The following is a 110,217-nucleotide window of genomic DNA, read 5'->3' on the forward strand; positions in this document are numbered from 1 at the left end:
GTCAGGGCGAAGAAGACGTCGTCGAGGTCGGGGGTGTGCACGGTCAGCTCGTCGGCCTCGATGCCGGCCGCGTCGAGCCGGTCGAGGATCGCGCGCAGCTCGGACTGGCTGCCGCCGCTGGGGAGTTGCAGGGCGAGGGATTCGTCGTCCCGGGTGGCCTCGCGCAGTGCGGAGGCGGCGCTCCGGTAGGCGTCCGGGTCGGTGAAGCGGAGCCGGACGTGACCGCCGGGAATCAGGCGCTTGAGCTGCTCGGCGCTGCCCTCGGCGGCGATCCTGCCGTCGTGGAGGACGGCGATGCGGTCGGCGAGTTCGTCGGCCTCCTCCAGGTACTGCGTGGTGAGGAAGACGGTGACGCCGTCGGAGACCAGCTCCCTGATGATCTGCCACATGGTGTGCCGGGAGCGGGGGTCGAGGCCGGTGGTCGGTTCGTCGAGGAAGATGATCCGCGGGTCGCCGACCAGGGTCATGGCGATGTCGAGACGGCGTTTCATGCCGCCGGAGTAGGTGGAGGCGGGCTTCTTCGCGGCCTCGGTGAGGTCGAAGCGCTCCAGCAGTTCGGCGGCGACCCGCCGCCCCTCGGCCTTGGGCAGGTGGTGCAGGTCCGCCATCAGGAGCATGTTCTCCTCACCGGTGATCAGCCCGTCCACGGCGGAGAACTGCCCGGTGACCCCGATCGCGGCACGCACACCCTGCGGGTCGGCGGCCAGGTCGTGGCCGCCGATGTGGATGCCCCCGGTGCCCGGGTCGGCGGATATGAGTGTGGAGAGGATCTTGACGGCGGTGGTCTTGCCGGCGCCGTTCGGGCCGAGGAGGGAGAAGATCGTGCCGGCGGGCACCTGGATGTCGATGCCGTCGAGGACGGTCTTGTCCCCGTAGGACTTGCGCAGGCCGTTCGCCGCGATGGCCAGGTCGGTCATGGTGGGTGCTCCTTGTGAGGGCTGCGGGTCAGAGGCTGCGGGCGGTGATGTCGCCGTGCGCGGTGGTGGCGCGGATGGCCAGGCCGGCATGGGCTCCTTCGGTGTTCTTGAGGGTGTTGTGGACGCGGCCGTAGGAGGTGCCGGCGTCCAGGGAGGCGGAGGCGGAGGTGCCGACGGTGATGTCGCCCGTCTGCGTGCTCAGCACGACCGAGCCGGTGAGGGCCTCGGCGATGGTGATGTCGCCCTTCTGGGTGCTGATCTCGGCGGGTCCGGTGAGGCGGCCGACGGTGATGTCGCTGTCGGCGGCGGTGAGGCGGATGCTCGCGGCCTCGTCGATCTTGACCGGGCCGTGGGCGCCCTGGAAGACGACGCCGCCGAGGCGTCCGACGGCGCGGAACTCGGCGGCGCCGGACTTGGCCTCGACGTGGGAGCCGGCCGGGAGCTGGACGGTGATCTCGACGGAGCCGGAGGGCCCGAAGTACTGATTCTTCGGGGCCGGGGCGGCGATCCGCAGAACACCGTCGTCGCCGTGGGTGACCTCGATCTGCTCGGCGGCCCGGGTGTCGCGGCTCTTGGCGGGGGCGGCGGGCCGGATCTCGACGGTGGTGTCGGTGCGGTCGGCGGCGATGATCTGGACGCGGCCGGCGGGGAGGTCGATGACGGTGGTGACGGGGGCGGTGGTGTCGAACTTCTGCATCAGGTGCTCCTGTGTTCGTCGCTGTTTCCGATGAACGAAAAGCTACGTTGCATTCACGGATCCGGCAACAGACTCGTTGCGAACTACTGCCATCTCCGCAGGTAGTTGGAGTAATTTCATTGCAACGGTTCTAAAGGCAACGCAACGTCAGACACTCGATCGTTGCAATAGAGTGAAAGTGAACGCTATGCTGCGGACACCAGGGACCACGAAGGAGACCGCGATGCCGGGAGGCAGGCTCACCCAGCAGGAACGTCAGCAGATCGCGCTGGGAGTGGCCGACGGCCTCGCCTACGCGGAGATCGCCCGCCGCCTCGAGCGCCCCACCTCGACCATCACCCGCGAGGTCATGCGCAACGGCGGCCCCGCCGCCTACCGGGCCGACCTGGCCCACCGCGCCACCGAACGCCGCGCCCACCGCCGCCGCCAGACCACGCCCCGAGGGGCGCAGACCCCTGCACCGGCCCATGGCCGCGATCCCGAGGCGGTGCGCGAGTACGAGGAGACGTTCACCACCGTCCTCATGCAGACGGGCGCGCCCAAGATGATGTCGAGGGTGCTGACCTGCCTCTACACCAGCGACACCGGCAGCCTCACCGCCGCCGAACTCGTCCAGCGCCTTCAGGTCAGCCCGGCGTCCATCTCCAAGGCCATCAGCTACCTCGATAACCAGGGCCTGGTCCGCCGGGAACGCGACGACCGCCGCCGTGAGCGCTATGTCGCCGACAACGACGTCTGGTACCAGTCGATGATCGCCAGCGCCCGCGGCACCATCCAGCTCGCCGAGACGGCCCGTCAGGGCGTGGGCGTCCTCGGCCCGGGCACCCCGGCCGCCATCCGCCTGGAGAACATCGCCCGTTTCCTCGACTTCGTCTCCGAAAGCATCACCCGCGCCGCGGACCAGGCCCGCGAGGTCCTGCACACGAAACCGGAGACATCCTCGGACAGCGCTACGTGAGTGCCTGACGCCCGATGGCGTCGACGAGGAAGCCGGCGCAGGGCCGGACACCGGCACACAGCTCGGAGTCCCACCGCTCCTCCTCTTCCCCGAGGTAGACCGCCCGGGCGTGGGCAAGGACGGCCCGGTGTTCGGACGGCAGCCGCTCGATCGCCCAGTCGGCCGCGGCGTCCTTGGAGCGGATGGTGTCCGTGGCGAGGGTGGTCCAGACACGGGCGAGGGTGAGCAGGACGTTGCGGGTGTCGTGGTCCAGGTCGCCCAGGAGCTGCGGCACTCCGGCGACGATCGCGCGCCTGAGGTCCACGAGGGGTACGGGGTCGAGGAGTCGGTCGGGCGGAGGACCGTACAGGGCCGTGTCCCCGGCCAGGGTCACGGTGAGCAGGGGCGCGAGATCGGGACTGGACTCGGGCTCGGGAAGCACGCCCCGCTCGTACTCCGCGCGCAGCCACTCTCCGTAAAGGAAGTCGCAGACGGGCGGGTACCGCCACGGCCGTACATCGTCCTGTACGACGACGATGAGCTCCACGGGCCGAGCGCCTGGAACGCCGGACACCCGCATCAACTCGCTTACCAGGGCCCGGCGTTCGTCACGGGTCAGCGACCTCTGTACGACGACCAGCACGTCGATGTCGCTGTGCGGGCGAAGGCCGGCGAGGACGGCGGAGCCGTGGAGGTAGATGCCGAGGGGGATGTCGGAGAGGGTGCGGTGGACGATGCGCGCGACTGCCCGGGCGCCGTCGTCGACTGGCATGTGCGTCGTCCCTCCGTGTCCTGGTCACCGTGCGTATCGTTGTACTGCGCGGCTGTGCTTGTCCATGGAGCAGCCGGGGAGGAGCGCCACGATGACCGTCCTTGAAGACAGGATCGCGATGGCCGAGAGCGACGACACGAGCTGGCTCGACGAAATGTTCGAGCTGCTTGAGAAACTGCCCGTCCCCGAGGGATTCAAGGTGGAGATCGTCGAGGGGGCCATCCACATGTCGCCGCAGCGGGACGTTCACTGGGACACCATTCGCAAAATCATCTGGGCGCTGGAGGATCGCTTCGGACGGCGCGCGATGCTGTTCTCGGATGTCCGCATCGATTTCCCCGGCCAACGGAACGGCTTCGCCCCGGACGTGGCAAAGCTACGCGACGATGCCCAGAAGGACTCCACTGGCCACTGGCGTTACCAGGACGTGGAATTCATCGCGGAGGTCATCTCCAAAGACACCGCTCAGAACGATTACGGCCCCAAGAAGACCGCGTACGCACTCGCCGAAGTCCCCGTCTACGTGATCGCGGACCCTTACGTGGGCAAGTGCCGCCTGTTCACCCATCCCAAGGACGGCGACTACATGAGCGACACGTCCATCATCTACGGCGGGGACGTCGACATGACCGCGACCCCCCTGGACCTCACCCTCAAAACCGATGAGTTCCCCCGCGACTGACTGACAGAATCCGCCGCATGGCGATCATCCACCACACCACCCTCAAGCCCACCAAGCTGGACCTGCTCACCACCTGGCTGCCCACCCGCCCGTGGTACACCGGCACCGGCACACCGGAGTTGACCAAGGCCGGCGGCTTCCGGCTGGACGACCCGGAGGGCGAGGTCGGGATCGAGTTCATGGTGGCCGTCGACTCCTCCGGCCCCGAGCCCGTCGCCTATCTGGCCCCCCTCACCTACCGCGCCGCCCCGCTCCCCGGCGCGGACCACGCCCTCGTCGGCACCATGGAACACGGCGTACTGGGCCCCCGCTGGGCCTACGACGGCATCCACGACCCGGTCCTGCGCACCGAGCTCCTCGCCCTGTTCGAGGGCCGCGCCCAGGCCCAGGCCCAGAGCCTCACCGACACCCCCGACCACGAGGTCACCCACTCCTACACGGGCCCCGCCCTGGCCAGCGGCCCCGCCGAGGTCACCGAGGACCAGGACGGCACCGAGCTCGCCCTCCCCGACGGCACGGTTCTCCGCGTGCACCGACGCCCGCGGCCCACGGCCCCCGAGGGCGCGAACGGCCACGTCTCCGGGGCCTGGGACGCACCGGACGGCACCCGCGCGCGAGCCGCTTTCGCGACCCTGCACACCTCCTGAGACCGGGGATGTCACAGCGGAGGCAGCTGTCTCGTCCCGAGAGGTGCAGGCAAGCCTCGATCAAGGAGTGGACGATGAACCTCGCGCTGTGGATCGCCGCCGGACTGCTGGCCGCGGTGGCCCTGACCGGTGGTGTCACCAAGACCTTCGTGCCCAGGGAGAAGCTGGCCGCGGCCCACGGCGGAGGATGGACCGGGGAGGTCGGCACGGCCTTCGTGAAGACCCTCGGCATCCTCGAACTCCTGGCCGCGGCCGGCCTGGTCCTGACCGCCGCACTCGACATCGCACCGGTGCTGGTGCCCGTGACCGCCGTCTGCTGGATCCTCCTGATGGTCGGCGCGATGATCACCCACGGCCGCCGGGGCGAGTCCGCGTTCGTGGTGCTGAACCTGGCCTACCTGGCACTCGCGGCGTTCATCGCGTGGGGCCGTTTCGGCCCCGAGTCCTTCACCGGCTGAGAGGAGCCGAGGCACGGCATGAGCAAGACCGAGGAGTTCCAGGAGCTGCGGCCACTGCTGTTCTCGATCGCCTACCGGATCCTCGGCAGCGTCGGCGAGGCCGAGGACGCGGTCCAGGAGACCTGGCTGCGCTACGAGGCCACCGCGACCGAGCCCAGGTCGGTGAAGGCCTACCTCTCGACCACAGTGACCCGCATCGCGATCGACGTACTGCGCTCGGCCCGTGTCCGCCGGGAGGAGTACGTGGGCGAATGGCTCCCCGAGCCACTTCTCGACGACCCCTACGAGGACCCGGAACGGGCGGCCGAACTGGCCGAGTCGGTGTCGATGGCGGCCCTGTTGCTGCTGGAGCGTCTCAGCCCGCTGGAACGCGCGGCCTTCGTACTGCGGGAGGTCTTCGACTTCGGCTTCCCCGAGGTCGCGGCGGCGGTGGGCCGCTCGGAGGCGGCATGCCGGCAACTCGTGTCCCGGGCCCGGCGCCACATGGCGGCGGGCCGCCCCCGCTTCGAGGCGGACCGGGAAGAGCGCGAGGAACTGGCGTCACGCTTCTTCGACGCCCTCCGCGAAGGCGACGTGGATGGCCTGCGGGGACTGCTCGCCGCCGACGTGTCGATGGTCGGCGACGGCGGCGGCAGGGCCCCGCAGCTGGCGAGGGCCGTCGCGGGCGCGCAGAACGTGGCCCGGCTGCTGGGCTCGGTCTTCCCCCGGATGGCCCGGATCGAGGTGACCTTCGAGCCGCACGAGCTCAACGGCCAGCCGGGCGCGATCTTCTACGACCGCGACGGCAAGGTCCTCCACACCCTGGCCCTGGACATCCTCGACGGCCGCATCCAGACGATCCGCGCGGTGATCAACCCCGACAAACTCGGCCACGTGGGCCCGGTGGCGGACGCGTGGGCGATCCACCGCGAGGTCCAGGCGGGCCGCCGTTCCTGACCTCCCCCTCCCCACCGGCTCGCTCCACGCCGCCCCCATGAACGTCAGCCCGACCGGCAACCCGAACGCGAACCGAAGGACCTGGTCGAGACCGCGGACCGCGTCGAACTCCCCAGACCGCCGGGTGGCGCGGCTCCCTCCATAGGTGTCATGCACTGCACGTTAGAGACGAAACCGCCCCAACTCCCTCCGGCTGTCCCCCGATTCCACAGGGGAGCAATCCCCCCGAAGCATGTGCTTGCCTTGAGCGCACTCGAAGGCGTTGGCTGAGGTGTCATGAAGTACACGCAGCTCGGACGCACCGGACTCAAGGTCAGCCGACTCGTCCTCGGCACCATGAACTTCGGCCCGCAGACCGACGAGACCGACTCCCACGCGATCATGGACTCGGCTCTCGACGCGGGAATCAACTACTTCGACACCGCCAATGTGTACGGCTGGGGCGAGAACAAGGGCCGTACCGAAGAGATCATCGGCAACTGGTTCGCGAAGAGCGCCGCCAACCGCGACAAGGTCGTCCTCGCCACCAAGGTCTACGGCAACATGGCCGCGGACGGGGAGCCCTGGCCGAACCACGACAAGCTGTCGGCGCTGAACATCCGCCGTGCCGTCGACGCCTCGCTCAAGCGGCTCCAGACGGACTACATCGACATCTACCAGTTCCACCACGTCGACCGCTCCACTCCCTTCGAGGAGATCTGGCAGGCGATCGACACCCTCGTCCAGCAGGGCAAGATCCTGTACGTCGGGTCCTCCAACTTCCCCGGCTACAAGATCGCCCAGGCCAACGAGATCGCGGCCCGGCGGGGCGGCACCATCGGTCTGGTCAGCGAGCAGTGCCTGTACAACCTCTATGAGCGTCGCGCCGAGATGGAGGTCATCCCGGCCGCGCAGGAGTACGGCCTCGGTGTCATCCCCTGGTCGCCGCTGCACGGCGGCCTGCTCGGCGGTGTCATCAAGAAGGAGGCCGAGGGCGGCCGCCGCGCCTCCGGCCGCGCCGCCGACACCCTCGCCGACCCGGCCGCCCGCGCGCGCCTCCAGTCGTACGAGGACCTGCTGGAGAAGCACGGCCTGGAGCCCGGCGAGGCGGCCCTGGCGTGGCTGCTGACCCGCCCCGGCGTGACGGGTCCGATCGTCGGCCCGCGCACGGCACAGCAGCTGGAGTCGGCGATCAGGGCGGTCGAGCTGGAGCTGAGCGAGGAAGTCCTGGCAGGCCTGGACGAGATCTTCCCGGGCCCGGGCCCGTCTCCGGAGGCCTTCGCCTGGTAGCGCCCCTCAGGGGCGCGGGGCGGAGTCGACATGGGGCTCCGCCCCGCGGGCGCGACCGGCCGCAGTTCCTACCTGCCGAGCGCAGCGGCCAATGCCACAACGACGAACATCATCACAAGTACACCGGCCATGATCCGGTTCCGGGTCTTCGGGTCCACACCTCGAGCCTAACCGGCCCCACCCAGCGCCCAACGGCCGACCACCTCGTAGCGGGGCTGCTCCCCCGGCACCCCGGACTTCGGAAGGTTGCTCCGCACCAGCGCCAGCTCGTCGACGGTCCAGGTGCGGCTCGTGAATCCGTCCAGAACCGAGAGATACGGCCCTACATCCACCGCGTCCCGACTGCGAGCCACGGTCAGGTGAGCCTTGTACCGGCGGTGCTCCCCCGTCTCGACCCCCGCCTTCCGCGCCGCCGCCTCCGCCCGCTCCGCCAGCAGCCGCAGCACCGGCAGATCGCCGGAGGCCCCCGCCCACAACGCCCGCCCGTGCCCGAACTGCCCGCCGCCGCGCAGGGCCAGCGGGAAACACGGGGTCCGCCGAGCCGCCCGCTCCAGCCGCACGGACAGTTCGGGTACGACGGCCTCGTCGACCTCGCCGTAGAAGGCAAGGGTGAAGTGCCACCCGGGGGCGCCGGTCCAGCGCAGCTCGGACGCTCCGGGAAGTCGCCTCAACTCGGCGACTTTCAGCGCGAGTTCGTCGGACACGTCCTGCGGAGGCAGCACCGCGGCGAAGAGTCTCATGGGAATCAGCCTGTCACCATGAGGGCATGGAGATCAGCATCAGGGACGGCGGACCCGACGACATACCCGTGATCCTCGGCATGCTCGACAGCTGCGTGGAGTGGCTGGTCGCGCAGGGACGCCCCGGCCAGTGGGGGACCGAGCCGCTGTCCGGGAGCCCCAGGACCGTGGAGTCGGTCGCCCGGTACATCGACGAGGGCAGCGTGTTCATCGCCGAGGCCGACGGCGTCCCGGCCGCGACCCTCACGATCACCGACTCGCCCGGCGCGTATCTGGCCCATCTCCCGCCGCCCGGCGAGCCCGAGCGGTACATCCACTGGCTCGCCTCGGACCGCCGCTTCAAGGGCCATGGCGTGGGCAGCGCCCTCCTTGCGCACGCCGCCGAGGAGACCCGGCGCGCGGGCGTCGCCCTGTTGCGGGTGGACTGCTACGCGGGCGACGACCGCAAGCTGGTCGCCTACTACGAGGCCAACGGCTTCGCCCCGACGGAGACTTACACCGCCGGGGCGAACAACGACTGGCCGGGCCAGGTACTGGCCTTGCGCGTACGGCCGTAGCGCTCAGGCCGCCGCGGCCAGTTGCTCCTGCGCCTCGCGCGGCACGAACCGGACGTGCGGGTGACCGTGGTTCCAGCCCACCGACAGGCGCAGGTTGCCGACCCTGGCCAGGACCAGGCCGATCGTGACGGCCGCCGCCGCGGCGATCGCGCCGCCCGACGCGAGGCCGGCGCGGACGCCGTACGCGTCGGTGACCCAGCCGGCGATCGGCGCGCCCACCGGAGCTCCGCCCATGAACACCATCATGTACAGGGCCATCACGCGGCCCCGCATGGCCGGGTCGGTGCTCATCTGGATGCTGCTGTTGGCGGTGACGTTGACCGTCATGCCGAACATCCCGATCGGGACCATGAGCAGGGCGAACAGCCACAGCGAGGGGGCGATCGCGGCCACGATCTCCAGCGTGCCGAAGGCCACCGCGCCCGCCAGCAGGACCCGCATCCGGGCGGTGCCGCGCCGGGCCGCGAGCAGGGCGCCGGCCAGGGAGCCGACGGCCATCAGCGTGTTGAAGAGGCTGTAGGCGCCGGCGCCCGCGTGGAAGACGTCGTCGGCGAAGGCGGACAGGAAGACGGGGAAGTTGAAGCCGAAGGTGGAGACGAACCCGGCCAGGACGATGGTCCAGATCAGCTCGGGGCGTCCGGCCACGTAGTGCAGGCCCTCCCGCAGCTGCCCCTTGGCGCGCGGGGCGCGCTCGACGACGTACAGCTCACGCGCCCGCATCATCATCAGGCCGATGAGCGGGGCGACGAAGGACAGGCCGTTGGCGAGGAACGCCCAGCCGGTGCCCACGCCGGTGATCATGACACCCGCGACCGCGGGGCCGACCAGACGGGCCGACTGGAAGTTCGCGGAGTTCAGGCTGACCGCGTTCTGCAGCTGGTCCGGGCCGACCATCTCGGAGACGAAGGACTGGCGGGCCGGGTTGTCGACGACGGTCGCGAGACCCACGACGACGGCGGCGAGGTAGACGTGCCAGACCTGGACGTGGCCGGTCAGGGTGAGGGCGGCGAGCGCGACACCGGTGGCGCCCATCGCGGACTGCGTGAACAGCAGCGCGCGGCGCTTGGGCAGCCGGTCGACGAGGACACCGCCGTAGAGGCCGAAGAGCAGCATCGGCAGGAACTGCAGGGCCGTCGTCACGCCGACGGCGGTGGCGGAGCCGGTGAGGCTGAGCACCAGCCAGTCCTGGGCGATGCGCTGCATCCAGGTGCCGATGTTGGAGACGACCTGGCCGACGAAGAACAGGCGGTAGTTCCTGACCTTCAGCGAGCTGAACATCGAGGACTTGCAGGGGTCGTGGGTGGTCGGTGCGGGGGCGGAGTGTGCTCCGGGTCCCGTACTCAAAGTGCGTTCGCCTCCTCTTTGTGGCTTACAGGTGTGCGAGTTTCTCCAGCACGGGGGCGGCGGCGCGCAGTTTCGCCCACTCGTCCTCGTCGAGGCCGTCGACCAGGGTGGCCAGGAAGGCGTTCCGCTTGGCGCGGCTCTCCGCGAGCATGGCCTCGGCCTGCTCGGTCTTCGTGACGACCTTCTGGCGCCGGTCCTCGGGGTGCGGCTCCAGCCGGACGAGTCCCTTGGCCTCCAGCAGCGCCACGATGCGGGTCATCGACGGCGGCTGGACGTGCTCCTTGCGGGCGAGCTCGCCCGGGGTGGCCTTGCCGCAGAGGGAGAGAGTGCCCAGCACCGACATCTCGGTGGGGCTGAGCGACTCGTCGACCCGCTGGTGCTTGAGCCGACGGGACAGTCGCATCACGGCTGATCGCAGGGAGTTCACGGCGGCAACATCGTCGCCATGGGTAAGGTCCGGCATCTCTTTAGCGTAACTCATTACTCTCGCTAAACAAGCTCGCGCGCACGGGGATTCCCGTGACCCCGGCCACTGAAACCCGATCTTCACCCATACGAGTGAGTCGACGGCGGAATGTGAACGCCGCTCGGCGTGGGCGGCGACCCTCGTCCTCATGGGGACCAGCGTGCTCAGCCTGCGGATAGACGGGGAGCTGCTCGAGCGGCTCCGCGACCATGCGGCCAAAAGGGGGATGAGCGTCCAGGACTATGTGGTCCGAACGCTCATCCGGGACGACTTCGACGAGCGGTTCCAGACCGCCGTCGACGAGACCGAGAAGTTCTACGGGGTCACGTGAGAGCGGGTCACGTCAGGCCCAGTGCCGGCATCAGGTAGTAGAAGCCGAACACCGCCGCGACGACGTACATCGGCACCGGAACCTCCCGGCCCCGTCCGGCCGCCAGCCGCAGCACCACGAAGGTGATGAAGCCCATGCCGATGCCGTTGGTGATCGAGTAGGTGAACGGCATCATCACCATGGTGATGAAGGCCGGGATCGCGATGGTGTGGTCGGCCCAGTCGATGTCCTTGACGTTCCCCGCCAGAATCAGGAAGCCGACCGCGAGCAGGGCCGGGGTCGCCGCCTGGGACGGGACCATCGTCGCGACCGGCGTGAGGAACAGCGCAAGGGTGAAGAGACCGCCGGTGACGATGTTGGCGAAACCGGTGCGCGCACCCTCGCCGACTCCCGCCGTCGACTCCACAAAGGCCGTCGTCGCCGACGACGAGCTCGCGCCGCCCGCGGCCACCGCGAGACCGTCCACGAAGAGCACCTTGTTGATGCCGGGCATCTGCCCCTGGGCGTCGGTGAGCTTGGCCTCGTCGGAGACGCCCATGATCGTGCCCATCGCGTCGAAGAAGCACGACAGCAGGACCGTGAAGACGAAGAGGATGCCGGTCAGCACGCCGACCTTGTCGAAGCCGCCGAAGAGGCTGACCTTGCCGATCAGACCGAAGTCGGGGGTGGCGACCGGGTTGCCGGGCCACTTCGGGGCCGTGAGCCCCCAGGACGGGACCTTGGCGACCGCCTCGATGATCATCGCCACGACGGTCATCGTGACGATCGAGATCAGGATCGCGCCGGAGACCTTGCGGACGATGAGCGCGAGGGTCAGCAGGGCGCCCAGGATGAACACCAGGACCGGCCAGCCGTTGAGATGGCCGTCGGCGCCGAGCTGCAGCGGGACGGTGGTCTGGGCGACGTCCGGGATGCGGGAGACGAAGCCGGAGTCCACGAGCCCGATCAGCATGATGAACAGGCCGATACCGATGGAGATCGATTTGCGCAGCCCGAAGGGCACCGCGTTCATCACGCGCTCGCGCAGACCGGTGGCGACCAGCAGCATCACGATGAAGCCCGCCAGGACCACCATGCCCATCGCGTCCGGCCAGGACATCCGGGGCGCGAGCTGGAGCGCGACGACCGAGTTCACACCGAGGCCCGCGGCCAGCGCGATCGGGACGTTGCCGACCACGCCCATGAGGAGCGTGGTGAAGGCCGCGGTCAGGGCGGTCGCGGTGACCAGTTGGCCGTTGTCCAGCTGGTGGCCGTACATGTCCTTGGCGCTGCCGAGGATGATCGGGTTCAGCACGATGATGTAGGCCATCGCGAAGAACGTGGCGAAGCCGCCCCGGATCTCGCGGGGCAGACTGCTGCCCCTCTCGGAGATCTTGAAGTAGCGGTCGAGGGCGGTCGGCATTGGATGTTCCTACGAGCAGAAGTGGACAGACGTAAACTGTTTCAGTATGAACGTATAGCCTCGACCATGACCATCTCCGCGCGTAGATGTGATCGCCTCGTAAGCTGTCCCCATGGCCGGTTTTTTTTCGGGACCCATCAAGCACGAGGCGCCTGAGCCCCTCGAAGGGCCCGTCGTCGCCACCGTCACCGGTGGCACGATCCTCTGGTTCGTGCTCTTCCTCGTGCAGCTTCCCTTCTACGGCTGGTTCGCGGACCACGACCACACCTGGTGGCTGTGGACCTGCCTGGCCGGGGGCGTTCTCGGGCTGTACGGCACCTGGTACGTGCGGAAGCGGGACGCGGCGATCAAGAGGGCGGCCGGCACCGACCCCGCCGCCCCCCCTGCTGCCGAGTGACGAGCGTCCCCTAGTCCCACGGCATCACTCGCCCGTTCCCGTCTCCTCCCCAGGTCGGAACTTCCGGTCACTCGGCGGGTGAAGCCGCAAAACCGCACGTACCGTCGAATGCATGACGCACACCGACGCGGGCGCCGAACTCGACCCTGTGCACCCCACGAGGCTCCGGGCACCAGCGGCGGGTGGACTCACCGCGGCCGAGGTCGCCGAGCGGGTCACGCGGGGGCAGGTCAACGACGTGCCGGTGCGCAGCAGCCGGAGCATGGGGGAGATCGTCCGGGCGAACGTCTTCACCCGGTTCAACGCGATCATCGGTGTGCTCTGGCTGGTCATGCTGTTCGTCGCACCCTTCCAGGACAGCCTGTTCGGGTACGTCATCCTCGCCAACACCGGGATCGGCATCATCCAGGAGTGGCGGGCGAAGAAGACCCTCGACTCGCTCGCGGTGATCGGCGAGGCCCGGCCGACCGTACGGCGGGACGGGACCGCGTCCCAGGTCAGCACCTCGGAGATCGTCCTCGACGACCTCATCGAGATCGGGCCCGGCGACAAGGCCGTGGTCGACGGGGTGGTCGTCGAGGCCGACGGCCTGGAGATCGACGAGTCACTGCTGACCGGCGAGGCCGACCCGGTGGTGAAGCGGCCCGGCGACCAGGTGATGTCCGGGAGTTTCGTGGTCGCCGGCGGCGGCGCCTTCGAGGCGACCAAGGTCGGCCGCGAGGCCTACGCCGCCCAGCTCGCCGAGGAGGCCTCCCGGTTCACCCTGGTCCACTCCGAACTGCGCTCGGGCATCTCCACGATCCTCAAGTACGTGACGTGGATGATGGTCCCGACCGCGATCGGCCTGGTCATCAGCCAGCTGTTCGTCAAGGACAACGACCTCAAGGACTCCATCGCCCGGACGGTCGGCGGGATCGTGCCGATGGTCCCGGAGGGGCTGGTCCTGCTGACCTCCGTCGCCTTCGCCATCGGCGTCATCCGGCTTGGCCGGAAACAGGCGCTCGTCCAGGAACTTCCGGCCATCGAGGGCCTCGCCCGCGTCGACACGGTCTGCCTCGACAAGACCGGCACCCTCACCGAGGGCGGCATGGACATCACCGAGCTCAGGCCGCTGCAGGGCGCCGACGAGTCGTACGTACGAAAGGTCCTGGGCGCCCTCGGTGAGTCGGACCCGCGGCCGAACGCCTCCCTCCAGGCGATCATCGACGCCTACCCGGATGCCGAGGAGTGGCGCTGCACCGAGTCGCTCCCCTTCTCCTCCGCCCGCAAGTACAGCGGGGCCTCCTTCAGCGAGGGCGACGGCGAGTCCAGTACGTGGCTGCTGGGAGCGCCGGACGTGCTCCTGGCGCCCGGCGACCCCGCCCTCGCCGACACCGGGCGGCTCAACGAGCAGGGACTGCGCGTGCTGCTGCTGGCCCGGGCCTCCCGGGACCTCGACGATCCCGAGGTCGCCCGGGGAGCGCGGCCGACCGCTCTCGTCGTACTGGAACAGCGGCTGCGGCCCGACGCGGCCGACACCTTGCGGTACTTCGCCGACCAGGACGTCCGGGCCAAGGTCATCTCCGGCGACAACGCGGTGTCGGTCGGGGCGGTGGCGGCCAAGCTCGGGCTGAGCGGCAGCGTGGTCGACGCACGTCGGCTGCCCGCCGACCAGGACGGGATGGCGAAGGAGCTCGACGAGGGCACGGTGTTCGGTCGGGTCACCCCGCAGCAGAAGCGGGACATGGTGGGGGCGCTGCAGTCGCGCGGACACACGGTCGCGATGACCGGTGACGGGGTCAACGACGTGCTCGCCCTCAAGGACGCGGACATCGGGGTGGCGATGGGCTCCGGGTCGGAGGCCACACGGGCGGTCGCGCAGATCGTGCTGCTCGACAACAGTTTCGCGACGCTGCCGTCCGTCGTCGCCGAGGGGCGACGGGTCATCGGCAACATCACCCGGGTCGCGACGCTGTTTCTGGTGAAGACCGTGTACTCGGTGCTGCTGGCGATCTTCGTGGTGTGCTGGCAGGTCGAATACCCCTTCCTGCCAAGGCACCTGACCCTGCTGTCGACGCTGACGATCGGCATCCCGGCCTTCTTCCTGGCCCTCGCGCCCAACAAGGAACGCGCGCGACCGCACTTCGTGCGGCGGGTGATGCGGTACTCGGTCCCGGGCGGGGTGGTGGCGGCGATCGCGACCTTCGTGACGTATCTGATCGCCAGGCACCATTACACGGGCACCGGCGCGTTGGACGCGGAGACGAGCGCGGCGACCCTGACCCTGTTCCTGATCTCGATGTGGGTGCTGGCGATCATCGCCCGCCCGTACACCTGGTGGCGTCTCGCGCTGGTCGCGGCGATGGGCCTCGGGTTCGTCCTGGTCCTGATGGTGCCGTGGCTCCAGGACTTCTTCGCGCTGAAGCTGGTGGGGGTGACGATGCCGTGGATCGCGGTCGGCATCTCGGTGGTGGCGGCGGCCACCCTGGAGGTGCTGTGGAGGTGGGTGGACCGCCGCGTAGCCGCTTAGCGCTGCGGCGACAGTGACTGGACCTACTGGACCTACTGGACGTCGACGTAGTCGCCCGCCGCGCTCACGCCCGGCGTCGTCGTCGTGCCCGCGAAGCTGTAGCGGTAGTAGCCGTCAGCCGTCGCCGTGGTCGTCGTCTTCAGGGCACCCGTGGACGTCGTCTTGATGGTCTTGAGCGTCGTGTAGGTGCTGCTGCCCTTCTTGCGGAACTGGAGCTTCACCGGCTGGGTCGAGTAGCCCGCATAGGTGTTGGTGTCCCAGTTGGCGCGGGCGAGCTTGCCCGTGACGGTGATCGTCTTGCCCTTCTTCACCGGCTCGGGGGAGGCGTTGACGGTGAGGGTGGACCGGCGCTGGAGGTGGGTGGTGCCGAGGTCGCCCTGCCAGGTCAGGCCTTCGTCGGCGTTGACCGCGAGGGCGCCCAGCTTCCAGGTGCCCGCCTCAGTGCTGAAGAGGTCGCCGTCCTCGTCGGAGCCCTTGGGGCGGAACTGGATCTTCGCCGTGCACTTCAGCACCGTCGAGGAGGATGCCGTGCAGGTGCCGGGGTCGTCACCGAGGAGCATGTCGTCGGAGTTCTCGCCGAGCGTGGCGCCGCGGTAGAGGGCGGGGCCGGTCTGGATGGAACTCGCGTCCAGGTTCGCGGGCTTGGTCACGGTGTAGGTCGCCGAGACCGTGACCGTGGCCGTCGAGCCGACCACGATGTTCTTGCCGCTGTTGACCTTCAGGCTGGAGAAGGTGACGGCGGGCCCGGCCGTGGCGGCCTGCGCGGCCGGCACGGCGAGGGCGGAGAGTGCCACGGCGCCGGAGGCGACGAGGACGAGGGCGCGTATGCGCATGTGCGTTCCCCATGAGGAGAGAAGGATCTCGGAGTCTGATGACTCAGTCCTTAGATCCGTCACTCACGCGACCGGTTGTACGCGTGGGGCGTGATTTTGTCCGCACATGCGCAACGCTTTACTTCAAGCTGACCTACTTGACGTCAACGAAGTCACCCGCGGCGTTGACCGCGGGGGTGGTGGAGGTGCCCGCGAAGCTCCAGCGGAAGAAGCCGTCGACCGTGGCCTTGACCGTGGTCTTCAGGTCACCCCGGTTGTTGGTTTTGATGGTCTTCACGGTGGTGTAGGTGTTGCTGTCCTTCTTGCGGAACTGCAGCTTCACCGGCTGGGACGTGTAACCGGCGTACTTACGGGTCTCCCAGTTGGCCCGCGTCAGCTTGCCGGTGACGGTGATGGTCTTGCCCTTCTTCACCGGCTCCGGCGCCGCGTTGACGGTGAGCTTCGACAGGCGCTGGACCCGGTGGGTGCTGTAGAAGTCGTTCCAGTAGACGCTGCCGGCCTCGTCGTTGGCCAGAACACCGGCCGTGACGTGCCAGGTACCGGCCAGCGCGTTCATGTAAAGGTCGCTGCCCGGGATGGCCGTGATGGTGAGCTTGCAGTTCGAGGTGGTGGCGTTGACCGCGGTGCAGCTGGCGGCACTCTCGTTCGGCGGGAGGTAGCCGTCGACGTGGTCCAGGTCCTTGCCGTGCCACAGGTCGATGTAGGCGTCCTGGATGCCGGCGGAGTGGCTGGCCGTCAGGGAGACGTTGAACTTCTTGGCGGCCGTCGTACCGACGACGACGCCCTTGGCACCGTTGATCGTCACCTTGGAGACGACCGGCAGCTCTTCCGCGGCTGCAGCCGTGCTCATCGCCGACCGGGAGACACCGAAGCGCTCGGCGGCGGTGGTCTTGTCGATGCCTCCGTCGGCGGCCTGCGAGGCTGGAACGGCGAGGGCGGAAAGGGCCAGGGCGCCGGAGACGGCGGCCACGGTGGCACGTATACGCATGTGTTCCCCACGTGAGACGAGTGGGTCTGTGTGACCCACTGGTCAGATAAACCAGTGGGGCGAAAGGTTGCACGACTGGTAAGAGTTTTGTGTGAGCATCATCTACAGCATCGTCCGTTATCCGAAGGATGACGACTATCCGGACTCAACCACCGACGTCACCGCGGTCGGTGGGCAAGCCTGGGCGGAACTCCTGACAACCCCGCTGGAGCAACTGGCCAACGTGTATCCCCTGACGCAGGAACACGCCGAGCGTGTCCGGCAGTTGACCGGAATCACGCTCGACCTGGAGAGGTACGAATACTTCTTGGAGCCGGAGGAGGACCCTTCCCTGTGATCGACAGACTCGCCATCTCCCGTTACCCGAAGGACGACGAGTTCCTCGACTCGTCCGTCGATGTCACCGCGGTCGGCCTGGACGTCCTCGCGGACCTCGTGGGCATTCCGCCGGCCGAGCTCGTCGGCGATGTGCCCCTGACGCAGGAGCACGCCGAGCGTGTCCGGCAGTTGACCGGAATCACGCTCGATCTGGAGACGTACGACTACTTCCTGGACCCCAGCTCCGGCTGAGCCGCTCAGTCGAACCAGCGGTCCCTCGCCAGTTCCTCCGTGCGGGTCGGGTCCTCCAGGAGTGCTGCCACCTCGAAGCGCCGTGGCCACTGGCCTGCCGCCCAGGCCAGGCCCGCGGCCACGCCCTCCAGGGTGGAGGCGTGCAGGACGCCGTCGTTCGTCAGACGCCAGTCGATCTCCACACCGTCGACGACGAGTTCGTCGTGCTCGACGTAGGTGGACGGGGTACGGGCGCCCAGCAGCAGCCGCACCGGCTCCGGCACGTCGTGCTCGGTGCCCTCGGAGTCGATGGAACCGGTGACGGACTCGCTGAGGCGGCGGACCTGGAAGAGTTCGGCCAGCTCGGCGGACCGGGACGGGCGGACCGGCAGCAGGGGGACGCCCTGCGTGAAGGGGAGCAGGTCCGGTGAGTCGACGACCACCGCGTCGGCCGCGTCCACGACCTCGACCCGGCCGTCGGTCACCGCCCGCAGCTCGTCGGGCAGGGTGACCTGTTCGGGGTCCAGGTCGGCCAACGCACTGTAGAGGGCGTGCAGTTGGGAGCCGGTCACCGATCGGTCGGGGTCGGCGAGACGGTCCAGCAGCTCCGCCGCTCCGCCCGGCTCCTCCAGCAGCGCGGCCACCGACGTCCGCACGCCCAGCGCCCGCAGCACCTGCTCGTCGTCGAACCCGGTCGCGTCCGCCTCGTCGTACAGGCCGCGGAGGAGGGGGTCTCCCCCGGCCGCCAGCAGACCGGCCGGGCGGCGGCCGTCGAGCACCGGGTTCCCGCGCAACCACCAGGCCGTGTACGGCCGTACGACTTCATGTGTACCGTCCGGCAGGAGGATGCGGACCTGCTGGGTGATCGCGTCCCGGAGGGGCGGCCGGGCCAGCAGGGCCAGCGCCTCGGGCCACTTGTCCTGGTCGACCAGGTCGAGGTCGCGTACGGCGACCAGTTCGGTGGCGACCGGCGGTACCGGCGTGTCCGGGAAGCGGTCGAGGATGTCCTCGCACCACACGTCCACGGCGTCGAGGAGACCGGCGTCGTCCGGTTCCGCGAAGTCGCCCTCGCGGGGCTCCAGTTCGTCCGGGTCCAGCACCACGTCCGTGGCCCGGACCAGGGCGAAGTTGGCGAGCACTCCGCAGGCCGCGAGGGGCTGTTCGCCCCACTTCCCGGCCAGTTCGGGGTCCACGTGGGCGAGTTCGTCCTCACGCATGATCTGGGCGAACGGGCTGCCGGGCAGCACGAGTTCACCGGCGGGGACCAGTTCACCCTCCTCGTCCGGCAGGGCGAGCGCGCCCAGCCACGGCTCGTCGCCGGGCTCGAGTCCCGCGTCCCGGACGAGCGCGAGGACGGTGTCGGCCAGCTCCTCGGCGTCCGGGGTGTCCTCCTCCCAGCTCATCCCGCCGTCGTCGTCCAGGGAGGCGGCCACGGCGGCCCGTACCTGGGGCGTGGTGAGCACCGCGCGCGATGTCGCGGGCAGCGCGCCGAGCTTCTCGAGGAGCGGGTGGGCGGCGGCCGGGTGGGCGACCTTGAGGCCGAGCCGGGCGAGGATCTCGGGGTCGATCAGGGACCCGTCCGAGGTGGGCAGCAGCACCTGCCGGGGCCCGATGGTCGTCCGTCCGTCGGCGAGCGGCACGGGAAGGCCGGAGAGCCGGTCGGGGTCGACGCCCGCGAGGCTGTCGTAGAGCCGCTGCCACCACTCCGGCTCCTTCTCGAGCCCGACGAGCCGGTCGACGGCGTCGGTCAGCGGGATGCGGGCGACGCCCAGCGTCCGCAGTTCCACCCGCCGTTCGAGACCGGCGGGCAGCAGGGTGGGCAGGACTTCGGCGAGCACCCGCACGGTGTCGGCGCCGGCGCCCTCGACGACCTCGGCCTCACGGGGGCGCAGGACCTCCGGCAGCTCCGAGTCGTCACCGGGCTCAAGTGCGGGCGGGGGAAACGCCGGGAGGGCGGGCGGGAGAAACGCAGTGCGCGGGAGGCGGTCGAGAATCGCCTGCCGCAGCGCCCCGTCCAGCTCACCCTTCCCCAGCGGGCCGGGCACCAGCCCGATGATCCCTTCGCTCACCGGCCGCCAGCCGGCGAGGAGTTCGGCGTACACGTCCGCCGCGCGCTGCACGAGGAAGTCGGTGAGCGGTCCGGGGGCCGCGTGCCGGCGGGCGGTGTCCAGCGGGAAGGACGCGATGAGCAGGGCGGGGACGCCGAGCGGCTCGTCGCTGGGCGTCGGGGCGTGCACGACGGGGCTGGTGCGGGGGTGGGCCGGGGTGCCGTCGGTGTCGGCGGGCACGGCCCAGGTGAGCGACCAGTGCGGCCGCAGCCGCTCCTCGACGGGCCGGCCGGCGAGGAGTTCGGGGGTGAGCGGCCCGTGCGCGGACGCCGTACGCCACCGGGTCGTACCGTCTCGCGAGTCCTCCACGACGATGAGGTCGCCCTCGGTGCGGCGGCTGATCGTGCGGGTCTTGTCCGTCTCGATCACGACCTCCTCGAGCCCGGGGAGGGCGAGGAGGAGAGCGTCGTCGACGGCGTTCAGGAGGCGCTCGGCGAGGTCGGCGGCGGCGGTGTCGCGCAGCGGGAGGATGACGACGGTGTCGTAGGGGTCGGGCGCGGTGCCCTCGGCGGCGAACGGGAGTCGCAGCAGTGGGACATGGCCGTCGCGGCGGCGGATCTCGTCGCCGAGCCCGGGACTGTGCCGTGCGGTGTCGGCGGCGTGCTCGCGGGCCTCGGCGAGGGACCAGCGGACCCCGCCGTGCCGGCCGACGACGGCGGGCTCGTCGGTGACGGCGAGCACGGCGGCGAAGCCGACGCCGAAGCGGCCGATCGAGCCGTCCTGGTTGTCGCGCTTGGCGGAGGCACGCAGGGTGGAGAGGGACTCGACCCCGGCCGCGTCCAGCGAAGCGCCGGTGTTGGCGGCGAACAGGACGCCCTCGCGGAGGGTGAGCCGGAGCCGTCCCGGTACGCCCGCCCTGGCCGCCGCGTCGGCCGCGTTCTGCGCGAGTTCGACGACGAGTCGGTCCCGGTACCCGCCGAGGACGAGGTCTTCCTCGGCGTTGGCGTCCTCCCGGAACCGGGCGGGGCTGGTGGCCCAGGCGTCCAGCACCCCTCGCCTGAGCCGGGCGGTCCCGAACGGGTCGGCACCCTCGGCGGCGGGCCGCACGAACTTGCTCACGTTCACACTCTCCTCGTCGGCGTGACGATGAAGGTACCGCGATGGGCGGGGGCCGTGACTCGGGGACCGCTCGCGGACGCCGACGGGCGGCGGGGTGTGTGCCCCGCCGCCCGTCGGTGTGGATGTAGCCCCATGGGCGTCCGGGGGACGGGCGCTGCTCTTCGACGCGCGGGTCACCCGTGGGGCAGCACGTGACCGCACACGGGGTGGGTGGACCGGCGCCCGTCCTACGAGTGCCCCAGCTCCGCCGCGTCCTCGTCCGCCAGCACCGGCACCGACCCCGAGTCCGGTGCCGGGCGCAGCGGGAACGGGTCCACTCGGGTCTCGTCGATCACCGGCGCGGCCGGCTGCGGGGGCTTCGGCATGACCGCTGCTTCCGAGTGGCCTCCGCAGCCGTAGGACAGGGAGACCACTCGGCCGTCCGCCGGGGCGAACTCGTTGGCGCACAGTCCGAAAGCCTGGCCCAGGGAACCGCCCAGCGGGACCAGGAAGCCGCAGCTGGCGCAGGGCGCCGGGGCCGCCTGGGCCATCGGCGTCTTGGAGCCGAAGGACTCCTCCCAGCGGTCGGCGGCGACATGGAGGCCGTAGCGGGACAGGACCCGGGCGCGGCGCATGCCGAGTTCCTCGGCGACCGCGGCGATCGAGCCGCGGGTCGGGGCCATCGGGAGGTTCGAGGGGGTGCCCGCCGTGAGCTCCGCGTCCTCCGCCTCGACCAGCTCGGCCATCTCCTCGGAGACCGGCGCGCTCGGCAGCGGCTCGTCCTCGCCGGTGTAGCCGGGCTCCAGGCGGAGATCCTCGGCGTCGGTGGGGAGCAGATCGCCGGGGCCCATGTCGCCGGGGCGCAGGCGTTCGCTCCACGGCACCCACTCCGGCGCGAGCAGCGCGTCGGGGCCGGGCAGCAGCACGACCTCGTCGAGCGTCACGAGCTTCGCGCGGGAGGCGCGCGCCACCGTGACGGCCCAGCGCCAGCCCCGGTAGCCGAGCTCCTTGCACTCGAAGAAGTGCGTGACGACACGATCACCCTCGGAGACCAGGCCCGAGTGCTCGCCCACCACACCGGGCGCGGCGGCCTCCTCGGCGGCGGCGCGGGCGAGGTCGACGGCCTCGGCGCACAAGCGGTCGGGGGTGCGGCTTCGCGTTGTCGCTGCGCTCACAGGTATCGCTTCTCTCCTACGCCGTCACTCGGGTGCGCCGGCCTGAAGGCGGCGGATGCGGACGGAGCGGACCGGAGGACCGCGTCGACGTCCGCGCCCGATCGCGCTCGGGCGCACCTGCTCATATCCATTCTGCGGGATGTCAGAGAGGCGCGCGGCCGAGAACGTTCGCCACGGCGCGCTACGCACGCTACCTGTTCGCCGCCGCTCGGCCTACACCGACGTGATGATCCGTTGCCTCCGGTGGCGCTTCATATGCGTTCATACGCGCGGTAACCGCACTACTCACAGCTTTCTCGGGGCACTATGACGGGGTGGCAGCCGCGAGGACACCCCAGGGAGCCACCGGAGTCGGTGGCGGTTCGGGCCGGATTACCCAGATGACAGGGCCCGTCCGTGCCGTCGGGCGTGCCCTGCACTTCCCGTTCACCGGTACGGCCCGGGGTATCCGCAAGGCGACCCACGCGCACGGGGCGGGCGAGTCCGGCCTCGGCAAACTGATCGAACTGCACGCCGTCAACGGCGCGGGTGACGTGATGATCACCGTCGCGCTCGCCTCGACCGTGTTCTTCTCCGTGCCGACCGACGAGGCCCGTGGGCGCGTCGCGCTCTACCTCGCGATCACCATGGCGCCCTTCACGGTCCTCGCGCCCGTGATCGGCCCGCTCCTGGACCGCCTCCCGCACGGCCGTCGCGCCGCCATGGCGGGCGCGATGCTCGCCCGGGCGATGCTCGCGCTCATCATCGCCGGGGCGGTCGCCACGGGCAGCCTGGAGCTGTATCCGGCGGCTCTGGGCGTACTGGTGGCCTCCAAGGGGTACGGCGTCGTCAGAAGCGCGGTCGTGCCCCGGCTGCTCCCGCCCGGCTTCTCCCTGGTCAAGGCCAACTCCCGGGTCACCCTCGGCGGCCTCCTCGCCACCGGTATCGCGGCCCCGATCGGCGCGGGGCTCCAGGCCGTCGGACCGCGCTGGCCGCTGTACGGCGCCTTCGTGATCTTCATCGCCGGTACGTTCCTGTCCTTCTCCCTGCCGCCGAAGGTCGACTCGGCCAAGGGCGAGGACGTGGCGCTGCTCGCCGCCGACGAGGAACATCTGCACGGCCCGCACCTCAAGGCCGTGAAGCGGCCGGGTCTGCGCACGGTCGGCACCGCCGTCACCCACGCCCTCGGCGCGAACGCCGCCCTGCGCTGGCTCTCCGGCTTCCTCACCTTCTTCCTCGCCTTCCTGCTGCGCGAGCATCCGCTGACCGGTGAGAGCGCGGCGGTCTCCCTGGGCCTGGTGGCCGTGTCGGCGGGCGCCGGCAATGCGCTCGGTACGGCAGTCGGGGCCTGGCTGCGCTCGAGAGCGCCGGAGATCATCATCGTGACGGTGGTGGCGTTCGTGCTGGGCGCGGCGATCACGGCGGCGATCTTCTTCGGGGCGTTCCTGGTGGCGTGTCTGACGGCGGTCGCCGGATTCTCACAGGCCCTGTCCAAGCTGTCCCTGGACGCGCTGATCCAGCGGGACGTGCCGGAACTGGTCCGCACCTCGGCGTTCGCCCGCTCCGAGACGCTGCTCCAGGTGTCCTGGGTGTTCGGCGGCGCGGTCGGCATCGTGATGCCGCTCAACGGCTACCTGGGCCTGTCCGTGGCCGCCGCGGTCGTCGCCGCGGGCTGGCTGGCCACCGCGAAGGGGCTGCTCAGCTCGGCACGGCAGGGCAGCGCGCCCAAGGCGCGAGTGGCCTAACCCGCCCCCGACGCACGGCACGCCGTACCCCGCATAAGGGGACCGTAGGACGCGCCAGATAGCCTTCCGCCATGACCACGCTGCAATCCGATGTGCGACGCCGCCGTGCAGTCGCCGCCGCCGGCCTCGTTTCCGCCGGACTGCTCGTCCTGTCGGCCTGCGACAAGCCGACGCCGCGCGTCACCGTCACGGTCGGTTCGACCTCGGTGAGCTCCGAGGCCGCCTGCTACGACGACGGCAACGACCTCGGCCAGGCCAAGGTCGCCAAGTGCGCCCTGGAGAAGGACGACGTCAAGACGATCAAGGTCAAGCAGAGCGAGACCCTGCGCGTCGGCGTCGACCAGAAGATCGCTGACACCGGCTGGGCCCTGTGGATCAACGGCCAGCAGATGACCTACGTGTACAAGAAGTCGTACTACGCCTTCGACGGCGTCGACCTCTTCGCCCAGCAGCAGGGCCAGGCCCCGCAGAAGACGCTGTACATCAGCATCGTCGAGCAGGACAAGACGACCTCGGGCCAGAGCAAGGAACACAAGGGCGTGTGGAACTTCAAGCTGGAGAACTCCGACTACTGATCCGTCGGAGCCGTAGCTGATGCGCATCCTCGTGGCCACCGCCGTCCCGGTCGAACGGGACGCGGTGGCCCGCGCGTTCGAGGGCACGGCGGCGGCCGTCGACGTCGTCGCCGTGGGGGTCGGGCCCGCTCTCGCCGCCGCCTGCACCGCCACCGCGCTCACCATGGCCGCCGTGGAGGGTGCTCCCTACGGCCTCGTCGTCTCCGCCGGGATCGCCGGCGGGTTTCTGCCGCACGCGCCACTGGGGTCGCTCGTCGTCGCCGACGAGATCACCGCGGCCGACCTCGGGGCCGAGACCGCCGAGGGGTTCGTGCCGGTGACCGACCTGGGCTTCGGGGTCGTCACCCACCGTCCGCCCGAAACACTCGTACGGGCCGCCGTGGCCGCGACCGGGGGCCGGGCCGGAGCCGTGCTCACCGTCTCCACGGTGACCGGTACGGCCGCCCGCGCGACCGCCCTCAGAGAACGCCATCCCACCGCCCTCGCCGAGGCCATGGAGGGCTTCGGGGTCGCCGAGGCGGCCGGGGCGCACGGGGTGCCCGTGCTGGAGGTCCGGGCCGTCTCCAACCCGGTCGGTCCGCGCGACCGGGCCGCCTGGCGGATCGGTGACGCGCTCGCGGCCCTGACCGAGGGGTTCGGGAAGCTGGCACCCGTACTGGAGGGTTGGAAACACCATGACGACTGAGCCGCTGCAGATCGCGTACTCCCCCTGCCCCAACGACACGTTCGTCTTCGACGCGCTGGCCCACGGCCGGGTGCCGGGGGCGCCTTCGCTGGACGTGACCTTCGCCGACATCGACATCACCAACGGGATGGCGGAGCGCGGTGAGTTCGATGTGCTGAAGGTGTCGTACGCCGTGCTGCCGTACGTCCTCGACGAGTACGCGCTGCTGCCCTGCGGGGGTGCGCTGGGGCGCGGGTGCGGGCCGCTGGTGCTGACGCGGGAGGCCGACGTGGATCTCACTGGTCGCACCGTCGCCGTGCCGTCCGAGAGGTCGACGGCGTATCTGCTGTTCCGGCTGTGGGCGGCTGACGTCCTCGAGGGCGGGGTCGGGGAGATCGTCGTGCTGCCCTTCCACGAGATCATGCCGGCCGTGCGGGACGGTCGCGTGGACGCGGGGCTCGTCATTCACGAGGCGCGGTTCACGTATCAGAACTACGGGCTGTACAAGCTCGCGGACATGGGCGAGCACTGGGAGTCGACGACGGGGTTGCCGATTCCGTTGGGGGCGATCATCGCCAAGCGCGCTCTCGGTACCGAGCGGCTGAAGTCGCTCGCCGAGTCCATCCGTACGTCCGTCCGAGCCGCTTGGGACGAGCCCGCGATTTCCCGGCCTTACGTCATGGAACATGCGCAGGAGATGGATCCCGCTGTCGCCGATCAGCACATTGGTTTGTACGTCAACGAGTTCACCGCGGACCTCGGGGAAGACGGATATGCGGCGATTCGAGGACTGCTGACGCGGGCGGCCGCGGAAGGCCTTGTGCCCGCTTTGGGGCCCGACGCGTTGTCGTTCACCTGACGCGTTCCCGCGGGGCGTTCGGCCATTGGGCCAGTTTCAGCATTCCCAGGACTCGGTGGATCAGGAAGCCGGCGAGCGGCAGTTCCACGCACACCGCCAGTGCCGCCGACCACCAGACGTCCGGGGTGCCCAGGGCCAGCGACACGTCGAACCACGCGTCGCAGACCAGCAGAGCACCCGTCGACACGGCCGCCACCACGACCCCCCGGTGGCGGCGCCAGCCGAGCAGGGCCGTGGCGGCCATCGCCACCAGGAGCAGGACGTCGAAGCCGACCCAGGTGGTGCGCCACTGGCGGACCGTGTAGCCGCTGGGCAGCGTGAACGCCAGCAGGATCGTCCACGGGACGAGGCCCACGGCGCACACCGTGAGCAGTTCCAGGGTGTGGCGCCGCTGCCGCCGGATGCGCTCCAGCAGCAGCGGGGACGGCGCCTCGGTCTCTGTCTCGCTCACTACACGTCGAGTTGGTCGGCGACCGCTCGCAGGAGACCGGCGATCTTCCCGCCCGCCGCCTTGTCGGGGTAGCGGCCGCGCTCCAGCATCGGCGTGATGTTCTCCAGAAGGGTCGTCAGATCCTGGACGATGGAGGCCAGTTCGTCCGGCTTCTTGCGCGTCGCCGCCGCGACCGAGGGGGTCGGGTCGAGGACGGCCACCGAAAGGGCCTGGTCACCGCGCTGCCCGGCGACCACCCCGAACTCCACCCGCTGTCCGGGCTTCAGCGTCTCGACTCCGGCAGGGAGGACGGAGGAATGGACGAAGACGTCACCGCCGTCGTCGCGGGAGAGAAAGCCGAAGCCCTTCTCACTGTTGAACCACTTGACCTTGCCGGTAGGCACGTCTGTCCTCGTCCTCGTACTCGTCGGAAAACTGCTTCTGAAACGGCTCTTGATAGCACTGGGGCGGGTCGTCGGGACCCGCCGGTTCCCAGGCTAATGGTCTTCAGGCCGGTGACAAGACGTCGCCCGGTTGTTCCTTCGCGCAGGGAACTACCCTGGTCCGGTGCGTGACAAAACCCAACCGAATTCCGCCGCTCCCGGTGACCGACTGATCCGTGCCGGAGCCATCGTCTTCTTCATCGGTGCGGTGGCCACTCTGGTCACCGTGGCCCCGTTCCTGCTCGGAACGACACCTTTTCCGACGTACATGTTCGGATTGAGCATGCTCATGGCCGTCGGGTTCGTGGTGGCCGGTGCGGGGGTGCTGCAATCGGTCGCGGCGGGAAGGCGTCAGGCGCGGGCCGGAAGGCAGCCCGCACGGTAGTCCGAAAACCACCCCGGGAACTCGGTGAGATCTCCGAGGACGACATCGGCTCCGGCCTCGCTCAGTTCCTCGGCGGTGCATGGTCCGGTGGACACCGCGACCGAGAGCGCCTCGGCTATCCGCGCCCCGCGCACATCGCCGGTGTGGTCGCCGACGTACACGCTCGCGCCGTGCTCGCGCAGCGCCGCGCCCTTCTGCTCGGCCCACAGGTTGCCGATCACCGCGTCCGGCTCCATGCCCAGGTGCTCCATGTGCAGCTTGGCGTTGGGCTCCCACTTGGCCGTCACGACGACCGCCCGCCCGCCGGCCGCCTGTACGGCGCCTATGGCCTCGCGGGCGCCGGGCATCGCCAGGGTGCCGGTGATGGCGTACGACGGGTAGAGCTCGCGGTAGAGGCCCGACATGGCGGGGATGCGGTCCGCCGGGAACCAGTACGCCATCTCCTCCTCCAGCGGCGGCCCGAGCCGCGTGACCACCAGGTCGGCGTCGACGTACGTCCCCGTCCGCTCCGACAGCTCCACCCAGCAGGCGTGGATGCCGGGGCGGGAGTCGATGAGCGTCATGTCGAGGTCGAAGCCGACGGTCGGGGCGGTGATGCTCGCAGAGGCCATATGGGCCATTGTGCCCGGACGGCGGGGCGCCCAGACACCGGATTTCCGCGGCCTACCGCTGCCGCTGCGAGCGCCACACCAGGAACAGCGCCGACGCCACGGCCGCGCCCCGCACCACCCATGGCCAGGTCTCGGAGATCGCGTCGTTCATGTGGCCCTGGGCGATGGGCTCGCCCCAGCGGCCCTCGTTCCGCCCCCACAGCCAGACGAGCCCCGCGGTGAGCGAGAGGCCGGGCAGGATCACGACGGCCCATTTGGTCTCGGCGTCGGTCAGCCGGCGCGAGGCCCAGGCGATGAGCCAGCCGACGACCAGGACGAGCAGGTTGCCGAGGACGGCACCGGCGACGAGCAGAGCGGCGGCGAGCAGGAGGAGGGGGTTGCTCCAGCCTCCGCCTCCGGAGCCCGCGGCCCGGAAGAAGGGGCGCCTGCGGGCCGGGACGGCCTCGACGACCGGTTCCGCGGCCTTCGTGACCGTCTTCGGCCTCCACCAGGCCGTACGGGTCCTCACCACCGGCGCGGGCGCCACCTGCTCCACGGCCGGCGGGGGCTCGGGTTTCTTCTCCTCCTTGGGCGGCGGGGGCTTCAGCAGCTCCGGGATCTCCACTCCGCCCACGAAGCCCGGCACGCTGTCGCCGACGCCGAAGGGACTGCTGTCCACCCGCCACCAGTCGGGCTGCGCGGCACTGTCGCCGAGCTCGTCCAGGCCTGCCAGATGCGGCCCGTGGGACATGTCGCGGTCGGCGGCCGGGGCGGGCTGCGGCGGGGTCTCGGGCCGCTGCCGGGGCACGACCTTGCGCAGCCCCTTGGGCCGCTCGGTCTCCTCCGGCTCCCGGTCCCGCTGTACGGGCATGGAGACGACCGGCGCCTGCGGGGCGCTGCCTGCCGTGCCTCCGGCGGCGGTGACCACCTCGTCTGGGCTGCCCAGGCGGGCGATGATCCGGCGGACGGCGGCGGGCGAGTCCACGGTGACCTTGGCGCGCCGCCGGTCGATCTCGTTGCGCAACTCGGAGACGAGTCTCATTCGGGTGGACGACGGCAACTGCCGCTGCTGCGCGACGTCTCCGACGCGGCTCAGATACTCGTAGACGACCTGGTCGCTCTCGATACCCACGAAGTCCCCTCCGGGGTTGGTGCGTTGGCTGCCCCGTGGGACGAAACTAGCGCACCGCCCCCGGTGACGCGCACCCCCGCCGACCGCGCCTGCCCGGTCCTGCGGCCGGAGGCAACCCGCTACCGTTGGTCGGATGAGCAACCCGGCCGTACCGCCGCGCTCCCTCGCGGAAGCGCTCCGGGCCAGGGACGACGCCTCCCTGGCCGCGCTTCTGCGTGCCCGCCCCGACCTCATCACCCCCGTGCCCACGGACCTGACCCAGCTCGCGACCCGGGCCGGAACGCGGGCGTCGGTGGTGCGGGCTTTGGAGCGGCTGGACCGTTTCGCGTTGCAGACGGCGGAGGCGCTGGCCGTGGCCGCGGACCCGGCGCCGTACGAGGAACTGCGGGCGCTGCTGACCGGTGACGGCGGCGACCCGGCCGTCTCTTCGGCGCTCCCCCGCGCCCTCGCCACCCTGCGGGAGCAGGCCCTGGTGTGGGGCGACGACGACCGGCTGCGGCTGGTGCGCACCGCCCGTGAGCTGCTCGCGCCCTCGCCGCAGCATCCGTCGCCGACCGGGCTCGGGCCGACCGTGCAGGAGGCCACGGCGGGGATGTCGCCGGGCCGCATCCAGGACATCGTGACGGCGACGGGGCTCGGCTCGACCCACGACGCGGTGTCGGCGGTGGCGTCGCTGACGGCCCTGTTCACGGACCGCAAGCGGATGTCCGCGCTGCTCGCCGGGCTCCCGGAGGAGTCACGGGAGGTGCTCACCCGGCTGGTGTGGGGTCCGCCGTACGGCCAGGTCACCGCCGAACCGGCGGCCCATCTGCGGCGCCTGCTGGACCTGGGGCTGCTGGTGCCGACGGCTCCCGGGACGGTCGTACTCCCGCGGGAAGTGGCCCTGCATCTGCGCGGCGGCCGTGCGCACCGCGCGGTGGAGCCGCTGCCGCCGGCCGTGGAGCCGACGGCGACGCACCGTCCACAGGTTGTGGACGCGACGGCGGCCGGGCAGGCGTACACCGCGCTCGCGACCGTCGAGGAGCTACTGAAGGACTGGGACGAGGGCGGGCCCGCGGTGCTGCGGGCGGGCGGCCTCAGCGTCCGCGACCTCAAGCGCACGGCCGTCGCCCTGGACGTGGCGGAACCGGTCGCCGCGTTCTGGGTCGAGCTGGCGTACGCGGCGGGCCTGCTGGCCTCCGACGGCGAGGCGGACGAACGGTACGCGGCGACCCCGGCCCACGACGAGTGGCTGGAGCAGCCCGCGGCACAGCGCTGGGCCCGTCTGGTGGAGGCGTGGCTGACGGCGACGCGGGTGTCCGGCGTGGTGGGCGGCCGGGACGCGAAGGAACGCACGCTGTCGACGCTGGGCCCGGGACTCGACCGCAGTGCGGCGCCAGAGGTGCGACACCGGGTGCTGACGCTGCTGGCGGGGCTGCCGGAAGGGGCGTCGCCGTCGAAGGAGTCGGTGCTGGCCCGGCTGCGCTGGGAGCGTCCGCTGCGGGGGCCGCAACGCGAGGACGACCTGCGGTCACGGCTCGCCGAGTGGACGCTGGCGGAGGCGGAGCTGCTGGGCGTGACGGGACGGGGGGCCCTGTCGGGGCACGGGCGGGCGTTGCTGGGCGCGACCGCGCCGAAGACGCCGGACCAGGCACCGGAGGGTCCCGGGGACAAGCTGCCCGTGCACCATCGGCCCACCGTGGCGGAACCCCTCTCCCCCGCCGAGCAGGCCACCGCGTCCGCCGCGGCCGCCCGGCTGCTCGCGCCCTTGCTGCCCGAGCCGCTGGACCACGTCCTGCTGCAGGCCGACCTGACCGCGGTGGCCCCCGGTCCGCTGCAGCGGTCGTTGGCCGAGGTGCTGGACGTGCTGGCCGACGTGGAGTCGAAGGGCGGGGCCACGGTCTACCGCTTCACCCCCGGCTCGGTACGCCGTGCTCTGGATGCCGGCCAGTCCGCCTCCGACCTGCACGCCTTCCTCGCCGCGCATGCGCGGACGCCGGTGCCGCAGCCGCTGACGTATCTGATCGACGACGTGGCGCGCCGGCACGGCCACCTGAGGGTCGGCGCGGCCTCCGCCTACGTCCGCTGCGACGACGACGCCATCCTCAACGAGATCCTCGCCGACAAGCGCGCGGCGGGCCTGCGCCTGCGCCGCCTGGCCCCGACCGTGCTGGCCGCGCAGGCCGACCCGGCGTCACTGCTGGACGGCCTGCGGGCGATGGGCTTCGCCCCGGCCGCCGAGTCCGCGGAGGGCGACGTCCTGATCACTCGCGCCCACGCCCACCGCACCCCGCCCCGCACGGCCCCCGAACCCGTCCCGGACGGCCCGCCGATCCCCGACGCGACGCTCCTGTCGGCCGCGATCCGGGCGATCCGGGCAGGTGACCTGGCCTCGACGACCCCGCGCAGACAGACCGACGAGCCCCCGCCCGCCACCGGCGAGCTGCCCCGCACCAACTCCGCCGAGACCCTCGCCACCATGCAGGCCGCCGTCCTCACCGGCGAGGCCCTGTGGATCGGTTACGTCAACGCCGAGGGCGCCGCCAGCCAACGCCTCATCGCCCCCGTCCGCGTCGAGGGCGGCTTCGTGACGGCCTACGACCACACCGCGGACGAGGTCCGCACGTATCCGCTGCACCGGGTGACCGGGGTGGCGGAGCTGGCGGACGAGGCGTAGGGCTCGAAACCGGCGCTTCCGGGACGGGCTGGGGGGAAACGTCTCCTGGACAGGACCGTGTGTTCGGGACACATTCGGTGTCTTCGGCGAAGGGGATTTCATGGCAACGACGATCCGCAGGGCGGTCATCCCCGCGGCGGGGCTGGGATCCCGTCTCCTGCCCCTGACGAAGGCGACCCCGAAGGAGATGCTGCCGGTCGGCGACAAGCCGGTCATCGAACACACCGTCCGGGAACTGGTGGCGTCCGGCATCACCGACATCACCATCGTCGTCTCCGGCGGCAAGGGCCTGATCCAGGACCACTTCCGCCCCAATCCGGCCCTCGTCGCGCAGCTGCGGGCGGACGGCAAGACGGCCTACGCGGACGCCGTGGAGGAGGTCGGCGAGCTCTCCCGGCTCGGGCACATCACCTACCTCGACCAGCACGGCCCGTACGGCAACGGCACTCCCGTCCTCAACGCGGCGCGCAACATCGGCGACGAGCCGGTCCTGGTCCTGTGGCCGGACGACGTCTTCGTGGCCGAGGTCCCGCGCGCCCAGCAGCTGATCCGCGCCTACGAGGCGACCAGCTGCCCGGTCCTCGCCCTGCTGCCCATGGACCCGGCCGACTCGCAGCGCTACGGCGTACCCCGGGTCAAGGAGGACCTCGGTGACGGGCTGCTGCGCATCACCGGCCTGGTCGAGAAGCCGAAGCCGCAGGACGCGCCCTCCGCCTACGCGGCCATCGGCGGCTATGTCATCACCCCCGGCATCATCGAGGAGCTGCGCAGCCAGACCGAGCGCTGGTACGAGCACCGGACCGGCGAGATCTACCTGACGGACGCCATCAACACCTACGCGAGCAGCAAGGCCGTCTACGGCCAGGTCATCCAGGGCCGCTGGTACGACACCGGCAATCCGCTGGCCTACCTCACGGCCCAGTTCGCCGCCGCGCTCGCCGACCCGGAGTACGGCCCCCATCTGCGCCGGCTGGCCGAGCTCGCCGAGGACCGGCCCTGACGGTCAGCAGTCCACGACGGCGGCGCCCGCAGGCAGCCCGAAGTGGGTGCGGGCCTCGGCCTCCAGGGCGCCGGAGGACATCGAGTCCTGCGCGAGCGAGGCACCGACGACCCCGAAGTGAGTCCTCGTCCACCGGGCGTTCCCGGCACCGTCGGGGGCCTCCTCCCGGGACACGACCCGGTAGCCGCCCGCGGCCGCGTCGTCCCGCTCCAGCCGCACCACCTGCGGGACCTGCCCGGCGCTGCACTCCACCAGGGAGTCGTCGTGCACGCCGTACTCCACGCACAGCGTGGTGACGTCCGCCCGCACATCGCCCCCGTGCTGCTGGAGACCCAGCGCCTCCGCCCGGCAGAACCAGCGTGCCTTCAGAGCGGGCACCGTCTCGCCGTATCCGCTGCCCCGCGCGTCGGACGCGAGCCGGGCCTCGATCACCGGCCGGACCTGGTCCCACAGCCGCGTGTCGACATCGGCCGCCGGCCACATCACGTAGGCACCCGTCGCCACCAGCACCGCGACCGCTCCCCCGCCGACCGCCCATCTGCCCGCAGACATCCCCATACGTCCTCCCCGCCCGTCTCCCGTCAGTGAAGACACACGAGCAGGGGCCGAGGTTGCACGCCGCCGAGCTCCCTTGATCGTCCCTGGTTGAGGCACACTGGACGTTTGGCCCGTGCGGAAGGATGCATGTACGTGAACGGTCCTCTCATCGTCCAGTCCGACAAGACCCTGCTGCTCGAGGTCGATCACGAGCAGGCCGACGAGTGCCGTCGGGCCATCGCGCCGTTCGCGGAGCTGGAGCGGGCGCCCGAGCACATCCACACCTACCGGGTGACGCCGCTGGGGCTGTGGAACGCGCGGGCCGCCGGGCACGACGCCGAGCAGGTGGTCGACGCGCTGGTGCAGTACAGCCGGTATCCGGTGCCGCACGCCCTGCTCGTCGACGTCGCCGAGACGATGGACCGGTACGGGCGGCTCACGCTCAGCAAGCACCCCGCGCACGGGCTCGTGCTCACCACCACCGACCGGCCGGTGCTGGAGGAGATCCTGCGCTCGAAGCGGATCATCCCGCTGGTGGGGGCGCGACTCGACCCGGACACCGTGGCCGTGCACCCCTCCGAGCGCGGGCAGATCAAGCAGACGCTGCTGAAGCTGGGCTGGCCCGCCGAGGACCTCGCGGGGTACGTGGACGGCGAGGCGCACCCGATCGAGCTGGCCGAGGACGGGTGGGCGCTCAGGCCCTACCAGAAGCAGGCCGTGGAGAACTTCTGGCACGGCGGGAGCGGGGTCGTGGTGCTTCCCTGCGGGGCGGGCAAGACCCTCGTCGGCGCCGGGTCCATGGCGCAGGCCAAGTCGACCACGCTGATCCTCGTCACCAACACCGTCTCGGCCCGGCAGTGGAAGCACGAGCTCGTGAAGCGGACCTCCCTGACCGAGGAGGAGATCGGCGAGTACAGCGGGACGCGGAAGGAGATCCGGCCCGTCACCATCGCCACCTACCAGGTGCTGACGACCCGGCGGAAGGGCGTCTACCCGCACCTGGAGCTCTTCGACTCCCGGGACTGGGGGCTCATCGTCTACGACGAGGTGCACCTGCTGCCGGCTCCCGTGTTCAAGTTCACCGCCGACCTCCAGGCCCGGCGCAGACTCGGGCTGACCGCGACCCTCGTGCGGGAGGACGGGCGGGAGTCGGACGTGTTCTCGCTCATCGGGCCCAAGCGGTTCGACGCGCCGTGGAAGGAGATCGAGGCGCAGGGGTACATCGCGCCGGCCGACTGTGTCGAGGTGCGGGTGAACCTGACCGACTCCGAGCGGCTCGCCTACGCCACCGCCGAGCAGGAGGAGAAGTACCGCTTCTGTGCCACGACCGCGACGAAGCGGAAGGTCACGGAGGCTCTGGTACGCCGGTTCGCGGGCCAGCAGATCCTGGTGATCGGCCAGTACATCGACCAGCTCGACGAACTCGGCGAGCATCTGAACGCTCCCGTCATCAAGGGCGAGACCTCCAACGCCCAGCGCGAGAAGCTCTTCGACTCCTTCCGGCAGGGCGAGATCAGCGTGCTGGTGGTGTCGAAGGTCGCGAACTTCTCGATCGACCTGCCGGAGGCGACGGTCGCCATCCAGGTCTCGGGGACGTTCGGATCGCGGCAGGAGGAGGCACAGCGGCTGGGGCGGGTACTGCGCCCGAAGGCGGACGGCCACCAGGCGCACTTCTACTCCGTCGTCGCCCGCGACACGCTCGACCAGGACTTCGCCGCCCACCGCCAGCGGTTCCTCGCCGAGCAGGGGTACGCCTACCGGATCGTGGACGCGGACGAGATCCTGGCGGACGACGGCGCCTGAACCGGAGCCCCGGTCACGGCATCGGAAGGGTGAAGACCAGCACCAGTACGGTCAGCGGCGGCAGCACCGCCACGGCCGCCAGCCATGCGCGCAGGGCCGACCAGCGGCGGTGCCGGGGCAGGGCCCAGGAGGCGACGTACGCGGGCAGGGTGACCAGGATCCCGAACTCCAGGATCCCGTAGATCACGGTCAGAGAGGTCATCAGCGCCGGCGGGCAGTCGTCGGGGCCGCAGGAGTCGGTGGCCATCGCGGAGAGGCCGCCGAGGAACAGGGCGGCCGGTCCGAGGAGGACCAGCAGGATCGTCGCGACGAGAGGGGCCACCCAGGCGCGACGGTCCTGGTCGGTGGCGTAAACCGGTGCGGTCGCTGTCGTCATGCGTCCGAGTGAACCGCCCGGGGGGACGGACAGGCATCGGCTCGGGTACTCATCCCGGACCGTGCCCCGTACTCACCGGCGACGCCGGACGACGCCCGCCTCCTCGCCGTACTCGCCGAGTATGACCACGTCGAAGGCGGCGCCGGCGATGACGCGGACGGCTCGGACGACCTGGCCGACGCGGTGGCGGGGGGTGAGGCCGGAGACGGGGGTCGCCCCGGACGGGCGACCGGGGGCTGGGGTGAAGGTCGCTGCACTCATGTCTCCATGGTGGCTCTCGAGGCATAAGCGGGGCATCGGTCCCAGGTAGCCACTTCCTGTGCTACCTGAGTACACCTCCTGGGTGGAGCCACCCCTACGGGACGGCGGACCCGACCCTGAGACGCGGGAATATTCGTTGGCCGCCTCACACCCCGTCGGTCTAGAATCTCCGCTCTTGCCCGCCTCCCTCCCGGAGCGCCGCCGACCGGACGGAAACCGGCCGGCACCTCGCTGCCGTCCACCCGGCAGCCTCCACCCCGCAGCGCCTTCGGAGGCACCCCCTTGTCCAGGCCGCCCACGCCCGTGCCCGTAGCCGACGACCCCCTCGCCCGCGAACGCTCCCACCTCGCCGGCTCGCGCGCCGCACTGCGCGCCATGCGTGAGGACGCCGAGTCGCTGGACATCAAGGACGTCACCGCGAACTGGGTCAACGCAGAGGTCCTGGCCCGCCAGATCGGCGAGCGCATCAAGTCGCTGGCCGACCTCAGCGACACCCCCCTCTTCTTCGGCCGCCTCGACTACCTGCACTCCCCCGGCGCCGACCGGGCGGAAGGCGCGGACGGCGAGCGCTTCTACATCGGGCGCCGGCACGTCCACGACCACGACGGCGACCCGATGGTGATCGACTGGCGTGCGCCGGTCTCGCAGCCGTTCTACCGGGCGTCCAAGAAGGACCCGATGGACATCGGGCTGCGCCGCCGATTCGGCTACACGCGCGGCGAGATCACGGCCTACGAGGACGAGCACCTCTCCGACCCCGCCGAGACGGCGACCACGAGCAAGCTGCTCCAGCAGGAGATCGAGCGCCCGCGCGTCGGCCCGATGCGCGACATCGTCGCGACCATCCAGCCCGAGCAGGACGAGATCGTACGGTCCGGACTCGGCGGCACGGTCTGCGTACAGGGAGGTCCCGGCACCGGGAAGACCGCCGTCGGCCTGCACCGGGTCGCGTATCTGCTCTACGCCCATCGCGACCGGCTCGCCCGCACCGGCACCCTCGTCATCGGGCCGAACCGGTCCTTCCTGCACTACATCGAGCAAGTGCTGCCCGCGCTGGGTGAGTTGACGGTGAAGCAGGCGACCGTCGACGACCTGGTCGCGGCGGGGCTGGAGGTGCGCGGCGCCGACGACGCGGCCGCCGCCGTCCTCAAGGGCGACGCGAGGATGGCGGAGGTCCTCAAGCGGGCCGTGTACGCGCACGTGACCATGCCCGCCGAGCCGGTGATGGTCGTCCGCGGGTCGCGCAGGTGGCGGGTCCCGGCGTACGAGATCGAGGAGATCGTCCGGGAGTTGCTCGACCGGGGCATCCGTTACGGCGCCGCCCGTGAGGCGCTCCCGCAGCGCATCGCGCACGTCGTGCTGGTGCAGATGGAGCGGTCCGGGGAGGCGCCGGACGACCGGGTGCAGGACGCGGTGGCCCGCAACGCGGCGGTGAAGGCGGCGGTCAAGGCGATCTGGCCGCCGGTGGATCCGGCGAAGCTGGTGCTCCGGCTGCTGACGGACGCGGACTTCCTCGCCGTACACGCGGAGGGGATCCTCGAGGAGGACGAGCAGAAGACGATCCTGTGGGCAAAGCCCGTCCGGAGCGTGAAGTCGGCCAAGTGGTCCGCCGCGGACGCGGTGCTGATCGACGAGGCAACGGACATCGTGGAGCGCACACACTCCCTCGGGCATGTGGTCCTCGACGAGGCTCAGGACCTGTCCCCCATGCAGTACCGCGCGGTCGGCCGCCGCTGCTCCACCGGTTCGGCGACCGTCCTCGGCGACCTCGCGCAGGGCACCACACCCTGGGCGACGCGGAGTTGGGACGAGGCGCTGGCCCACCTGGGCAAGTCCGACGGTGTGATCGAGGAGTTGACGGCGGGTTTCCGCGTGCCGACGGACGTCATCACCTACGCCTCCCGTCTCCTCCCGCACATCGCGCCGGGCCTGACGCCGGTCGCGTCGGTCCGCGAGAACCCGGGCTTCTTCGATGTCCGCCCTGTGGAGACCACGGACCAAGTGGTCGCCGCCTGCGAGGAGTTGCTGCGCAACGAGGGCTCGACCGGCCTGATCGCCGCCGACGCCCGCGTCCCGGAGCTGGCGGAGGCGCTGACCGCGGCCGGCATCGGCCACCTGGCACCCGGTGAGGAGACGACGGCCGAAACCCGTCTGACCCTGGTCCCGGCGTCCCTCGCCAAGGGCCTCGAGTACGACTACGTCGTCCTGGACGAGCCGCAGGCGGTGGTGGACGGCGAACCGGACGAACGCACGGGCCTGCGGCGGCTGTACGTGGCGCTGACCCGAGCGGTGTCGGGGCTGATCGTGACGCACTCGGCGCCGCTGCCGGCGGCGCTCGCCGGGTAGGGTGCTGCTCCGTTCCACCATGTCCCGCCCGGAAGGCCCCTGTTGAGCACGCCACCGCCCTCGCATCCCGTGAACCCGCCGACTCCGGGGCCTTATCCGCAGACGCCGGTTCCGGGGACGTATGAGCAGGGGCCCGCTCCGGGACCACATCAGCAGCCGCCGGCTCCCGGGGCGTACCAGCAGGGACCGGCTCCGGGGCGGCATCAGCAGTCGGCTCCCGGGGGGTATCAGCAGGCACCCACCCCCGGGACGAAGCAGCAGGGGCCGGCGCCCCGGCCGCACCAGCAGGCACCCGCTCCGGGACCACATCAGCAGCCGCCCGCTCCCGGGGCGTACCAGCAGGCGCCGGCCCCCGGGCCGTACCAGCAGGGGCCGGCGCCCGGGCCGTACCAGCAGGCGCCCGCTCCGGGGCCACATCAGCAACCCCCGGCTCCCGGGGCGTACCAGCAGGCACCCACCCCCGGGCCACATCAGCAGCCGCCCGCCCCCGAGGCGTACCAGCAGCCGCCGGCCCCCGGCCCGTACCAGCAGATGCCCGCCCCCGGCCCGTACCAGCAGATGCCCGCCCCAGTCTGGCCGCAGCAGTACGGCGCTGGGATCCCCGCGGGTGGGCCGGGGCCGGCGGCCTGTCAGATCTGCGGGGCGGCACCCGCCGCGCCGGTCACGGTCCGCGGTCACCAGGGGATGCTGGTGATCATGCGGTTCCTGAAGCGCGAGGGGATGTTCTGCCGCACCTGCGCGCTGGCGAGCTTCCGGGACATGCAGGCGGAGACCATGGTGCTGGGCTGGTGGGGTCCCCTGTCGCTGCTGATCACGCCCTTCACCCTGCTGGCCAACCTCAGCGCGCTGTCCGGCATCCGGCGCATTCCTGAGCCGGTCACGGCGGGGTTCCGGCCGCCCCTGGGCCCCGGCAAGCCGGTGTTCAAACGGCCCGCGGGCATCCTGGCCCTGATCCCGATGGGCCTGCTGGGCCTGGCGGTGTTCGCGTTCACGCTGCTCGTGATCGTCGGTGCGGTGGTCGGGCCGAGCAGGGAGAGCAGCGAAAGCAGTGAGAGCGGTGGTCTTTCCCACTACCCGAACCAGGAGTACCCGATCCTGACCGTCGGCTCGTGTGCCCGCAACGACGCGACCTGGCCCTACGAGGACCTCAAGGCCGAGCCCTGTGACTCCTCGGCCGCGCAGTACCGCGTTCACCGTTGGACGAACGACACGTGCGCGTCCGGGGACCACTCCATCGGCCCGATGTACAGCAAGGGCCACGACAGCCCCCTGTGCCTGCGCCCTCTGAAGGGCTAACCGAGCACCTCGTCCACCACCCGCCGCCACTCCCGGACCGCGTCCGCCGACACCGGTGCCTCCCACCCGCCCGGCCTCGCCGCCCCGCCGATGTGGAACGCGTCGATTCCCGCCGCCCGCAGCCTCGGCACATGGTCCAGCCGCAGCCCCCCACCGACGAGAAGCTGCTGTTCGTACCCCGGCTCCCCCGCCCTCGACGCCTCCGCGAGGAGCACCGGCAGCCCCTCGTCGACGCCCGTCGCCGAGCCCGCGGTGAGGTAGGTGTCCAGCCCCGGCAGATCGGCCAGCTGCTTCCGCAGCGCGTCCCGGTCGGCGGCATGGTCGATCGCCCGGTGGAACGTCCAGGGGCACCCGTCCAGCACCTCGACGACCCGCTCCACGGCGGTCAGATCGACCTCGCCGTCCACGTCCAGGAATCCCAGCACGAACTCCTGCGCCCCGGCGTCCCGCACTTCCCGGGCCGCCAGGGCCACCCACGAGACGTCCCCCGCCCCGAACCCGTCCGACAGCCGCAGCATCACCCGCACCGGGATGTCCACTGCGGCCCGGATCGCGGCGACCGTCGAGACCGTCGGCGTCAGACCGTCCGCCGCCATGTCGGTCACGAGTTCCAGCCGGTCCGCGCCTCCGGCCTGGGCGGCGATCGCGTCCTCGGCGTCCAGGGCGATCACCTCCAGGACTGCACGCTTGCTCATGGGACCCCATTCGTCGACGGTCTCGGGCGGCTACAGGTCTAGTCCAATTCAAGAATACGCCGCTCCGGGGTCCCGCTCACCGGCGCGTCTCAGCCGAAGATGTTCAGCTCCTTCGCCTCCGCCCCCGCGAGCTCGTACGCCCGCCCCTCCACCGGACGCCCCGAGTACAGCCGTACGAGGGTCGCCGCGTCCCCGATGTACCGCGCCGGAGTGCGGTCACCGGCCGCATCGCCCAGGCGGACCGGTTCGTCCAGGTCGTCGACGTCGGCGTGGAGGGGGAGGTGGCCGCGCTCCCGGGTCGTGCGGGCCAGCAGGGCCAGCGCGTCGGGGAGACCGGGACCCGCGTACGCCCCCGGCTCCCCGAGAACGTCCCGTACGTCCCCGGCGTGCACCCACTCCCCCAGCCCGATGATGTCCAGCACCCCGCCCGCTCCGGCGATCACCGGCCCGGCCTCCGTCATCCCGCGCTCCAGCTCGTCCACGACCTGCTGGTTCGTCCAGTCCGCGCGCTCGGCGATGTCCCGGTCGTTCGACTCGGGCGAGAAGACCCCCTTCTCGAACCGGCCCTCCACCACCCGGATCAGCGCGGACGAACAGTGCGCCAGCACGTCCCGCACGCTCCACCCCGGACACGCCCGCGTCGGCAGCGCGAAATCGGCGTCGGGGCGGGAGCGCAGGAGGGGGATCAGGGCGTCGCGTTCGCCGGCCAGGAGGCGGCCGGGGAGGTCGGGGTCGCGTACGGCGTCCGCAGTCATGTCTGTGGTCATGGGGTCAACCTGCCAGGGGGCGCCGCGCGGGACAATGAGGCCATGGCCGATCTCGACGACCTCCGCGACCGTTTCGCCCATGCCCTGGAGAGGGCCCGTTCCGGGGCCGACGGCCCCGACCCGGCGCCGTACGCCGACAACCTGCTCACCCGCTGGCAGGAGCCGCAGCGCCGGTACCACACCGTCCACCACCTGACGGCGGTCCTCGACCACATCGACGTGCTGGAGGAGTACGCGGACGACCCGCACCTGGTGCGTCTCGCGGCCTGGTTCCACGACGCCGTCTACCTCCCGGACCGCTCGGAGAACGAGGAACGCTCCGCCCGACTGGCCGAACGCGCCCTCCCGGAGGCCGGACTCACCCAGGAAGGCACGGCCGAGGTCGCCCGCCTCGTCCGCCTCACCACCACCCACGCCCCCGCCGACGACGACCGCAACGGCCAGGTCCTCTGCGACGCCGACCTCGCGATCCTGGCCGCCCCGCCCTCCGCCTACGCCGCCTACACGGCCGCCGTACGCGAGGAGTACGGCTTCGTCCCGACCGACGCCTTCCGGGAGGGCCGGTCCGCAATCCTGCGCCAACTGCTGGATCTGCCAAGCCTGTTCAGGACGCCGTACGGGGAACGGGAATGGGAGGCCACAGCCCGTTACAACCTCACCTCGGAGCTGGAAATGCTGTCGCTCTGAGACGCCCGGCGCCTTAGCCTGCCCGCATGGCAGACATGGGCGGGGAACGGGTGACGGAGGCCGTCGCGGACGCGGTGGCGGTGCTGCGGGCGGCGGTGGACCGGGACTGGAAGGCGGTACGGGCCGGCCGGACGGAGTGGAGCTGTCTGAAGACGGCCGAGCACATCGCGAGCGATCTGATCGCGTACGCGGGGCAGTTGGCGGGGCGCCCGCAGGACAGGTACGTCCCCTTCGAGATCCACCTCGAGGACGACACGGACGCCGAGGGCGCCCTCCAGGTGATCGAGACGGCCGGCACCCTCTTCGCCGCGACGATGCGCGCCACCCCGCGCGAGGTCCGCGCCTTCCACCCGTACCCCTTCCGCAGCGCGAACCGCGCGGGCTTCGCCGCGATGGGCATCGCCGAGGTGCTGCTGCACACGTACGACATCGCGGACGGCCTGGGCCTGCCGTACGAGCCCCCCGCCCACCTCCCCGAACACGTCCTGACGCGGATCTTCCCCGAGGTCCAGCCGGGCCCCGACCCCTGGCGCACCCTCCTGTGGGCCACCGGTCGCGGCGACCTGCCCGGCCGCGCCCCGCGCACGGAGTGGCGCTGGAGCAACAACCTCGTCCTGCCCACCGAACGCCTCACCCTCCAGGGCATCACCCCCGCCTCCGCCGCCGAGCTGGCCGCGGGCGGCGACGGCGACTTCGAGTGGGTCGAGGACGGCCCCTTCGAGGGCACCCGCGAGGCCGCCGCCATGACCCTCAAGGCCTACGAAGCCGGCGTCCACCGCCCGGAGTTCGGCCTCTTCGCCCTCGTACGACGGGAGGACGGCCGCGCGATCGGCGGCATGGGCTTCCACGGCGCCCCCGACGAGGACGGCCGCGCGGAGGTCGGTTACGACCTCGCCGAGAGCGCCCGAGGCCAGGGCTACGCCACGGAGGCCCTGCGCGCCCTCAGCGACTGGGCCCTGGCCCGCGACGACGTGCACAGCCTCTGCGCCACCATCGAACCCGACAACGCCGCCTCGCAGCGGGTGATCGCCCGTGCCGGGTACATCCGGGCGACGGTGGAGGAGGAGCAGGCGTACGGGGAGGCGGAACCGGGGCTACGGCTGTACGTGCTGCCCGGCCGGGCCGGTTAACGGCCTTTGGGCCGCCGCAGTCCCGCCCCCGTGAGCAGACGCACCACCTCGCGGCTGCTGACCTCCACCGCGCCGGCCGCCACGACGTCCGCGTACCGGTGCGACGGAATGTCGTAGTGGTCGCGTTCGAAGGCGCGCCTCGGGACGCCCAGCTCATCGGCGAAGGCGTGCAGTTCGTCGAAGGAGGCGTCGCTGATCAGGTGGGACCACATGCGGCCGTGCCCCGGCCAGGTGGGTGGGTCGATGTAGACGGTCACGAGGACGAGGTCCCGCCCGCCGCGGTCCCGAGCGAGCCGACCGCCGCGACCTTCACACCCGCCTTGTGGCACACCCAGTGCGGGTCGGGGCCGAGCTCCGGCTCGACGTCCAGGGCGTGCGGGTCGCCGGAGCCGCACACCGGACACAGGGGCCAGCGGCCGTAGGTTTCCAGCAGCGCGTCCTGGACGTCCTGGGCGACCAGTCCCGCCACGAATTCCGCGCCCTCGGGCCACTGCTCCACCCACCAGCGCCGCTGTACGACGGAGTCCTCGACCATCGACACCACGTCCGCGGCGGCGACCTCACCGGCGGCGAGGTCGGCGAGCACGCGGGCGCGTGCCGTGTGCAGGGTCTGTTCAAGTGGACCGATGGACTCCATGGTGCCATTGTGCGCGCTCTTGACCACGGGCCGGAGCCGAAAATATCTTTCATACGTGCCCCAGGAAGTGAAGGAAATTTTCGGCAGCGCTCTCGCCTCGAAGGTGCGCACGCTGGGTCCGTCCATGACGCGCTCCATGCAGCGGGTCGCCGAGGCCGTCGCGAAGGACCCCGCGGGGTGCGCGGCGCTCACCGTCACGGGCCTCGCGGAACTGACCGGGACGAGCGAGGCGACCGTCGTACGGACGGCCCGGCTGCTGGGGTATCCCGGCTACCGCGACCTGCGGCTCGCCCTCGCCGGGCTCGCCGCGCAGCAGCAGTCCGGGCGGTCGCCCGCGATCACCACGGACATCGCGGTGGACGACCCGCTCGCCGACGTGGTCGCCAAACTCGCCTACGACGAGCAGCAGACCCTCGCGGACACGGCGGCCGGGCTGGACACCGTGCAGTTGGGGGCGGCGGTCGCCGCGACGGCCTCGGCGCGGCGGATCGACGTGTACGGGGTGGGGGCCTCCGGTCTCGTCGCCCAGGACCTCACGCAGAAGCTGTTGCGGATAGGGCTGATAGCCCAGGCGCACAGCGATCCCCATCTCGCCGTGACGAACGCCGTGCAGTTGCGGTCGGGCGATGTGGCGATCGCGATCACGCACTCCGGGGCGACCGGCGATGTCATCGAGCCGCTGCGCGTCGCCTTCGAGCACGGGGCCACGACCGTCGCCATCACCGGGCGGCCGGGCGGGGCGGTGGCGCAGTACGCCGACCATGTGCTGACGACGTCCACGGCCCGGGAGAGTGAGCTGCGGCCGGCGGCGATGTCCTCGCGGACGAGCCAGCTGCTGGTGGTGGACTGTCTGTTCGTGGGGGTCGCGCAACGGACGTACGAGACGGCGGCGCCCGCGCTGGCCGCGTCCTACGAGGCGCTGGCGCACCGGCACCGTCGATAGTTGATCGGAACGCAACTCTGAAAGAGTCACCGCCATGACGTCCACGTCCCCTTCCCGTGAGCTGCGTGCCGCGTTGGAGTCGCTCACCACCGAGGCCTTCCGGCCCGAGCTGGCCGACATCGATCAGTTGCCGACCCTCGACATCGCCCGGCTGATGAACGGCGAGGACGCCACCGTCCCCGCGGCCGTCGCGCGACGACTTCCCGAGATCGCCGCCGCCATCGACGCGATCGCCGACCGGATGGCCCGTGGCGGACGGCTGATCTACGCCGGTGCGGGCACCGCCGGACGCCTCGGCGTGCTGGACGCCTCCGAGTGTCCGCCGACCTTCAACACCGACCCCGCCCAGGTCGTGGGCCTGATCGCTGGCGGCCCCGAGGCCATGGTCACGTCCGTCGAAGGGGCGGAGGACTCGGCGGAGCTGGCGCGGGCCGACCTGGACGGGCTCGCGGTGACCGCCGTGGACTCGGTGGTCGGGGTGTCCGCGTCCGGTCGTACCCCTTACGCCGTGGGCGCGGTGGAACACGCCCGTGCGCAGGGGGCCTTGACGGTCGGCCTGTCCTGCAACGCGGACAGCGCGCTCGCCGCGGCCGCCGATCACGGCATCGAGGTGGTCGTCGGCCCCGAGCTGCTCACCGGCTCGACCCGCCTCAAAGCGGGCACGGCCCAGAAGCTCGTCCTCAACATGCTGTCGACGATCACGATGATCCGCCTCGGCAAGACGTACGGGAACCTGATGGTCGACGTCCGCGCCTCCAACGAGAAGCTGCGGGCCCGCTCGCGCCGTATCGTCGCCCTCGCCACCGGCGCCGACGACGAGGAGGTCGAGCGCGCCCTGGCCGCCACCGACGGCGAGGTGAAGAACGCCATCCTGACCATCCTGGCCGACGTCGACGGCCCCACGGCGGCCCGGCTCCTGGAGGAGACGGGGGGCCATCTGCGGGCGGCACTGGCGGCGACGGCCCGCTAGCCGGCTCAGCTGCGAACGAGCAGCGCGTGGGTGACGTTCGGTGAGCTGACCAGCTCGGACACCCGGTAGCCGTCGATCCCGTCGCCCAGGTCGTCGAGGAGCCGTTCCCCGCGTCCGATGAGGAGCGGCGCGATCACCAGGTGGAGTTCGTCGATCAGCCCGGCGCGCAGATACTGCCGGATGACCGCCGCCCCGCCGCCGATCCGGACGTCCTTGCCGTCCGCCGCGTCGAAGGCGCGCCGCAGGACCGCCTCCGGCGGCTCGTCGGTGAAGTGGAAGGTGGTTCCGCCGGCCATCTCCAGTTCCGGGCGCAGATGGTGGGTGTGGACGAAGACATCGTGGTGGTACGGCGGGTTCTCGCCCCACCAGCCCTGCCAGGACTCGTCCTCCCATGGCCCGCGCTGCGGACCGAACATGTTCCGCCCCATGATCGTGGCGCCGATGTTCTGATCACCGCGGACGAAGTAGTCGACGTCGATCCCGGACTTCCCCGCGGCCGCGTCCTGCGACGCGGAGATGAACCAGCTGTGCAAGTCGTCGCCCCAGCCGACGCCGTCGCCGAAGGGGGCGTCCAGCCGCTGGTTCGGACCGGCCATGAAGCCGTCGAGGGAGATCGTCACGTTGTGCACCCGGACCTTGGGCATGGCCTTCACCTCTCGTGTGGTGTCGTGCTCTCACCTCTGCGTCGTTCAGAGCCTGCCTGGATCGACATCCCCGCGCACCTTTTTCCAGACGATGGTGCAGCGCCAGAAGAGCCGACGCCTCAGCCGGGCGCCGGGGAGGATACGGCGGACCTCGCGGGCGAACTCGGTGTAGGGGACGTCCGCCGGGCGGGTCGGGGCGGTCATCGCGACGGGGCGCGGTGCCGTACGTCCCCTGTTCTTGACCCAACCGGTGACCAGGTTGAGCGGGACGGACGCGAGGCCGAGGAGTGTCTGGACACGGGTGTCTTCTCGCGTCAGCCCGACGACCACCAGCGTTCCGCCGGGGGCCAGCTGTTGCCGGAAGCGGGTGAGGGTCTCGGTCAGGGGGAGGTGGTGGAGTACGGCGACGCAGGTGATGACGTCGTAGGGGGCACCTTCGTCGTACGACAGCGCGTCCGCGACGGAGAAGGTGACGGGGAGGTCGGGACCGGTCGACTCCCGTGCCCTGTCGATGATTCGCTCGTCGACGTCGATGCCGTGGACCTGTCTCGCGCGCGTGGCCAGCAGCCGGGCCAGGTCGCCGGAACCGCAGCCGACATCCACGGCGCGGTCGAAGCGGCGGGGCAACTGACGCATGAGCCATGGGTGGAAGTGGGCGTTGTGGGACCAGGGGTGGGCGTCGTTGAAGCGAGCGAGGGCGTCCAGGAGAGGCATGGGTTCATTTCAACAGGGCATGCGGCCCTCGTTGTTGACCTTGCGCACCCTGGCCCGCAGCACGTCACTTTGCGGGGCAGGCCTCGTGGACCCGGGCTCGCACTCCCACTCCCGGCCCCCGCCGAGAGGCCTGAGCTGCACCCTTCCTCCGAGGTGCGCGATCACCTCCCCCACGCGTCCGTCCCGCTCGTCGACGACGTACGACGCCACCGGCGGCCTCTCCCCGCGCAGTACGGACGCCAGGCGCTCGGCCGTGCGTACGTTGCAGCGGCCGAGGTCGACCAGGGGGAAGGGTTCGTCGCCGGCGCCGGTGAGGGGGTCGACGGCGAGGGACGGCAGGACGACGCCTACGCCGACGAGGGCGGCTCGCAGGGACTCCAGGACTTCTTGGGTTGACCGCACGCTTTCCTCCACGGGCACGGTGAGTTGGCTATTCGCAACACAGCGTGTCCGGCACGCCCCTAACCTGGCCATACGAACCAGTCCAACAACCTCACCTGGTGGATGAGGAGTCGCACATGCCGGGACCGAAGGACCTCGACCCGTCGTCGTCACCGAGGGCGCTGCTGGGCGCGGAGCTGCGGCACGCGAGAGAGAAGGCCGGGCTGAGCCAAGAGGAGTTGGGGCAACGGCTGTTCGTGAGCGGGTCGTTCGTGGGCCAGTTGGAGGCGGGCACGCGGAGGATGCAGCGGGATGTCGCGCGACAGCTGGACGAGGTGCTCGGGACGGAAGACTTCTTCCTGCGGAACTGCGGGGCGTCGGCGAAGTCGAAGTATCCCGAGCACTTCGCGGAGGCTGCGGAGGCGGAGGCCGGGGCGACGGAGATCAGAGAGTATGTGCAGCTCCTGATCCCCGGACTGCTCCAGACGCCCGCGTACGCACGGGCCGTGTGCCGCGCGTATCAGCCGACAGCCAAGGAAGAGGAGATTGAAGAGTTGGTGGCAGCCCGGGTGGAGCGTGCCCGGGTACTCGGCGATCCAACAGCGCCTCTGTTGTGGGCGGTGATTGACGAGGCGGCGCTGCGTCGGGCGGTGGGCGGGCGCGAGGTGATGGCGGAGGCGCTGCGCCACCTCGCCGAGCTGGCTCGGCGCGGTCGGGCCATCGTGCAGGTGCTCCCTTTCGAGGCGGGAGCGCACGCCGCGATGGAAGGTTCCCTGAAGTTGATGGACTTCGAGGACGCACCTCCACTGGTCTACTTCGAGGGCGTCGGCACTGGGCGGCTGGAGGACGATCCGGCCATCGTCAGACACCAGCGCTTCACCTACCAGCTCCTCACGGCCTGCGCCCTCTCCCCTCAGAACTCCCTGGCTCTCATCGAGTCGTTGGCGCAGGATTACGCCTATGAGGAACAACCCTGAGACCTGGCGCAAGTCGACGTACAGCGGCGGCAGCGGCGGCAACTGCCTCGAAGTGGCCGTAGGTCACCCCACCGCCGTCCCCGTCCGCGACTCCAAGCACCCCCACGGCCCGAAGCTCATGCTCCGGCCCCAGGCATGGTCCGCCTTCGTCGAGGCGGTCATAGAGGTCAGGATCTGACCTAGACGGCTCCTAGCGTGGTCCCATGACCGACACCACACACACCATCACCACCGACGAGCGCACCGACCTGCTGGAGGCGCTGGCCCACAGCCGGCGCTTCCTGCGGTTCACGACCCGTGACCTCACCGACGAGCAGGCCGGGCAGCGGACCACGGCCAGCGAGCTGTGTCTGGGCGGCCTGATCAAACACGTCACGTCGGTGGAGCGGCACTGGGCTGACTTCATCCTGAACGGCCCCGCCGCCATGCCCGACTTCACCGCCATGACCGAGGCCGACTTCGCCCGACGGGCCGACGAGTTCCGGATGCAGCCCGGCGAGACGCTGGACGGTGTGCTGGCCGATTACGACGAGACGGCCCGCCGGACCGACGAACTCGTCATGGCCCTGCCCGACCTGAACGCCGGCCACCCGCTGCCCGAGGCGCCATGGAACGAGCCCGGAGCTCGATGGTCGGCCCGCAGGGTGCTGCTGCACATCGCCGCCGAGACGGCCCAGCACGCGGGCCACGCCGACATCATCCGCGAGTCCCTGGACGGCGCGAAGAGCATGGGCTGACCGCTCCCGAAGCTCAAGCGTCCAGCTCCGAGCCCCCTTTGCAGGGAATGGGTGGAGGGCCCCAACCCGCCCTCCCACCCCGCGTGTTGACTTGACGCGTTCGGCTTGCCACGCAGAGTCACGATCGTCTAGCGTGCCCGGATAACAGACAGAACAGCCCCCGCCAGGTGCTAGCAACACCTGCGGGGGCTTGACCTACGAGATCGAAGGACAAGTTCGATCCCCATGGCTGACGCCAAGCTTAGTGCCGCCTCCCTGCCCGCGCACGCCCCTTCCCACCCGTTGGCCAATCCGGGCTACGGCAAACGGTCCGCTCCCGACCAACGCCCTCGCACCGCACACGACTTCGCCCACCTCCCACCTCGCGAAGCCGCCATCGCCGCGTACCTCGACCGCCTCCCCGACGGCGCCGACATCTCCGTAAAGACGCTGGCCAAGACGCTGCCGTACGGCCAATGTGCGCTCCGCACGGCCCTCAACCGCCTCCATCAGGCAGGCCACTTGCGCCGGGGGCGCGAACGCCTGGACTCCGCTTCCGGAGGGCACCGTTGGATCACCCGATCGTGGTTCTCCCGTACCGCACGCGACGACGACTGGTGGGCGGCATTCACGAGGGGCGACGTCCCGCAGGACCCACCGAGTCGCCCGCCCAGTCGCTCCCGCGCCCACATCCTCCTCGCCGCGCTGGGCCGCGAGACCCCTTCGCTGTCCCTCTCCGCCGCCGACTGCGCGGCCCTCGCCCCGCTGGTGACGGAGTGGTTCGCCCGAGGAGCCGCCGAGGAGGCCGTACGCCACGCCCTGACCAGCGGTTTGCCGACTCCGGTCCACCACCCGGCTGCCCTCCTCCGCCGCCGCCTGACCGACAAACTGCCCCCGGAGCTGCCGCCTCCCCCAGCGCCCCACCGGATCCTGGAGTGCGCGGAGTGCAGAGTGCCCGGGCCTCCGGAGGCCCTGCCGGGGGGCCTATGCAATAGCTGCCGAGACGGATACGCCCCCGCGCGCCCGGCCTCGCTCCTGCCCGCCCCCGAGATCCACGCCCGCGCGGACGAGATCCGGGCCGCGATGTCCCTGAAACGAGAAGAGCGCATGTACGCATGACGAATGACTCAAGCCCGGCTTTGTCGCGGCAGGCAGTACACACACCCGCGGGTATGTACAGTCTTTACATGGACACGTATCCGCTCGTCGAAGCCCGCAACCAGCTCGGCCAACTGGTCGGCCGGGTCCGGCACGGACAGGAGCAGATCCTGATCACCGAGTACGGCAAGCCTGCCGCCGCGCTCATCCCGATAAGCGAACTGGAAGAGCTGCAGCGGCTGCGCGACGAGGCGGACATCGCCGAGGCGCGTGCTCGTGAGGCCGCTCCGGCCGGCCCGTCGATGTCCCACGACGCGTTCATGGCACAGCTGGAGGCGGAAGATCGCCGAGAGGCCGCTTCGTGACGTACACGGTGGTGTGGGAGAACCACGCCATGAACGAGTTCCGACGGCTCCGCGTCCTCGATCCGGTAGGTGCCAAGGCGACTGCTGTGGCATTACGTGCCCTCGCCGACGATCCCCGTCCCGATGCGGCCCGGGCCCTGGGTACTTCTGGCTACTACCGTCTGCACGTCGGAAGTTGGCGCGTGCTGTACCGGCCGGACGGACCCACCGTCACCGTGCATGTGCTGAAGGTCGGCCGCAGCAACTGAACCCGGCCCCTGCGACAACCGGAGCCATCCCATGAACCACGCCCAGCTCACCGCCCTGGGCCGTGCCCTCCGTCTCCTCGGCGAGCACGGTGAGTCGCTCACCGGTGACACCCCCGACGCCAAGCTGCACGAAGTGAAGGCGGACATCAAGCGGGCCCTGGAGCTGCTGGAGACCACCGTCACCACCGCCGTCCCCACCACCCGCTGCGCCGAGCACCCCAATGGCCCGGTCGACGAGAACGCCCCCGACCTGTGCCTGCTGTGCGAGACGCGGCGCCGGGCGGCCCGTCGTGCCGAGATCAACGGTCCCGGCGCGCGACCGAGGACCGCCGGCCCCACCCCCTCCAGGTACGGGGTGCGGGAGGACCGGCCCCAGCCCCAGCAGCGCTGGCTGCCGGAGCAGTGGACCGGCCAGGAGTGGCAGCTGTGCGGCACCCCGAGGCGGGACCGGCACGAGGCCGAGCTCTACATCAACGCCCAGCGCCGCGGCCCGCGCGCCGCGATGGCGTACCGGCTCGTGCACGAGTTCACCGACTACGAGGTGCTGCGGGTGTGGGGCACCCCGGTCAAGGTGGACATCGAGCCGCTCGGCAATCTCTAGCGCCCGGGAGACCTACTTCAGCAGGGGGAGCGTCCGGAAGTCGTACGTCTCCCACAGCCGCCGGGAGACCTCCTCCGGATACGGCCGCACCTCCGGCTCCGCGTCCAGGACCTGGGTCAGTCGGCCGCCCGCGGCGTCATACGCCGGCCACCCCGGATCCCCGGTCCGCGCGAACCGCGTCCAGGCCGCCTGGAAGCGCGCGGTCAGTGCCCTCGCCTCGTCCGGCACCCCGCTCCCCGCGAACAGCAGGTTCCCGAGGTCGGCCTCGTACGTGCCGAAGAGCAGCGGGATGTCCAGCCCGTGGCACGCTCCGAGCACGCCCCCGAAACCCGGTGCGGGCCAGGCCAGTTCGTAGAGGTGGGCGCGGCCGCCGCCGGCGACCTGCGCCTCGGCCAGCCGCAGGGAGGGCATGTTGAAGAGCCAGTCCGTCTGCACGCGTTCGTAGAGTTCGGTCGGTGTGGCGTCCGGGAAGGCCTCGCGGTAGGAGCGCTCGCCGTCCGGGCCCGGCGCGAACATCCGCAGGGCCGCGGCCGCCTGCTCCTCGGTTATCCGGCCGAGCCGGTCGGCGAGGGCGAGGAAGAGCCGGTACTCGTCGCGGTTGTGCCCGACGAGCAGCTCCACGTCCCGGGCCGCGCCGGCCGCCAGCGCCTCCCAGGGGGTGGTCGGCAGCACCTCGCCGTCGACCACCGGCGAGAACGGGGTGGCGGTCGGCGCCGCCTGCCCCCACCGGTCGTCGTACTCACGCATCCGAAGGCTCAACCGCTCTCCCGCCGAGGGGAGTTCGAGTGGGTCCACGGCGGACAGCGCGGCGGCCGTCGGAGCGAGGCCCGCCTCCTTGCCGATCTCCACCGCGATGTCCCGGGCGAGTTCGGCGGAGAAGTACGTGCCGGGCACGCTCTGCGCGACGGCCCGCCCGAACAGTCCCCGCGCGCTCGGCATCGCCAGCAGCGAGGCCACCGACCCCGCCCCCGCCGACTCCCCGAACACCGTGACCTGCCCGGGGTCCCCGCCGAACGCCGTGATGTTGTCCCGCACCCACTCCAGCGCGGCGACCTGGTCCAGCAGGCCCCGGTTCGCGGGCGCCCCCTCCAGCAGGGCGAACCCCTCGATGCCGACGCGGTAGTTGAGGGTCACGACGACCACGTCACCGGCGCGCGCGAGGTGCTGGGCGTCGTAGCCGGGGCTGCCGGCGTGACCCAGCTTGTAGGCACCGCCGTAGATCCACACCATGACCGGGCGGCGGGCCGACGGGTCCGTGCCGGGCGTCCAGACGTTGACCGTCAGCCAGTCGTCGCCGGTGGGTACCGGCAGTTCGGCGGCACGGCCCTGGAAGCCCGACTCCTGCGGGGGCGGGGGTCCGAAGTCGTACGCCTCCCGGGTCCCCGCCCAGCCCTTCACGGGCCGCGGTGCCTGGAACCGGGCCTCCCCGACCGGTGGTTCGGCGAACGGGATCCCCCGGAAGACCACCAGTCCGCCCTCGCCCCGCCCGCGCACGGCACCGGCCGCGGTGCGCACTTCGAGATTCTCGGCTGACGTCATCGTCGAACTCCTCACGAGTAGGGGCTGCTGGATCCACTGCAGCCCATTTCCCTTGCTTGAGTCAACCAAGTCGCCGTCAGCCGAGCGCCGTCGGCCCGTACTTCTCCAGCACCGCCCGGGTCCGCTCCTCGTCCAGCTGGTACACCGTCTCGTGGGCCCGCGGGTCCCGCGCGTGGAACGTGTGGAACATCGGGCTCGCCGGTCCGCCCAGCTCCACCAGCGAGGCCGAGGCCCCGCGCACCGCCCGCTCGGTGCCGTACGGCGTCGTCAGGTCGATCCGGTTGACCACCCCCGGTGTCACCCACACCGGCACCGCCTCCAGCATCCCGAAGAGCTGGAGATGGAAGTGCCCGGTCAGCATGACCCGCACGTCACTCCCCCGGATCGCGGACGCCAGCTCCCCGGGGTTCAGCAGCCCGAAGACCGTCTGGGTGACGGACAGGCCGAGACCGAGGGGCGGGTGGTGGAAGGCGAGGACGGTGCCGTGCTCGGCCGGGGTGCTCAACACCTCGCGCAACCAGTCCAGTTGGGCCGCGCCGATACGGCCGTACACCTCTCCCGGCACCAGCGAGTCCAGTGTGACGAACCGGTACCCGCCGACCGTGCTCACCGCGGCCCGCTCGGACGCGTCTGTCTCCAACAGCCCCTCGGGATCCGGGTGTCCGCTCCCCAGCACCTTGCCGAAGGCCTCGCGCTCGTCGTGGTTGCCTGTGGTGTAGAAGACAGGGGCGTCCAGCGGCTGGGCGAACGCCCCCACGAGCTCCCGTACCGCCGAATACGCCTCCACGTCCCCCTCGTTGGCGATGTCCCCGGTGACGACGACCGCGTCGACGTCCCGTAGGTGCCGCAGCTCAGCGAGCATCAGCCGTAGTGAGTCGGTGGCGTTGACGCCGTTCCTGTTCGGTGCGTCGGTGCGCTCCACGTGCGTGTCCGAGAGATGCAGAATCCGCATGTTCCGGCACGGTAGCGGGAGTTGACGACCGCAACCAGCACTACGTCAGCGCGCGGGCCGACCCCACCGACCCGAAACCCGTCAGCTCAACGACTTCAGCGCGGACGCGTCGTACGGCGCAAGCTCGTCGAAACGGCCCGCCAGCACCTTCGCGGCCCACTGCGGGTCCTGAAGCAGCGCCCGCCCGATGGCGACCATGTCGTACTCCTCGCGCTCCAGGGCGTCGAGCAGGTCGTCGATGCCCTTGACCGGGGAGCCCTCGCCCATGAAGCCGCGGATGAAGTCGCCGTCGAGACCGACCGAGCCCACCGTGATGGTGGTCCTGCCGGTGAGCTTCTTGGTCCAGCCGGCGAGGTTGAGGTCGGAGCCGTCGAACTCGGGGAGCCAGTAGCGGCGCGTGGAGGCGTGGAAGGCGTCGGCACCGGCCGCGGCGAGCGGCGCGAGGATCGCCTCCAGCTCCTCCGGCGTCTCGGCGAGGCGCGCCTTGTAGGCCTCCTGCTTCCACTGCGAGTAGCGGAAGATGATCGGGAACTCCGGCGACACCGTCTCGCGTACGGCCGCCACGATCTCCGCCGCGAACTTCGTGCGGGCGACGGGGTCGCCGCCGTAGGCGTCGGTGCGGCGGTTGGTGCCCGCCCACAGGAACTGGTCGACGAGGTAGCCGTGGGCGCCGTGGATCTCCACACCGTCGAAGCCGATGCGCTCTGCGGCGGCCGCGGCCTCGGCGAACGCACCGATGACGTCGTCCAGGTCGCGCTGGGTCATCGCCTTACCGGTGGGCTCGTCGGAGCCGAGGCGCAGGCCGGAGGGGCCGACGGCGGGGGCGTCGGCGTAGGGCTGCTGGCCCTGCTCGCGGACCATGCCGATGTGCCACAGCTGCGGGACGATGGTGCCGCCCGCCGCGTGCACCTGCTCGGCGACCTTCGCCCAGCCCGCCAGCTGCTCCTCGCCGTGGAAGCGCGGGACGCTGTCGCTGTTCCCGGCCGACTCGTGGCCGACGTAGGTGCCCTCGGTGACGATCAGGCCGACTCCGGCGGCCGCGCGGCGGGAGTAGTACGACGCCACGTCCGCGCCGGGGATGCCGCCCGGGGAGAAGTGCCGGGTCATCGGCGCCATCACGATGCGGTTCGGGACGGTCAGGCCGTTGATGTGGGCCGGGCGGGAGAGGATCTCGGCGGCGCGGGAGGTGGCGGGGGCGGTCACGTGGCAGTACTCCTCGGTATGTGCATGCGCATGGACACTACCCAGGTGCCAACCGCCTCATCCCGCTCAGGATTTCCCGGGGCGCTGTGACTCCGGCCACGCATGGAGGCCGCGCATGAAAGAAGCCCGCCCCACCATCGTGGGACGGGCTTCGTGTCGAGCGCCGGGCAGGCCTTGCACCTGCATCTCCCCGCAGGAAGCGGGGCGTCTTTCCTTGGACCACCAACGCGTAGTCGACCGACGGGAGTTCACGTCGAGCGGCTCGTGATCAAGCATAGCGCAGGAAAAGACCGGGGGCGGCCATCCCTGTTTCCAGGAAGTGCCGCCCCCGGGAAGGACGTTGATCAACCGTCAGGCCTGGCGGCCGGGGGTCGATCAGAAGTCCATGTCACCGCCCGGCATGCCGCCGCCGGCCGGGGCAGCGCCCGCCTTCTCCGGCTTGTCGGCGATGACGGCCTCGGTGGTGAGGAACAGCGCGGCGATGGAGGCGGCGTTCTGCAGGGCAGAGCGCGTGACCTTCGCCGGGTCGATGATGCCTTCGGCGATCATGTCGACGTACTCACCGGTCGCGGCGTTCAGGCCGTGGCCGACGGGCAGGTTGCGCACCTTCTCGACGATGACGCCACCCTCGAGACCACCGTTGACGGCGATCTGCTTGAGCGGGGCCTCCAGGGCCAGCTTCACGGCGTTGGCGCCGGTCAGCTCGTCACCCTCCAGGTCCAGCTTCTCGAAGACCGAGGAGGCCTGGATGAGGGCCACGCCACCACCGGCGACGATGCCCTCCTCGACGGCCGCCTTCGCGTTGCGAACGGCGTCCTCGATGCGGTGCTTGCGCTCCTTGAGCTCGACCTCGGTCGCGGCACCGGCCTTGATGACGGCGACGCCACCGGCGAGCTTCGCCAGGCGCTCCTGGAGCTTCTCGCGGTCGTAGTCCGAGTCGCTGTTCTCGATCTCGGCGCGGATCTGGTTGACCCGGCCCTGAACCTGCTCGGAGGAGCCGGCACCGTCGACGATGGTGGTCTCGTCCTTGGTGATGACGACCTTGCGGGCACGGCCCAGAAGGTCGATGGAGGTGTTCTCCAGCTTGAGGCCGACCTCCTCGGAGATGACCTCGCCGCCGGTGAGGATGGCGATGTCGTTCAGCATCGCCTTGCGGCGGTCACCGAAGCCCGGGGCCTTGACGGCGACGGACTTGAAGGTGCCACGGATCTTGTTGACGACCAGGGTCGACAGGGCCTCGCCCTCGACGTCCTCGGCGATGATCAGCAGCGGCTTGCCCGACTGCATGACCTTCTCCAGGAGCGGGAGCAGGTCCTTGACGGAGCCGATCTTGGAGTTGGCGATGAGGATGTACGGGTCGTCGAGCGACGCCTCCATCCGCTCCATGTCGGTGGCGAAGTACGCCGAGATGTAGCCCTTGTCGAAGCGCATACCCTCGGTGAGCTCCAGCTCCAGACCGAAGGTCTGGGACTCCTCGACGGTGATGACGCCTTCCTTGCCGACCTTGTCCATCGCCTCGGCGATGAGCTCGCCGATCTGGGTGTCGGCGGCGGAGATGGAGGCCGTGGAGGCGATCTGCTCCTTGGTCTCGACATCCTTGGCCTGCTCGAGCAGGGCGGCGGAGACGGCCTCGACGGCCTTCTCGATACCGCGCTTGAGGGCCATGGGGTTGGCGCCGGCGGCTACGTTGCGCAGGCCTTCCTTGACCAGGGCCTGGGCGAGCACGGTCGCGGTGGTCGTACCGTCACCGGCGACGTCGTCCGTCTTCTTGGCGACTTCCTTGACCAGCTCGGCGCCGATCTTCTCGTACGGGTCCTCGAGCTCGATCTCCTTGGCGATGGAGACACCATCGTTGGTGATCGTGGGGGCGCCCCACTTCTTCTCGAGGACGACGTTGCGGCCCTTGGGGCCGAGCGTCACCTTGACGGCGTCCGCGAGCTGGTTCATGCCGCGCTCGAGGCCGCGCCGCGCCTCCTCGTCGAACGCGATGATCTTGGCCATGTGAAGTGGTCCCTCCAGGACTGGGGGTGATTCCTTCGGACCGCGCCCGCGCCCGCGACGGACGGCTCGCCGGCCTGTGGATCCTTGCCCCACAAGGCCTGCGGGCCTCACCGACCCGGTCCATCTTTGTCACTCTCACCTTCAGAGTGCTAACGCCAATGATTAGCACTCGGCATGGTCGAGTGCAAGCGCCTCTCGTGTATCGGGCAGGACACCGAGCACCGGAGACAGCTCGCTACCGGCCCGTACGGGCCGGCCCCGGGCATGCCGAAGGGCCCGTACCCCATGACTCCCTATGGGGGACGAGCCCTTCGAAGAAGAACAGAAGAACGACGCTGTTGTTACCCGGCGCGTGCTTCAGCCGGTCGCCAGGCGAACCATGTCCGCCTGCGGCCCCTTCTGACCTTGCGAGATCTCGAACTCGACCCGCTGGCCCTCTTCAAGGGTGCGGTAGCCGTCCATCTGAATCGCGCTGTAGTGGACGAATACATCCGCACCACCGTCGACCGCGATGAAGCCGTACCCCTTCTCCGCGTTGAACCACTTGACGGTGCCCTGAGCCATGCCTAACTCCCCTATTACTGGCCCTTGCACGGATCCACACTTCGTGGATCCGGGTCAGACCTCACCCCCCACATGGTTGGGGGCGTGCGCCGGAACGCGTCGACCGCGGCTGAATGTATCTGTCCAACTGCCGTCTGCAACAGGTCAATCGGACGAGAATTCTGGACGGAAGGGGTCCGGAATGTAGTGAGAATTCGCCTGAATTCGGGGCAAGTCGGGCCCCATAAAAGACACATAAGGCACTTAAGACGCGCACACTTTGGCTACTTCTCATCGCATGTGGAGCGAGAACTCATATGCACGCGGCAAGAAGAAAGCCGCTGCTTCCCCAACTGTACCGCGCTCAACCATAGAGAATTGCCCCCTCCGCTTCTCAAGCGGAGGGGGCAATCCGATGAACACTCGGTAATTACCGTTACCGAAGGTAATGACCAGTCATACGGTCACCCGCCGGCGACGGCCGGAATGATCGAGACGCCGGCCCCGTCGGGCGTCGCCGTCTCCAGCCCCTGCTCGAAGCGCACATCGTCGTCGTTGACGTACACATTGACGAACCGCCGCAGCTTGCCCTGGTCGTCGAGAACGCGCGCGGCGATACCGGTGTGGTTCTTCTCCAGATCGGCGATGACGTCGGCGAGGGTCGCGCCCTCGGCCTGCACCTCGGCCTGCCCGCCGGTGTAGGTGCGCAGGATGGTGGGGATACGGACGGAAACGCTCATGTTTCAGGACCTCCGGTCGGGGTGAGGGCTTTCAGCGGCCGCGGCGACTACGCGAGGCCGGCCTCGCGGAACGAATCCAGGTTGGGGCGGATCGTGGCGGTGAGACCCGTACCCGCCACCGCGTCCAGCGTCTTCAGACCATCACCGGTGTTCAGCACGACGGTCGTCAGCGAGGGATCCAGCAGACCGTTCTCGATCAGCTTCTTCGCCACGCCGACGGTCACGCCACCCGCGGTCTCCGCGAAGATCCCCTCGGTCCGCGCGAGCAGCTTGATCGCGTCGACGACCTGCTCGTCGTTCACGTCCTCCACCGCACCACCGGTGCGACGCGCGATGTCCAGCACGTACGGACCGTCCGCCGGGTTCCCGATCGCGAGGGACTTGGCGATGGTGTTCGGCTTCTGGGGCCGGACCACGTCGTGGCCCGCCTTGTACGCGACCGACACCGGCGAGCACCCCTCGGCCTGCGCGCCGAAGATCTTGTACGGCTTGTCCTCGACGAGCCCGAGCTTGATCAGCTCCTGCAGACCCTTGTCGATCTTCGTGAGCTGCGAGCCGGAGGCGATCGGCACGACCAGCTGGTCGGGGAGCTGCCAGCCCAGCTGCTCGCAGATCTCGTACGCCAGGGTCTTGGACCCCTCCGCGTAGTACGGCCGCAGGTTGACGTTGACGAAACCCCAGCCCTCGCCGGCCGGGTCGCCGATCAGCTCGGAGCAGAAGCGGTTCACGTCGTCGTAGTTGCCCTCGATGCCGACGAGCTCGCCGCCGTAGATCGCGGCCATCACGACCTTGCCCTGCTCCAGGTCGTGCGGGATGAACACGCAGGATCGGAACCCGGCCCGGGCCGCGGCGGCACCCACGGCGCCGGCGAGGTTGCCGGTGGAGGAGCAGGAGAGGGTGGTGAAGTCGAAGGCGCGAGCGGCCTCGATGGCCTGGGCGACGACCCGGTCCTTGAAGGAGTGCGTCGGGTTGCCGGAGTCGTCCTTCACGAAGAGCTTGCCGGCGTCGACACCCAGCTCGCGGGCGAGGTTGTCGGCCTTGACGAGCTTGGTCCAGCCGGGGTTGATGTTCGGCTTGTCCGCCACGTCCGCGGGGACGGGCAGCAGCGGGGCGTAGCGCCAGATGTTCGCGGGGCCCGCCTCGATCTGCTTGCGGAGCTCCTCGGTGTCGTAGGCCGAGAAGTCGTACGCGATCTCGAGCGGGCCGAAACACTCCTCGCAGGCGAAGACCGGACCGAGCGGGACGCGGTGGCCGCATTCGCGGCAGCTCAGCGCCGCGGCGGGACCCAGATCGACGGAGTTCGTGGTGCTTGCAACAGTCTGCACAGCCATGGAGGCGAGGCCCTTTCTCCTCATCTTCCTCACGACGCATCTCGCCGTGAGACGGATTTGGCACCTTCCCGAGTCGGGAGCCTCGCGGAAACGATCGTCAGCGATCGCTACGAGAACCGACTGGAGGGTTGCCGGGGCTTCATCGGGCCGTATCCCTCTGCCCCTCTGGATGAGCGGTATGAAGTTGTGAACAGCGGGCCACCCAGGACATGCGATGGTCATCCGCGTTGTTCAAGACTGTAACCGACGGCCAGGACAGTTGAGAGAGACGTCCGAACCGCGAGATGGATCAAAGGCAGAGGAGCCGCGCACTGTGCTGAACGAAGTCGAGCGCTGGCTGGCCACGCGTTCCTGGTCCGTGACCGATCGCCCGCTGCACAGGATCATGGCGGCGAAGCGGGGCACGGGCCGGACGGTCAGTGTTGTCCTGCCCGCGCTCAACGAGGAGGAGACGGTCGGTGACATCGTCTCCGTGATCCGTCATGACCTCATGCAGCAGGTCCCGCTCGTCGACGAGATCGTCGTCGTCGACTCGGGATCCACCGACCGCACGTCCGAGGTCGCCGCCGCGGCCGGTGCGCGGGTCGTCCACCGCGACGACATCCTCCCGCGCATACCCGCCGTGCCCGGCAAGGGCGAGGTCCTGTGGCGTTCCCTGCTCGCCACCTCGGGGGACATCGTCTGTTTCATCGACGCCGACCTGAAGGAGTTCTCCTCGGACTTCGTCTCCGGCATCGTCGGCCCGCTGCTCACCGACCCCGAGGTCGACCTGGTCAAGGGCATGTACGACCGTCCCCTGGGCGGCGCCGCCGGGCAGGGCGGCCGGGTCACCGAGCTCATGGCACGTCCGCTGCTGAACATGCACTGGCCGCAGCTGGCCGGTTTCGTGCAGCCGCTGGGCGGCGAGTACGCGGCCCGGCGCTCGTTGCTGGAGCAGCTCCCGTTCCCCGTCGGCTACGGCGTCGAGCTGGGCATGCTGGTCGACGCTCTGCACCTGGTGGGCCTGGACGCGCTCGCACAGGTCGACGTCGGTGTGCGCAAGCACCGTCACCAGGACGGGCAGGCCCTGGGCCGGATGTCCGCCGCGATCTACCGCACCGCCCAGCTGAGGCTGGCCCGCGGCCATATGATCCGGCCCTCCCTCACCCAGTTCGAGCGGGGCCGGGACGGCTTCGAGCCGCGTACGTACTCCGTGGACACCGAGGAGCGGCCGCCGATGGTGGAGATCGCGGAGTACGCGAAGCGTAAGGTCGCGTGAGCGACCGGGTGACAGAACGGGGCGTTCCGTATACGTCCGCGCACTGAGCGCAACCGTACGTTTGAGCGTTTCCGGGCCGGGCTAGGTTGTGGCGTATGGCTTCCACGTCTTCCGTGCAGGGTGCTGCCCAGGTGCTGGTCGCGTCCAACCGCGGCCCGGTCTCGTACGCGGTCCAGGAGGACGGTTCGCTGAGCCCCAAACGGGGCGGCGGCGGACTGGTCTCGGGGCTGTCGGCCATCGGTCCGGAGGCGGGCGCGCTGTGGGTGTGCTCGGCGCTGTCCGACGGCGACCGCGAGGCGGTGCGGCAGGGGGTCGGCGAGGACGGCGTCCGCATGCTCGCCATCCCGGCCGACGTGCACGCGGACGCGTACAACGGCATCGCGAACTCGGTCCTCTGGTTCGTCCACCATCTCCTCTACCAGACCCCGCTGGAGCCGGCCTTCGACGCGGAGTTCCGGCGGCAGTGGGGGTCGTACGAGACGTACAACCGCGCCTTCGCGGAAGCTCTCGCCGAGGAGGCGGGCGAGGGGGCGGCGGTCCTGGTCCAGGACTACCACCTGTGTCTGGTGCCGGGGATGCTCCGTGAGCTCCGTCCCGACCTGCGCATCTCCCACTTCTCGCACACGCCGTGGGCGCCGGTGGACTACTTCCGGATGCTGCCGGACGACATCGCGGGCCAGGTCCTTCGGGGCATGTTGGGCGCCGACCGGCTCGGCTTCCTCACCCGCCGCTGGGCGGACGCCTTCACGGCGTGCGCCACGGAGTTCGCGGACGGGCTCGGAGAGACCCGGATCGGGGTGCACGGGCTGGGCGCGGACGCCGACTTCCTGCGCGCCCGCTCCCACGAGGCCGACGTCGAGGAGCGCATCGTCGCCCTGCGCGAGGAGATCGGCGCGGGCCGAAAGACGATCGTCCGGGTCGACCGCACCGAACTGTCGAAGAACATCGTGCGCGGCCTGCTCGCCTACCGGCGGCTGCTGGAGTCGCGGCCCGAATGGCGGGAGCGGGTCGTGCACGTGGCGTTCGCGTATCCGTCGCGGCAGGACCTGGCGGTGTACCGGGACTACACGGCTTCGGTGCAGCGGCTGGCGGACGAGATCAACTCCCAGTACGCGACGCCGGGTTGGACTCCGGTCGTGCTGCACGTCAAGGACGACTTCGCCCGCTCGCTGGCCGCGTACCGGCTGGCCGACGTGGCGCTGGTCAACCCCATCCGGGACGGCATGAACCTGGTCGCGAAGGAGGTGCCGCTGGTGTCCGACGAGGGGTGCGCGCTGGTCCTGTCGCGGGAGGCCGGGGCGTACGAGGAGCTGGGCGACGACGCGATCGTGGTGAACCCGTACGACGTGGAACAGACGGCGGCGGCCCTGCACGAGGCCCTGACGATGCCGGCCCACGAACGGGCCGAACGAGCGAAGAGGCTCACCGCGGCGGCGACGGCACTGCCGCCGGCGCAGTGGTTCCTGGACCAGTTGAACGCGCTGAAGGCGGTGAGCAGGTGAACGCGGTGGGCGGGCGACCCCGGTGACCGGCTGGCGCCGTGAGCGGGCGACCCCGGTGACCGGCTGAGCGACTGCGCCGGTCAGGCGACTGGCCGACCGTGCCAACCAGACCACCCGGCCACCCGGCCCTCCAGCCACCAGCCGACTGCGCCACTGACCGATGCCCCGACCACCCGACTGCCCCCACTTCACCCCGCGGAGAGGTACCCCATGAGCAGCCACACCGACCCCGGCGCCCTGCCGAGCCCGGCGACGCCCGCCGGGCGGGACGGGCTGCGGGCGATTCTCGCGGAGCCGCAGCGGGCGGTCATCGGGCTCGACTTCGACGGGACGCTGGCGCCGATCGTGGCGGACCCGGAGCAGGCGCGGGCGCACCCCGAGGCGGTGGCCGTCCTCGCCGCCCTGGCACCGAAGGTGGCCTCCGTCGCGGTGATCACCGGCCGCCCGGCCGAGATCGCGGTCCGCTACGGCGGCTTCGCGGGCGTCCCCGGCCTGGAGCACCTGACGGTCCTCGGCCACTACGGCGCGGAACGCTGGGACGCGGTGACGGGCGAGGTCACGGCGCCCGAACCGCACCCGGGCGTGGCCGCGGTCCGTGCCGAGCTGCCGGAGTTCCTCGACGGAACGGGCGCCTGGATCGAGGAGAAGGGCGGCCGGGCGGTGGCGGTCCACACCCGCCGGGCCCCGGACCCCCAGGCCGCCTTCGACGCCCTGCGCGCCCCCCTCACCGACCTGGCCGGCCGGCACGGCCTGATCGTCGAGCCGGGCCGCCTGGTCCTGGAACTGCGCCCCCCGGGTATGGACAAGGGCGTGGCCCTCCTGACCCACGTCCGCGAACTGTCCGCCACGTCCGTCCTCTACGGCGGTGACGACCTGGGTGACCTCCCGGCCTTCTCCGCGGTCGACGACCTTCGCAGCACCGGCACCCCCGGCCTCCTGGTGTGCAGCGGCAGCGACGAGGTGACGGAACTGCGCAAACGGGCGGACCTGGTGGTGGACGGCCCGGGCGGCGTGGTGGGCCTGCTGCGCGCCCTGGCGGAACGACTCACCTGACCCTCACCCGGCCCTCAGCGTTCCTGCCGCCGCGCCTCCCGGACCCGGCGCAGGCGGTTCACCGTCACCGGGTCGAAGGCCAGGGCGCGCTCGTCGTCCAGCAGGGCGTTCAGCAGCTGGTAGTAGCGGACCGGCGCCAGCCCCAGCTCCTCCCGTATGGCCCGCTCCTTGGCGCCGGGGCCCGGGAAGCCGCGGCGCTCCAGGGCGAGGATGTCCCGCTCCCTGCGGTCCAGCTCCGGATGCTCCATGCCCGGAACCGTAACCCCCGCCACTGACAGCGACTACTCCGCCTTCTGCGCGGTCAGCTGCAGCGCGCGCAGCACCTCCGAAGGGCTCCCGCCCGAACTCACCGCCGACCCGATCTGCTTCTTCACGGCCGCGCTGACCGAGGCCCAGGACGTCTTGCCCACCGGAGGCAGCTCGGAGTCGGGCAGCGCGTCGAGGAAGGGCTTGAGGTCGGAGTCCCGCGAGGCCCGGCTCATGACCGAGGACGCGGAGTTGGTCACCGGCAGCAGGTCGTACTCGCGGGAGAACGCGAGCACGTTCTTCTCGCTGTACACGAAGTCGAGGAAGTCGCCGACCTGCTCGGCGTGCCCGTTCTGCTTGAAGGCCATCATCCAGTCGGCGACCCCCATGGAGTTCTTGGTCTCCCCGTGGGCCCCGGGCATGGGCACCATCCCGAACTTCAGCCCCTTGGCGGCGGCGGTCTTCATCAGCGAGGGATGCCCGTTGAGCATGCCGACGTCCCCGGCGGCGAACGCCGAGAACGCGGCGGCCCGGTTGAGGTTCTCGGGCGCGACCGGCCCGGTCAGCCCCTTGCCGACGAGGTCGTCCCTGAGCCAGGTCAGCGTCGTGACGTTCTCGCCGGAGTCGATGCCGTAGGTCCCGACGGAGTCGACGTACCCGCCGCCCCCGCTCAGCAGCCACTGCATGGTCTCGGCCTGCGCCTCCTCAGGACCGAGCGGCAGCGCGTACGGGTACTTCACCCCGTCCGCCTTGAGCGCCTCGGCATCCGCGGCGAGCTGCTTCCAGGTCGTCGGCGGGGTGAGCCCCGCGTCGGCGAAGAGGGTCTTGTTGTAGAAGAGCAGCCGAGTGGACGCGGCGAACGGCATGCCGTACTGCATCCCGTTGATCCGCCCCGCCGAGGCCAGCTGCGCGACGAAGTCCGCCTGCTCCCGGATCCCGATCAGGTCGTCGGCCTTGTACAGCAGCCCCTTGTCGGCGTAGTCGGCGTACGCGCCGATCTGCGCCATGTCGGGTGCCTTCCCGGCGTCGACCAGCTCCTTGACCTTGCGGTCCACGTCGGTCCAGGAGTACACGCTGACGTCGATCTTCACGCCGGAGTGCTCGGCCTCGTACTCCTTGACGAGCTTGTCCCAGTACTTCTGGGAGCTGTTGGCCGAGCTGTCGCCGTAGTCGGCAGCGACCAGCCTCAGCGTCACCTCGTCCGACCCGGCCCCCAGCCCGCAGCCGCCGAGGACCGCCGTCATGCCCAGCGCGGACACCGCCGCGATCGTTCCCGTCCTGCGCCGCCGCACCGACAACCGCCCCACACTCACGTTCAAAAACTTTCGAAAAGTCATACATATCTCCGACGTAAGGTCTACACCACGTGAGTGGACTAGACCTCTTGCGGGTCGAAGGGCCACACTGTCTCCGTGAGACATGTCATCGCCCTCGACGTGGGCGGCACCGGGATGAAGGCGGCCTTGGTCGGCGCGGGCGGCGAACTCCTGCACCAGGCCCGCCGGGCGACCGGCCGCGACCGCGGCCCCGACGCGGTCGTCGACGGCATCCTCGACTTCGCCGCCGAGCTGCGCGCGTACGGCATCGAGCACCTCGGCGCCCCCGCGCTCGCGGCCGGCGTCGCCGTGCCCGGCATCGTCGACGAGGAGCGGGGCATCGCGGCCTACTCCGCCAACCTGGGCTGGCGGGACCTCCCGCTGCGCGGGCTGCTCACCGACCGCCTCGGGGGCGTCCCGGTCGCCCTCGGCCACGACGTCCGCACCGGCGGCCTCGCGGAGGGCCGCATCGGCGCGGGCAAGGGCGCCGACCGCTTCCTCTTCGTCCCCCTGGGCACCGGCATCGCGGGCGCGATCGGCATCGCGGGGCGGGTGGAGTCGGGCGCCCACGGCTTCGCGGGCGAGATCGGCCACATCGTCGTACGCCCGGGCGGCACGCCCTGCCCATGCGGCCAACGGGGCTGCCTGGAGCGGTACGCCTCCGCGGCGGCGGTCAGCGAGGCCTGGGCCTCGGTCACCGGGAACCCGGAGGCGGACGCGGCGGACTGCGCGAAGGCGGTGGACGGCGGGGACCCGAAGGCCCGGGAGGTCTGGCAGCACGCCGTGGACGCCCTGGCCGACGGCCTGCTCACCGCCCTCACCCTCCTGGACCCCCGCACCCTGATCATCGGTGGCGGCCTGGCGGAAGCGGGGGACACCTTGTTCACACCCCTGCGGGAGGCGGTCCGCCAACGGGTCACCTTCCAGAAGCTCCCGACCATCGTCCCGGCGGCCCTGGGCGACACGGCGGGCTGCCTCGGTGCAGGCCTTCTGGCCTGGGATCTCCTCAACAAGACGAACAGTTCGGAGGCAACTCGCTGATGGCAACCCAGCCAGGGGCGCGGGGAACTGCGCGACCAGCCACGACGAACCGGCACCCCGCAACCGGCAAGGCCCCCCTCATCCTGTCCGGCGCAACAGTCGTCCTCCCCACAGGAACCGTCAAGAACGGCCGAGTGATCGTCGACGGCCCCCGAATCGTCGGCGCCGCCCCGGAGAACGCCCAGGCCATAGACGTAACCGGACATTGGCTCGTCCCCGGCTTCGTCGACATCCACAACCACGGCGGCGGCGGAGCCTCGTTCACCTCAGGCACCGCAGACGACGTAGTCACCGGCATCCGCACCCACCGGAACCACGGCACCACCACCCTCGTCGCCTCCACCGTCACCGGCGACATGGACTTCCTCGCCCAGCGAGCCGGCCTGCTGAGCGAACTCGCCGAGCAGGGCGACATCGCCGGCATCCACTTCGAGGGCCCGTTCATCTCCCCCTGCCGCAAGGGCGCGCACTCGGAGAACCTCCTGCGCGACCCCGACCCTGCGGAGGTCCGCAAGCTGGTCGACGCGGCTCGCGGACAGGCGAAGATGGTCACGCTCGCCACCGAACTCCCCGGCGGCATCGACTCCGTACGGCTCCTCGCCGAACACGGCGTCATCGCGGCGATCGGGCACACGGACGCGACGTACGAGCAGACCGTCGAGGCCATCGACGCGGGCGCCACCGTGGCCACGCACCTCTTCAACGCGATGCCGCAGATCGGGCACCGCGCGCCGGGCCCGATCACCGCCCTCCTGGAGGACGAGCGGATCACGGTCGAGCTGATCAACGACGGCACGCATCTGCACCCGGCCTCGCTGCAACTCGCGTTCCACCACGCGGCGGCACACCGCGTCGCGTTCATCACGGACGCCATGGACGCGGCCGGCTTCGGCGACGGCCGTTACATGCTCGGCCCCCTGGAGGTCGAGGTCAGCGAGGGAGTCGCCCGGCTCGTGGAGGGCGGTTCGATCGCGGGCTCGACGCTCACCCTGGACCGCGCCTTCAAGCGGGCGGTGACCGTCGACCGGCTCCCCCTCGAGGACGTGGTCGCGGCGATCTCCGCCAACCCGGCCCGTCTGCTGGGCATGTCCGACCGCATCGGCTCACTGGAGCCCGGCAAGGACGCCGACCTGGTCCTCCTCGACCATCAATTCGACCTCAAAGGCGTCATGCGCCGAGGGGAATGGGTGGTCGATCCCCAACTGGGCTGACATGTCCCGCTGTTGGGGCCGGTGCCGTCCTGGGAGACTGGACGGGCACATTCTGTCTCTCGGGGGAGGTCGGCCCAGGTGATCCTCACGGTCACGCTGAACACCGCTCTCGACATCACCTATCGCGTACGGTCGCTGCGGCCGCACACCAGCCACCGGGTCACCGAGGTCACCGAACGCCCCGGCGGCAAGGGCCTGAACGTGGCCCGGGTGCTGGCCGCGCTCGGCCACGAGGTGACGGTCACCGGCTTCACGGGCGGCGCCACGGGCCGCATGGTCCAGGACCGGCTCACCGCCGTTCCGGGCCTGGTGGACGCGCTCGTCCCGGTCACCGACCCGACCCGGCGCACGATCGCCGTGGTGGACGAACAGTCCGGCGACACCACCCAGCTCAACGAACCGGGTCCGACGGTGACGCCGGCGGAGTGGTCGGCCTTCCAGGAGGCGTACGAGGATCTCGTCCCGTCCGTCTCGGCGGTGGCCCTGTGCGGGAGCCTGCCGCCGGGGGTGCCGGTGGGGGCGTACGCGGGCCTGATCCGCACGGCGAAGGCGGCCGGGGTGCCGGTCCTGCTGGACACCAGCGGAGAGGCACTGCGCCGCGGGGTCGCCGCCCGCCCGGACATCCTCAAGCCGAACGCCGACGAACTCTCCGAACTGACCGGCTCCCACGAACCGCTGCGCGCGGCCCAGGACGCGCGCCGCCGGGGCGCACTCGCCGTGGTCGCTTCCCTGGGCACGCGGGGCCTGCTGGCGGCAACCCCGGAAGGCCGCTGGCGCGCCACGCCCCCGGCCCGTGTCCACGGCAACCCGACGGGCGCCGGCGACTCGCTGGTGGCAGGCCTGCTGTCGGGCCTGGTGGAACAACTCCCCTGGCCGGCCCGCCTGACCCGCGCGGTCGCCCTGTCAGCGGCGACCGTACTGGCCCCGGTGGCGGGCGAGTTCGACCGTGCGGCCTACGAGGAGCTGCTGGAGCAGGTGACGGTGACCGGTGAGGTCAGCGCGGCCTAGCTCTTGACCTGGCCCTTCTTGAGCCACACCTGGTCCAGGAGGACGTTGCACTTGTCCCCGTCCCCGCAGGAGATGCTGATGGTGTTGGTGCCCTTGGTGAGGGTGGGCCAGGAGTAGGTGGTCGTCCAGCCCTTGGCGAAGTCGCCGTCCTTCGCGTGCGCGTAGTTCTCCACGCCCAGCTTGGTGCCGAAGACCTTGCCGTTGACCGTGAGCGTCATCGACTGGTCTTCACCGGCGGTGCTGTAGTGCGCGAACAGCGTGTAAGTGCCGTCCGAGGGAATGCCGTTGACGGTCCACGTCACGGACGCGCCCACGTTGTTCAGGTTGCCGACGTAGATGCCGCCGTCGGACTGGGCGCCCTCGACGTCCGAGGCGAGAGCGGCGCCGCCGCCAAGGCGCAGCGCCTTGGCGTCGATCGTCTTCTTGTACTCCTCGCTCGCCGCGCTACCGCTGCTGCTCGACGCGCTCGGCTCGGAGCTCTGCGAAGTGGACGGCGTCGTGGACGCCCCGCTGTCGCCCGCCTTGTCGTTGTCGTCGCCGCCCGCCATCGCGATGCCGATACCTATGACGACCGCGGCGACCACCGCGATCGCGCCGATCAGCAGGCCCTTGGTGTTGGGGCCACCGCCCCGGCCGCCGCCACCGCTGTAGCCGGGCATGGCCTGCTGGCTGGTGGGAGCGCCGCCCGGGAAGGTCTCGGGGGCGGCGTAGTGGGCGCTGGGCTGGGTGTAGCCGTTCTGGCCCTGCTGCTGCGGGACCTGGCCGTACGGGCCGTTCGGCGCGGCCGGCGCCTGCTGCTGGCCGTACTGCCGCTGGCCGACCGAGCGCGTCCGGTTGACGGAGTTCGGGTAGCCGTAGCCATAGCCGCCACCGGACGGCGGCTGGGCGCCGTTGGCCTGGCCGTCGGCGTAGAGGTAGCCGAACGGGTCGTCGTCCTCGGGCGCGCTCGCCCCGTTGTTGCCGGACGTCATCCCAGGTACTCCTCAAACAGGTCGGCATCGGATGCGATACGGATGGTCAGAATGGCGAGCCTACCCGCTCCTGATGGCCCAAACGGGTGACTCGGATCGCATCAGCTCGCTGACCTGGGGATCATCCCGCGCGTCTGTGCTGTTTGGGACGAGATCGTTTCTCGACGTACATCCGTTCGTCGGCGGACTTCAGCACTTCGTCCGCCGTCATCCCGCAGTGCGCCCAGCCGATGCCGAAGCTGGCACCGACCCGGACGGCCCGTCCCTCGGCACGGATCGGCTGGATGATCTCGCTGCGCAGACGTACGGCGAGGTCGGCGGCGTCGGCCTTGCCGAGCCCGTCGGCGAGGATCACGAACTCGTCGCCGCCGAGCCGGGCCACGGTGTCGCCGTCGCGCACGCACTGGGACAGCCGCCTCGCGACCTCGATGAGCACCGCGTCACCCGCGTTGTGCCCGAACCGGTCGTTGATCGACTTGAAGCCGTCGAGGTCGCAGAAGAGCACCGCGAGCCCCTTGGTGCCGTCGTCGCGCTCCCCCTCGGGGGCGACGGTGTGCACATGGTGGTCGAAGGTGTCGAACGCCTCCGCGCCGACCGGCCGGAAGTCGAAACCGTGGCCGTTCGCGTCGAAGGCCGGGTGGCCGAAGGCCGAGTCGATCGACTCCAGCGCGGCCGTGTGGGTGGAGCGCTGCTGGCAGAGCCGGGAGGACAGCCGCGAGCGCAGCTCGGCGGAGTTCGGCAAGCCGGTCAGGGAGTCGTGGGAGGCGCGGTGGGCGAGCTGGAGCTCGCGGCGCTTGCGCTCCTCGATGTCCTCGACGTGGGTGAGCAGGAAGCGCGGCCCGTCGGCGGCGTCGGCGACCACCGAGTTGCGCAGCGACACCCAGACGTACGTGCCGTCCCGGCGCCCGAGGCGGAGCTCCGCGCGCCCGCCTTCTGCGGAGGTCCGCAGCAGGGTGCCTATGTCCTCGGGGTGGACCAGGTCGGAGAAGGAGTAGCGGCGCATCGCGGACGCGGGGCGGCCGAGGAGGCGGCACAGGGCGTCGTTGGTGCGCAGGATCCGGCCGTGCTGGTCGCCGCCCATCTCGGCGATGGCCATGCCGGAGGGGGCGTACTCGAACGCCTGCCGAAAGCTCTCTTCACTGGCCCTGAGGGCTTGCTGCTCCCTTTCGAGCCTGACCAGTGCGCGCTGCATGTTCGACCGCAGACGCGCGTTGCTGATCGCGATGGCGGCCTGGAACGCGTACATCTGGAGCGCTTCGCGTCCCCATGCCCCCGGCCTGCGGCCGTTGCGCGGCCGGTCCACGGAGAGCACGCCGATCAGCTCGCCGCACTGGCCGCCCTGCACGCCCGGCGTGTACATGGGCGCGAACAACCGGTCCGAGGGGTGCCACTCGTCCTCGAAGCGGGGCGCGGGGCCGTCGGTGTACCACTGCGGGACGTCGTCGTCGTCGAGGACCCAGCCCTCGGTGTGCGGGATGAAGACCAGGTCGCCCCAGGTCTCCCCCATGCTCAGCCGACGCTCCCAGGACTCACGGGAGCCCACCCGGCCGGTGATCAGCGACTCGGCGGCCTGGTTCCCGGAGAACGCGGCGACCACGAGGTCGCCGTCGGGGCGCACGAGATTGACGCACGCCAGTTCGTAACCGAGCGCGGTGACCACGCCGTTCGCGACGGTCTGCAGTGTGTCGGCCAGGCTGCGGGCCGTGTTCATGTCGGCCATGACCTGGTGCAGCTGTCGCAGGGACGCAAGACGGACGTACGGCTCCGACTCGCTCTCCATTGCTCGCCCTCCCCCCGAGACCTCGCAGCGAATCAAGGGTTCTCTTCGGCGTATCTTCAGTGCGGCTTCGTTGGTGCGGCTTCGTCGGTACTTCCCCGCCACTGAATCACAGCGCGCTGCCCACTCGGTACACAGGGTCAACAAATACCGTCCCTTGTGACTCAAGTCACAGCGAAAGATGAACAATTGAGTGGGGTTTCTGCGCTTTCCCTGTGCGTTTACTGAACGCAAACTTTGGGCGTTTGTGGACGCCGTGCCCATCTCCGCCGGTAGACCTAGGTCCGGCCTCGGACGAAGGCCCGATGCGGAGCGCACGGACCGGACATTAGCGTTTCCGGCGTGCCGAACACTCCCCCCGCCACCGCCCCGATGATCCCTCCACCCGCTTCCGGGCATGCTGTGGGGGTGAGCAACGACGAGTTCCGCGCCGCCATGGCCCGGCTGGCCGCAGGCGTGGTCCTGGTGACCGCGTTCGAGCCCCCGCTCGACGCCGACGGACCCGGGGGTGAGGACGTCGGCATGACGGCCACGGCGTTCCTGTCGGTCTCCCTGGATCCGCCTCTCGTGCTGGTCAGCCTGCGTACGGGCTCCCGCATGGACGACCTGCTCGACGAGCAACCCCACTGGGCGGTCTCCGTCCTGTCCGAGAGCCAGCGCCACATCGCCGGCCGCTTCGCGATGAAGGGCCGCATCAGCGACCGCCTCCTGTTCGAGGACATCCCCTACGTCCGCGGCGCGGTCACCGGCGCCGCACTGGTGGGCGGCGCCCTCGCCACCCTGGAGTGCCGCACCGAACAGCGCGTGGAGGCCGGCGACCACACCCTGGTGATCGGCCGCGTCCTGACGGCCGACGTGCCGAGCGCGGACGGTGGGCCGCTGACGTATTTCCGGGGCAGGTACCGCCAGCTGGGATGAATTCCGTGGCCGCGCGCCGATCCTCCGGCATAAGGTCCCCGGATGACATTCGCACCCCGCCTCGAAGAGGTCACACCCGGGAATTTCGAAACGGCGACCGGCATACGGGTCCGCCCCGAGCAGGAATTCGCGATCTCGCCGGTCATGCAGTCCCTCGCCGAGGCCTACGTGCATCCCGCGGGCGTCGCCTGGCCCCGTCTGATCGTCGACGGTGACCGCACGGTCGGCTTCCTGATGGCCTTCCTCGACATCGACTGGCGCGCCGACGGCGGCAGCGTCGTCCGCTCCGGCCTGTGGCGGCTGAACATCGCGGCCGACGCCCAGGGCAGGGGCTACGGCCGCTTCGCCGTCGAGTCCGTCGCCGCGGAGTTGCGCCGCCGGGGCACGAAGGAGTTGTACGTCACCTGGCACGAGGGCGACGACGGCCCGGCGGAGTTCTACCTGAGGCTCGGATTCCGCCGGACCGGGGAGCTGAGCGGGGGCGAGACGGTCGGGGTGCTGAGCCTCGACTAGACGAAGGTGATCTCCAGCCGGGCCGCCCGGACCGGGTCCGTGGTGATGTCGATCACAGCGATCCGGTCGTGTACGAACGTGAACGCGAGCGTTCGCTCCACGAGGCCGTCCCGCAGGAGCGCGATGCCGGTGCGGCCCTCGACGAGAACGGGCACCGCGACGCCGACGATGTGCCGCGAGTAGCTCGTCGCCCCCTTGGCCACGGCCAGGGCCCCCGTCGTCACCCCGACCTCCGTGCGCACCACGACATCCGGGTCCAGGACCTCCAGCAGCCCGTCGAAGTCACCCTCGCGCGCGGCGGCGAGGAAGGCGTCGACGAGTTCACGCCGGCGCGCCTGATCGGTGTCGGTGGCCTGGGCGCCCCGCACCCGGCGCCGGGCCCGGCTGGCGAGCTGGCGGGTGGCCGCCGGGGACTTGCCGATGACTCCGGCGATCTCGTCGTAGGGGACGGCGAAGAGGTCGTGGAGGACGAAGGCGAGCCGTTCGGCGGGGCTGAGGGTGTCGAGGACGACGAGGAGGGCGCCGCCGACCGAGTCGGCGAGGAGGACGTCCTGTTCGGGATCGGGGACAGTGGCCGGCACCGGCACCGGCACCTCTGGCTCCAGGGGCTGTTCGGCACGGGACCTGCGGGAGCGGAGCATGTCGAGACAGACCCGGCCCACGACGGTCGTCAGCCAGCCACCGAGGTTGTCGACGTGCGTGGTGTCCGACCGGCTCATCCGCACCCACGTCTCCTGCACCGCGTCCTCGGCCTCGGCTGCCGACCCGAGCATCCGCCGCGCCACCGCCCGCAGCTGCCCCCGGTGCGCCTCGAACCGTTCGGCCAGGAAGTCGTCGTCGCCCATGGGTCACCGCTCTCGTCGTCGTACGCCGTCGGTGAATTGACGGACGGGACGGAGCAGATGTGACACATGCAGGTCGGTTGATGATGTGTGGGAAGGCCGGGGTTACCCCCAGTCCCGCCCCTGCCGCCCCCGCTTGGTGTCCGAGCGCTGCTTCTTCTCCCTCAACCGCCGCTCATTGATCCCGCGCGGGATGCGCGTCGCCCGCCGTGGCTTGGGCGGCGGCGCGGTGGCCTCGGCGAGGAGCGCCGCGAGCCTTACAGCGGCGGTCTCGCGGTTGCGCCACTGTGAACGGTGCTCGGAGGAGCGGACGGTGACGACCCCGTCGACGAGCCGCCCGGCCAGCTTGTCCAGCGCGCGCTGCTTCCACACGTCGGGCAGGGACTCGGTGCGGGCCAGGTCGAAACGCAGCTCCACCTGGGAGTCACTGGTGTTGACGTGCTGGCCACCGGGGCCGGAGGAGCGCGAGAAACGCCACATGAGCTCGGCCTCGGGGAGCGAGACGGAGCCGCGGATGACGTGGGGACCGGACATGTGCTCCATGTTCCCGGCTCTGTCCGGTCCACGTCACCCGAATATCCCCGGGCGGCAGCCCTCAGTTTGGTAAAGAAAGTAAAGACACGGGGAACCTTCGACGCCCCTCGCGGCGTTCATACGGGTAGCTGTAACTTCAAGCCCGTACTTGCCGTACATAAACGAGGGAAGGACTCCCAAACCATGGCTGTAAGCCTGTCCAAGGGTGGCAACGTCTCGCTCACCAAGGAGGCTCCGGGCCTGACCGCCGTCACCGTGGGCCTCGGCTGGGACGTCCGCACCACCACCGGCACGGACTTCGACCTCGACGCCTCCGCGATCGCGGTCAACACGGAGGGCAAGGTCTACTCGGACGGCCACTTCGTCTTCTTCAACAACAAGCAGACCCCGGACCAGACCATCGTCCACACCGGTGACAACCGCACCGGCGAGGGCGCGGGCGACGACGAGGCGATCAACGTCAACCTCGCCGGCCTCCCGGCCGACATCGACAAGATCGTCTTCCCGGTCTCGATCTACGACGCGGAGAACCGCTCGCAGAACTTCGGCCAGGTCCGCAACGCCTACATCCGCATCATCAACCAGGCCGGCGGCGCCGAGATCGCCCGCTACGACCTCTCCGAGGACGCGGCCACGGAGACGGCGATGGTCTTCGGCGAGCTGTACCGCAACGGCGCGGAGTGGAAGTTCCGCGCGGTGGGCCAGGGCTACGCGTCCGGCCTGGTGGGCATCGCGCAGGACTTCGGCGTGAACGTCTGACACGCGCTGCGCTGAGCTGAACGGGAGCCCCTGGTCGTACCGGCCGGGGGCTCCGGCGTCAGCTCTGTGACACGAATGCGGTCCAGGTGGCCGGGGTGAAGGCCAGGCGGGGGCCAGCTGTGGTCTTGGAGTCGCGGACGTGGACCCTGCCGGGGGTGGCCGCTATCTCGACGCAGGACTCACCGTCGTTGCCGCCGCTGTAGCTGCTCTTGAACCACACCAGGCCGGAGAGGTCTTCGGCCGCGGGCTTGCGGGTCATGTTTCTCCCAGCAGTTGCTCGATGAGGGACAGCGACTCTCCTGGTGAGAGAGCCTGCGCCCGGATGGTGCCATATCGCAGCTCAAGGATGCGCAGCTGTTTCGGGTCCGTTGTCGGGCGCCCGCTGAACGCGCCGTCGGAGCGCCCAACTGCCGTACCGTCCGGAAACTTCAGCACCTCGATCCTTCCGTCCAGGCCGGAGTGCACCTCGGAGTTCAACGGCATCACCTGAAGCATGACGTTGTGCAGCCGTCCCACCTCCAGAAGGCGTTCGAGCTGCCGCCGCCACACCATTGTGCCCCCGATAGGACGGCGCAGGGCCGCCTCTTCGAGCACGAAGTGGATGGACGGGGCCGGGTCGCGTTCGAAGACCGACTGCCGGGCCAAACGGGCCGTGACCATACGTTCCACGTCGTCCGGCGAGTAGGGCGGCTGAGCCGCCGAGATCACGACCCGTGCGTGCTCCGGCGTCTGCAACAGCCCAGCGATGATGTTGCACTCGTACACGCCGATCTCGACGGCCTGCCCCTCCAACTTGGCCAGCTCGCGCACCTTCTTGGGATACCGGACCTTCTTGACGTCCTCCCAAGTTGCGGCGATCAGCCCACCCGCCCTCAACACCTCGTCGGCCCTGTCCAGATACTCCTGTCGAGGAATCCTCTTCCCGCCCTCGATCTTGTAGACCAGGTCCTCGCCGTACCCGACCGACTCCCCGAACTCGGCGGCCCGCATCCCCACCGCCTCCCTCCGCAGCTTCAACTGCCGCCCCACCGTGGCGATCACCGCGACGCCCCACTCGTCGTCCGGGTCGACCTCCCAGCCCGGTTCCACCGACTCGCCGTCCACGCTCATCCGCGCCCCTCCGCCGTACGTCCATACCCGCGACGCCCCTACCCGTACGACCGCCCCCGACAGCCCGGACACGACCGGACAGCTCCGGACAGTCACCGTACGTACCGGTGTCGTCACTGTTCACGGTAAGCACCCACGGCCACGCTGAGTGACGTGAATCAAGAAGCCGCCGTGATCCGGAACTTCAGCGTCCTGCTGTCCCCCACACCCCGCGGAGCCCGCTTGGCCCGACTGCTGGCGGTCGAACAACTCCGTGAGTGGGTACTCCCGTTGCACCCGGCGGAGCACATCGTGGCCGAGCTGGCGGCGAACGCGTCGACACATGGCCGGGTCCCGGGGCGCAACTTCCGCCTCACGCTCTACTTCGTCGGCGCCACCCTGCGCATCGAGGTCACGGACACCCGGAGTGACCGTCTGCCACGCACCGAACTCCCCGCACCGGAAGCCGAGTCGGGCCGGGGTCTCGTACTCGTGGACGCGCTCGCCGACCGTTGGGGCGTGGCTCCGGGGCCCCGCCCCCGCAAGACGGTGTGGGCGGAAATCGACCTCTCACCGGAGCCCGGAAACCCGTACTTCGGTGGTCCGGGCGGTCTTTTTCCAAGAACTCCTGGGTGAAAGAACCCGACCAAGCCCCACCTTTCCTCCCGCCTCGAAGCGCAGCTCACCCGCCCGAGTCACCTTCTCGGCCGTGAACGGCCGAGCTTATGCACTCGGTCCATTCACGCCTCGTCGCGCTCCCGACTGCCCCCTACGACAGGACGGTCACGGGTCGCATCCACCCAACCCCTGGTAGCTGTCAGGGGGAGGATGCGGGTGCGGTGACAAGCACCCACGCCGAGCGTGCACGTTCGCGCACGTTGACCCCGGCGACGACATCGGCCGGACCAGCGAGCCCGCACCGACGACAACAAAAGTGGTCCCGGTCGGACCGGTTGGCCCGCTCGGTATGCCCGCAGCGCGGACAGCGCTGCGAGGTATAACGCGCATCCACCTCCAAAAACGGCACCCCAGCCCGCTTAGCCTTGTAGGCAAGGTGCTGCCCGAGCTGGTGGAAGGGCCAGGAGGAAAGCGTGCCCCGCTGGTCGCGGCGAAGCCGTACCCGCTCACGGATCCCGCCGAGATCCTCGACGGCGATCCCGCGACCGGTGCGTTGCGCGACGGACACGATCTCTTTACTGATCTTGTGGTTCACGTGGGTGGCATGGCGCTGCTCCTTGCGTGCGCGGCGGGCGAGGCGGCGAGTGGCCGAGCGCGTGTTCTTCTTCTGGAGTTCGGTGCGTTTGCCCGCCTGCCAGCGCCGGTAGCGGGAAAGCTGGCGGCCCTGGTGGTTGGTGCCGTCGGACGTGGTCGCCAGATTCACGATGCCCCGGTCGACCCCGATCCAGTCGACCGGCTCATACACCTCCGGTTCGGGAACGTCACAGGTGGCGACCAGGAACCACTTCCCGCCGCGCCGGACAAGGTCGCTCTCGCCCTTGCGGTGCGTCACGAGCGTCTTGAACTGGTCGGGCGAGCAGACGAAGCGGATGCCCTTCATGCGCCCGTCCACCGTCCAGATCGACACCGTGCGCGCGTCGTACTGCCAGGACAGGCAGCGGTCGTCGAAGGGCTGCGCCGCCTCCGGCCGGAAGACGATCGGTGTGCCGACCGCCTTGCGGTACCGCTTGGAGGTAGGAGGGCCCAGATTCCCGGACTGCAAACCGGCCTTGAGAGCGGCGTAAGCGTCGACGACCTTCTTCACCGCCCGCACCACCGGCTGCGCCGACAACCCGAAAGCCGCCTTCAGATCCGCATAGACCTCCTTCTGCAGGCCATTGCGGTCCTTGAGGCTTTTGGCGAAGGCAACCTGCGAGGCGTAGGTCGCGGCCCGGTTGCAGGCACGCAAGGTCGCCTCCAGCGCCGACGCCTGCTCAGGCGTCGGCAGCAACTTCACCTGCACGACCAGCTTCACGACATCGGACCGTAGTACGACCCCAGCACACACGACCGACATTCATCTCACGATCATCCCCACCAGCGACCCCACAAGACGATTGTTCGCATTCCACTACTCTGCTGGCACCCCGCAGACGGTCAGCGCCCAGCAGCGAGCGACGCGGCGACGCTCCGCGTCGCGACCACGGGAGGCGATCCCTCCTCGGCATGAATGCCGGGACATCTCGCCAGAATCAGGTTGAACATCGCCAACTCAGCACCGGAACCGTCCTCACCGACATCCACCCCACTCCCGACGGCCCCCGTTACGCCACCCGCAAGGACTTCGTCTACGGCGAGGACGTCACCATCGGCGACTGGACGATCTCCACGGACGACCTGCCGCGCTACAAGGACCAGCCCTCACAGCCGCAGCCGTAAGCCTCAACTACTCTGCCCCGCATGCTCCTCACCCCCCTCCACCTCACCCCCGACCACGACATCCCCGGCCCCCTCCTGACCGAACTCACCGCCCTGTACGCCGCCAACCGTGACTTCATGGCGCTCAGTGGTGACTTCCCGGACCCGGACGACATCCGGCCGGAGCAGGTGGCGGCGGCGCTGGCCGAGGAGCTGGCGCATCCGGATGCGGAGGTGCTGCTGGCGCGCAGTGAGGGCCGGCTGGTCGGGGTGGCCATCACGCTCGCCCGGCACCCGGACCGGGCCGACCCGGACCCGTGGATCGGGCTGCTGATGGTGGACGCGGAGGTACAACGGCAGGGCTACGGCCGTCGGCTCGCCGCCCTCGTCGAGGACCGTTTCCGCACCGAGGGCCGTACCGCCGTACGCCTCGCCGTCCTCGACGGCAACGACCGCGCCCTCGCCTTCTGGACGGCCCTCGGGTACGGGGTCATCGACCGCCGCCCGGACCTGCAACTCGGGCGCCCCTGCTCGGTGCTGCGCAAGCCGCTGTCGGAAAGCCAACAGGCCTGACCGGACCGGGCCCCGCCGGCTACGCGCGCTCCGGCTTCCCGTCCCCGTACAGCCACTCCTCCCAGATCGGGCCGAAGTCCTTGTCGGGGGCGAGCCGTTCGACGTACGTCGTGAAGTCGTCGGTGTCCGCGGTGCCGTGGCGGTGGGTGGTGTGCCAGTGCCTGAGGAGGGCGCGGAAAGCGGTGTCGCCGAGCCGCTGTCGGACCTTGTGGAGGACCATCGCGCCGCGCTGGTAGACGGGGCTGTCGGAGAGGTGCGCGGCGCTCGACGGCTTGCCGGGCGGGAAGTCCCAGAGGTCGTCGTAGACGTCCTCGCCGTGCGTGTACAGGTCGTCGAAGGTCTTCTGGGCGCTGTCGCCGCCGTGGTCCTCGGCCCACAGCCACTCGGCGTAGGTCGCGAAGCCCTCGTTGAGCCACATGTCCCGCCAGGTCTTCGGCGTGACCGAGTCTCCGTACCACTGGTGGGCGAGTTCGTGGACGAGGGTCTCGGTGTCGGGGGCGCCGGGGAAGAAGGGGCGGTTCTGGGTCTCCAGGGCGTAGCCGGCGTCGCCCTCGCGGTCCACGATCGCGCCGGTGGAGGAGAAGGGGTACGGGCCGAAGGTGTCCTCGGACCAGGCCATGACGGCCGGGATCTGCGCCAGCACCTTCCGGCTCGCTTCGGCCTGCGCCGGGTCGACGGCGGTGTGGACGGGCAACCCGTCGGGAGTGGTGGTGCGGTGGATGTCGTAGTCGCCGATCGCGAGGGTGGCGAGGTAGCTCGCCATGGGTTCGGCGGTGTGCCAGGTGGTGGTCGTACGGCCGCCGCTGGTCCTGCTCGCCGTCAAGTCGCCGTTGGAGACGGCCTGGAGGCCCTCGGGCACGGTGATCGTGAGGTCGTAGGACGCCTTGTCGGAGGGGTGGTGGTTGCCGGGGAACCAGGCCATCGAGCCGGTCGGTTCGCCGAGGGCCAGCGCGCCGTTCTCGGTGGGCAGCCAGCCCTCCTCGGAGCCGTCGGGGTCGGTGATCGTCTTCGGGGTGCCGGAGTAGGCGACGGTCACACGGAAGGCGCTGCCCTCGTCGAGGTCCTCGTGCGGGCGCACGGTCAGCTCCTGGCCGGTGCGGTTCCAGCGGGCCCTGTCGCCGCCGACGGTGACCTTCTCGATGTCCAGGCCGTCGAGGTCGAGGTTGAAGGCGGAGAGGTCCTGGGTGGCGCGGGCGGTGAGGGTCGCGGTGCCGGAGAGCCTCTCGGTGTCCGGGTCGTAGGCGAGGGCGAGGGCGTAGTGGGTGACGTCGTAGCCGCCGTTGCCGGCCTTCGGGAAGTACGGGTCGCGCAGGCCGGAGCCGCCGGGGGTGCCGTGCACTCCTCCGTCGCACGCGGTGAGGGCGCTCGCGAGGAGCAGGGCGGCGGGGAGCAGGGCGGCGGGGACGAGCGGCGCGGATCGGGACACGTGGTGATCCTATGAGAGGCCGCGTGACACCATCTCGTACGTGCTCGACATCGGCTACGCCCTCTCCAACCGCTTCCCGGACCCGCCGCAGACCGACTACCGCCGCGCGGACGTCCACGCGCTGCGGCACGACCTGTTCTGCGGAGATGTCTATCTCGCGGACACCAAGGAGGACCGGGAACTGTCCACAGCCTGGGGATGGGTGCCGGTGCTCGACTTCGCGTGGGCGCTGTGCGACATCGCGGAACGCCTCGATCGTGACCCGGCGGGCTCCCGCGCCTCCCGCCCCCAGCACGCGGAGCTCGACTTCACCGAGTCCACCGACCGCATGCTCTTCGAGCGCCGCTTCGGCTGGGTGGACATCGAGGCCGACTGGATGCCGGTGGAGGAGCCCCCGCTCACCTTCTCCCACGCGGACCTGCGCCGCGAGGCCCGCGACTTCCTGCACGACCTCATCGCCGACCTGATCGACCTCCACGACGACCTGGGCGAGAACCCGGCGATCTGGACGCTCCAGGCACGGTTCCCGAGGTTGAAGTGATCATGGAGAGCCGGCATCCCGGTCGACGAGGATCTGCTGCGGTCGGGCCGGTGCCCTGGTCGAAGGTGTAGCAAGCAGTGCGCCGACGCACGGCTAATGCGACCGCGCACCGGGGACCGACCTGACGCCCACGACTGCGCCCGGAACCCAAGGCCCGGCTCCGGCAGCTCGGAAGAGAGCGTGCGAGCCCGCCCGCGCCCGCCTCACCCCTCCACCCGGATCCCCACCTCCGCCGCCAACGCCGGTGCCAGGTCCAGCAGTTGTGACGGGCTGATCACCGCCCCGGCCAGCCGGTCGATCCCCCGGGCGATCTCCAGGACCGCGGCGCCGCGCAGGTCCACGTCCTTGAGGGTCGCCGCCGTGAGGTCCGCGGCCTTGAGCGTGCAGTCCACGAACTCCACGCGCTCCAGCCGCGCGCCGCCGAAGTCCGGTTCCACCAGGACGCAGCTCTCGAAGACGACGTCCTTCAGGACGGCCGTGCGCAGGTTCAGATAGTCGATCTTGCCGCCTCGGATCACGACCCGCTCCAGGGCCGCTCCGTGCAACTGCACTCCGCCCAGCCGGGCGTCGATCAGCTCGACGTCGCGCAGGGTCGACTCCGCCAGGTCGGTGCCCACGCCCCGTATGCCGGTGAGGACCGAGTCGAGGAAGCGGGCGTGGTGGAGCCGGGTCTCGTCCAGCGCGCAGCTTCTCAGCGCGCAGTCCATGAAACGGGCCCCCGCCCCGTCCTGCCCCGCGAAGTCCGCCTCCAGGAACTCCAGCCCGTCGTAGTCCCCGTCCGGCTCCAGCTCCCCTCCCCCATGCGGCTCCAGCGGTGGCAGCCGCACCTCCGGCCGCCGCGCCCCCTTCACCCGCGAGCCACCCGCACCGCCCGCACCACCGGACCCGCTGACCCCAGCCGTCGCTCTCCTCGCCATGCCCCCATCCTGCACCCCACCACTGACAATCCCCCTGACCTGCACAGACAGCGCCCATGTCACATTCCGGTCCCCTCAATCAGTCATACCGACGACGGACCCACCCGAGCAGAGGGAGACCCCAGCCATGCACCGCATCACCGTCATCGGCGGCGGCCTCGCCGGGCTGACCGCGGCGATCTCCGCCGCCGAGGCGGGCGCCAAGGTCACCGTGTACGAGTCCCATCACACGCTCGGCGGCCGGGCCCGGACCGCCGAGGGGCCGTACCGCACGAACGACGGCCCGCACGCGCTCTACAAGGCCGGCCCGCATTGGTCCTGGCTCCAGCAGCGCGACCTCATCGGACCGCTCGCACCGCTCCCCCCTCTGGAGGCGGCCCGGCTGCGGCTGAGGCACAAGGGCGCACTGCGCCGCACCCCGCCCTTCGCGATGCTCAAGCTGTTGCGCCGCAGTGCCCAACAGGCTCCGGTCGACGTCGACTTCCTGTCCTGGGCCACCGGGCAGGCCGGCGAGGAGGGCGCCCGCGCCGCCGCCCACTACTCCGCCGTCGCCCTGTTCCATCACGACCCGGGCGCCCTGTCCGCCGCGTTCGTGCAGGAGCGGCTGCGGCGTGCCACCAAGCTGCCGCCCGAGGCGCACTACCCGCGCGGCGGCTGGGCCGGCGTCGTCGACCGGATGGCCGCCCGCGCCTGGAACCTGGGCGTCCGGATGGAGACCCTGTCCCGTGTCGACACGCTGCCCACCGACACCCCGGTCGTCGTCGCCACCTCCCTCGACGCGGCCCGGCGGCTCCTCGGCGACGACTCGCTGACCTGGCCGAGCGGCCGTACGACACTCCTCGACCTCGCCCTGCGTACCCGGCGGGGTGACGCCTTCGCCGTCGCCGACCTCGACTCCCCCGGCTGGATCGAACGGTTCACCGCCCAGGACCGCACCCTTGCACCCGCGGGCGAACAGCTCCTCCAGGGGCAGATCCCGATCGCCCCGCACGAGACCAGGGCGGACGGGGTCGCGCGCGCGGAGCAGCTGCTCGATCTCGCCTTCGACGGCTGGCGCGAACGCGTCACCTGGCGACGCGAGTCCATCGCGAACGGCCGTACGGGAGCCGTCGACCTGCCCGGCACGAACTGGCGCGACCGGCCGGCCGTCGACCGGGGCGACGGCGTCTATCTCGCGGGCGACCAGGTCGCCGCGCCCGGGGTGCTCTCGGAGGTCTCCTTCAACAGCGCGCTCACCGCCGTATCGCTGGCACTCGGCCGGAACGCCCTTGACCTCAAGCATGCTTGAGGTCGGAGGGTGGGTGTCCTGCCGACAGAGCCCTGACCGCAGAGTCCCGACCTGCGGCGCTCCTGCCCACAGAGGGAGACCCTCCATGCATGCCGTCCGCCTGCACACCTTCGGCCCCGCCGAGAACCTCACCTACGAGCAGACCGACGACCCGGCACCCGCCCCCGGACAGGTCCGTATCGCCGTACGGGCGGCCGGTGTCCACCTCCTGGACACCGCCCTGCGCGAGGGGCAGCAGGGACCGCTGCCCCGGCCGACCACGCTGCCCACCATCCCCGGCCGGGAGGTCGCCGGAGTCGTCGAGTCCCTCGGTGACGGCGTCGCCGAGCTGTGGCTCGGCAAGCGCGTGGCCGCACACCTCGGGTTCGCCCCCGGCGGCTACGCCGAACTCGCCGTCACCGATGTCGACCGCGTCCACGAGATACCCGGGAACCTCGACTTCGCCCAGGCCGTCGCCATGATCGGCACGGGCCGTACGGCGATGGGGATCCTGCAGTTCGACGAGCTCGGCCCGGACTCGGTGGCCGTGATCCCGGCGGCCGCCGGAGGCATCGGCACACTGCTCGTGCAGTACGCGAAGAACGCCGGAGCGACCGTCATCGGTCTCGCGGGCGGACCGTCGAAAACGGCACGGGTGCACGCCAACGGCGCCGATCTCGCCGTCGACTACCAGGACTCCGCGTGGCCCGGGAAGGTCCGCGCCTTCCTCGGCGGCCGGCCCGCCACCGTGGTCTTCGACGGCGTGGGCGGAGACGTCGCCCGCGAGTGCGTCGCCCTTCTCGGCCACCAGGGCCGGCACATCGTCTTCGGCTGGTCCGGCGAAGGGATCCACGACGGACAGCCGTACCTCGTCGAAGGCGTCTCCGAGCAGGTCCTCGGGCCCGTCATGGCACAGAAGGCCGGAGGACCCAACCCGATCCGCACCCTCGAACTGCGCGCCCTCGCCGAAGCCGCCGCGGGCCGTCTCACCCCCGCCGTACAGCGTTTCCCGCTCGCCGACGCGGCCGCCGCGCACCGGGCGCTGGAGACCCGCGGCACGACCGGAAAGGTGGTCCTGGAGCCATGACACGTCCAGATGCGACTCGTAACGATTCATGGTCTTCCGACCAGATGGGCGTCACCCAGTCGGCCGAATCGGCGGACCCCCGTCGCTGGTGGGGCCTGGTGGTCATCGCCCTCGCGCAGCTGATGGTCGTCCTCGACGCGACCATCGTGAACATCGCGCTCCCTTCCGCACAGCAGGACCTGGGCATGTCCGATGCCAATAGGCAGTGGGTGATCACCGCCTACACGCTCGCCTTCGGCGGCCTCCTCCTGCTCGGCGGCCGCATCGCCGACCTGGTGGGCCGCAAGCGCACCTTCGTGATCGGGCTGGTCGGCTTCGCCGCGGCCTCGGCACTCGGCGGCGCCGCCACCGGCTCCGGCATGCTCTTCGCGGCCCGAGCCCTCCAAGGCGTGTTCGCGGCCCTGCTCGCCCCCTCCGCGCTGTCCCTGCTGACCACGACGTTCACCGATCCGAAGGAGCGCGGAAAGGCCTTCGGGATCTACGGCGCTCTCGCGGGCTCCGGTTCCGCCATCGGGTTCATCGTCGGCGGGCTGCTCACCGAGTACCTCGACTGGCGCTGGTGCCTGTACGTCAACGTGCCCATCGCCGTCGCCGCCGTCTTCGGCGCCCTCGCCCTGCTGCACGACCGCCCCGGCCACGCGGGCGCCCGCCTCGACGTGCCCGGTGTGCTGCTGGGCTGCGGCGGCCTGGTCGCGATCGTCTACGGCTTCAGCGAGGCCCAGCCCCGGGGCTGGAGCGACGCCCTGGTACTGACCCTGATCGCGGGGGGCGTCGTACTCCTCGCGGCCTTCGTGTGGTGGCAGTCCCGGGCCCCCATGCCCCTGCTCCCCCTGCACATCGTCAAGGACCGCAACCGCGCGGGCTGCTTCCTGACCATGGGACTCGCCGTCATCGGGATGTTCGGGCTGTTCCTGTTCATGACCTACTACCTGCAGGTCGTGCTGGCCTACTCCCCCGTGCGGACCGGCCTCGCCTTCCTGCCGATGACCGCCGCGATCATCGTCGGCTCCACCCAGATCTCGGCCCGGCTGATGAACCGCGTTCCACCACGCATGCTCATGGCCCCCGGCATGATCCTCGCCGCGAGCGGCATGCTGATCCTCACGCAGATGACCGTGAACAGCTCCTACGCGACCGAGATCCTGCCCGCCCTGCTCCTCATGGGCCTCGGGATGGGCCTCACCTTCATGCCGGTGTTCTCCACCGCCACCGCGGGCGTCGCCCCGCACGACTCCGGCGTGACCTCGGCGACCATCAACACCTCGCAGCAGGTGGGCGGTTCGATCGGCACGGCCCTGCTCAACACCATCGCCACCACCAGCAGCACCGCCTACGTCACCGCCCACCTCACCGACCCGTCGAAGAAGGCCCTGATCGTCAGGGAGGGCGTCGTCCACGGCTACACGGTGGCCATCTGGTGGGCCGTCGGCATCATGCTCCTGGCCGGCCTGGTCGCGGGCCTGATGGTGACGGCGAAACCGCCGAAGCAGGGCGCTCCCGCTCCGGCACCGGCGCCTGAATCGGTGGTGTGAGGGCGAAGGGGCGGCCCGGAGGCCGCCCCTTCGACACCTCACCTCACTTGGCGACGGCCTTCGTCGCCTTGCTCACCGCCGACCCGTCCTTGTGACCGGTGCGGCGCGCGACCACCTTCACGGTGATCTTCTTGCCCTTCTGGGCGGCCTTCAGCACCAGCGACGACTTGGTGGCCCCGCTGATCACCTTGCCGTTCGCGTACCACTGGTACGCGTACGAGGTCGCCGCCGGACTCCACGTCCCGTTGGACGTCTTCAGCGTCTTCCCCACCTTCGCGGTGCCGCTGATCACCGGCAGTTTGGTCGCCTTGGGCGCGTCGCCCTTGGCAGCGGTCACCGCGCCCGAGGTCGCCGTCCCGCTCTTCCAGCCGCTCTTGACCGCGGTGACGGTCACGGTGAGCTTCTTGCCGACGACCGCGGCGGCGACGGTGTACGTCTTCGCCGTGGCCCCGCTGATGGCCTTGCCGTCCGCCTTCCACTGGTACGTGTACGACGTCGGCGCCGCCGACCAACTGCCCGGCTCCGCCGTCACCTTGGCGCCGGTCTTGGCCGTCCCGGTGATCTTCGGCGCAGTCGTGCTGGTGAGCTGGGGCTCGGTGACGGTGAACGTGCCCTGCAGGAACTCGCAGCAGCCCGCGAACACGCTGACGTTCCAGGTGCCGGCCGCCACGCCCGTCAGATCGAGGGTCGCGGTCAGGGTCCGGTGGTCGGCGGAGACCGAGTCGGTCGTCGCGGTCAGGGTCTTGCCGCTCTGACCGAGCTGTACGGTCGCGCTCTGGGGCAGCGCGGTACCGGTCACCGTGAGCTTCACCTTGGTGCCGGCGACCCCGGTGGCGGGACCGACCGCCGTGACGCTCACCTTGTCCGGCCCGCAAAGTGCGAACGTGCAGGTCAGCTTGGCGCTGTAGGAGGTGGTGGAAGCCTTCTCCGGCAGGCCGAGCACGAGGACGCTGGGGCCGGTCCCCCAGGAGGAGCCGCCCGCCGCGCACTGCCAGCCGGACGGTGTGGACAGCGAACAGCCGTTGCTCCAGGACTTGTTGTAAAGCGCGGGCACCGCCGTGGTGGTCGCCCCGGTGGTGTCCGTGATCTCCATGTCGAAGCGGTCGAACCCGGCCGTCGGCAGCACCGCGCACACCGCGCTGTGCCGCTCGTCCAGCGTGCCGGTGACGGGCCCGTAGCCGTACGCCACCGAGGGCACCCGGGTGCACTCGGGCGCCGGTCCGTCCGCTGCCGCGACGCGCAGGGCGTCCAGGTGGTACTCGGGCGCCGCCTTCAGGGTGACCGGCGTCTGCACGACGACCTGGTGGGTGGTGGACCCGGTGACCGCGCAGGAGCGGTTGCGGAAGGAGCACTCGGAGCCGCCGTCACCGCCGAACACCGCGAGGTTGGCGGTGCCCAGGGCGTCCCGCACGTCGAGGTGCAGGGCGTCGGCGGCCGCGTCGGTGGTGACCTGGTGGCAGGTCAAGGTGCCCGGCTCGCCGGCCGCGCCGGTCACGGACGGGCCGCCGACCTTCGTCGCCGCGGTCTTCACGCAGCCCGCCGAGGCGGCGCTCGCGGTGACGTCCCGCCGGGCCAGCGTGTAGGCGGCGGCCAGGTCACGGCCGGTGACCAGCACGGTGTGGGCCTGGCCCGAGGTGAGCGGGCAGACCGTCCAGCCGTCGGTGGTGGAGGCCCGGTCGCAGACCTTCTTGCCGGTGGCGTCCAGGACGGAGAACCTCGCCGGTACCCCGCCGGAGGTGCCGACCAGCTGGAAGAGCTCCGCTCCCGTGTGCGCGTCGGCCGGAATACCCAGGCACTGCGAGAAGACGCCGCCACCGGTGGTCAGCGAGGCCTTCGCACCGTCGGCGGCGAAGCTGCCGGCCGGCAGGACCGGGCAGTCGTTCGCGGCGTCGGTGCGGTGGAAGGCGATCACGTACGGTCCGGTCGCGCCCTCGCCCTCGTCGTCGGTGTGCACCAGCGCCCGGTAGGGAGCCGTGCCGTCGAGCACGCAGTCACCGTCGGCGAGCTGGGTGGCGTCGCACCGGGCGACGCCGTCCCGGTCGTAGACCGCGATCTCCGCGTCCACGCCGGACGAGGACAGGGGGGTGAGCGCGGCGACGTGCGCGCCCTGCGGCATGTCCAGCGTCAGGCAGTCGTACTGTCCGACCGTGCTCAACTCGCCCTTGAAGACGCCCGTTTCGGCCGTCACGCATCCGGCGTCCGAGGCGCGGTCGAGCAGCAGCAGGTCGTCCGGGTCGGCCTCGTCGTAGGAAAAGGGGTACGCGCCTTCGAGGACCGCCGTATAGGTGCCCGCGGCCGGCAGCCGACACGGGTCGCTTTCCCGGCAGGCGATCTTCCCCTCGGCGTTGTACACCTCGACCGGCAGCGCGGAGTAGACGTCCACGGAGTGCACGAGATAGGTGCCCGCCTTGTCGACGGTGAAGCTGAAGCAGGGGTTGGTGCCGTAGTCCAGCCCTGTCGGCTTTCCGAAGGGTCGCAGGGACGCGGTACGGCAGCCCCGCGGGTCGGACAGCGAGCGCACCTTGACCGCGTACTCGGCGGGATAGCCGCTCCCGGCGTACCCCACCGTCGACAGCACCCGGTACGGGCCGTCGCCGGGCAGTACACAGCTGCGGGTGTCCTCGTCGTCCTCGGTGACCCGGGGGCAGATCCAGGCGCCGGTGGAGTCGGTGATCCACGCGAGGGTGTCGCCGTAGACCTTCGTCCCGTGCGTGAGGCGGACGCGCTCGCCCGGCTTGCCCGCGAACTCCTGGCAGTCGATCTCCAGTTGGCCGGTGGAGGTCCGGCTGACGGTGTCCAGGTCCCAGCCCGTGCCGACGGAGTCGAAGCAGCCCGGCGTGTCCGCGCCGAGCGGGACGACGGTGAACGAGGTCTGCGCCTCCGCCCAGCTGTTGTTGACGATCCTGAGCGTGTAGATGCCGGCGGCGGGCACCTGACACATGCCGCTCTGGGAGGACCGCTCGTTGTAGCAGTCGACTTCGGTGCCGTCGGCGGCCGACACCTGCGCGTAGGTGTCGTAGTTGTCGTCCGACACCAAATACAGACCCGCCGCCGAAGCCGTCAGCGTGAAGCAATGGCTGCCCTGACTCGGCGAGGTGGCCTTGTTCACCGCGCCCCCGGGATCCCCGAAGGACGCGAGCGCGAGCGGCGCGCACTCCTCGTCGGCGAGGTCGGCGGCCGCCGTGGGACCCGCCCCGGTCAGGCTCAACAACGAGGTGAGCAGCGCGAGAAGAGCGGTCAGGACAGCCATCCGTCTGTGTCTGCGCGCAGGCGGACAGGAGTCGTCGGCAGGCAAAGGATCCCCCCTGGATCAGTCAACGTTGAGGCGATAGTGACACAGGGGTCCGACAACGCACCCGTGAGTATCCAGAGGCTGTGGAAAGCGTTATCTGGTCAGTGCCGCCCCGCGATCCGGTCCGCCCACCGGGCCAGCCGGGACGACTCCGCGCGGTGGCTGGTGAGTTCGCGCCGGTCGGCCGTGCGGTAGGTGGCGTACATGCCCTGCACGCCCAGCCAGCGCAGCGGCTCCGGCTCCCACCTGCGCACCTTGTGACCGACCCACGGCAGTTCGGTGAACTCGGTCCGGCCGCCCTGCCCGGAGTCCTGCTGGACCAGGTCGCGCAGGGTCCGGGCGGCCAGGTTCGCGGTGGCGACGCCCGAACCGACGTAACCGCCCGCCCAGCCGACCCCCGTCGAACGGTCCAGCGTCACCGACGCGCACCAGTCGCGCGGCACACCGAGCACCCCCGACCAGGCGTGCGCGACCCTCGTCCCGGCCAGCATCGGGAAGAACCCCACAAGGATCTCCCGCAGCGCCTCGACCGTCGCCGCCTGCGTCCGCCCGTCGTTGTCGGTGCGCGAACCGAAGCGGTACGGCACCCCGCGCCCGCCCAGCGCGATCCGCCCGTCGGCGGTGCGCTGCGCGTACATGTAGGCGTGCGCCATGTCCCCCAGCGTCTGGCGCCCCTCCCAGCCGATCGCCGCCCACTGCGCGTCGGTCAGCGGCTCGGTCGCGATCATCGAGGAGTTCATGGGCAGCCAGGTCCGCCTCTGGCCCTTCAGGGCGGCGGTGAAGCCCTCGGTGCAACGCAGGACATAGGGCGCGCGGACGGTGCCGTACGGCGTGACCGCGTGCTTGGGCCGGATCTCCGTCACCGGCGTCTGCTCGTGGACGGTCACGCCCAGCGCCTCGACGGCCGCCGCGAGCCCCTTCACCAGCTTCACCGGGTGCACCCGCGCCCCGTGCGGCGTCCACGACGACCCCACCGCGTCCGCGACCCGGATCCGCTCGGCCGTCTCCCGCGCGCCGTACAGCTCACGGTCCTTCTCGCCGTACGACAGCTCGTGCTCGTGGAAGGCCCTCAGCCGCGCCAACTGCGCGGGCGTACGCGCGACTTCGAGGACGCCTCCCTTGTGGAGCCCGGCGTCGAAGCCCTCCTCGCCGACGACCCGGACGACCTCGTCGACGGTGTCGTTCATGGCCTTCTGCAGGCGTACGGCGGCCTCGTGGCCGTGCAGTTTCGCGTACCGGTCGCGGCCCGCGATGCCGTTGTAGAGCCAGCCACCGTTGCGCCCGGAGGCGCCGTAGCCGCAGAACTTCTGCTCCAGGACGGTGATCCGCAGGAAAGGCACGGCCTTCTTCAGGTAATACGCCGTCCACAGTCCCGTGTACCCGCCGCCGACGATCACCACGTCCGCCGACGCGTCACCACCGAGCGGCTCCCGCGCCTCGGGGAAGCCGTCGTCCGCGTACCAGAAGGAGATGCCGCCGTTCACGACCCTGCTGCTCATGGCCTGGGACGTTAACCCGCCGGCGCGGCCGCTGTCTCCTTCGGATTCCGTGCTCTTTCCCGCCCCGTCACCAGCGGACGACACCCGAACCCGATCAGCACCGACGTGAAATGCCCCAGATCGGTGAAGGTCCGCCCCGTCACCAACGGCACCCCGTACACGACGAGAACCGCGAACCCGTAGACGTACCGCCAAGGCGCCGGAATCCAGTACACGAGCACGGCGATCACCCCCGCCAGGGCGTAACTCACCCCGATGTCCAGCGTGTTGACCGCGGACACGGGCGCCATCCCGTGCCGGATCCCCCACAACAGAGCCCCCTCACTGATCAGCGTGGCCAATACGTGCGCCGCGGCACACACCGCCAGCCAGCGCGCGGTCCCCAGCCAGCGCTCCGCCGGCGCGTGGAAGACGGAATAGAGGACGACGTACGGCAGCCAGTGCCCGCCGTCGATCCACATCGCGCTGGCGATCAGCACCCGCACCGGATTGCTCGACAGCTCATGGATGTTGGTCGAGCGCTGCCGCAGGAACTCCTCCTCGAACTCCGGCGACATGTGGTGCAGCGCCACCGTCGTCACGAAGAGGACCGCCAGCCACACATAGGTGCCGGGGGCGCTGCGGATGTAGGCCCACACCCTGTGGGCACCCCGGTTAATTCGCATGAGGCGATTCACCCACGCCGGTAGGGTCCGGCACGTGATCGACATCCCGGAGGAACTGGCGGCGACACAGGAGCTCTACAACGGCGACAAGGGCCGGGAGTTCATCGCCGGGCTGCCGACCCTGATCGAGGACTTCCTGGAGCGCTGGCAGCTCAGACCGGACGGCTCCCCGATGCACGGCGTCGCCGCGCTGGTCCTGCCCGTCGTCCGCCGGGCCGACGGCACCCGGGCCGCCCTCAAACTCCAGCTCCTCGACGAGGAGAGCGCCGGTGAACCCGTCGCCCTACGCCTGTGGGACGGCGACGGCGCGGTCCGCCTCCTCGACCACGACCCGGTCACCCACACCATGCTCCTGGAGCGCCTCGACTCCACCCGCATGCTGTCCACCCTGCCCGGCACCCGAGACGCGGTCCTCGTCATCGCCGGTCTGCTCGCCCACCTGACGGCGGGGCCCGCCCCCGCCGGAATGCGCCGGCTCGGCGACATGGCGCGAGCCATGCTGGACCGGACCCCCGAGGCCCTCAAGCGCCTCCCCGACCCGGAGGTCCGCCGTACCGTCGCCGACTGCGCCGCCGCCGTACGCGAGGTCGTGGACGAACCCGGCGACCGGCTCCTGCACTGGGACCTGCACGACGAGAACGTCCTCGCCTCCGAACGCGCGCCCTGGCTCGCCATCGACCCCAAACCCCTCGCCGGCGACCCCGGGTTCGAGCTCTGGCCCGCCCTCGACAACCGCTTCGACGCCGACGAGATCACCTGGCGCTTCGACGCCATGACCGACGTCCTCGGCCTGGACCGCGCACGCGCGCGTGCCTGGACCCTGGGACGGCTGCTCCAGAACAGCCTCTGGGACATCGAGGACGGCCGCCCCATAGAACCCCGCCAACTCGAAATCGCCCACCGCCTGCGCACCCACCGGAGCCGACAGCCGTGATCCGCCCCGCCACCCCCGCCGACATCCCCGAGATCCACACCCTCATCCGCGAACTCGCAGAATACGAAAGGGCGCTGGAAGAGGCGAAGGCGACCGAGAAGCAACTCCACGAAGCTCTCTTCGGCCCCCGCCCCGCGGCCTACGCACACGTCGCGACCGACGACTCGACCGGCGCCGTGATCGGCTACGCGATCTGGTTCCTCAACTTCTCCACCTGGCGCGGAGTCCACGGCATCTACCTGGAGGACCTCTACGTCCGCCCCACGGCCCGCGGCGGCGGCCACGGCAAAGCCCTGCTCACCGAACTCGCCCGCATCTGCGTCGAGCGCGGCTACCAGCGCCTCGAATGGTCCGTCCTGAACTGGAACACCCCCGCGATCGACTTCTACCAGGCCCTCGGCGCCCGCCCCCAGGACGAATGGACGGTGTACCGCCTGACCGACGAGGCCCTCGCAAAGGCATCCGGCGCCTCGTGAGCACACCGGCGTTCATCCCCGGCCTCGAGCTCTCCCGCCGCTTCTACGCCGAGGCCGTGGGCCCCTTACTGGAGGAGGCCGCCCCGGGCATCCCGCACTCCGCAGCGCGCATCGGCCCCGGCTCCGAAGTCCTCGGCTACGACACCCCGCGCTCCGCCGACCACGAATGGGGCCCGCGCCTCCAGATCTTCCTGCGCTCCCAGGACGTCCCGCGCCACGCGGGCCGTATCGGAGACGTCCTCTCCGAACACCTCCCGAAGACCTTCCACGGCTTTCCCACACACTTCGCGCCCACCGGCGAGACCCGCGACATCCGCGCCATGCGCACCACCGACGGCCCCGTCCACCACCGCGTCGAGGTCACCCACGTCTCCTCGTGGTTCACCGACACGCTCGGCTTCGACCCGACCCGCCCGATCACCCCCGCCCACTGGCTCGGCACCCCCACCCAACGCCTCGCCGAGGTCACCGCCGGAGCCGTCTTCCACGACGGCCTTCACGTCCTCACCCCCGCCCGCGCCGCCCTTCGCTGGTACCCCCACGACCTGTGGCTCCACGTCCTGGCCCGCCAGTGGCAGCGCATCTCCCACGAGGAGGCCTTCGTCGGCCGCTGCGGCGAGGTCGGCGACGAACTCGGCTCGGCCGTCGTCGCCGCCCGCCTGACCCGCCACCTGATGCGCCTGTGCCTCCTCATGGACCGCCGCTACCCGCCGTACGGCAAATGGCTCGGCAGCGCCTTCGCCCACACCACCGCGGGCGACCGCCTCACCCCGGTCCTCAGGGCCGCCCTCGCGGCCACCGACTGGCACGACCGCGAGCACCATCTCGCCGCCGCCTACGAAACGGTCGCCCGCCTGCACAACCAGCTCGGCCTCACCGACCGGGTCGACCCGACAACAAGGCCGTACCACTCACGCCCCTTCCGCGTCCTGCGCGCGGAACGGTTCGCGCAGGCCCTCACAGCCCGTGTCGCCGACCGGTCGATCCGGGAACTGCCGCTGCCGGAACCGCCGGACACCGAACCGGAGATCCCGCCGCAGCCGTAGAGAGCCTTTGCGCGGGTTTCACCAGCTGATTCCGGCCGCCACCGGTCGGTGGTCGCTGCCGGTGGGCGGCAGCACCCAGGAGCTCTCCGGCTCCACACCGCGCACCAGGATCTGGTCGATCCGCGCCACCGGGAACGTCGCCGGCCAGGTGAAACCGAAGCCGTCCCCGGCCGCGTCCTGGACCGAGCGCAGCCGCGAGGTCAGGCCGGCGAGCGCGCGGTCGTCCGTGGTGCCGTTCAGGTCGCCGAGCAGCACCAACCGCCCGTTCGGCTCGGCGGCCACGGCCTTGGCCAGCGCCTTCGCGTTGCGGTCCCGGCTGTCCGTCCAGAAGCCGGACCTGGGCATCACGCGTACGGACCCCAGATGGACCACATACACCGCCAGCGGACCCCGGCTCGTCGCCACCGTGGCGCGCAGTGCGCGGTTGTAGGGCAACTTGGCGGCGGCCGGCTTGCTGTCCCCCAGCGGCCCGGCGTCCATCTCGGTGTCGACCGGCCGGACGTCCGACAGCGGCAGCCTGCTCCACAGCCCGACCGTGCCGAGCACCGCGTGGTACGGATACGCCTCCGCCAGAGCCTTCTCGTACACCGGCCTCGCCTGCGGGGTGATCTCCTCCAGGCCCAGCACGTCCGCCCCGGAGGCGACCAGGTCGCGGGCGGTGCCCGCCGGGTCGGCGTTGTCAGCACCGACGTTGTGGCCGGCCACCACGAGGTCACCGCCCGAGTGGGACCTGTCGCCGAGCAGCCCGCCGAAGAGACTCACCCACACCGTGACCGGCAGCAGCAGCGCGACCACCGCGGAGGCGGAGCGACGCCACAGCGCCCCGGCCAGCAGCACAGGCACGAACAGTCCGAACCACGGCAGGAAGGTCTCCACCAGGCTTCCGAGACCCCCGTAGTCCGTGATCTCCGCATGCAGCAGCATGAGCAGACCGAGCAGCACCGCCAGCGCCGCCAGCACCGGGCCACGCTTCCATGGACCCGGCCGGGAGCAGGCCCGGAACACCCGACGGATGCCGGCCCGCCGGACACCGGAGGCGGCGTCCCCACCACCGGAGCCACCCTGTGGGAACGGGTGAGTCCGGCGGGTCGCTGTCCGTACCGAAGGCGGGTTTCTCGTCATGGGACCAGTCAAGACAGCGCGCTGTTGCCGGCACGTATGCGGTTTTCGATACGCCCGCAATATGCGCCCACTCGTAGCATCGAAGGCATGCGTGTGTTGATCGTCGAGGACGAGCTCTACATGGCAGAAGCCATCCGCGATGGCCTACGCCTGGAAGCGATCGCCGCCGACATCGCAGGCGACGGCGACACCGCACTGGAACTGCTGAGCACCAACACCTACGACATCGCCGTCCTCGACCGGGACATCCCCGGACCCTCCGGTGACGAGATCGCCAAACGCATCATCGACTCCGGCAGCGGCATGCCGATCCTCATGCTGACCGCCGCCGACCGCCTCGACGACAAGGCCACCGGCTTCGAACTCGGCGCCGACGACTACCTCACCAAACCCTTCGAACTCCAGGAACTCGTACTCCGGCTCCGAGCACTCGACCGCAGACGTGCCCACAGCAGACCGCCCGTCCGGGAGATCGCGGGTCTGCGTCTGGACCCGTTCCGCAGAGAGGTCTACCGGGACGGCCGCTACGTCGCGCTGACCCGGAAACAGTTCGCCGTGCTCGAGGTCCTCGTCGGCGCCGAAGGCGGCGTCGTCAGCGCCGAGGAACTCCTGGAACGCGCATGGGACGCGAACGCCGACCCCTTCACCAACGCCGTACGCATCACCGTCTCGGCCCTGCGCAAGCGTCTCGGCGAACCCTGGATCATCGCCACCGTGGCCGGCGTCGGCTACCGCATCGACACGCAGCCGGGGGCCGGACCCGAGGGAGAAGACCGTGGATAGAGCACCAGGTCTGAGTGTCCGCCTCAAACTCACCCTCAGCTACGCCGGCTTCCTCATGCTCGCGGGCATCCTGGCCATCGCCACCGTGGGGATGTTCCTCCTGCGAAAGGGGGAGCTGGGATTCAACGAACGGGGGGCGGTGCAAGCGACTCCGGGCACCATGTTCCTGAAGGGCTTCGCCCCGACGGCAGCCGGAGCAATGACGCTCCTGCTGATATTCGGCCTCCTGGGAGGATGGATCCTCGCCGGCCGGATGCTCGCCCCCCTGAACCGCATCACAGACGCCACCCGCACGGCCACCACCGGGTCCCTCTCCCACCGGATCCGGCTACCGGGCCGCAAGGACGAGTTCCGCGAACTCGCCGACGCCTTCGACACCATGCTCGCGCGCCTCGAAGCACACGTCGCCGAACAACGGAGATTCGCGGCCAACGCCTCGCACGAGTTGCGCACCCCGCTGGCGGTCTCCAAGGCACTACTCGACGTCGCCCGCACCGATCCCCACCGCGACACCGGCGAACTCATCGACCGCCTCCACACCGTCAACACCCGGGCGATCGACCTCACCGAAGCGCTGCTCCTGGCCAGCCGCGCCGAGCGGCGGTCGTTCACCCGCGAACGCGTCGACCTGTCCCTCCTGGCCGAAGAAGCCACCGAAACCCTTCTTCCCCTCGCGGAAAAGCACGGCGTCACCCTCGAAACCAGCGGCGAGATCACCACCACGACCGGATCACCGGCACTTCTGCTCCAGCTGACCACGAACCTCGTGCACAACGCGATCGTCCACAACCTGCCCGACCAGGGCACCGTGTGGGTCACCACCGACGCCCGCCCCGGGACGGTGACGCTCACCGTCGAGAACACCGGCGAGCAGCTCGCCCCGGAACTGATCTCGACCCTCACCGAGCCCTTCCAGCGCGGCACCGAACGCATCCACACCGACCACGCGGGCGTCGGCCTCGGCCTGGCCATCGCCAAGACCATCACCCACGCCCACGACGGAACGCTCACCCTGACCCCGCGCCCCACCGGCGGACTCCGCATCAGCGTGGAGCTGCCAACACAAAACCCCAGGTCAGATGGTGTCTGACCTGGGGTTCGACAGAGCCCCCTGTCGGATTCGAACCGACGACCCTTCCCTTACAAGGGGAATGCTCTGGCCAGCTGAGCTAAGGAGGCACCGCGTACTGGAACACGCACGCGGAGGCTGCACCACTCTACACAGAGCCCGTTTCCCCGAGCCACGAAGTTCCGCACTCCACACGCTCCCAAAACCGTGCGTAACCATCCGCGCACCCGTTCGTTGATCGAGCTGACGTGCTGTTCCGAAGATCGGATCGTCAGGGAGGGGTCATGGGGGAGACAGAGACCGAGCGCGTCAAGCGCGAGGTCTTCGGCATCGGCGAGCGCCGGAAGCACCACACACGCAAGGCGACTCCGCTGAAGTCCCACGCCAAGGCGCCTGACACGCATCACCGCCTCTATCGGTTCCGCTTCTATCCGACCGAGGAGCAGGCCGAGCAGTTGGAGCGGACGTTCGGAGCCTGTCGGTGGGTCTACAACGAGGGGCTGGCGCTGCGTTCGGGGGCCTGGGAGCGGTATCGGGTGAATGTGGGGTTCGCGGAGACGTGTCGGGCGTTGACCGGCTGGAAGCGGAAGGACGCGACGGCGTGGTTGAAGGATGTGTCGTCGACGGTGCTTCAGCAGTCGCTGCGTCATCTGGATCAGGCGTACGGCCGTTTCTTCAAGGGTGAGGCCAGGTATCCGAGGCGGAAGAAGAAGGGGCGTTCGAGGGATACGGCGACGTATGTGCGTACGGGGTTCAAGTGGGTGGAAGATCCTGGGCGGCCGGGGACTGGGCTGATCACATTGGCGAAGCAGTCGGTGCCGTTGGACATCCGGTGGTCTCGGGCGTTGCCTGCCGAGGAAGTTCCGGTGCGGTTGTCGGTGACGCGGGATCGGGCCGGCCGGTACTTCGTGTCCGTGCTGGTGGAGGAGCGGATAGCTCCGCTGCCTGTGGTGTTCGTGCCGGGGACGCGGGAGCCGAAGGCCGTGGGGGTGGATGTCGGGCTGGCGTCACTGGTGATCCTGGATGACGGGACGAAGTTCGATCATCCGCGGTTGTTGAAGCGGTACGCGGAGAAGTTGGCGCGGTTGCAGCGGGAGCTGCACCACAAGGTGCGGGGATCGAAGAATCGGCAGAAGGTTCGGGAGAAGATCGCGCGGCTGTACGCCCTGATCAGTGACGTACGCAGGGACATGCTGAACCAGCTCACCACCCGCCTCGTGCGCGAGAACCAAGTGCTCGTGGTGGAAGACCTGTCGGTCAGGACTTTGATGCGGGTGGCGCGCGGTAAGGGGCGTGGGCGGAAGGCGAAGCTGAATCAGGCGATCATGGACGCCTCGTGGGGAGAGTTGCTACGGCAGCTGCGCTACAAGTGCGAGTGGTACGGCCGGACGCTGGTGGTTGTAGATCGCTTCTTCCCCTCGACACGGCGGTGCTCCGCCTGCCATGTCACGGGGCCAAGACTGGACGTCTCGGTTCGCAAGTGGACGTGCGCCGGGTGTGGGGCCCTGCACGATCGTGATGTGAACGCTGCCGTGAACCTCAGGGACGAGGGTTTGCGTTTGCTGGCCGCGTAGAGCGCGGCTACTGCAGTACGGACCGACGGGCCGTCGGCCGAAATGCCTGTGGAGTCCGTGTAAGACCGGTCAGGCCCAGCTCACCGTGGCTGTGCGTGACTGGCAGTGGGTGTTGAAGCAGGAAGCCGCTGGGCAAGGTCAAAAGTAAGTTGCTCTGCCCCGTTCGAAAGTTTCCGCGAAGTTCACAGTCCTCCAGGTACTGACATACGCGTGAACCCCAGGTACCGTCCTGAGCCAGTCCACTCGTGTGGACTACACCACCACCTTCCTACAACGGATCGTCCGGCACGTTCCTGCCGGTAGAAGGGGGCCTCTGAGCCATGGCCACTGTTTCGTTCGACAAGGCGACCCGCATTTACCCGGGTTCCACGAAGCCCGCCGTCGACGGTCTCGACATCCACATCGAGGACGGCGAGTTCCTCGTCCTGGTCGGCCCGTCCGGCTGTGGCAAGTCCACCTCGCTCCGCATGCTGGCGGGGCTCGAGGACGTCAACGGCGGCGCCATCCGCATCGGCGACCGCGACGTGACGCACCTGCCGCCGAAGGACCGGGACATCGCCATGGTGTTCCAGAACTACGCGCTCTACCCGCACATGACCGTCGCCGACAACATGGGCTTCGCGCTCAAGATCGCCGGCATCAACAAGGCGGAGATCCGGCAGAAGGTCGAGGAGGCCGCGAAGATCCTCGACCTCACCGAGTACCTGGACCGCAAGCCGAAGGCCCTCTCCGGCGGTCAGCGCCAGCGTGTCGCGATGGGCCGCGCCATCGTGCGTGAGCCCCAGGTCTTCCTCATGGACGAGCCGCTGTCCAACCTGGACGCCAAGCTCCGTGTGTCGACGCGTACGCAGATCGCCTCGCTCCAGCGCCGTCTCGGCATCACCACCGTCTACGTCACCCACGACCAGGTCGAGGCCATGACGATGGGCGACCGCGTGGCCGTGCTCAAGGACGGTCTGCTCCAGCAGGTCGACTCCCCGCGCAACATGTACGACCGCCCGGCGAACCTCTTCGTCGCCGGCTTCATCGGCTCCCCGGCGATGAACCTCGTCGAGGTCCCGATCACCGACGGCGGTGTGAAGTTCGGCAACAGCGTGGTGCCCGTCAACCGCGAGGCCCTCAAGGCCGCCTCCGACAAGGGTGACACCACGGTGACCGTGGGTGTCCGCCCCGAGCACTTCGACATCGTCGAGCACAACGGCGCCGCCGCCTCGGCCCTCTCCAAGGACACCGAGGACGCCCCGGCCGGTCTCGCGGTCTCCGTGAACGTCGTCGAGGAGCTCGGCGCCGACGGCTACGTCTACGGCTCCGCCAAGGTCGACGGCGAACTGAAGGACCTGGTCGTCCGCGTCAGCGGCCGCGCGGTCCCGGAGAAGGGCGCCACGCTGCACGTCGTGCCGCGTCCGGGCGAGACCCACGTGTTCTCGACCTCCACGGGCGAGCGCCTCACCGACTGAGGACGAACGGCAGCAATTCACCCAGGTTGACGAAGAGGGCCCCGCAGACCAGCTGCGAGGCCCTTTTCGCGTCCGGAGGTTGTCGACAAATACCCCGGCACACCGGTCATTTCGAGCAGTGTGCGTCAACGCCCTACCCAAAAATCGGCACCATCTCATCCCCCGAACCGGTGACTAAATGTCGCCAAATCATTACCGCACGCTACCCTCACACGCGTGAAGCACACCACTAACCAACAGACGCGACGCGGCCGGGGCCCCGCCCGCCGTATCGGCCGCTCCCTTGCCCTTGTCCTGCCCGTCGTCCTGGTGCTCTCCGGGACCCTCGCGGTCACCCGAGTCAACTGGTCGGGGGATCCGTCGAGCTCCTCGGTGCTCACCGCCGCGGACGCCACGGTCTCGGACAGCAAGCCGCGCAGCGCACCCCTCGCGCCGCAGGACGTCCTGCGCGAGCAGCTCCTGACCGAGCTCCAGGAGAAGAACCCGGGCACCGCCCTCACGCACCTTCAGGAGGCCGTGAACGAGCGTCCGTCGCTTGCCAGGCACTGCGTGTCCATCGCCAAGGCCCTGGGCCGCGCGGCGGTCCGTGTGTACGGCCCCACGCGTGCACAGTCGTACGCCCGCCCGGTCTGCGACACGTCCTTCGCGACGGGTGTGGCGGCCGCGCACAGCTGACTCCTTGAGAGGGGATGCCGACCTGAGTCGGGGAAGGGGCGCGCCGTAGAGTTCCGGTCATGACCGATCCGAACGCCGCGTCCCGTCCCACCCAGGCCGTGATCCTGGCCGGCGGCCAGGGTTCCCGGCTGCGTCCCTACACCGACGACCGGCCCAAGCCGATGGTCGAGATTCCCGGTACGGGGACTCCGATCATCGGCCATCAGCTTGTCTGGCTCGCCGAGGAGGGCGTGACGGACGTCGTGGTCAGCTGTGGGCATCTCGCCGAGGTGCTTCAGGACTGGCTGAAGACGGCCGAGCTGCCGGTGCGCGTCCAGACGGTCATCGAGGCGGAGCCGCTCGGGCGGGGTGGCGGTCTGAAGTACGCGGCCGCGCATCTGCCGCATCCGGAGCGGGCGTGGTACGCGACGAACGGTGACATCTGGACCCGTTTCTCGCTGCGCGACATGGCGGACTTCCACACCGAGCGCGACGCGCTCGCGACGCTCGCGCTGGCGCGGCCGCGGATTCCGTGGGGGGCGGTGCAGACCGACGGGTTCGGGCACATCACGGACTTCATCGAGGCGCCGCCGTCGACGTTCGAGATCAACGCGGGTGTGTATGTCTTCTCGCCCGGGTTCGCCGATCTGCTGCCGGAGCGGGGGGATCATGAGCGGACGACGTTTCCCACGCTTGCGCGTGAGCTGCGGCTGGCCGGGTTCCCGATCCCTCAGGGGTCGTACTGGCGGGCCATTGACACGGCGAAGGATCTGACCGAGGCGGCGAAGGAGTTGGCGGCGCTCGGTCGATAGAGACATGGGCCCATGTCTCTCAGCCGGTGGGCTTGCCCAGTACGTCGCCCACCGGCCCGCCTACCCCAACAGGCCGCCCACCAGGCCCGGTTCGCCGGAGGAGGAGCCTCCTGTGTCGGAGCCGCCTGTTGAGCCGCCGGAGGTGCTGGTGCCGCCGGTGGGGCCCGATGTGGTGCTGGGGGCCTGCTGGGCCGGTGGGGACTGCTGGGACGAGGTCTGGCCCGTGGTGCCCTGGGTCTGGCTGGGCGAGCCGCCGGCGGTGGCGCCGGTGTCGCGGGTGGCGTCGGGGACGGCCGAGGTGCCGGCGGACGGATCGCTGGTGGCGCCCTGGCTCGGCGAGGTGGACGCCGACGGGCTCTTCTTGCGGGCCTTGGGGGAGTCCTGCGGGAGCGGGGAGCCGGGCAGTTCGTTGCGCGGGGCCTCGCCGGGGCCGGGGACGATCACCCGGTCGGCGTCCCGGACGGCACCGCCGAGGACGGAGCCGATCAGGAGGGTGAGGCCGGTGGCGATGGCCGTGATGAGGGCGCCGCGGCGCAGGACGTAGCGGCGCAGCTCCCAGATGTCGGAGAGGGGTCCGAGGCGGCGCCAGGCGCTGCCCGCGAGGCGGCCGTCGATGGAGTAGACGGGGGCGCCGGCGATGATCAGCGGGGACCAGGCGGCGAGGTAGATGATGTCGGGGGTGTCGTAGGCGGGGACGCTCTTCCAGCTGACGGTGACGAGGAGCGCGGCGGACAGGCCTGCGCCGACGACCGCGGCGACGCGCTGCCAGCAGCCCAGGATCGTCAGGACGCCCACGATGACCTGGAAGAAGGCGATGACGAGGCCGGAGCCGACGGGGTGCTGGAGGGCGAACTGGCGCAGTGGTTCGGCCACTTCCCATGGGTGCAGGGTGTTGAGCCACTTGACCATGGAGCCGCGTTTGCCGCCGTCGAAGTAGACGGGGTCGCAGAGCTTGCCCATGCCGGCGTAGATGGAGATGAAGCCGAGGAAGATCCGGAGCGGGAGGAGGACGACGCCCAGGTTCATCCGGCGGCCCGGGTAGTACGCGTGCCGCGCGGCTTCGTCGTTCTGCCGCCTCGTGGCGCGGTCGGCGGGGGTCTCGTCGAGGCTGTCGTCGAACTCCTCGCCCGCGTAGGCGGGTTCGTCGTACGCGCTGCCGCCTGTGCGCATGTGGGGCAGGAGTCGGGTGCCGTCGCCGACGGGTGTGCGTTGGGCGCCGACGACCGGGGTCTCCATGGTCTGGGCCAACTCGCCGCCGTAGTCGGCCTGGTAGCCGTGGTCGACGTCGATGCGGGGGATGACCTGGGTGGCTCCGGCGTCGGCGGCGGGCGGCTCGGCATGGCCGACGCTGCCGCCTCGCACGGCCTGGAGCAGGCGGTGGGCGCCGGTGTCGTCGGGGGCGGACCTGCCGCTCCACACGACGGGCCGACGGCGCCCCGCGGCGCCGACGGCCGGCATCCGGGCGGTTTCCTCAGCGGCGATCAAGTGCCGTGCGATCCGCGGGGATTGGGCGCGTCTCGTCGACGCGCCCAACTGCACGCGGAAGCTCGCATGATTGACGATGATCTGCGCCGGATCGCTCGGCACCTTCACCATGCTCAGCGCGGGAGCGTCGTCGAAGCCCGACGGGCCGTCCCCCGTGGGTGTGCGGGGTGTTCTGGTGTCCACACTCATCTAACCGAGTGACGTGTGCTTAGGACACTGCTTTGACTCGCCGGATCTGTCCGGACCCCGTCAAGCTTGCCCCGTACGCCAGGAACACCCCATGTGGGGGACTGCGCCGAACAGCCGTTCAGGCCCGCCGACGAGCCGCCTCGTACAGCACGATTCCCGCCGCCACACCGGCGTTCAGCGACTCGGCGCCGCCCGGCATCGGGATTCGCACCCGGTAGTCGCAGGTCTCGCCGACGAGGCGGGACAGGCCCTTGCCCTCGCTGCCGACCACGATGACGACGGGACCACCGAGGGCTGCCAGCTCACCGATCTCGTGCTCGCCGTCGGCGGCGAGGCCGACGACCGCGATGCCCTGCTTCTTGTACGCCTCCAGCGCGCGCGTCAGGTTGGTGCAGCGGGCGACGGGGGTGCGGGCGGCCGTACCGGCGGACGACTTCCACGCACCGGCGGTCATGCCGGCCGCGCGCCGTTCGGGCACGAGGACGCCGTGGCCGCCGAAGGCGGAGACGGAGCGTACGGCGGCACCGAGGTTGCGCGGGTCGGTCACGCCGTCGAGGGCCACGATCAGTGGATCCTGCCCCTCGTCGTAGGCGGCGCCCGCGAGGTCCTCGGGGTGGGCGTACTCGTACGGCGGGACCTGGAGGACCAGGCCCTGGTGGTTGAGTCCGTTGGTCATGCGGTCGAGCTCGGGGCGGGGGGCCTCCATGAGGTGGACGCCGCCGCGGTCGGCGACGAGCTGGAGCGCCTCGCGCACCCGCTCGTCGTTGTCGATGAACTGCTGGACGTAGAGCGTCACCGCGGGCACGCCCTCGCGCAGCGCCTCGACGACGGGGTTGCGGCCGACGACCATCTCCGAGGTGCCCTTGCCGCCCCGGCCGCGCGCCACGGGACGGCGTACCGCCTGCTTCGCCTTGGCGTTGGCGACACGGTTCTTCTTGTGGCCCTTGCGCATCTCGGCGGGCGGGGTCGGCCCCTTGCCCTCCAGGCCCCTGCGCCGCTGGCCGCCGCTGCCGACCTGCGCGCCCTTCTTGCCGGACATGCGGCGGTTGTTGGCTGCCATGACCTACCTGTTCTACGTGAGTGTCTGTGTCGGTGAAGTGTTCGTACGTCTATGCAGTGTGCCGCCCGGAGGGCCGGGCGGCACAATCGATCAAGAAAGGGGCTAGCGGGGACCCAGTGTCCAGCGCGGTCCCTGCGGACCGTCCTCGATGGTCAGCCCCGACTGGCTCAGCTGGTCGCGGATGGCGTCCGCGGTGGCCCAGTCCTTGCGGGCGCGGGCCGCCTCCCGCTGGTCGAGGACCAGGCGCACGAGGCTGTCCACGACGCCGTGCAGGTCGTCGCCGCGGTCGGACTCGCCGGCCCAGTGCGCGTCGAGCGGGTCGAGGCCGAGGACGCCGAGCATGGCGCGCACCTCGGCGAGGCGGGCCACCGCGGCTTCCTTGTCGTCGGCCGCGAGGGCGCTGTTGCCCTGCCGGACGGTGGTGTGCACGATGGCGAGGGCCTGCGGCACGCCCAGGTCGTCGTCCATCGCCTCGGCGAACGCGGGCGGCACCTCGGCGGCGGGCTCCACGGGACCGGCCTTCTCGACCACCCGCTGCACGAAGCCCTCGATTCGCGCGAACGCCGACTCGGCCTCGCGCAGGGCGTCCTCGCTGTACTCGATCATCGAGCGGTAGTGCGGGGTGCCGAGGTAGTAGCGCAGCACGATCGGCCGCCACTCCTCGACCATCTCGGACACGAGCACCGAGTTGCCCAGCGACTTGGACATCTTGTCGCCGGCCATGGTGACCCAGGCGTTGTGCACCCAGTACTGCGCGAAGTCGTCGCCGAAGGCCTTGGCCTGGGCGATCTCGTTCTCGTGGTGCGGGAAGATCAGGTCGAGGCCGCCGCCGTGGATGTCGAAGGCGGTGCCCAGGTACTTGTGGGCCATCGCCGAGCACTCCAGGTGCCAGCCGGGGCGGCCGCGGCCCCACGGCGTGGGCCAGGTCGGCTCACCCGGCTTGGCGGACTTCCACATGGCGAAGTCACGCGGGTCCCGCTTGCCGGTCTCGCCGTCGCCGGACGGCTGGAGCAGGTTGTCCAGCTCCTGCCGCGACAGCTCCAGGTAGCCCGGGAAGGAACGCACGTCGAAGTAGACGTTGCCGTCGGACTCGTAGGCGTGGCCGCGCTCGATGAGGCCCTGCATCATCTCGACCATCTCGGTCACGTGCCCGGTGGCACGCGGCTCGTAGGTGGGCGGGAGGCAGCCGAGGGCGGCGTAGCCGTCGTTGAACGCGCGCTCGTTCTCGTACCCGATCGACCACCAGGGGCGCTTCTGCTCGGCCGCCTTGGCGATGATCTTGTCGTCGATGTCGGTGACGTTGCGGATGAACGTGACGTCGTAGCCGCGGTACTGGAACCAGCGGCGCATGATGTCGAAGTTCAGGTAGGAGCGGACGTGCCCGATGTGCGGGGCTGCCTGCACGGTGGCACCACACAGGTAGATCGAGACACAGCCCGGCGTGAGCGGGGCGAAGTCACGGATCTGCCGGGCGCTGGTGTCGTACAGGCGAATAGTCACGGGACCTAGGGTAGTGGGCCGAGGGGGGTGCGTGGAGCAGTCCTTTTGTCACCCTTCCCTTACGACCAATTGTCACCCTTCCCTGACGACCAAGGCCGTCGCGACCGCCATCAGACCCTCGCCGCGCCCCGGGAAGCCGAGGCCGTCCGTGGTCGCCCCCGACACCGACACCGGGGCTCCCGCCGCCTCCGACAGGATTTTCTGCGCCTCGTCCCTGCGCTTGCCGATCTTCGGCCGCGGGCCCACCACTTGTACGGCGATGTTGCCGATCCGGAAGCCCGCCGCGCGCACGATCCGGGCCGCCTCCGTCAACAGGGTGACGCCCGATGCACCCGACCACTCGGGGCGGCCGGTACCGAAGTGCTGTCCCAGGTCGCCGAGGCCGGCCGCGGAGAAGAGCGCGTTGCACGCGGCGTGGGCGACGACGTCCGCGTCGGAGTGGCCGGCGAGGCCCGTGCCCTCGCCCTCCCACTTCAGGCCGGCGCACCACAACTCGCGGCCCTCCTCGAAGGCGTGGATGTCGGTGCCGATGCCGACCTGCGGCAACACGGACTCAGAAGCCATCGTTGAGCCTCCTGCGGGCCAGGACCGCCTCCGCGAGGACCAGGTCCAGCGGGCGGGTCACCTTGAAGGCCTCCTCGTGGCCGGGCACGACCATGACCGTGAGGCCCAGCTGCTCGACCATGCTCGCGTCGTCGGTGACGTCCTCGGTGACGCTCTCGTGGGCGCGGATCAGGGTCGACCGGTCGAAGCCCTGGGGTGTCTGTACGGCACGCAGGCGTGCGCGGACCGGGGTCGCCACCACCGGCTCCGGCTCACCGGGAGCGGTCGCCGGCTCGACCTCCTTCACGGTGTCCGCGAGGGGCAGCGCCGGGACGACGGCGGGCGCGCCCTCCCGTACGGCCTCGATGACCGCGTCGACCGTGTCGACCGGGACGAGCGGGCGGGCCGCGTCATGGACCAGGACGATGCCGAAGTCGGCGGGCAGGGCGTCCAGGCCGAGCCGGACCGATTCCTGACGGGAGTCACCACCCGGGACGACGAGGAAGTCCGTCCGCTCGGGCAACGCGTGGGCGTCGAGGAGCGACTTGACCTCGCCGGCGCCGTCGGGCGGGGCCACGACGACGACCAGGGAGACGGCACGGGACGCGGCCATCGCACGGACCGCGTGGATCAGCATGGGGGTGCCGTTCAGCGCGCGGAGCGCTTTGGGGGCGCCCGGACCGAGGCGTACACCCCTTCCGGCGGCAGGAATCACCACCGCGGTGCGGGCTTCCGCACGTGCTTCGGCGGGCGAAGGGCGCGAAACGTCAGACATCGGTTCCTGTCAGGTTTGTGTGCTCGGCCAACGTGGGTACGGAGACAGCGTGCCGGGCGCGACGCCTTGACCGGACCCTTCCGTGACACCGGTCGAGCCTGCTGCCCGGGCCCGGCACGCCAAGTATCGGGGGATCTTTCTCCGAGAGGAACACGCGCACGTCAGTACGGGGCGTCGTAGGCCCGGCATCCGGAGACAGACATGCCGCAGCGCCCGGCGACAGCAGTTGCGTCATCGGGCACCGCGGCATTTCAGTGCGGCAATTCGGATTCAGTGTGTGCTGAGCTGAGCGGGCAAGGTGCCTGCACAGGAACCGCTCAGGACGCGAGAACCTCGTCGAGCAGCGCCTCGGCCTTGTCCTCGTTGGTGTTCTCCGCGAGGGCGAGTTCGCTCACCAGGATCTGCCGAGCCTTGGCGAGCATGCGCTTCTCACCTGCGGAGAGTCCGCGCTCGCGCTCACGACGCCACAGGTCGCGCACGACTTCCGCGACCTTGATGACATCGCCGGAGGCGAGCTTCTCCAGGTTTGCCTTGTATCGACGGGACCAGTTCGTGGGCTCCTCGGCGTACGGTGCGCGCAGCACCTCGAAGACCCGGTCCAGCCCATCCTGACCGACCACATCACGCACGCCGACGAACTCCGCATTGTCCGCTGGCACACGCACCGTCAGGTCACCCTGGGCGACCTTCAGAACCAAGTAGGTCTTGTCCACGCCTTTGATCTGGCGAGTTTCGATAGCCTCGATCAGCGCGGCCCCGTGATGGGGATAGACCACGGTGTCGCCAACCTTGAACGTCATGTGACAGGTACCCCTTCCGTGGCTATCCAGGGTAACACGGAAACTGCGGGTTCTGAATGGCGTTTTCGCAGGTCAGGGCATATCTCGGGGCTTGACAACAGCAACAGGAACGTGCTGCGCGGGCCGAGCGGAAGCAGGTATTCGCAGGTCGGAGCAGCTCTCCGGGCGAGGTGAAACGCGTACGTTACACACATCCGGAAGCCCTTCCAGATGGACTAACGTCCACAAATGTCCGGTTCCACGTGTGCGACTTACGCTACTCCGTTCGGAGCCAGGAGTCGGTTCCGCGCCGATTCAGGAATTGATCACACGAGCCGGACGGATCATCCGGTGATCAATTCCGGGGGCGATCGCGCATTCCTTCACGGAAGTTTTGCTACTGGATGCCGAAGGCTCTTATGTGAATGCCGGACGAGCGCCGGAGTGCGGTGCGGAAGTGACTCACGAGTCACTTGTGAACCCGAGTGACCGGAGAGATACGCCGCTTGGGGAGGGTCGGGTGCGGCCCGGCGGGAACGGCTCGGTAACCTGAGGCCGCTGACAGACACTTAGCGCGGCTTTACGGCCGCCTCGCTCAAGTCAAGGAGTTGCCGCCGCCGTGAGCAGCAGCCTTCGACGCGGCGTCCTCGCCGCCGCCGCCATCGCGTTCTCGGTCACCGCGCTCTCCGCGTGCGCGGCCGGAAACAACGCCCAGACGCTGGAGGTCAAGCCGGACAACGCGGAGACCAGCGTCGGCGGCATCAGTCTCCAGAACGTCGTGGTCATCACCCAGCCCACCACCGAGGCCTCGGGCGAGACCAAGGGCCCCGCCGTGGTCTCCGCCACCCTCTTCAACACCACCGGCACCGCGCAGACGCTGGACGCCGTGCGCGTCGAGGGCGGCGGCAGCGCCGAGATCACGCCCGCCAAGGGGAAGAGCAAGGTGACCGTCCCGGCCCACGGCTCCGTCATCCTGGGCGGCAAGGGCAACGCCTCCGCCGCGGTGGCCGAGATCGGCGAGAGCGTCAAGGACGGCAACGCCCAGAAGGTCACCTTCACCTTCAGCACGACCGGTGACGTGAGCCTGCGCGCCTTCGTGGTCCCGGCCGACAGCTACTTCACCAAGTGGGGCCCGACCGCCGTCCCGTCGGCGCCGCAGACCTCGCCGAAGCCGACCGGCTCCGGGACCCCGACCGGCTCCGCGACCCCGACGGGCGCGGCCACGCCGACCGACGCGGCCTCCGCGAGCGCGACGGCCACCGAGTCGGCCGCGAGCCACTGAGCAGCCGTACGAGACCGTCGTACGACGCCGAAGGGCGGGCCCTCCGAGGAGGTCCCGCCCTTCGGCGTTACGTGAGGCGTTCCTCTTTACGGCTCGAACTTGTAGCCGAGACCCCGCACCGTCACCAGGTACCTCGGCGCGCCCGGGTCCGGCTCGATCTTGGCGCGCAGGCGCTTGACGTGGACGTCGAGGGTCTTGGTGTCACCGACGTAGTCGGCCCCCCAGACCCGGTCGATGAGCTGCATGCGGGTCAGGACGCGGCCGGCGTTGCGCAGCAGCATCTCCAGCAGGTCGAACTCCTTGAGGGGCAGGTCGACCTTGGAGCCGGAGACCGTGACCACGTGGCGGTCCACGTCCATGCGGACCGGACCGGCCTCCAGGGCGGCCGGGGTGACCTCCTCGGGCTCGCCGCGGCGGCGCAGGACGGCGCGGATGCGGGCGACCAGCTCGCGCGAGGAGAACGGCTTGGTGACATAGTCATCGGCTCCTATTTCCAGGCCGACGACCTTGTCGATCTCGCTGTCCTTGGCGGTCACCATGATGACGGGGACGTTGGAGCGGCCGCGCAGCTGGCGGCAGACCTCCGTGCCGGGCAGGCCCGGCAGCATCAGGTCGAGGAGGACGAGGTCGGCTCCGTTGCGATCGAACTCGTCGAGTCCGTCGGGGCCCGTGGTCGCGACAGCGACCTCGAAGCCCTCTTTGCGGAGCATGTAGGAAAGGGCGTCGGAGAAGGACTCCTCGTCCTCGACGACGAGCACTCGGGTCACGGAAGGACCTCCGGGGCGGGAAGCGGGTCGTAAGAAGCCGACTCGGGAGTGGGCCCGTCCTCGTCGTCGAGGTCGGGGTGCTGGAGCGCGCGGTCGCGGGCCGCGCCCGCCTCCGGCAGCCTGAGGGTGAACGTGGAGCCCTGTCCCTCAGAACTCCACACCGTGACCTCCCCGCCGTGCGAGGCGGCCACGTGCTTGACGATCGCGAGACCGAGTCCGGTACCGCCGGTCTGGCGGGAACGGGCCGGGTCGACGCGGTAGAAGCGCTCGAAGATGCGCTCCTTGTCCTTGTCGGAGATGCCGATGCCCTGGTCGGTGACGGCGACCTCGATCAGGTCGCCGCTCGGCACGGACACCCGGCGGGCGGCTATGCCGACCCGGGTGCGGGCGGGCGAGTAGTTGACGGCGTTCTCGACGAGGTTGCCGAGAGCGGCGGCGAGCTGGCCGCGGTTGCCCCAGACGCGCAGCTCGGCCGCGCCGGCGGCGGCCATGGTGATCTGCTTGGTGCCCGCCTGGTGCCGGCACCGGTCGATGGCCTCGGCGACCAGCTCGTCCACGCGGACGGGCTCGGCGTCCTCCAGCGGGTCGTCGTTCTGCACCCGGGAGAGGTCGATGAGCTCCTGGACCAGGCTGGTCAGACGGGTGGCCTCGATCTGCATCCGGCCGGCGAAGCGCTCCACGGCCTCCGGGTCCTCGGAGGCGTCCATGACGGCCTCGGACAGGAGGGAGAGCGCGCCGACGGGGGTCTTGAGCTCATGGCTGACGTTCGCGACGAAGTCGCGCCGTACTGCTTCGATCCGCCGGGCCTCGGTGAGGTCCTCCACGAGGAGCAGCACCAGCCGGGAGCCGAGGGGCGCGACGCGCGCGGAGACCGCGAGTGCCTCCCCGCGTCCCGTCCCCCGCCTGGGGAGGTCCAGCTCGACCTGCCGTATCTCCCCGTCCCTCCTGGTGTCCCGGGCCATCTGGAGCATCGGCTCGACGGAGAGCTTGCCGCCGCGGACCAGCCCGAGGGCGTACGCGGCGGAGCTGGCCTTGACCACGGCGTCGGCCTCGTCGAGGACCACGGCCGAGGAGCGGAGCACGGAGAGGACGGTGTCCACGCCCGGCGGAAGCACCGGGTCCGTGTGCAGGGAGGTGCGGGTGGGGCGTTTCTGCTCCCGCTCGCTCCAGCGGAACGCCAGCATGGCGATGACACCGGTGAGCACACCGGCGATCGCTGCCGCTGCGGCGACCGCCGCGTTCACGTCCATGCCTCCAGGTTAGGCATGGGATCGGTCCTGGCCACAGCCGTCCGAGTGCGAGCTCGAACACTCGTCGCCCAGAGTTCACCTTGGAGCCAGTAGTGGTTCATTTGGGAGGGCGGAAACGGACGCGTACAGGGCCGAACGTGGGAGCGTGGGGTACGCAGCACCGGTTTCACGGCCGGTTTCGGCCCCTGGAACCCACAGGATTGACGTACGAGAGGGAACCCTGATGCGGGACGCGTACCACGAGGAACTTGATTCGATCGGCGACGGTCTGGTGGAGATGGCCCGGCTGGTCGGCTCGGCGATCGGACGCGCCACGACGGCCATCCTCGACTCCGACCTGAAGCTGGCCGAGAGCGTGATCGAGGCCGACCAGAAGGTGGACGACCTCCAGCACGACCTGGAGGCCCGGGCGATAGCGCTGCTCGCCCGGCAGCAGCCGGTGGCTACGGACCTCCGTATCGTCGTCACCTCGCTGCGCATGTCGGCCGACCTGGAGCGCTCCGGCGACCTGGCCCAGCACGTGGCGAAGCTGGCCCGGCTGCGCTTCCCGGAGCGTGCGATCCCGAACGACCTGCACGCGACCATCCTGGAGATGGGCCAGCTCGCCCAGCGTCTGATGGCGAAGGCCGCCGAGGTCATCGTCACCAAGGACGTCGACCTCGCGCTCCAGCTGGAGCAGGACGACGACGAGATGGACCTGCTGCACCGCACGCTCTTCCAGCACCTGCTGGACGACAAGTGGAAGCACGGCATCGAG

At 70.5% G+C, this 110,217-nt stretch carries 114 protein-coding genes, 1 tRNA gene, 1 pseudogene and 1 riboswitch (2 of these 117 cut by a window edge); of the genes and pseudogenes, 60 read left to right on the forward strand and 56 right to left on the reverse strand.

What is annotated here, in order from left to right; all coding sequences use genetic code 11:
• Positions 1-917, reverse strand: partial view of an ATP-binding cassette domain-containing protein gene (locus RNB18_RS33380; protein WP_311717838.1) — the 5' portion only. Its footprint begins 46 nt before the window's first position; 917 of the gene's 963 nt are visible here — the first part of the coding sequence; it begins with the start codon at positions 915-917; the stop codon falls past the left edge of the window.
• Between the two features lie 28 nt (positions 918-945).
• A complete protein-coding gene (locus tag RNB18_RS33385; protein ID WP_311717839.1) occupies positions 946-1,614 on the reverse strand; it encodes a DUF4097 family beta strand repeat-containing protein in 669 nt (222 codons plus the stop codon).
• Positions 1,615-1,837: 223 nt separating this feature from the next.
• Between RNB18_RS33385 and RNB18_RS33390 the strand changes: the two genes are divergently transcribed.
• Positions 1,838-2,572 (forward strand): GbsR/MarR family transcriptional regulator, encoded by a 735-nt coding sequence (locus RNB18_RS33390; RefSeq protein WP_311717840.1) that lies wholly within the window; start codon positions 1,838-1,840, stop codon positions 2,570-2,572.
• Here the strand turns inward: RNB18_RS33390 and RNB18_RS33395 are convergent.
• Positions 2,565-3,323 carry an aminoglycoside adenylyltransferase family protein gene (locus RNB18_RS33395; protein WP_311717841.1) on the reverse strand — a complete coding sequence of 253 codons (759 nt, stop codon included), beginning with the start codon at positions 3,321-3,323 and terminating at the stop codon, positions 2,565-2,567. The genes RNB18_RS33390 and RNB18_RS33395 overlap by 8 nt on opposite strands.
• Positions 3,324-3,414: 91 nt before the next feature.
• Here RNB18_RS33395 and RNB18_RS33400 point away from each other — a divergent pair, with 91 nt between their 5' ends.
• From RNB18_RS33400 to RNB18_RS33420, 5 genes are all read left to right on the forward strand, one after another.
• On the forward strand, positions 3,415-4,005 hold the full coding sequence (locus RNB18_RS33400; protein ID WP_311717842.1) for a Uma2 family endonuclease: 591 nt from the start codon (positions 3,415-3,417) through the stop codon (positions 4,003-4,005).
• A 17-nt stretch (positions 4,006-4,022) separates the two neighbouring features.
• Positions 4,023-4,652, forward strand: coding sequence for a maltokinase N-terminal cap-like domain-containing protein (locus RNB18_RS33405; protein WP_311717843.1), 630 nt, complete (start codon positions 4,023-4,025; stop codon positions 4,650-4,652).
• A gap of 74 nt (positions 4,653-4,726) precedes the next feature.
• Positions 4,727-5,110 carry a DoxX family protein gene (locus RNB18_RS33410; RefSeq protein ID WP_266517695.1) on the forward strand — a complete coding sequence of 128 codons (384 nt, stop codon included), beginning with the start codon at positions 4,727-4,729 and terminating at the stop codon, positions 5,108-5,110.
• A gap of 18 nt (positions 5,111-5,128) precedes the next feature.
• Complete coding sequence (locus RNB18_RS33415; RefSeq protein ID WP_311717844.1) at positions 5,129-6,046, forward strand: RNA polymerase sigma-70 factor; 918 nt, start codon at positions 5,129-5,131, stop codon at positions 6,044-6,046.
• A gap of 276 nt (positions 6,047-6,322) precedes the next feature.
• On the forward strand, positions 6,323-7,315 hold the full coding sequence (locus RNB18_RS33420; protein ID WP_311717845.1) for an aldo/keto reductase: 993 nt from the start codon (positions 6,323-6,325) through the stop codon (positions 7,313-7,315).
• 167 nt (positions 7,316-7,482) lie between these two features.
• Here RNB18_RS33420 and thpR read toward each other — a convergent pair whose 3' ends face one another.
• On the reverse strand, positions 7,483-8,055 hold the full coding sequence (gene thpR, locus RNB18_RS33425) for an RNA 2',3'-cyclic phosphodiesterase (RefSeq protein WP_311717846.1): 573 nt from the start codon (positions 8,053-8,055) through the stop codon (positions 7,483-7,485).
• 26 nt (positions 8,056-8,081) lie between these two features.
• On the opposite strand from thpR, the gene RNB18_RS33430 reads away from it, so the two are divergent.
• Positions 8,082-8,612 carry a GNAT family N-acetyltransferase gene (locus RNB18_RS33430; protein WP_311717847.1) on the forward strand — a complete coding sequence of 177 codons (531 nt, stop codon included), beginning with the start codon at positions 8,082-8,084 and terminating at the stop codon, positions 8,610-8,612.
• Between the two features lie 3 nt (positions 8,613-8,615).
• Here RNB18_RS33430 and RNB18_RS33435 read toward each other — a convergent pair whose 3' ends face one another.
• Both RNB18_RS33435 and RNB18_RS33440 read right to left on the reverse strand, forming a co-directional pair.
• Complete coding sequence (locus RNB18_RS33435) at positions 8,616-9,956, reverse strand: MFS transporter (protein ID WP_311717848.1); 1,341 nt, start codon at positions 9,954-9,956, stop codon at positions 8,616-8,618.
• Between the two features lie 25 nt (positions 9,957-9,981).
• A complete protein-coding gene (locus RNB18_RS33440) occupies positions 9,982-10,419 on the reverse strand; it encodes a MarR family winged helix-turn-helix transcriptional regulator (RefSeq protein ID WP_057608571.1) in 438 nt (145 codons plus the stop codon).
• A 151-nt stretch (positions 10,420-10,570) separates the two neighbouring features.
• On the opposite strand from RNB18_RS33440, the gene RNB18_RS33445 reads away from it, so the two are divergent.
• Positions 10,571-10,753, forward strand: coding sequence for a ribbon-helix-helix protein, CopG family (locus RNB18_RS33445; RefSeq protein ID WP_185806401.1), 183 nt, complete (start codon positions 10,571-10,573; stop codon positions 10,751-10,753).
• A 7-nt stretch (positions 10,754-10,760) separates the two neighbouring features.
• On the opposite strand, the gene RNB18_RS33450 is transcribed toward RNB18_RS33445, so the two are convergent.
• A complete protein-coding gene (locus RNB18_RS33450) occupies positions 10,761-12,155 on the reverse strand; it encodes an NCS2 family permease (RefSeq protein WP_311717849.1) in 1,395 nt (464 codons plus the stop codon).
• 112 nt (positions 12,156-12,267) lie between these two features.
• Here RNB18_RS33450 and RNB18_RS33455 point away from each other — a divergent pair, with 112 nt between their 5' ends.
• Together RNB18_RS33455 and RNB18_RS33460 are read left to right on the forward strand one after the other, a co-directional pair.
• Positions 12,268-12,552: a DUF2530 domain-containing protein gene (locus RNB18_RS33455; RefSeq protein ID WP_311717850.1), complete on the forward strand. Its 285-nt coding sequence runs from the start codon at positions 12,268-12,270 to the stop codon at positions 12,550-12,552.
• Positions 12,553-12,664: 112 nt separating this feature from the next.
• A complete protein-coding gene (locus RNB18_RS33460) occupies positions 12,665-15,061 on the forward strand; it encodes a cation-translocating P-type ATPase (RefSeq protein WP_311717851.1) in 2,397 nt (798 codons plus the stop codon).
• A gap of 32 nt (positions 15,062-15,093) precedes the next feature.
• Here the strand turns inward: RNB18_RS33460 and RNB18_RS33465 are convergent, their stop codons facing one another.
• Together RNB18_RS33465 and RNB18_RS33470 are read right to left on the reverse strand one after the other, a co-directional pair.
• Complete coding sequence (locus RNB18_RS33465; RefSeq protein ID WP_311717852.1) at positions 15,094-15,894, reverse strand: hypothetical protein; 801 nt, start codon at positions 15,892-15,894, stop codon at positions 15,094-15,096.
• 133 nt (positions 15,895-16,027) lie between these two features.
• Positions 16,028-16,882: a calcium-binding protein gene (locus RNB18_RS33470; protein ID WP_311717853.1), complete on the reverse strand. Its 855-nt coding sequence runs from the start codon at positions 16,880-16,882 to the stop codon at positions 16,028-16,030.
• A 91-nt stretch (positions 16,883-16,973) separates the two neighbouring features.
• On the opposite strand from RNB18_RS33470, the gene RNB18_RS33475 reads away from it, so the two are divergent.
• Positions 16,974-17,219, forward strand: coding sequence for a DUF7683 domain-containing protein (locus RNB18_RS33475; protein WP_311717854.1), 246 nt, complete (start codon positions 16,974-16,976; stop codon positions 17,217-17,219).
• Positions 17,216-17,452 (forward strand): DUF7683 domain-containing protein, encoded by a 237-nt coding sequence (locus RNB18_RS33480; RefSeq protein WP_311717855.1) that lies wholly within the window; start codon positions 17,216-17,218, stop codon positions 17,450-17,452. Before RNB18_RS33475 ends, RNB18_RS33480 begins: the two co-directional genes overlap by 4 nt.
• Positions 17,453-17,457: 5 nt before the next feature.
• Here RNB18_RS33480 and RNB18_RS33485 read toward each other — a convergent pair whose 3' ends face one another.
• Both RNB18_RS33485 and RNB18_RS33490 read right to left on the reverse strand, forming a co-directional pair.
• On the reverse strand, positions 17,458-20,598 hold the full coding sequence (locus RNB18_RS33485; RefSeq protein WP_311717856.1) for a sacsin N-terminal ATP-binding-like domain-containing protein: 3,141 nt from the start codon (positions 20,596-20,598) through the stop codon (positions 17,458-17,460).
• A 227-nt stretch (positions 20,599-20,825) separates the two neighbouring features.
• A complete protein-coding gene (locus tag RNB18_RS33490; RefSeq protein ID WP_311717857.1) occupies positions 20,826-21,752 on the reverse strand; it encodes a DUF3027 domain-containing protein in 927 nt (308 codons plus the stop codon).
• A 314-nt stretch (positions 21,753-22,066) separates the two neighbouring features.
• Between RNB18_RS33490 and RNB18_RS33495 the strand changes: the two genes are divergently transcribed.
• The 4 genes from RNB18_RS33495 (at position 22,067) to RNB18_RS33510 (ending at position 25,574) form a co-directional block, all read left to right on the forward strand.
• Positions 22,067-23,476: an MFS transporter gene (locus RNB18_RS33495; RefSeq protein WP_311717858.1), complete on the forward strand. Its 1,410-nt coding sequence runs from the start codon at positions 22,067-22,069 to the stop codon at positions 23,474-23,476.
• 71 nt (positions 23,477-23,547) lie between these two features.
• Positions 23,548-24,051 carry a hypothetical protein gene (locus tag RNB18_RS33500; RefSeq protein WP_311717859.1) on the forward strand — a complete coding sequence of 168 codons (504 nt, stop codon included), beginning with the start codon at positions 23,548-23,550 and terminating at the stop codon, positions 24,049-24,051.
• A gap of 19 nt (positions 24,052-24,070) precedes the next feature.
• On the forward strand, positions 24,071-24,736 hold the full coding sequence (locus tag RNB18_RS33505) for a futalosine hydrolase (RefSeq protein ID WP_311717860.1): 666 nt from the start codon (positions 24,071-24,073) through the stop codon (positions 24,734-24,736).
• Positions 24,726-25,574 carry a 1,4-dihydroxy-6-naphthoate synthase gene (locus RNB18_RS33510; protein ID WP_311717861.1) on the forward strand — a complete coding sequence of 283 codons (849 nt, stop codon included), beginning with the start codon at positions 24,726-24,728 and terminating at the stop codon, positions 25,572-25,574. Before RNB18_RS33505 ends, RNB18_RS33510 begins: the two co-directional genes overlap by 11 nt.
• Here RNB18_RS33510 and RNB18_RS33515 read toward each other — a convergent pair.
• Together RNB18_RS33515 and RNB18_RS33520 are read right to left on the reverse strand one after the other, a co-directional pair.
• Entirely contained in the window at positions 25,567-26,025 is a 459-nt protein-coding gene (locus RNB18_RS33515; protein ID WP_311717862.1) for a hypothetical protein, read from the reverse strand. The two genes, RNB18_RS33510 and RNB18_RS33515, sit on opposite strands and share 8 nt — an antisense overlap.
• Positions 26,025-26,408 (reverse strand): cold-shock protein, encoded by a 384-nt coding sequence (locus RNB18_RS33520; RefSeq protein WP_020122829.1) that lies wholly within the window; start codon positions 26,406-26,408, stop codon positions 26,025-26,027. Before RNB18_RS33520 ends, RNB18_RS33515 begins: the two co-directional genes overlap by 1 nt.
• Before the next feature lie 163 nt (positions 26,409-26,571).
• Here RNB18_RS33520 and RNB18_RS33525 point away from each other — a divergent pair, with 163 nt between their 5' ends.
• Complete coding sequence (locus RNB18_RS33525) at positions 26,572-26,832, forward strand: hypothetical protein (protein WP_057608587.1); 261 nt, start codon at positions 26,572-26,574, stop codon at positions 26,830-26,832.
• On the opposite strand, the gene RNB18_RS33530 is transcribed toward RNB18_RS33525, so the two are convergent.
• Both RNB18_RS33530 and RNB18_RS33535 read right to left on the reverse strand, forming a co-directional pair.
• Positions 26,799-27,443, reverse strand: a complete 645-nt coding sequence (locus tag RNB18_RS33530; protein ID WP_311717863.1) for an HAD family hydrolase — start codon at positions 27,441-27,443, stop codon at positions 26,799-26,801. The genes RNB18_RS33525 and RNB18_RS33530 overlap by 34 nt on opposite strands.
• A 52-nt stretch (positions 27,444-27,495) precedes the next feature.
• Positions 27,496-28,554: a hypothetical protein gene (locus RNB18_RS33535; protein WP_311717864.1), complete on the reverse strand. Its 1,059-nt coding sequence runs from the start codon at positions 28,552-28,554 to the stop codon at positions 27,496-27,498.
• Between the two features lie 133 nt (positions 28,555-28,687).
• Between RNB18_RS33535 and RNB18_RS33540 the strand changes: the two genes are divergently transcribed.
• The gene (locus RNB18_RS33540) at positions 28,688-31,210 is read left to right on the forward strand and encodes a helicase-associated domain-containing protein (protein ID WP_311717865.1); all 2,523 of its coding nucleotides are present in this window, start codon (positions 28,688-28,690) and stop codon (positions 31,208-31,210) included.
• Between the two features lie 100 nt (positions 31,211-31,310).
• Positions 31,311-32,210, forward strand: a complete 900-nt coding sequence (locus RNB18_RS33545) for a UTP--glucose-1-phosphate uridylyltransferase (protein ID WP_311717866.1) — start codon at positions 31,311-31,313, stop codon at positions 32,208-32,210.
• A 3-nt stretch (positions 32,211-32,213) separates the two neighbouring features.
• Here RNB18_RS33545 and RNB18_RS33550 read toward each other — a convergent pair whose 3' ends face one another.
• The gene (locus tag RNB18_RS33550; RefSeq protein WP_311717867.1) at positions 32,214-32,762 is read right to left on the reverse strand and encodes a hypothetical protein; all 549 of its coding nucleotides are present in this window, start codon (positions 32,760-32,762) and stop codon (positions 32,214-32,216) included.
• A gap of 138 nt (positions 32,763-32,900) precedes the next feature.
• Here RNB18_RS33550 and RNB18_RS33555 point away from each other — a divergent pair, with 138 nt between their 5' ends.
• On the forward strand, positions 32,901-34,550 hold the full coding sequence (locus RNB18_RS33555) for a DNA repair helicase XPB (protein WP_311717868.1): 1,650 nt from the start codon (positions 32,901-32,903) through the stop codon (positions 34,548-34,550).
• A gap of 13 nt (positions 34,551-34,563) precedes the next feature.
• On the opposite strand, the gene RNB18_RS33560 is transcribed toward RNB18_RS33555, so the two are convergent.
• Both RNB18_RS33560 and RNB18_RS33565 read right to left on the reverse strand, forming a co-directional pair.
• The gene (locus RNB18_RS33560) at positions 34,564-34,926 is read right to left on the reverse strand and encodes a hypothetical protein (protein WP_057608590.1); all 363 of its coding nucleotides are present in this window, start codon (positions 34,924-34,926) and stop codon (positions 34,564-34,566) included.
• Between the two features lie 72 nt (positions 34,927-34,998).
• The gene (locus tag RNB18_RS33565) at positions 34,999-35,187 is read right to left on the reverse strand and encodes a hypothetical protein (protein WP_311717869.1); all 189 of its coding nucleotides are present in this window, start codon (positions 35,185-35,187) and stop codon (positions 34,999-35,001) included.
• Between the two features lie 282 nt (positions 35,188-35,469).
• Here RNB18_RS33565 and RNB18_RS33570 point away from each other — a divergent pair, with 282 nt between their 5' ends.
• Both RNB18_RS33570 and RNB18_RS33575 read left to right on the forward strand, forming a co-directional pair.
• Complete coding sequence (locus RNB18_RS33570) at positions 35,470-37,533, forward strand: HelD family protein (protein ID WP_311717870.1); 2,064 nt, start codon at positions 35,470-35,472, stop codon at positions 37,531-37,533.
• 696 nt (positions 37,534-38,229) lie between these two features.
• Positions 38,230-38,829, forward strand: coding sequence for an LppU/SCO3897 family protein (locus tag RNB18_RS33575; RefSeq protein ID WP_311717871.1), 600 nt, complete (start codon positions 38,230-38,232; stop codon positions 38,827-38,829).
• On the opposite strand, the gene RNB18_RS33580 is transcribed toward RNB18_RS33575, so the two are convergent.
• Together RNB18_RS33580 and RNB18_RS33585 are read right to left on the reverse strand one after the other, a co-directional pair.
• Positions 38,826-39,524, reverse strand: a complete 699-nt coding sequence (locus RNB18_RS33580) for a copper homeostasis protein CutC (protein WP_311717872.1) — start codon at positions 39,522-39,524, stop codon at positions 38,826-38,828. The genes RNB18_RS33575 and RNB18_RS33580 overlap by 4 nt on opposite strands.
• 89 nt (positions 39,525-39,613) lie before the next feature.
• A complete protein-coding gene (locus tag RNB18_RS33585) occupies positions 39,614-40,291 on the reverse strand; it encodes a maleylpyruvate isomerase family mycothiol-dependent enzyme (RefSeq protein ID WP_311717873.1) in 678 nt (225 codons plus the stop codon).
• 42 nt (positions 40,292-40,333) lie between these two features.
• Between RNB18_RS33585 and RNB18_RS33590 the strand changes: the two genes are divergently transcribed.
• Both RNB18_RS33590 and RNB18_RS33595 read left to right on the forward strand, forming a co-directional pair.
• Entirely contained in the window at positions 40,334-40,978 is a 645-nt protein-coding gene (locus tag RNB18_RS33590) for an HD domain-containing protein (protein WP_311717874.1), read from the forward strand.
• Positions 40,979-41,004: 26 nt separating this feature from the next.
• Positions 41,005-42,108: a GNAT family N-acetyltransferase gene (locus tag RNB18_RS33595; RefSeq protein ID WP_311717875.1), complete on the forward strand. Its 1,104-nt coding sequence runs from the start codon at positions 41,005-41,007 to the stop codon at positions 42,106-42,108.
• Here the strand turns inward: RNB18_RS33595 and RNB18_RS33600 are convergent.
• Both RNB18_RS33600 and RNB18_RS33605 read right to left on the reverse strand, forming a co-directional pair.
• Complete coding sequence (locus RNB18_RS33600) at positions 42,105-42,365, reverse strand: DUF4031 domain-containing protein (RefSeq protein ID WP_059206699.1); 261 nt, start codon at positions 42,363-42,365, stop codon at positions 42,105-42,107. The two genes, RNB18_RS33595 and RNB18_RS33600, sit on opposite strands and share 4 nt — an antisense overlap.
• Complete coding sequence (locus RNB18_RS33605) at positions 42,362-42,745, reverse strand: hypothetical protein (RefSeq protein ID WP_311717876.1); 384 nt, start codon at positions 42,743-42,745, stop codon at positions 42,362-42,364. Before RNB18_RS33605 ends, RNB18_RS33600 begins: the two co-directional genes overlap by 4 nt.
• 55 nt (positions 42,746-42,800) lie before the next feature.
• Between RNB18_RS33605 and RNB18_RS33610 the strand changes: the two genes are divergently transcribed.
• Positions 42,801-43,688: a MurR/RpiR family transcriptional regulator gene (locus RNB18_RS33610; RefSeq protein WP_394817713.1), complete on the forward strand. Its 888-nt coding sequence runs from the start codon at positions 42,801-42,803 to the stop codon at positions 43,686-43,688.
• Positions 43,689-43,722: 34 nt separating this feature from the next.
• Positions 43,723-44,658 carry an N-acetylmuramic acid 6-phosphate etherase gene (murQ, locus tag RNB18_RS33615; protein WP_311717877.1) on the forward strand — a complete coding sequence of 312 codons (936 nt, stop codon included), beginning with the start codon at positions 43,723-43,725 and terminating at the stop codon, positions 44,656-44,658.
• A gap of 5 nt (positions 44,659-44,663) precedes the next feature.
• On the opposite strand, the gene RNB18_RS33620 is transcribed toward murQ, so the two are convergent.
• From RNB18_RS33620 to RNB18_RS33630, 3 genes are read right to left on the reverse strand one after another with little or no spacing between them, the layout of a single operon-like run.
• Positions 44,664-45,302 (reverse strand): dihydrofolate reductase family protein, encoded by a 639-nt coding sequence (locus tag RNB18_RS33620; RefSeq protein ID WP_311717878.1) that lies wholly within the window; start codon positions 45,300-45,302, stop codon positions 44,664-44,666.
• A gap of 45 nt (positions 45,303-45,347) precedes the next feature.
• The gene (locus RNB18_RS33625) at positions 45,348-46,016 is read right to left on the reverse strand and encodes a class I SAM-dependent methyltransferase (RefSeq protein WP_311717879.1); all 669 of its coding nucleotides are present in this window, start codon (positions 46,014-46,016) and stop codon (positions 45,348-45,350) included.
• 9 nt (positions 46,017-46,025) lie between these two features.
• Positions 46,026-46,418: a hypothetical protein gene (locus RNB18_RS33630; RefSeq protein WP_311717880.1), complete on the reverse strand. Its 393-nt coding sequence runs from the start codon at positions 46,416-46,418 to the stop codon at positions 46,026-46,028.
• 116 nt (positions 46,419-46,534) lie between these two features.
• Between RNB18_RS33630 and RNB18_RS33635 the strand changes: the two genes are divergently transcribed.
• From RNB18_RS33635 to RNB18_RS33665, 7 genes are all read left to right on the forward strand, one after another.
• Entirely contained in the window at positions 46,535-47,374 is an 840-nt protein-coding gene (locus tag RNB18_RS33635; RefSeq protein WP_311717881.1) for a helix-turn-helix domain-containing protein, read from the forward strand.
• Positions 47,358-47,552 (forward strand): DUF397 domain-containing protein, encoded by a 195-nt coding sequence (locus tag RNB18_RS33640; RefSeq protein WP_311717882.1) that lies wholly within the window; start codon positions 47,358-47,360, stop codon positions 47,550-47,552. The genes RNB18_RS33635 and RNB18_RS33640 overlap by 17 nt, the downstream gene beginning before the upstream one ends.
• Before the next feature lie 25 nt (positions 47,553-47,577).
• Entirely contained in the window at positions 47,578-48,111 is a 534-nt protein-coding gene (locus tag RNB18_RS33645; protein ID WP_311717883.1) for a DinB family protein, read from the forward strand.
• A 225-nt stretch (positions 48,112-48,336) separates the two neighbouring features.
• Positions 48,337-49,209, forward strand: a complete 873-nt coding sequence (locus RNB18_RS33650; protein WP_311717884.1) for a hypothetical protein — start codon at positions 48,337-48,339, stop codon at positions 49,207-49,209.
• Positions 49,210-49,277: 68 nt separating this feature from the next.
• Complete coding sequence (locus RNB18_RS33655; protein WP_311717885.1) at positions 49,278-49,553, forward strand: type II toxin-antitoxin system Phd/YefM family antitoxin; 276 nt, start codon at positions 49,278-49,280, stop codon at positions 49,551-49,553.
• Positions 49,550-49,801 (forward strand): type II toxin-antitoxin system RelE family toxin, encoded by a 252-nt coding sequence (locus tag RNB18_RS33660; protein ID WP_311717886.1) that lies wholly within the window; start codon positions 49,550-49,552, stop codon positions 49,799-49,801. Before RNB18_RS33655 ends, RNB18_RS33660 begins: the two co-directional genes overlap by 4 nt.
• A gap of 31 nt (positions 49,802-49,832) precedes the next feature.
• Positions 49,833-50,402: a hypothetical protein gene (locus RNB18_RS33665; protein ID WP_311717887.1), complete on the forward strand. Its 570-nt coding sequence runs from the start codon at positions 49,833-49,835 to the stop codon at positions 50,400-50,402.
• Between the two features lie 12 nt (positions 50,403-50,414).
• Here RNB18_RS33665 and RNB18_RS33670 read toward each other — a convergent pair whose 3' ends face one another.
• The 7 genes from RNB18_RS33670 to thrC all read right to left on the reverse strand — a co-directional run bounded on the left by RNB18_RS33670 (position 50,415) and on the right by thrC (position 58,711).
• Entirely contained in the window at positions 50,415-51,941 is a 1,527-nt protein-coding gene (locus tag RNB18_RS33670) for a carboxylesterase/lipase family protein (RefSeq protein WP_311717888.1), read from the reverse strand.
• Positions 51,942-52,017: 76 nt separating this feature from the next.
• Positions 52,018-52,893, reverse strand: a complete 876-nt coding sequence (locus RNB18_RS33675; RefSeq protein WP_311717889.1) for a metallophosphoesterase family protein — start codon at positions 52,891-52,893, stop codon at positions 52,018-52,020.
• An 81-nt stretch (positions 52,894-52,974) separates the two neighbouring features.
• Positions 52,975-54,096 carry an NADH:flavin oxidoreductase gene (locus RNB18_RS33680; RefSeq protein WP_311717890.1) on the reverse strand — a complete coding sequence of 374 codons (1,122 nt, stop codon included), beginning with the start codon at positions 54,094-54,096 and terminating at the stop codon, positions 52,975-52,977.
• Positions 54,097-54,471: 375 nt separating this feature from the next.
• Positions 54,472-56,097: a chaperonin GroEL gene (groL, locus tag RNB18_RS33685; RefSeq protein WP_266563133.1), complete on the reverse strand. Its 1,626-nt coding sequence runs from the start codon at positions 56,095-56,097 to the stop codon at positions 54,472-54,474.
• A gap of 357 nt (positions 56,098-56,454) precedes the next feature.
• Positions 56,455-56,661: a cold-shock protein gene (locus RNB18_RS33690; protein ID WP_007382895.1), complete on the reverse strand. Its 207-nt coding sequence runs from the start codon at positions 56,659-56,661 to the stop codon at positions 56,455-56,457.
• A gap of 443 nt (positions 56,662-57,104) precedes the next feature.
• A complete protein-coding gene (locus RNB18_RS33695) occupies positions 57,105-57,380 on the reverse strand; it encodes a ubiquitin-like small modifier protein 1 (protein WP_057608614.1) in 276 nt (91 codons plus the stop codon).
• 47 nt (positions 57,381-57,427) lie between these two features.
• Positions 57,428-58,711: a threonine synthase gene (gene thrC, locus RNB18_RS33700; protein ID WP_311717891.1), complete on the reverse strand. Its 1,284-nt coding sequence runs from the start codon at positions 58,709-58,711 to the stop codon at positions 57,428-57,430.
• A gap of 17 nt (positions 58,712-58,728) precedes the next feature.
• Positions 58,729-58,887, reverse strand: a riboswitch (SAM riboswitch).
• Between the two features lie 137 nt (positions 58,888-59,024).
• Here thrC and RNB18_RS33705 point away from each other — a divergent pair.
• The 3 genes from RNB18_RS33705 to otsB all read left to right on the forward strand — a co-directional run bounded on the left by RNB18_RS33705 (position 59,025) and on the right by otsB (position 62,524).
• The gene (locus RNB18_RS33705; protein WP_266517541.1) at positions 59,025-59,969 is read left to right on the forward strand and encodes a glucosyl-3-phosphoglycerate synthase; all 945 of its coding nucleotides are present in this window, start codon (positions 59,025-59,027) and stop codon (positions 59,967-59,969) included.
• A 95-nt stretch (positions 59,970-60,064) separates the two neighbouring features.
• On the forward strand, positions 60,065-61,471 hold the full coding sequence (locus RNB18_RS33710; RefSeq protein WP_311717892.1) for an alpha,alpha-trehalose-phosphate synthase (UDP-forming): 1,407 nt from the start codon (positions 60,065-60,067) through the stop codon (positions 61,469-61,471).
• 210 nt (positions 61,472-61,681) lie between these two features.
• Positions 61,682-62,524: a trehalose-phosphatase gene (otsB, locus tag RNB18_RS33715; protein ID WP_311717893.1), complete on the forward strand. Its 843-nt coding sequence runs from the start codon at positions 61,682-61,684 to the stop codon at positions 62,522-62,524.
• Between the two features lie 14 nt (positions 62,525-62,538).
• On the opposite strand, the gene RNB18_RS33720 is transcribed toward otsB, so the two are convergent.
• The gene (locus tag RNB18_RS33720) at positions 62,539-62,772 is read right to left on the reverse strand and encodes a DUF3263 domain-containing protein (RefSeq protein ID WP_057608619.1); all 234 of its coding nucleotides are present in this window, start codon (positions 62,770-62,772) and stop codon (positions 62,539-62,541) included.
• A gap of 33 nt (positions 62,773-62,805) precedes the next feature.
• Positions 62,806-64,107 (reverse strand): ABC transporter substrate-binding protein, encoded by a 1,302-nt coding sequence (locus RNB18_RS33725; RefSeq protein ID WP_449657644.1) that lies wholly within the window; start codon positions 64,105-64,107, stop codon positions 62,806-62,808.
• A gap of 75 nt (positions 64,108-64,182) precedes the next feature.
• Between RNB18_RS33725 and RNB18_RS33730 the strand changes: the two genes are divergently transcribed.
• The 3 genes from RNB18_RS33730 to RNB18_RS33740 all read left to right on the forward strand — a co-directional run bounded on the left by RNB18_RS33730 (position 64,183) and on the right by RNB18_RS33740 (position 67,346).
• Positions 64,183-65,127 carry an ROK family protein gene (locus RNB18_RS33730; RefSeq protein WP_311717894.1) on the forward strand — a complete coding sequence of 315 codons (945 nt, stop codon included), beginning with the start codon at positions 64,183-64,185 and terminating at the stop codon, positions 65,125-65,127.
• The gene (gene nagA / locus RNB18_RS33735; protein WP_311717895.1) at positions 65,127-66,338 is read left to right on the forward strand and encodes an N-acetylglucosamine-6-phosphate deacetylase; all 1,212 of its coding nucleotides are present in this window, start codon (positions 65,127-65,129) and stop codon (positions 66,336-66,338) included. The genes RNB18_RS33730 and nagA overlap by 1 nt, the downstream gene beginning before the upstream one ends.
• Positions 66,339-66,416: 78 nt before the next feature.
• A complete protein-coding gene (locus RNB18_RS33740) occupies positions 66,417-67,346 on the forward strand; it encodes a 1-phosphofructokinase family hexose kinase (RefSeq protein ID WP_311717896.1) in 930 nt (309 codons plus the stop codon).
• Here the strand turns inward: RNB18_RS33740 and RNB18_RS33745 are convergent.
• A complete protein-coding gene (locus RNB18_RS33745) occupies positions 67,343-68,317 on the reverse strand; it encodes a carbohydrate-binding protein (RefSeq protein WP_311717897.1) in 975 nt (324 codons plus the stop codon). The genes RNB18_RS33740 and RNB18_RS33745 overlap by 4 nt on opposite strands.
• 121 nt (positions 68,318-68,438) lie before the next feature.
• Positions 68,439-70,097, reverse strand: coding sequence for a diguanylate cyclase CdgB (cdgB, locus tag RNB18_RS33750; RefSeq protein WP_311717898.1), 1,659 nt, complete (start codon positions 70,095-70,097; stop codon positions 68,439-68,441).
• A 339-nt stretch (positions 70,098-70,436) separates the two neighbouring features.
• On the opposite strand from cdgB, the gene RNB18_RS33755 reads away from it, so the two are divergent.
• Both RNB18_RS33755 and RNB18_RS33760 read left to right on the forward strand, forming a co-directional pair.
• Entirely contained in the window at positions 70,437-71,012 is a 576-nt protein-coding gene (locus RNB18_RS33755; RefSeq protein ID WP_311717899.1) for a flavin reductase family protein, read from the forward strand.
• A 42-nt stretch (positions 71,013-71,054) separates the two neighbouring features.
• A complete protein-coding gene (locus tag RNB18_RS33760) occupies positions 71,055-71,525 on the forward strand; it encodes a GNAT family N-acetyltransferase (protein WP_311717900.1) in 471 nt (156 codons plus the stop codon).
• Here RNB18_RS33760 and RNB18_RS33765 read toward each other — a convergent pair.
• Positions 71,522-72,370 carry a sigma-70 family RNA polymerase sigma factor gene (locus RNB18_RS33765; RefSeq protein ID WP_311717901.1) on the reverse strand — a complete coding sequence of 283 codons (849 nt, stop codon included), beginning with the start codon at positions 72,368-72,370 and terminating at the stop codon, positions 71,522-71,524. The two genes, RNB18_RS33760 and RNB18_RS33765, sit on opposite strands and share 4 nt — an antisense overlap.
• A gap of 102 nt (positions 72,371-72,472) precedes the next feature.
• Positions 72,473-72,901: an alternative ribosome rescue aminoacyl-tRNA hydrolase ArfB gene (gene arfB / locus RNB18_RS33770; protein ID WP_311717902.1), complete on the reverse strand. Its 429-nt coding sequence runs from the start codon at positions 72,899-72,901 to the stop codon at positions 72,473-72,475.
• 183 nt (positions 72,902-73,084) lie between these two features.
• On the opposite strand from arfB, the gene RNB18_RS33775 reads away from it, so the two are divergent.
• Positions 73,085-73,660 (forward strand): TerD family protein, encoded by a 576-nt coding sequence (locus RNB18_RS33775; protein ID WP_311717903.1) that lies wholly within the window; start codon positions 73,085-73,087, stop codon positions 73,658-73,660.
• Positions 73,661-73,718: 58 nt separating this feature from the next.
• On the opposite strand, the gene RNB18_RS33780 is transcribed toward RNB18_RS33775, so the two are convergent.
• Positions 73,719-73,919, reverse strand: coding sequence for a DUF397 domain-containing protein (locus RNB18_RS33780; protein ID WP_311717904.1), 201 nt, complete (start codon positions 73,917-73,919; stop codon positions 73,719-73,721).
• Positions 73,916-74,770: a helix-turn-helix domain-containing protein gene (locus RNB18_RS33785; protein ID WP_311717905.1), complete on the reverse strand. Its 855-nt coding sequence runs from the start codon at positions 74,768-74,770 to the stop codon at positions 73,916-73,918. The genes RNB18_RS33780 and RNB18_RS33785 overlap by 4 nt, the downstream gene beginning before the upstream one ends.
• A gap of 153 nt (positions 74,771-74,923) precedes the next feature.
• Here RNB18_RS33785 and RNB18_RS33790 point away from each other — a divergent pair, with 153 nt between their 5' ends.
• Positions 74,924-75,385 carry an ATP-binding protein gene (locus tag RNB18_RS33790; protein ID WP_311717906.1) on the forward strand — a complete coding sequence of 154 codons (462 nt, stop codon included), beginning with the start codon at positions 74,924-74,926 and terminating at the stop codon, positions 75,383-75,385.
• Positions 75,386-75,566: 181 nt separating this feature from the next.
• Here the strand turns inward: RNB18_RS33790 and RNB18_RS33795 are convergent, their stop codons facing one another.
• Positions 75,567-76,721, reverse strand: a complete 1,155-nt coding sequence (locus RNB18_RS33795; protein ID WP_311717907.1) for an RNA-guided endonuclease InsQ/TnpB family protein — start codon at positions 76,719-76,721, stop codon at positions 75,567-75,569.
• A 242-nt stretch (positions 76,722-76,963) separates the two neighbouring features.
• On the opposite strand from RNB18_RS33795, the pseudogene RNB18_RS33800 reads away from it, so the two are divergent.
• Positions 76,964-77,125: pseudogene (locus RNB18_RS33800) on the forward strand (Uma2 family endonuclease); the annotation flags it as partial.
• 21 nt (positions 77,126-77,146) lie between these two features.
• Positions 77,147-77,677 carry a GNAT family N-acetyltransferase gene (locus tag RNB18_RS33805; protein ID WP_311717908.1) on the forward strand — a complete coding sequence of 177 codons (531 nt, stop codon included), beginning with the start codon at positions 77,147-77,149 and terminating at the stop codon, positions 77,675-77,677.
• A 19-nt stretch (positions 77,678-77,696) separates the two neighbouring features.
• Here RNB18_RS33805 and RNB18_RS33810 read toward each other — a convergent pair whose 3' ends face one another.
• Positions 77,697-79,103, reverse strand: a complete 1,407-nt coding sequence (locus RNB18_RS33810) for a M1 family metallopeptidase (protein WP_311717909.1) — start codon at positions 79,101-79,103, stop codon at positions 77,697-77,699.
• A 40-nt stretch (positions 79,104-79,143) separates the two neighbouring features.
• On the opposite strand from RNB18_RS33810, the gene RNB18_RS33815 reads away from it, so the two are divergent.
• A complete protein-coding gene (locus RNB18_RS33815) occupies positions 79,144-79,644 on the forward strand; it encodes a hypothetical protein (RefSeq protein ID WP_311717910.1) in 501 nt (166 codons plus the stop codon).
• A gap of 203 nt (positions 79,645-79,847) precedes the next feature.
• Here the strand turns inward: RNB18_RS33815 and RNB18_RS33820 are convergent, their stop codons facing one another.
• Positions 79,848-80,561 (reverse strand): pentapeptide repeat-containing protein, encoded by a 714-nt coding sequence (locus RNB18_RS33820; protein ID WP_311717911.1) that lies wholly within the window; start codon positions 80,559-80,561, stop codon positions 79,848-79,850.
• 127 nt (positions 80,562-80,688) lie between these two features.
• Between RNB18_RS33820 and RNB18_RS33825 the strand changes: the two genes are divergently transcribed.
• The 3 genes from RNB18_RS33825 to RNB18_RS33835 all read left to right on the forward strand — a co-directional run bounded on the left by RNB18_RS33825 (position 80,689) and on the right by RNB18_RS33835 (position 84,447).
• Complete coding sequence (locus RNB18_RS33825) at positions 80,689-81,849, forward strand: NAD(P)-binding protein (RefSeq protein WP_311717912.1); 1,161 nt, start codon at positions 80,689-80,691, stop codon at positions 81,847-81,849.
• A gap of 85 nt (positions 81,850-81,934) precedes the next feature.
• Entirely contained in the window at positions 81,935-82,915 is a 981-nt protein-coding gene (locus RNB18_RS33830; RefSeq protein ID WP_311717913.1) for a zinc-binding dehydrogenase, read from the forward strand.
• A gap of 44 nt (positions 82,916-82,959) precedes the next feature.
• Positions 82,960-84,447 carry an MFS transporter gene (locus tag RNB18_RS33835; RefSeq protein WP_311718017.1) on the forward strand — a complete coding sequence of 496 codons (1,488 nt, stop codon included), beginning with the start codon at positions 82,960-82,962 and terminating at the stop codon, positions 84,445-84,447.
• Between the two features lie 43 nt (positions 84,448-84,490).
• On the opposite strand, the gene RNB18_RS33840 is transcribed toward RNB18_RS33835, so the two are convergent.
• From RNB18_RS33840 to RNB18_RS33850, 3 genes are all read right to left on the reverse strand, one after another.
• Complete coding sequence (locus tag RNB18_RS33840) at positions 84,491-87,697, reverse strand: Tat pathway signal protein (protein ID WP_311717914.1); 3,207 nt, start codon at positions 87,695-87,697, stop codon at positions 84,491-84,493.
• 143 nt (positions 87,698-87,840) lie between these two features.
• Positions 87,841-89,238, reverse strand: coding sequence for an NAD(P)/FAD-dependent oxidoreductase (locus RNB18_RS33845; protein WP_311717915.1), 1,398 nt, complete (start codon positions 89,236-89,238; stop codon positions 87,841-87,843).
• Between the two features lie 11 nt (positions 89,239-89,249).
• Positions 89,250-89,903, reverse strand: coding sequence for a rhomboid-like protein (locus RNB18_RS33850; protein WP_311717916.1), 654 nt, complete (start codon positions 89,901-89,903; stop codon positions 89,250-89,252).
• On the opposite strand from RNB18_RS33850, the gene RNB18_RS33855 reads away from it, so the two are divergent.
• The 3 genes from RNB18_RS33855 to RNB18_RS33865 are packed head-to-tail and all read left to right on the forward strand — an operon-like array spanning position 89,902 to position 92,359.
• Positions 89,902-90,837, forward strand: a complete 936-nt coding sequence (locus RNB18_RS33855) for an aminoglycoside phosphotransferase family protein (RefSeq protein WP_394817714.1) — start codon at positions 89,902-89,904, stop codon at positions 90,835-90,837. The two genes, RNB18_RS33850 and RNB18_RS33855, sit on opposite strands and share 2 nt — an antisense overlap.
• Positions 90,834-91,313, forward strand: a complete 480-nt coding sequence (locus RNB18_RS33860) for a GNAT family N-acetyltransferase (protein ID WP_311717918.1) — start codon at positions 90,834-90,836, stop codon at positions 91,311-91,313. The genes RNB18_RS33855 and RNB18_RS33860 overlap by 4 nt, the downstream gene beginning before the upstream one ends.
• Positions 91,310-92,359, forward strand: coding sequence for a DUF4037 domain-containing protein (locus tag RNB18_RS33865; protein ID WP_311717919.1), 1,050 nt, complete (start codon positions 91,310-91,312; stop codon positions 92,357-92,359). Before RNB18_RS33860 ends, RNB18_RS33865 begins: the two co-directional genes overlap by 4 nt.
• 18 nt (positions 92,360-92,377) lie before the next feature.
• Here the strand turns inward: RNB18_RS33865 and RNB18_RS33870 are convergent, their stop codons facing one another.
• A complete protein-coding gene (locus RNB18_RS33870) occupies positions 92,378-93,481 on the reverse strand; it encodes an endonuclease/exonuclease/phosphatase family protein (RefSeq protein ID WP_311717920.1) in 1,104 nt (367 codons plus the stop codon).
• An 87-nt stretch (positions 93,482-93,568) separates the two neighbouring features.
• On the opposite strand from RNB18_RS33870, the gene RNB18_RS33875 reads away from it, so the two are divergent.
• Both RNB18_RS33875 and RNB18_RS33880 read left to right on the forward strand, forming a co-directional pair.
• On the forward strand, positions 93,569-94,264 hold the full coding sequence (locus tag RNB18_RS33875) for a response regulator transcription factor (protein ID WP_311717921.1): 696 nt from the start codon (positions 93,569-93,571) through the stop codon (positions 94,262-94,264).
• Complete coding sequence (locus RNB18_RS33880; RefSeq protein ID WP_311717922.1) at positions 94,257-95,354, forward strand: sensor histidine kinase; 1,098 nt, start codon at positions 94,257-94,259, stop codon at positions 95,352-95,354. Before RNB18_RS33875 ends, RNB18_RS33880 begins: the two co-directional genes overlap by 8 nt.
• 15 nt (positions 95,355-95,369) lie before the next feature.
• On the opposite strand, the gene RNB18_RS33885 is transcribed toward RNB18_RS33880, so the two are convergent.
• A tRNA-Thr gene (locus RNB18_RS33885) sits at positions 95,370-95,443 on the reverse strand.
• 174 nt (positions 95,444-95,617) lie between these two features.
• Here RNB18_RS33885 and RNB18_RS33890 point away from each other — a divergent pair.
• The 4 genes from RNB18_RS33890 to RNB18_RS33905 all read left to right on the forward strand — a co-directional run bounded on the left by RNB18_RS33890 (position 95,618) and on the right by RNB18_RS33905 (position 99,830).
• The gene (locus tag RNB18_RS33890) at positions 95,618-96,907 is read left to right on the forward strand and encodes an RNA-guided endonuclease InsQ/TnpB family protein (RefSeq protein ID WP_311717923.1); all 1,290 of its coding nucleotides are present in this window, start codon (positions 95,618-95,620) and stop codon (positions 96,905-96,907) included.
• 320 nt (positions 96,908-97,227) lie between these two features.
• A complete protein-coding gene (locus RNB18_RS33895; protein WP_020122889.1) occupies positions 97,228-98,364 on the forward strand; it encodes an ABC transporter ATP-binding protein in 1,137 nt (378 codons plus the stop codon).
• A gap of 216 nt (positions 98,365-98,580) precedes the next feature.
• Positions 98,581-99,039 (forward strand): hypothetical protein, encoded by a 459-nt coding sequence (locus RNB18_RS33900; protein WP_311717924.1) that lies wholly within the window; start codon positions 98,581-98,583, stop codon positions 99,037-99,039.
• 59 nt (positions 99,040-99,098) lie between these two features.
• Entirely contained in the window at positions 99,099-99,830 is a 732-nt protein-coding gene (locus RNB18_RS33905) for a nucleotidyltransferase family protein (RefSeq protein ID WP_311717925.1), read from the forward strand.
• Positions 99,831-99,890: 60 nt separating this feature from the next.
• Here the strand turns inward: RNB18_RS33905 and RNB18_RS33910 are convergent, their stop codons facing one another.
• From RNB18_RS33910 to RNB18_RS33935, 6 genes are all read right to left on the reverse strand, one after another.
• Entirely contained in the window at positions 99,891-101,504 is a 1,614-nt protein-coding gene (locus tag RNB18_RS33910) for a DoxX family membrane protein (RefSeq protein WP_311717926.1), read from the reverse strand.
• 118 nt (positions 101,505-101,622) lie between these two features.
• Positions 101,623-102,564, reverse strand: coding sequence for a 23S rRNA (guanosine(2251)-2'-O)-methyltransferase RlmB (rlmB, locus tag RNB18_RS33915; protein ID WP_311717927.1), 942 nt, complete (start codon positions 102,562-102,564; stop codon positions 101,623-101,625).
• 102 nt (positions 102,565-102,666) lie between these two features.
• Entirely contained in the window at positions 102,667-104,064 is a 1,398-nt protein-coding gene (cysS, locus tag RNB18_RS33920) for a cysteine--tRNA ligase (protein ID WP_311717928.1), read from the reverse strand.
• Positions 104,065-104,136: 72 nt separating this feature from the next.
• Complete coding sequence (ispF, locus tag RNB18_RS33925) at positions 104,137-104,628, reverse strand: 2-C-methyl-D-erythritol 2,4-cyclodiphosphate synthase (protein ID WP_057608680.1); 492 nt, start codon at positions 104,626-104,628, stop codon at positions 104,137-104,139.
• Complete coding sequence (gene ispD, locus RNB18_RS33930; RefSeq protein ID WP_311717929.1) at positions 104,618-105,382, reverse strand: 2-C-methyl-D-erythritol 4-phosphate cytidylyltransferase; 765 nt, start codon at positions 105,380-105,382, stop codon at positions 104,618-104,620. The genes ispF and ispD overlap by 11 nt, the downstream gene beginning before the upstream one ends.
• A gap of 317 nt (positions 105,383-105,699) precedes the next feature.
• Positions 105,700-106,182, reverse strand: coding sequence for a CarD family transcriptional regulator (locus RNB18_RS33935; protein WP_003953493.1), 483 nt, complete (start codon positions 106,180-106,182; stop codon positions 105,700-105,702).
• Positions 106,183-106,780: 598 nt separating this feature from the next.
• Between RNB18_RS33935 and RNB18_RS33940 the strand changes: the two genes are divergently transcribed.
• Positions 106,781-107,443: a copper chaperone PCu(A)C gene (locus tag RNB18_RS33940; protein WP_311717930.1), complete on the forward strand. Its 663-nt coding sequence runs from the start codon at positions 106,781-106,783 to the stop codon at positions 107,441-107,443.
• 86 nt (positions 107,444-107,529) lie between these two features.
• Here the strand turns inward: RNB18_RS33940 and RNB18_RS33945 are convergent, their stop codons facing one another.
• Both RNB18_RS33945 and RNB18_RS33950 read right to left on the reverse strand, forming a co-directional pair.
• Entirely contained in the window at positions 107,530-108,210 is a 681-nt protein-coding gene (locus tag RNB18_RS33945; protein ID WP_030043517.1) for a response regulator transcription factor, read from the reverse strand.
• Positions 108,207-109,460 (reverse strand): sensor histidine kinase, encoded by a 1,254-nt coding sequence (locus RNB18_RS33950; protein WP_057608683.1) that lies wholly within the window; start codon positions 109,458-109,460, stop codon positions 108,207-108,209. Before RNB18_RS33950 ends, RNB18_RS33945 begins: the two co-directional genes overlap by 4 nt.
• Positions 109,461-109,683: 223 nt before the next feature.
• Here RNB18_RS33950 and phoU point away from each other — a divergent pair, with 223 nt between their 5' ends.
• Positions 109,684-110,217, forward strand: partial view of a phosphate signaling complex protein PhoU gene (gene phoU, locus RNB18_RS33955; protein ID WP_266563049.1) — the 5' portion only. Its footprint extends 156 nt past the window's final position; only the first 534 of its 690 coding nucleotides appear in the window; its start codon is at positions 109,684-109,686; its stop codon lies beyond the right edge, outside the window.

Origin of the sequence: Streptomyces doebereineriae, from assembly GCF_031845645.1 — a bacterium.
Classification (GTDB): Bacteria; Actinomycetota; Actinomycetes; order Streptomycetales; family Streptomycetaceae; genus Streptomyces; species Streptomyces canus.

What these genes read in the sequence shown, in the direction of transcription:
- RNB18_RS33385 (WP_311717839.1), bottom strand. Translation starts at nt 1,614, where the DNA reads ATGCAGAAGTTCGACACCACCGCCCCCGTCACCACCGTCATCGACCTC.
- RNB18_RS33390 (WP_311717840.1), top strand. Translation starts at nt 1,838, where the DNA reads ATGCCGGGAGGCAGGCTCACCCAGCAGGAACGTCAGCAGATCGCGCTG.
- RNB18_RS33395 (WP_311717841.1), bottom strand. Translation starts at nt 3,323, where the DNA reads ATGCCAGTCGACGACGGCGCCCGGGCAGTCGCGCGCATCGTCCACCGC.
- RNB18_RS33400 (WP_311717842.1), top strand. Translation starts at nt 3,415, where the DNA reads ATGACCGTCCTTGAAGACAGGATCGCGATGGCCGAGAGCGACGACACG.
- RNB18_RS33405 (WP_311717843.1), top strand. Translation starts at nt 4,023, where the DNA reads ATGGCGATCATCCACCACACCACCCTCAAGCCCACCAAGCTGGACCTG.
- RNB18_RS33410 (WP_266517695.1), top strand. Translation starts at nt 4,727, where the DNA reads ATGAACCTCGCGCTGTGGATCGCCGCCGGACTGCTGGCCGCGGTGGCC.
- RNB18_RS33415 (WP_311717844.1), top strand. Translation starts at nt 5,129, where the DNA reads ATGAGCAAGACCGAGGAGTTCCAGGAGCTGCGGCCACTGCTGTTCTCG.
- RNB18_RS33420 (WP_311717845.1), top strand. Translation starts at nt 6,323, where the DNA reads ATGAAGTACACGCAGCTCGGACGCACCGGACTCAAGGTCAGCCGACTC.
- thpR (WP_311717846.1), bottom strand. Translation starts at nt 8,055, where the DNA reads ATGAGACTCTTCGCCGCGGTGCTGCCTCCGCAGGACGTGTCCGACGAA.
- RNB18_RS33430 (WP_311717847.1), top strand. Translation starts at nt 8,082, where the DNA reads ATGGAGATCAGCATCAGGGACGGCGGACCCGACGACATACCCGTGATC.
- RNB18_RS33440 (WP_057608571.1), bottom strand. Translation starts at nt 10,419, where the DNA reads ATGCCGGACCTTACCCATGGCGACGATGTTGCCGCCGTGAACTCCCTG.
- RNB18_RS33445 (WP_185806401.1), top strand. Translation starts at nt 10,571, where the DNA reads ATGGGGACCAGCGTGCTCAGCCTGCGGATAGACGGGGAGCTGCTCGAG.
- RNB18_RS33450 (WP_311717849.1), bottom strand. Translation starts at nt 12,155, where the DNA reads ATGCCGACCGCCCTCGACCGCTACTTCAAGATCTCCGAGAGGGGCAGC.
- RNB18_RS33455 (WP_311717850.1), top strand. Translation starts at nt 12,268, where the DNA reads ATGGCCGGTTTTTTTTCGGGACCCATCAAGCACGAGGCGCCTGAGCCC.
- RNB18_RS33460 (WP_311717851.1), top strand. Translation starts at nt 12,665, where the DNA reads ATGACGCACACCGACGCGGGCGCCGAACTCGACCCTGTGCACCCCACG.
- RNB18_RS33465 (WP_311717852.1), bottom strand. Translation starts at nt 15,894, where the DNA reads ATGCGCATACGCGCCCTCGTCCTCGTCGCCTCCGGCGCCGTGGCACTC.
- RNB18_RS33470 (WP_311717853.1), bottom strand. Translation starts at nt 16,882, where the DNA reads ATGCGTATACGTGCCACCGTGGCCGCCGTCTCCGGCGCCCTGGCCCTT.
- RNB18_RS33500 (WP_311717859.1), top strand. Translation starts at nt 23,548, where the DNA reads ATGACCACGCTGCAATCCGATGTGCGACGCCGCCGTGCAGTCGCCGCC.
- RNB18_RS33505 (WP_311717860.1), top strand. Translation starts at nt 24,071, where the DNA reads ATGCGCATCCTCGTGGCCACCGCCGTCCCGGTCGAACGGGACGCGGTG.
- RNB18_RS33510 (WP_311717861.1), top strand. Translation starts at nt 24,726, where the DNA reads ATGACGACTGAGCCGCTGCAGATCGCGTACTCCCCCTGCCCCAACGAC.
- RNB18_RS33530 (WP_311717863.1), bottom strand. Translation starts at nt 27,443, where the DNA reads ATGGCCTCTGCGAGCATCACCGCCCCGACCGTCGGCTTCGACCTCGAC.
- RNB18_RS33540 (WP_311717865.1), top strand. Translation starts at nt 28,688, where the DNA reads ATGAGCAACCCGGCCGTACCGCCGCGCTCCCTCGCGGAAGCGCTCCGG.
- RNB18_RS33545 (WP_311717866.1), top strand. Translation starts at nt 31,311, where the DNA reads ATGGCAACGACGATCCGCAGGGCGGTCATCCCCGCGGCGGGGCTGGGA.
- RNB18_RS33550 (WP_311717867.1), bottom strand. Translation starts at nt 32,762, where the DNA reads ATGTCTGCGGGCAGATGGGCGGTCGGCGGGGGAGCGGTCGCGGTGCTG.
- RNB18_RS33560 (WP_057608590.1), bottom strand. Translation starts at nt 34,926, where the DNA reads ATGACGACAGCGACCGCACCGGTTTACGCCACCGACCAGGACCGTCGC.
- RNB18_RS33565 (WP_311717869.1), bottom strand. Translation starts at nt 35,187, where the DNA reads ATGAGTGCAGCGACCTTCACCCCAGCCCCCGGTCGCCCGTCCGGGGCG.
- RNB18_RS33575 (WP_311717871.1), top strand. Translation starts at nt 38,230, where the DNA reads ATGCGGTTCCTGAAGCGCGAGGGGATGTTCTGCCGCACCTGCGCGCTG.
- RNB18_RS33580 (WP_311717872.1), bottom strand. Translation starts at nt 39,524, where the DNA reads ATGAGCAAGCGTGCAGTCCTGGAGGTGATCGCCCTGGACGCCGAGGAC.
- RNB18_RS33585 (WP_311717873.1), bottom strand. Translation starts at nt 40,291, where the DNA reads ATGACCACAGACATGACTGCGGACGCCGTACGCGACCCCGACCTCCCC.
- RNB18_RS33590 (WP_311717874.1), top strand. Translation starts at nt 40,334, where the DNA reads ATGGCCGATCTCGACGACCTCCGCGACCGTTTCGCCCATGCCCTGGAG.
- RNB18_RS33595 (WP_311717875.1), top strand. Translation starts at nt 41,005, where the DNA reads ATGGCAGACATGGGCGGGGAACGGGTGACGGAGGCCGTCGCGGACGCG.
- RNB18_RS33605 (WP_311717876.1), bottom strand. Translation starts at nt 42,745, where the DNA reads ATGGAGTCCATCGGTCCACTTGAACAGACCCTGCACACGGCACGCGCC.
- murQ (WP_311717877.1), top strand. Translation starts at nt 43,723, where the DNA reads ATGACGTCCACGTCCCCTTCCCGTGAGCTGCGTGCCGCGTTGGAGTCG.
- RNB18_RS33620 (WP_311717878.1), bottom strand. Translation starts at nt 45,302, where the DNA reads ATGCCCAAGGTCCGGGTGCACAACGTGACGATCTCCCTCGACGGCTTC.
- RNB18_RS33625 (WP_311717879.1), bottom strand. Translation starts at nt 46,016, where the DNA reads ATGCCTCTCCTGGACGCCCTCGCTCGCTTCAACGACGCCCACCCCTGG.
- RNB18_RS33635 (WP_311717881.1), top strand. Translation starts at nt 46,535, where the DNA reads ATGCCGGGACCGAAGGACCTCGACCCGTCGTCGTCACCGAGGGCGCTG.
- RNB18_RS33640 (WP_311717882.1), top strand. Translation starts at nt 47,358, where the DNA reads ATGAGGAACAACCCTGAGACCTGGCGCAAGTCGACGTACAGCGGCGGC.
- RNB18_RS33645 (WP_311717883.1), top strand. Translation starts at nt 47,578, where the DNA reads ATGACCGACACCACACACACCATCACCACCGACGAGCGCACCGACCTG.
- RNB18_RS33650 (WP_311717884.1), top strand. Translation starts at nt 48,337, where the DNA reads ATGGCTGACGCCAAGCTTAGTGCCGCCTCCCTGCCCGCGCACGCCCCT.
- RNB18_RS33655 (WP_311717885.1), top strand. Translation starts at nt 49,278, where the DNA reads ATGGACACGTATCCGCTCGTCGAAGCCCGCAACCAGCTCGGCCAACTG.
- RNB18_RS33665 (WP_311717887.1), top strand. Translation starts at nt 49,833, where the DNA reads ATGAACCACGCCCAGCTCACCGCCCTGGGCCGTGCCCTCCGTCTCCTC.
- RNB18_RS33670 (WP_311717888.1), bottom strand. Translation starts at nt 51,941, where the DNA reads ATGACGTCAGCCGAGAATCTCGAAGTGCGCACCGCGGCCGGTGCCGTG.
- RNB18_RS33675 (WP_311717889.1), bottom strand. Translation starts at nt 52,893, where the DNA reads ATGCGGATTCTGCATCTCTCGGACACGCACGTGGAGCGCACCGACGCA.
- groL (WP_266563133.1), bottom strand. Translation starts at nt 56,097, where the DNA reads ATGGCCAAGATCATCGCGTTCGACGAGGAGGCGCGGCGCGGCCTCGAG.
- RNB18_RS33690 (WP_007382895.1), bottom strand. Translation starts at nt 56,661, where the DNA reads ATGGCTCAGGGCACCGTCAAGTGGTTCAACGCGGAGAAGGGGTACGGC.
- RNB18_RS33695 (WP_057608614.1), bottom strand. Translation starts at nt 57,380, where the DNA reads ATGAGCGTTTCCGTCCGTATCCCCACCATCCTGCGCACCTACACCGGC.
- thrC (WP_311717891.1), bottom strand. Translation starts at nt 58,711, where the DNA reads ATGGCTGTGCAGACTGTTGCAAGCACCACGAACTCCGTCGATCTGGGT.
- RNB18_RS33710 (WP_311717892.1), top strand. Translation starts at nt 60,065, where the DNA reads ATGGCTTCCACGTCTTCCGTGCAGGGTGCTGCCCAGGTGCTGGTCGCG.
- otsB (WP_311717893.1), top strand. Translation starts at nt 61,682, where the DNA reads ATGAGCAGCCACACCGACCCCGGCGCCCTGCCGAGCCCGGCGACGCCC.
- RNB18_RS33720 (WP_057608619.1), bottom strand. Translation starts at nt 62,772, where the DNA reads ATGGAGCATCCGGAGCTGGACCGCAGGGAGCGGGACATCCTCGCCCTG.
- RNB18_RS33725 (WP_449657644.1), bottom strand. Translation starts at nt 64,107, where the DNA reads ATGACTTTTCGAAAGTTTTTGAACGTGAGTGTGGGGCGGTTGTCGGTG.
- nagA (WP_311717895.1), top strand. Translation starts at nt 65,127, where the DNA reads ATGGCAACCCAGCCAGGGGCGCGGGGAACTGCGCGACCAGCCACGACG.
- RNB18_RS33745 (WP_311717897.1), bottom strand. Translation starts at nt 68,317, where the DNA reads ATGACGTCCGGCAACAACGGGGCGAGCGCGCCCGAGGACGACGACCCG.
- cdgB (WP_311717898.1), bottom strand. Translation starts at nt 70,097, where the DNA reads ATGGAGAGCGAGTCGGAGCCGTACGTCCGTCTTGCGTCCCTGCGACAG.
- RNB18_RS33760 (WP_311717900.1), top strand. Translation starts at nt 71,055, where the DNA reads ATGACATTCGCACCCCGCCTCGAAGAGGTCACACCCGGGAATTTCGAA.
- RNB18_RS33765 (WP_311717901.1), bottom strand. Translation starts at nt 72,370, where the DNA reads ATGGGCGACGACGACTTCCTGGCCGAACGGTTCGAGGCGCACCGGGGG.
- arfB (WP_311717902.1), bottom strand. Translation starts at nt 72,901, where the DNA reads ATGTCCGGTCCCCACGTCATCCGCGGCTCCGTCTCGCTCCCCGAGGCC.
- RNB18_RS33775 (WP_311717903.1), top strand. Translation starts at nt 73,085, where the DNA reads ATGGCTGTAAGCCTGTCCAAGGGTGGCAACGTCTCGCTCACCAAGGAG.
- RNB18_RS33780 (WP_311717904.1), bottom strand. Translation starts at nt 73,919, where the DNA reads ATGACCCGCAAGCCCGCGGCCGAAGACCTCTCCGGCCTGGTGTGGTTC.
- RNB18_RS33785 (WP_311717905.1), bottom strand. Translation starts at nt 74,770, where the DNA reads ATGAGCGTGGACGGCGAGTCGGTGGAACCGGGCTGGGAGGTCGACCCG.
- RNB18_RS33805 (WP_311717908.1), top strand. Translation starts at nt 77,147, where the DNA reads ATGCTCCTCACCCCCCTCCACCTCACCCCCGACCACGACATCCCCGGC.
- RNB18_RS33820 (WP_311717911.1), bottom strand. Translation starts at nt 80,561, where the DNA reads ATGGCGAGGAGAGCGACGGCTGGGGTCAGCGGGTCCGGTGGTGCGGGC.
- RNB18_RS33825 (WP_311717912.1), top strand. Translation starts at nt 80,689, where the DNA reads ATGCACCGCATCACCGTCATCGGCGGCGGCCTCGCCGGGCTGACCGCG.
- RNB18_RS33830 (WP_311717913.1), top strand. Translation starts at nt 81,935, where the DNA reads ATGCATGCCGTCCGCCTGCACACCTTCGGCCCCGCCGAGAACCTCACC.
- RNB18_RS33835 (WP_311718017.1), top strand. Translation starts at nt 82,960, where the DNA reads ATGGGCGTCACCCAGTCGGCCGAATCGGCGGACCCCCGTCGCTGGTGG.
- RNB18_RS33840 (WP_311717914.1), bottom strand. Translation starts at nt 87,697, where the DNA reads ATGGCTGTCCTGACCGCTCTTCTCGCGCTGCTCACCTCGTTGTTGAGC.
- RNB18_RS33845 (WP_311717915.1), bottom strand. Translation starts at nt 89,238, where the DNA reads ATGAGCAGCAGGGTCGTGAACGGCGGCATCTCCTTCTGGTACGCGGAC.
- RNB18_RS33855 (WP_394817714.1), top strand. Translation starts at nt 89,902, where the DNA reads ATGAGGCGATTCACCCACGCCGGTAGGGTCCGGCACGTGATCGACATC.
- RNB18_RS33850 (WP_311717916.1), bottom strand. Translation starts at nt 89,903, where the DNA reads ATGCGAATTAACCGGGGTGCCCACAGGGTGTGGGCCTACATCCGCAGC.
- RNB18_RS33870 (WP_311717920.1), bottom strand. Translation starts at nt 93,481, where the DNA reads ATGACGAGAAACCCGCCTTCGGTACGGACAGCGACCCGCCGGACTCAC.
- RNB18_RS33875 (WP_311717921.1), top strand. Translation starts at nt 93,569, where the DNA reads ATGCGTGTGTTGATCGTCGAGGACGAGCTCTACATGGCAGAAGCCATC.
- RNB18_RS33890 (WP_311717923.1), top strand. Translation starts at nt 95,618, where the DNA reads ATGGGGGAGACAGAGACCGAGCGCGTCAAGCGCGAGGTCTTCGGCATC.
- RNB18_RS33895 (WP_020122889.1), top strand. Translation starts at nt 97,228, where the DNA reads ATGGCCACTGTTTCGTTCGACAAGGCGACCCGCATTTACCCGGGTTCC.
- RNB18_RS33905 (WP_311717925.1), top strand. Translation starts at nt 99,099, where the DNA reads ATGACCGATCCGAACGCCGCGTCCCGTCCCACCCAGGCCGTGATCCTG.
- RNB18_RS33910 (WP_311717926.1), bottom strand. Translation starts at nt 101,504, where the DNA reads ATGAGTGTGGACACCAGAACACCCCGCACACCCACGGGGGACGGCCCG.
- rlmB (WP_311717927.1), bottom strand. Translation starts at nt 102,564, where the DNA reads ATGGCAGCCAACAACCGCCGCATGTCCGGCAAGAAGGGCGCGCAGGTC.
- ispF (WP_057608680.1), bottom strand. Translation starts at nt 104,628, where the DNA reads ATGGCTTCTGAGTCCGTGTTGCCGCAGGTCGGCATCGGCACCGACATC.
- ispD (WP_311717929.1), bottom strand. Translation starts at nt 105,382, where the DNA reads ATGTCTGACGTTTCGCGCCCTTCGCCCGCCGAAGCACGTGCGGAAGCC.
- RNB18_RS33935 (WP_003953493.1), bottom strand. Translation starts at nt 106,182, where the DNA reads ATGACGTTCAAGGTTGGCGACACCGTGGTCTATCCCCATCACGGGGCC.
- RNB18_RS33950 (WP_057608683.1), bottom strand. Translation starts at nt 109,460, where the DNA reads ATGGACGTGAACGCGGCGGTCGCCGCAGCGGCAGCGATCGCCGGTGTG.